Raw genomic sequence first — 115,343 nt, 5'->3', positions numbered from 1 at the left:
GCTCGGCTCGAGCGGCTTCTCCGCCCAGCTGGCCGGGCAGCTCGGCCTGCCGTTCGCCTTCGCCCACCACTTCGGCGGCCCGCACGTGGGAGCCGCCGTCGCGCTCTACCGCGACACCTTCCGGCCCTCCCCGGTGCTCGACCGGCCCTACACCGTCGTGACGGCGAACGTGCTGGCCGCCGAGACCGACGAGGAGGCCCGCCGGCTCGCGCTGCCGGGCCGGCTGATGCGCCTGGCCATCCGCACCAACCGGCTGCGCCCGGTGCCCTCGCTGGAGGAGGCGCTCGTCGACCCCGAGCGGGCGGCCGCCGAGGCGATGCCGAGCAACGCCGTCGTCGGCTCGCCCGCCACCGTCGTCGAGGACCTGCGCCGCCTGGCCGCGGACACCGGGGCCGACGAGCTGATGCTGTCGGCGTCCACCCACGGCGTCGCCGAGCGGGTCCGCAGCCTGGAACTGGTGGCCGGCGCCTGGGGGCTGCCCGGCGCGCAGCGGCCGGCGGCCTGACCCGGCCGGACGCCGTCCTCCTCGGCGGCGTCCTCCCTCACCGCACACCGTGAGGGAGGACGCGGCCGGGTCAGGGGACCTGGTCGCGGCCGGGCTCAGCGCCCCAGGTGGCGGTAGCGGTGCAGGCGGCTGCGGAAGCGCTCGTTGTCGTCGCGGCCCAGCAGCCCGGCCAGCTCCTCGCCCAGCACCCGGCCCAGGCGCAGGCAGAACTCCTGCGGCTCGTCGGCGGCGTCGGGGCGCTCGGGCACGACGCGGTCGATGATGCCGGCCCGCCACAGGTCGGTCGCCCGCACGCCCTGGTGCGCGGCCATCTCGTCGGCCCGGTCGACCGTCCGGTGCACGATCACGCTGGCCCCCTCGGGCGGCAGCGGGCCGAGCCAGCCGTTGGCCGCCGACAGCACCCGGTCGGCCGGCACCAGGGCCAGCGCGCCGCCGCCGGTGCCCTGGCCCAGCAGCACCGCGATCGTCGGTGCCTTGAGCATCACCAGGTCCTGCAGGCAGCGGGCGATCTCGGCGGCCAGGCCACCCTCCTCGGCCTCCCGCGACAGCGCGGCGCCGGGGGTGTCGATCAGCGTGACCAGCGGCAGGCGCAGCTCCGCGGCCAGCCGCATGCCGCGCCGGGCCTCGCGCAGCGCCGCCGGGCCCAGCGGCGCCGACAGCGACTGGCCGCGCCGGTCCTGCCCGAGCACCACGCACGGCGCCCCGCCGAACCGGGCTAGGGCCAGCAGCAGGCCGGGGTCCTTCTCGCCGGCGCCGGTGCCCGACAGGCCGACGACGTCGGTGGCCGCGGTGCGCAGCAGCCGCCGCACGCCGGGCCGGTCGGTGCGGCGGGAGGCGGTGACGACGTCCCACGCCGACCGGCCGTCCTCCGGGTCGTCGGCGTCGCTGCCGTCCTCGGCGGTGGGCCGCTCGGCGCCGGCGACGTCCTGGTGCCAGGTGCGGCGGGCGGCCAGCACGCGCAGCGCCCGGTCGGCGACGTCGGCGATGTCCTCGTGCGCGACCACCGCGTCGATCAGCCCGCGCTCGGCCAGGTGCTCGGCGGTCTGCACGCCCTCGGGGAACGGCTCGCCGTAGAGCGCCTGGTAGACCCGGGGGCCGAGGAAGCCGATCGAGGCGCCGGGCTCGGCGATCGTCACGTGCCCCAGCGACCCCCACGAGGCGAGCACCCCGCCGAAGGTCGGGTGCCGCAGGTAGACCAGGTAGGGCAGCCCGGCCTCCTTGTGCCGGGCGATGGCCGCGGTGATGCCGATCATCTGCAGGAAGGCGACGGTGCCCTCCTGCATCCGTGTGCCCCCGGAGACAGGTGCGGCCAGCAGCGGCAGCCCCTCCTCCGTGGCCCGCTCCACCGCGGCGATCAGCCGCTCGGCGGCGGCCACCCCGATGGAGCCGGCGAGGAAGCCGAACTCGCCGGCGACGACGGCCACGCGGCGGCCGCGCAGCCGCCCCTCGCCGGTGATGATCGCCTCGTCCTGGCGGGTCTTCTCCCCGGCCCTGACCAGCTCGGCCGCGTACGCCGGGTCGACGTCGCGCACCGGGATGGGCGCGTCCCACGACGTCCACGACCCCGGGTCCAGGACCCGGTCGCGCAGCGTGCGGGCGTCGGTGCCACTCATGTGTTCCCCTCGGTCGGCTCCGCCTTCAACCAGGCGCGGAGCTCGGAGTCTGACGCGCCGAGCACGGGGGGAGCGGTGTGGTCGCGGCGGGTGGTCTCCGTCTCGCCGTCCGGGCCGGCCGCGAAGAAGCGCAGCGGCGGGCCGGGCAGCTGCAGCCGGCCCAGGGTCGCGTGGTCGACGTCGACCAGCAGCCCCTGCGACAGCGTCTGGTCCCAGCCGTAGGTCTCGTCGAGGGTGCGCACCTTGCCCGCCGGGATCCCGGCCGCGGCGAGCCGGGCGAGCAGGTCCTCGGGCCCGATGCCGGCGAAGGCCTCCTCGAGCAGCGCGATGACGCGGTCGCGGTTGCCCACCCGCTCGCCGTTGGTGGCCAGCCCCTCGGCCTCGGCGTCGAGGCCGAACTCGGCGCACAGCCGCCGCCACAGCGACTCCGACCCGCAGGAGAGCTGCACGCTGCCGCCGGCGCAGCGGAACAGCCCGTACGGGGCGATCGAGGGGTGGTGGTTGCCCTGCGCCCGGTTGACCTGCCCGCCGACGGTCCACGCCGTCCCCTGGAAGGCGTGCACGCCGACGATCGCGGCGAGCAGGGACGTGCGCACCACCTGGCCGCGGCCGGTGCGCTCGCGCTCCAGCAGCGCGGCGAGCACCCCGTAGGCGCCGTAGATGCCGGCCAGCAGGTCGCCGATGGGGACGCCGACCCGCTGCGGGTCGTCGGGGCCCGAGCCGGTCAGCGACATCAGCCCGGCCTCGCCCTGGGCGATCTGGTCGTAGCCGGCGCGGCCGCCCTCGGGTCCGTCATGCCCGAAGCCGCTGATCGCCAGCGTCACCAGCCGCGGGTTGAGCTCGGCCAGCACGTCGGTGCCGAAGCCCAGGCGGGCCAGCGTGCCGGGGCGGAAGTTCTCGAGCAGCACGTCGGCGCGGCGGACCAGCTCCCGCAGCAGCCCCTTGTCGCCCTCGTCCTTGAGGTCGAGGGTCAGCGACTCCTTGTTGCGGTTGGCCGACAGGAAGTAGGTCGACTCCCGGTCGCCCTGGTCGGGCTGCACGAACGGCGGGCCCCAGCCGCGGGTGTCGTCCCCGGTGCCGGGGTTCTCCACCTTGATCACGCGGGCGCCGAGGTCGCCGAGCATCATCCCGGCGTGCGGGCCGGCCAGCGCCCGGGTCAGGTCGACGACGAGGACGCCGTCCAGGGGTCCGGCCACGGTCGTACTCCGATCGGTCTAGAGCCAGCCGGGCACGACGAACACGAGCCAGGCCAGGAACGGTCCGACGACCACGACGATCGACGAGTAGCCCAGGATCTGCCTGTAGAAGCGGTCCCTGTCGACGTCCTGCGCGTTGGCGAGCACCAGTGCGCCGTTGGTCGAGAACGGGCTGACGTCGACGATCGTCGAGGCCACGGAGAGGGCGACCACCACCCCGACGGTGCCGATGTCCCCGGCCTGCAGGAACGGCACCGCCAGCGCGATGGCCACGCCGATGATCGCCGTCGACGACGCGAAGGCCGACACCACCCCCCCGATGTAGGCCAGCAGGAGGGCGATCAGCAGCGGTGCGCCCAGGCCGATGACCGCCTCGCCGACGTAGTCGATCGTGCCCGCCTCCTGCAGCACGAACACGAAGCTGAGCACCCCGGCGATGAGCAGCACCGTCGACCAACTGATCTGGCTGACCGCCCCCTTGTGCCGGGCGGCGGCGAAGGTGGCCAGCACCGTCGCCACGGTGATCGAGACGAAGCCGATGTCCAGGTCGAACACGAGCGCCAGGACGGCGACGGTGGCCAGCCCGAGCAGGGTGAGCACCTGGTCGAAGGTGACCCGCTGCGCGGTGAGCACCGTGCCGCCGTCCCCGTCGTCGTGCCGGTCCTCCCGGTCCGGGCCGCCCACGGCGGGACCGGCTGCGGCGCCGTGCCCCTGCACCTCGGTGGTGTGGTCCCCGCCGTGCCCGGCCTCGGCCGGCGCCTCGACGGTGATCTTCCGGCCGAGCAGCTGCCGGCCGCCGAGCAGGACGAACAGCACCAGGGCGATGGCGATGTTGAAGAACAGGCTGCCCAGGAAGACGGTGACCGGGCTGGACTCCAGCCCCTCGTCCTCGACGATCGTGTTGACCGTGACGCCGTAGACGCTGATCGGCGAGAACCCGCCGCCCTGTGCGCCGTGGATCACCATCATGCCCATCAGCAGCGGGTTGATCCCGTGCCGGGCGGCGAAGGTCAGCGCGATCGGGGCGATGATCGCCACCGCGGCGGGGGAGAGGGCGCCGATCGCGGTCAGCAGCGCGGTGACGGCGAACATGATCCACGGGATCGCGGCGACGTGTCCGCCCACGAGCCGGACGGCGCCGCGGACCAGCAGGTCGACGGTGCCGTTGTTCTGCGCGATGGCGAACAGGTAGGTGACCCCGATCAGGGTCACCACGAGCTCGGCCGGGAAGCCGGCGAGGATCTCGTCGGTGGTCAGCCCGACCGACAGCGTCCCGACCAGGAACGCCGCGACGAACGCGAGCGCCCCCATGTTGATCGGCAGGACCGTCGCGACGGCGAAGATCGCCACGAGGGCCAGGATCGAGACGATCTCGGGGGACACGGGGGCTCCAGTCGCCGGGGGCGGGCTGGCGCCACGGTGTCAGGTACTCGCGGGTAGCGCCTGCCAGCCGCCGGAGGGCGTGACGACCACGCCGACCCGGCGGTCGTGCGCCTCGGCGGGGAGCTCGTCGAGCAGCTCCTCGTCGTGGACGACGGCCACCAGCAGCGCGTCGGGCCGGGCGTGCAGCAGCGCCCGGTCGTAGAAGCCGCCGCCCCGGCCCAGCCGGACACCGGAGCGGTCGACGGCCACCGCCGGGACGACGACCGCCTCCGCCGTCCCGATCGCCGTGGGGCCCAGCCGCGGGCCGACCGGCTCCATCAGGCCGAAGCGCCCCGGGGCCAGCCGGCCGGTGTCGACGGCCCAGCGCAGCTGGGTGTCGCCGTCGGAGACGACCGGCAGCAGGACCCGGGCGCCGAGCTGGGTGAAGGCGGCCGGCAGCCGCCCGAAGCCCGGCTCGGACTCGTCGGGGCAGTAGGCGGCCACCGTGCGGACGCCGGACAGGCCGCGCAGCAGTGCCGTCGTGACCGCGGCGGCCGCGGCCGCGCGTTCGCCCTCGGGACGGGCCCGCCGGCGTTGCGCCAGCCGCGCGCGCAGCGCGGACTTGGCCGCACCCACCTCGTCCGGGGGAGTCACCGGCGCAGGCTAGCTGGATACGCTCCGCGACATGCCCAGCTCACGTGCCGCGCGCAAGGCCGTCATCCCCGTCGCCGGCATGGGGACCCGCTTCCTCCCCGCCACCAAGGCCGTGCCCAAGGAGCTGCTGCCGGTCGTCGACCGGCCGGCGCTGCAGTACATCGTCGAGGAGGCCGCCCGGGCCGGCCTCGGCGAGGTGCTCATGGTGACCGGCCGCAACAAGGCCGCGATCGAGGACTTCTTCGACCGGACGCCGGAGCTCGAGGCCGCGCTCGAGAAGAAGGGCGACGCCGGCCGGCTGGCCGCGGTGCAGGAGTCCACCGACGTCGCGCAGGTGCACTTCGTCCGGCAGGGCGAGGCCCGCGGGCTCGGGCACGCCGTCCTGCAGGCCGCGGCCTTCGTCGGGGACGAGCCGTTCGCGGTCCTGCTCGGCGACGACCTCATCGACGCCCGCGACCACCTGCTCGAGCAGATGCTGGAGGTGCAGGCCGAGCACGGCGGCTGCGTGGTGGCCCTGCTCGACGTCGGCGCGGAGAACATCGACAAGTACGGCGCGGTGGCGATCGAGGAGGACACCCAGGAGGGCGTCGTCACGATCACCGGCCTGGTCGAGAAGCCGCCGGTCGACGAGGCCCCGAGCAGCCTGGCGATCATCGGCCGCTACGTGCTCGCGCCCGAGGTGTTCGACGTGCTGCGGGAGACCGCTCCCGGTCGCGGCGGCGAGATCCAGCTGACCGACGCGCTCGCGACCCTCGTCGAGCGCGGCGAGCCGGTGCACGGCGTGGTCTTCGACGGCCGCCGCTACGACACCGGCGACAAGCTCGACTACCTCAAGGCCGTCGTCCGGCTGGCGGTGGAGCGCGACGACCTCGGCCCGCCGCTGCGGACCTGGCTGACCGAGTTCGTGGCCGAGCTGCCCGCCGAGGGCGCGTCGCAGGCCTGACCCGCGCCCCGCAGGGGGGAGCATCGACGGTCGTGATGGGTGTGGACGACGACAGGGCCCCGTCGACGGTGGGGAGGGCGACGGTGACCGGGCACCGGGAGACCACGGCGCTCGACCTCCGCTCGGGGGCCGTGCGACCCGGCTCGGGCCCCGGCGCGGTGCAGCACACGGCGCAGATCGACCCCTCGGCGGTGCCGCCGCCCCCGGGGACGACGGAGCCGCCGCTGCCGCGCACCGTCGAGCAGCACCTCGACGAGATCCTCGCCGCGGTGCCCCAGCCCGACCCCATCGAGCTGGCCGTCCTCGACGCGCAGGGGCTGCTGTGCGCCGAGGAGGTCGTGAGCAAGCGCGCCCTGCCGGCGTACGACCAGGCCGCCCTCGACGGCTACGCCGCGCGCGCCGCCGACGTGGCCGCGGCGACGCTGGAGACCCCGGTGCAGCTGTCGGTGGTGGGGGAGACCGCCGCGGGCGCGTCCGGTCCGTCGTCCATCGGGCCGGGCCTGGCGCACAAGGTGTCGGCCGGCGCGCTGCTGCCCGGCGGCGCCGACGCCGTCGTGCCCGCGGTGTGGACCGACCGCGGCGTGGTCACCGTGACCGTGCACGCCGGGGTGGCCGCGGGCAACTACGTCCGCCGCGCCGGCGACGACGTCGCGCCCGGCACGCCCGCGGTCGCCGTCGGGACGCCGATCGGCCCGGCGCAGATCAGCCTCCTGGCCGCCGTCGGCCGCGAGCGGGTGCTCGTGCGCCCGCGCCCGCGGGTCGGCATCCTCTCCGCCGGCGGAGAGCTGGTCGACATCGCCACCGACCCCTCGCCGGGCCAGGCCGTCGACGTCAACAGCTACGCCCTGGCGGCGGCGGCCCGCGACGCCGGTGCCGACGCCTACCGCTCGGGCATCGTGCCCGCCGACCCGCGCCGGCTGTCGGAGGTGCTGGAGAGCCAGACCCTGCGCAGCGACCTGGTGCTGATCTCGGGCACCTTCGCCGACGACGGCGACCCGGTCCGCGAGGCGCTGGCCGCGCTCGGCGACGTCCGGTTCCGTCCCGTGACGATGCACCCCGGACCCGTCCAGGCCTTCGGCCGGATCGGCCGGGAGCAGGTCCCGGTCATCGTGGTGCCCGGCGAGCCGGTCGCGGCGCTGGTGGCCTTCGAGGTGTTCGTGCGGCCGGCGATCCGGCTGATGCTGGGCAAGCGCCAGTTGTTCCGCCGCACGGTGCAGGCGATCGCGGCCCAGCCGGTGTTCTCGCCGCTGGGCTACCGGCAGTACCTGCACGGGCAGGTCATGCGGCACCCCGACGGCGGTTACGTGGTCGAGCCGCTGGGCGACGGCGACGAGGCGATGCTCGCGCGCATGGCCCGCGCCAACTGCCTGATCGTCGTGGACGAGGACGTGACCGAGGTGGCGGCCGGCGGCCTGGTCACGGTCATGCCGCTGCTGCTCGGCGGCTGAGGCCCGGATGCTCAGCGATCCGGCGCTGCGGCCGGGGTGGCCGGCCACCCTGCGGTGGGGGCCGGTCGAGCTGCACCCGCTGCGCCGGTCCGACGCCGCCGAGTGGAGCCGCGTGCGGCTGGCCAACGAGGACTGGCTCACCCCGTGGGAGCCCACCGCCACCCAGCCGTGGGCGGTGCGGCACACGCCCGCGGCCTTCCGGGCGGTGCGCCGCCGGGTGCTGCAGCGGGCGCGGATGGGGCTGACCCTGCCCTTCACCATCCGGGTCGAGGGGCGGCTCGCCGGCCAGGTCACCATCGACAACGTCGTCCGCGGGGCGCTGCGCTCGGGCAACGTCGGCTACTGGCTCGACCGCGCGGTCGCCGGACGCGGCATGGCCTCGCTCGCCGTCGCGCTGGTGTGCGACCACGCCTTCGGCCCCGCCGGGCTGCACCGGCTGCAGGCCGACATCCGCCCGGAGAACGGGCCCAGCCAGCGGCTGGTCGAGCGTCTCGGGTTCCGCCGGGAGGGCCTGCTGCGCCGCTACCTGGACATCGACGGCGACTGGCGCGACCACCACACCTACGCGCTGCTGGCCGAGGACCACCCGCGCGGCGTCGTCGCGCACTGGCAGGCCCGCGCCGGCGGTTGAACCGGTGACGGAGCGGGTATGAACCGTCACCCGCCTAGCACGGAACCGGGCGGTCCCCGCCTGTCGCCGTGTCGACACGCCGCCGTCGCGGCACTCCAGTCACACAACACTCCGGCGACACACCGCGCGCCTCCCTCGGATGGGGTGCCCACCTGCATAACCTGCCGCGGCAAGTGACTCGTGTGACGGGTGGTGTTCTCATGGGATCGGGTGTCCTCCTGGCCGCTCTGGTCGTCCTCTGGTTCGTCGTGCTGGTGCCGATGGTGGTCACCCGCGGCGACGAGCGGACGCGACCGGTGGCGGGCGACTCCGGCCGCACGCTGCAGCGCCGGCGGGTCGTCGACCCGGTGGTCCACGCCGACACCGAGCGGGTCGCCATCGACCGCGGTGTCCTGCGCGAGACCGGCGAGCTGCGGGTCGACGTGCACGCCGTGCGGCGGCGCACGCTGGCCGGCCTCGTCGCGCTGGCGCTGCTCGCCCTCGTGGGCGCGCTCGTCGTCGCCCCCTGGGTGTGGGCGGTGCAGGTGCTGCTCGACGTCGCGGTGGTCGCCTATCTCGCCGTCCTGCGCGCCGCCGCCCGCCGCGAGCAGGCCGCGGCCCGCCGCGCCGCCCGGCTGGCCGCCCGCCGCGCCGCCCGCGTGGCGCCGGCGCCGCGCCCGGCGGTGGTCGAGGAGGAGCTCGGCGAGGTCGACGCCGGGGTCCCGGCCGAGCCGGTGCACCACACCGTCGGCCTGCGGCACCCGAGCCTGCCGCTGGCCCCGGTGCACCCGCTGCGCCCGGGCCGGGTCGTCGCCGCGCGCGCCGCGGCCCCGGCCGGCTGGCAGAACAGCGCCGTCGTGGGCCTCGACGACGACGACATCGGCTTCGCCGACATCGACGAGTACGAGCCGCGGCGCGTCGCCAACCTCTGAGCGCCGATCGCGACACCCCGGCGCCGCCACCCCGTGGCGGCGCCGGGCTCGGCGGGCGGTACTCTTGGCTCCCGTCAGGGGCTGTAGCGCAGTCCGGTAGCGCACCTCGTTCGCATCGAGGGGGTCAGGGGTTCGAATCCCCTCAGCTCCACCCCGACACCCAGGGCGTCCTCCACCCGGAGGGCGCCCTGAGTCGTTCCGGGGGCGGGTGCGGTCGGAGGAGGACGGCGGATGGTGCACGAGGACGGCGGCGCGGCGGTCGCGGTGGAGGCGGTGCCGGGCGACCGGCTGCTGCCGGAGGCGGCGCGCATCGCCGAGCACCTGCTCGCCGTGCAGCAGCGGGTCAACGACCAGGTCGACCTCCTGCAGGCCGGCCTGATGCCCGACGTCCGGCGCCGGCTGGGCCTCGCCGAGGCCGACCCCGTCGACGTCTCCGACCTGGTCAACGCCCGCATCGCCGGCCTGAGCGTCGTCGTCACGCCCGAGGCGGTGGCCACCGTCGTGCCGTTGACGGCGGCGTCGGCCGCCACGACCCGGGCCGGTCGCCGCGCCGCGACGGCGATCGTCGGCGGCGGGGACCAGCGGCTGGCCGTCATCGCCGGCCCCTGCTCGATCCACGACCCGGCGTCCGCGCTGGAGTACGCGGCCTTCCTCGCCCGGATGCGCGAGCGGCACGCCGAGGACCTCGAGATCCTCATGCGCACCTACACCGAGAAGCCGCGCACCGAGGTGGACTGGAAGGGCTTCGCCTACGACCCCTACCTCGACGGGTCCAACCGGATCAGCGTCGGCCTGGTCGCCACCCGCATGCTCATGATCGGCATCACCGGCCTGGGGGTGCCCGTGGCCGCCGAGCCGCTCAACGCCCTGACCCCGCAGTACGTCAACGGGCTGGTCACCTACAACGGGGTGGGCGCCCGCAACGTCACCGACCAGACCGCCCGGGAGCGGGTGTCGGGCTTCTCCTCGGTCGTCGGGTTCAAGAACTCGCCGGAGGGGAGCATCGAGGTCGCCGTCCAGGCGGTCGTGTCCGCGCGGGCGCCGCACGAGTTCCTCGGGGTCGACCGGCACGGGGTGACCGCGCAGCTGTCGACCACGGGCAACGAGACCGGCCACGTCATCCTGCGCGGGGACAAGTCCGGCCCCAACCACTCCGCCGAGCACATCGCCGCCACGCGGGCGGCGCTGCGGGCCCGCGGCCTGCCGGAGGTCGTCGTCGTCGACGCCTCGCACGGCAACAGCCGCAAGGACCACCGGCGCCAGCCCGCCGTCGTCGCCGACCTCGCGGCGCAGATCGCCGGCGGGGAGTCCGCCATCCGCGGCGTGATGATCGAGAGCCACCTGCGGGCCGGCCGCCAGGACCTCGACCAGCGCGACCCCGGCGCGCTCGAGTACGGGAAGAGCGTCACCGACGCGTGCGTCGACCTGCCCACGACCGAGGCGCTGCTGGAGGAGCTCGCGCAGGCCGTCCGGGCCCGGCGGACGGCCGCCTGACGGTCGTGGCCGACCCCGTCCGGTCGCGGCTCCTGCTGCACCGCGCGGTCGAGCTGCGCGACGGGCAGGTCCACCGCCGGGCCTGCTGGGCGTCGGTCAGCGGGCGCCGCGGAAGTCCGGGGCCCGCCGCTCGACGAACGCGCGGACGCCCTCCCGGCCCTCGGGGTCGCGGGCCGACTCGGCGATCAGGCGGGCCTCCTCGTCGAGCTGCTGCTCCAGGGTGCGGATCGCGGCCTGCCGGACCAGCGAGCGGGTGCGGACCATGGCGCGCACCGGGCCGGCGGCGACCGATCGCGCCAGGTCGATGGCCGCGTCGTGCACCTCCTCGTCCTCCACCAGGCGGGCGACCAGGCCGGCGGCGTGCGCCTCGGCGGCGGTCAGCGAGCCGTTGGTGAGGCACAGGTCGAGGGTGCGGGGTGCGCCCAGCGCGCGCGTGAGCGCCCATGACGTGCCGCCGTCGGGGGAGAGGCCGATCGCCCCGTAGGCCGGCCGGATCTTCGTGGAGCGGGCGCAGACCACGATGTCGCAGGCGCCCACCAGGCCGACCGCGGCGCCGGCGACCGCCCCCTGGATGCCGGCGACGACCGGGACGGGGGAGTAGAGGACCAGGCGGACGACGCGGTGCCAGGCCTCGGCCAGCTGGCCGACGAAGCGGCCGGGGTCGTCCGATCCGGCGAACAGTCGCACGTCGCCGCCCACGCTGAACCGGGGGCCGTTGGCCAGCAGCAGGACCGCCCGGGCGTCCTCCGGCCGCGCCTCGAGCGCGGCGGCCAGGCCCGCGGCCAGCACGGGGTCGATGGCGTTGCCCGTCTCCGGGCGGTCGACGGTGACCCGCCAGACGTCGCCGTCGGACTCGGTCAGCACGGCGGGCCGGTCGGCAGCGCTGGTCATCGTCGTCCCCTCGTCGTCCGGTGCACCGTCACGCTAACCGGGGACGCCGGGTCGGGCGCGGGTCCGCGCGTGCTGCGCCCGGAGCTCCTCGTCGACCGCGCCGGGGGCCCCGCCGGACTCGTCGGCGACCTCGCCGGCCACCTCGGGCTCGGCGGGGCGGGCGAGGCCGGCGTCGGCTGCGGCGAGCACGCGGTGCCCGGTGGCCAGCACGGCGGTCCCCAGGGCGACCGCGACCGCGCCGACGACGAAGGGCACGTGGATGTCCCAGGCGTCGACCATCTCCCCCGCGAAGTACGGGGCCAGGCCCCCGCCGATGAACCGGACGAAGCCGTAGGCCGCCGAGGCGACCGGGCGCTCCACCGGGGCGACGAGCATGACGGCCTGGGTCGTCAGCGTGTTGTTGACGCCGACGACGGCGCCCGAGGCGACGACGCAGGAGAACAGCGCCCACCGGGTGCCGGTGAACAGCCCGATGAGCAGGAGCAGCACCGCGAACAGGCCGAGCGCGCCGTACAGCGCCGGCGCGGTGCCGAACCGTTCCTGCAGCCGCGGGGCGCCGACGGCGGAGAAGAACGCGACGAGCAGGCCCCAGCCGAAGAAGACGAAGCCGAGCTGGATCGCGCTCAGCTCCATCGGGTACGGCGCGTAGCCGAGCATCGTGAAGAAGCCCCAGTTGTAGAAGACCGCGGTCAGCGCCATGGTCAGCAGACTGCGGTGCCGCAGCGCCTGGATCGGGGCGAGCAGCGGGGTCTTCCGCGCCGGCGCCGGGGTCTCGTCGAGCAGCACCACCGTGGCCAGCAGCGCGATCGCCATGAGGACGGTGACCCCGAAGAACGGCCCGCGCCAGCTGACGTCGCCCAGCAGGCCGCCGACCAGCGGGCCCGCGGCGATGCCCAGCCCGAGCGCGGCCTCGTAGAGCACGACGGCGCCCGCGAACCCCCCGCTGGCCGAGGCGACGATCACCGCCAGGGAAGTGGCGATGAACAGCGCGTTGCCCAGCCCCCAGCCCGCCCGGAAGCCGACGATGCCGTCGATCGAGTCGCTCAGCCCGGCCAGGGCGGAGAAGACGACGATGACGGCCAGGCCGGTGATCAGCGTCCGCTTGGCGCCGATCCGGCTGGACACCCAGCCGGTGCCGAGCATCGCCACGGCCGTGACCACCAGGTAGCTGGTGAACAGCAGGCTGACCTGGCTGGGCGTGGCGTCCAGCTGCTCGGAGAGGGCCGGGAGGATCGGGTCCACCAGGCCGATGCCCATGAAGCTGACGACGCAGGCGAAGGCGACCGCGTAGACCGCCCTCGGCTGCCGGAACGTGCTCGACCCCGAACTGGCTGCGTGCGACACGGCTTTCAGTTGTAGTACCCAACTATCGTCTCCCGCCACCCTGAGGAGGCGTGCCGCATCACACTCGACCCGGTGACGAAGAGTGACGGAGGACGGCGGGTCGCGCAGCGCCGCGCGGCGTGTCGTGCCCGGTCGGGTTCCGGATCAGGACTTTCGCCCCGGTTCGTCTGTGCAGAGCGACGAACACAGCTGACACTCCGTCACCATGCTCAGGGGACGTCGCGCCATCGCGACACTTCTCACTCTCACCCTCCGGGTGGGCCTCGTCCTGGCCCTCGCGGCCGGCGTGCTCGCCGTCCTGCCCAGGACGACGGCCTCGGCCGCCCCGACCCTCCCCGCCGGCTTCGTCGTCCGCGACATGCCCAGCGGTCAGGCCGACACCCTCACCGACTTCGACTTCGCCCCTGACGGCAGCTACTTCACGACCGGCAAGAACGGCCGGGTCGCGTGGGTCTCGGCCGCCGGCGTCCCGCGGACGCTGGCCACGCTGCCGGTCGTCACCCAGCAGGACCTCGGCCTGTCCGGCATCGCCGTGGCGCACGACTACGCGACCAGCCGGGTGATCTACACCGCCCGGGTGCTCACCGTGAACGGCGTGTGGACCACGCGGCTCAGCGCCTGGACGGTCACCGGCTCGCCCGAGCCGACCGGCCTGGGCGCCGAGCGCGTCATCTTCGAGCTGCGGCAGAACTCCGACGTGCACGCGCTGACCGGCATCGTCGCCGCGCCGGACGGGACGCTGTGGGTCAGCGTCGGCGACGCGGCCGACTTCCGGGTCGTCGACCCGCTGGCCCTGCGCGCGCTGGACGTCAACCAGGGCTACGGCAAGGTCCTGCACGTCCTGCCCGACGGGCGCGGCGTCCCCGGCAACCCGTACTACGAGGCGGCCAACCCGCAGTCGTGGAAGAGCCGCGTCTACGCCAGCGGCTTCCGCAGCCCCTTCCGGCTGAGCCTGGACCCGACCTCCGGCGCGCCGATCCTCGGTGACGTCGGCTGGGGCACCTGGGAGGAGGTCGACCTGATCCGCCCGGGCGCCAACTACGGGTGGCCGTGCTGGGAGGGCAACACCCAGACCCCCGGGTACCGGGACCTGCCCGGCTGCGCCGGCGTGGCCAACACCGCCCCGCTGTGGACCTACGTCCACGGCCCGCTGGGCACCAGCGTGACCGGCGGCGTCGTCTACCAGGGGTCGGCGTACCCGGAGGCCTACCGCGGCGCCTACTTCTTCGGCGACTACGCCTCGCAGCGGGTCTACACGCTGCGCTACGACGCCCAGGGCCGGCTCACCCGCCAGCCCGAGGCCACCGGCTTCGGCACGGAGAACGGCCTGCCGGTCAAGTTCGGCACGGCGGCCAACGGCGACATCGTCTACGCCGACATCGGGGGCAGCCGGCTCAAGCGCCTGGTGTACCTGCCGGGCAACCGCCCGCCGACGGCGGAGGCCACCTTCACGACCAACGCCGCCACCCGCACGGTCACCTTCGACGGGAGCCGGTCCAGCGACCTCGACGGCGACGCGCTGACCTACCGCTGGGACTTCGGCGACGGCACGACCTCGACCGGCGTGCGCCCGGTGAAGACCTATGCGGCCACCGCGCCGGCGACGGTCACCGTGCGGCTCACCGTCACCGATCCCGCGGGGGCCACGGGGACCAAGGAGTTCACCGTCGCGCCGGCGGCCGCGGCGCCGAACCTGGTGCTGACGGCGCCCCCGCCGACGGCGACGTTCGCGGTGGGCAACCCGGTGCAGGCCAGCGCCACCGCCACCGACTCGGCCGGGGCGCCCCTGCCGGTCACCTGGCGGGTCGTGCTGGTCCACTGCAGCGCGGACTACTGCCACGACCACCCGGGCGAGACCTTCACCGGTCCCACCTTCAACCGGCCGTTCGACGACCACGGGGACCAGACGAGCCTGACGATCATCGCGTCGGCGACCGACTCCCGCGGCGTCCGCACGGAGAAGAGCTTCATCGCCCAGCCGCGGATGCGGACCCTGACGCTCACCGCCTCCACCCCGGCCGCCATCACGGTGAACGGCGTGGCGCAGTCCACGGCACAGGTCACCGCCGGCGCCCGGGTCTCCATCTCGGCGCCGCCGGTCGCCAGCGACGGCGTCGCGACGTTCGAGCGGTGGAACGACGGCGCGCCGCGCCAGCGCGAGCTCGTCATGCCCGACGGCGACCTCACGCTGACCTCGACCTACCTGACGCCGATCGACCGGCGGTACGCGGCCGAGGCGCCGCTGCGGTCGCTGCTCGGCCCGGCCACCCAGCCGGAGGCCGGTGACGCCGCGGTCCGCTACCGCGTCTACCAGAACGGGCGGCTCTACTGGTCGCCGGCGGCCGGCGTCCGCGAGGTGCACGGCTCGATCCTGGCCACCTACCTCGCGAACGGGGGCCACGTCGCACTCGGGGAGCCGACCACGGACGAGCGGGTCACGCCCGACGGACGCGGCCGGTACAACCACTTCCGAACCGGCTTCGCCTCCGTCTACTGGACCCAGGCGACCGGTGCGCACGCCGTGGTGGGCGAGATCCGGGCGCGCTGGCAGGCATCGGGCTGGGAACGTGGCCCGCACGGGTACCCGCGCAGCAGCGAGCTCGTCACCCCCAACGGGCGCGGCCGGTACAACGACTTCCAGAACGGGGGCATCTACTGGTTGCCCGGCGTCGGAGCACGCAGTGTCCTGGGCGCCATCTACGCCAACTGGGGGACCCTGGGCTGGGAGGGCGGCCGGTTGGGCTTCCCGGTGACGAACGAGACCGTGACGCCGGACGGCATCGGCCGCTACAACCACTTCGAGGGCGGCTCCGTCTACTGGACGCCGCGGACCGGTGCCCACTCGGTCTACGGGGCGATCCTCGTCCGATGGCAGGCGCTGGGCTGGGAGCGTTCGTACCTGGGCTACCCCACCCGGGACGAGTACGCGATCAGCACCGGCCGCCGGGTGGACTTCGAGCGCGGCTACATCACCTGGAACTCCCGCACGGGGCAGGTCGTCGACCGCAGGTACTGACGCCGCGCGCCGGCGCCCCCGCGGGGGCGCCGGCCCCCCCCCCCCCCCCCCCCCCCCCCCCCCCCCCCCCCCGGCCCCCCCCCCCCCCCCCCCCCCCCCCCCCCCCCCCCCCCCCCCCCCCCCCCCCCCCCCGGCTCAGAACCAGGAGGGGAACCACATCCGGTCCAGCCACTCCGCGTGGGACAGCGGCTGGCCGGTGAGCACCGGGTAGAAGAAGACGAAGGTCGCCGCCACCACCCCGACGTACAGGCACACCACGCCGAGGCCCACCTGGCGGCGGGTGCGGGAGGCCGACGCCGGGCCGAGCGCGTCCTGCAGCACGAGCACCACGGCGAGGACGAAGAACGGCACCACCGGCGCCATGTAGAAGAAGAACATCGTGCGCTCGGCGTTGAGGAACCAGGTGCCCCAGCCGGCCGCGATCATGACGGCGAGCAGGATCGCCGCCGGGTCCCGCCGCGCCACGACCCGCCAGGCCAGCCAGGCCAGCGCGGGGGCGAAGGCGAACCACAGGGTCGGCGTCCCGACCATGAGGATGTAGCGGACCACCTGGTCGCCGGCGGAGTCGGTCAGCCCCTGCGGGTTCCACAGCAGGATCGGCCGGCCGTTGACCAGCCAGCTCCACGGGCCGGACTCCCACGGGTGCGGCGACGAGAGACCGTTGTGGAACTCGAGCCACTCCGCGTGCTGGTGCCACAGCGAGCGCAGCGAGTCCGGGACCCAGGGGAACGCGGTGTCCGGGTTCTGCTGCGCCCAGGCCTTACCCTGCGAGGTCTCGCCGAGGAACCAGCCGGTGAAGCTGGCGAGGTAGGTCAGCACCGGGACGGCGGCCAGCGCCCACGTCGCGCCCGGCAGACCGCGGCGCAGGGCCACGAGGGACGGCCGGGGGACGCCCGCCTCGCGCCAGGCGGCCCGGTCCCAGAACAGGGACAGGACGGCGGCGGAGGCCAGGAAGTAGACGCCGCTCCACTTGGTGGCGCACGCGCAGCCGAACAGGAACCCGGCGGCGATCCGCCAGCCGCGCGGACCCAGCCGGAACCCGTTCGCCGGGACGTCGACGGCGGCGCGGACCCGTCGGCGCACCCGGTCGCGGTCGACCACCAGGCAGGCGACGGCGGAGACGACGAAGACCTGCAGGAAGACGTCGAGCAGGCCGATCCGCGACAGGCTGAAGGAGAAGCCGTCCAGCGCGAGCAGCAGGCCGGCGACGACGCCGAGCAGGGTCGAGCCGGTCAGCCGCCGCGCCAACCGGACGAGGACGACGACGGCGATCGTGCCGGCCACGGCCGAGGGAAACCGCCAGCCGAACGAGTCGTAGCCGAAGGCCTTGATGCCCAGCGCGATCAGCCACTTGCCCAGCGGCGGGTGGACGATGAACGTGTAGCCGCGGTTGTACTCGTGGCCCCAGGTGAGCAGCTCCTGCGCCTCGGGCGGGTAGTACGCCTCGTCGAAGAGCAGGTCACGCGGGTAGCTGATGTCCCACAGCCGGGTCACGAACGTGGCGACGCCGAGCACCGCGGTGAGCACCCAGGCCAGGCGGTCGTCGCGGGGCAGCGGCGGGGTGCGGTCGAGCCGCCGGACCGGGAGCCGGCGCGGCCGGACGGGCCGGACCCGGGGGTCCTGCTCCTCGCGTTCGGGAGCCAGGACCGCCATGGCCCCAGGGTAGTGAAAGGACCCTCCTGCCCCCCGGCACCCGCGAGCTCGCGCCGGGCCCCTGCAAGCGGCCCAGCTCGGCCCGGCGTGACAGGCTCGGGCGCGTGACGGGACGCCTGGTGCTCGGTGGCGCGCCGCTGGGGCAGCCCGGCGACGTGGGTCCGCGGCTGCGCGAGGTGATGGCCGGCGCCGACGTCCTCGCCGTCGAGGACACCCGCCGGCTGCACCGGCTGGCCGCCGACCTGGGGGTCGCGCTGACCGGGCGGGTGGTCACCTTCCACGAGTCGGTGGAGCGCGCCCGGCTGCCCGGGCTGCTCGAGGCCCTGGCCGGGGGGGCCACGGTGCTGCTGCTGACCGACGCGGGCATGCCCTCGGTGTCCGACCCCGGCTACACGCTGGTCCGGGCGGCGATCGACGCCGGGGTGGCGGTCACCTCGGTGCCCGGGCCGTCGGCCGTGACCACCGCGCTGGCGGTCAGCGGACTGCCGGTCGACCGGTTCTGCTTCGAGGGCTTCCTGCCGCGCAAGGGCGGCGAGCGGCGGTCCCGGCTGGCCTCGCTGGCCGGCGAGCGCCGCACGATGGTCTTCTTCGAGTCCCCGCACCGGCTGGCCGACGCGCTGGCCGACGCGGCGGGAGCGTTCGGCGACGACCGGCCGGCCGCCGTCTGCCGCGAGCTGACCAAGACGCACGAGGAGGTCCGCCGGGGGCCGCTGGCCGCGCTGGCGGCGTGGGCGGCCGAGGGCGTGCGCGGGGAGATCACGCTCGTGGTCGGTGGCGCGCCCGAGGCCGCGGTCGAGCTCTCCGCCGCGGAGCTCGCCGCCGAGGTCGCGGCGGAGGAGGCCGCGGGCGCCAGCCGCAAGGACGCCATCCGCGCGGTCGTCGTCCGCACCGGGCTGCCCCGCCGCACGGTCTACGACGCCGTCGTCGCCGCGAAGGGCGGCTGACCCCGGAGAAGGGCGGGCCGCTACAGCCAGCCGTTGCGCTTGAAGCCGCGGTAGAGCAGCAGGCACGACCCGATGATCACCAGCAGGACCAGCGGGTAGCCGAAGCGCCAGTGCAGCTCCGGCATGTGCTCGAAGTTCATCCCGTAGATCCCGGCGATCGCGGTGGGGACGGCGATGATGCCGGCCCACGCCGAGATCTTGCGCATGTCCTCGTTGTCGGCCATCTGCGTGCGGGCCAGCGACGCCTGCAGGATCGACGACAGCAGCTCGTCGAGCCCGCTGACGGTGTCGCGCACCCGGATCGCGTGGTCGAGGACGTCGCGGAAGTAGGAGCGCATCGCGTCGGGGACGACGTCGACCGCCCGCTCCGACAGCTTCTGCAGGGGGATCTCCAGCGGCGCGACCGCCCGGCGCAGCGACATCAGCTCGCGCTTGAGCTGGTAGAGCCGGCCGATGTCGTCGGTGCGGTCGGGGCTGAAGACCGACGCCTCGAGCTCGTCGACGTCGTCCTGCACCGCCTCGGCGACCTCGACGAAGGTGTCCACGACCAGGTCGGCGACCGCGTACAGCACCGCCGCGGGACCCAGGCACAGCAGCTCGCGCTGCTCCTCCAGCCGGCGGCGCAGCTCGGCCAGGTCGCCGTGCCGGCCGTGCCGGACGGTGATCACGTGGTGCGCGCCCAGGAACACCATGACCTCGCCGGTGTCGACGACCTCGCTCGTCGCGGTCAGCCGGTCGTGCTCCACGTAGGTGGCCGTCTTGAGCACCATGAACAGGTCGTCGTCGTAGCGCTCCAGCTTGGGCCGCTGGTGGGCGTAGACGGCGTCCTCCACCGCGAGCGGGTGCAGCCCGTACCGCTCGGCGATCGACTGCAGCTCGTCCTCGGTCGGCTCGAACAGGCCCAGCCACACGAACCCGCCCTGCCCGACCGCGGCCGCCAGCGCCTCCCCGGGCTCGACCGGCGCCTGCCGGCGTCCGTCGACGTACACGGCGCAGTCGACGACGACGTCCTGGCCCGGCGGCCGGGTGCGGGGCGGGCGCGGGGCGCCGGCCGGGCGCGGCCGGGTGGTGGGGACGTCGAGGTGCGGCGCCGGGGCGGACGGCGGTCCGTCGGGCCGGGCGTCCGAGAACGGGTCGGTCGCGGTCACGGCGCACCTCCTCGGTCGCGGTCGGGGGTGGTCAGCGTAGGCATGCGAGCGGCCGGGACCCGTGCCACGCTGCCGGTCAGCGGCCGGGAGGTCGCGGCCGGCAGCCGGGAGGGGCGTCTCGTGGCCAGTGACACGGACCGCAGGAACACGGCCCGGGTGAAGTCCGTCGAGGACTCCATCCGCGACACGGAGGAACCGGAGCACCGGCTCCGGAAGAACCTCTCCGGGCTCGACCTCGCCGTCTTCGGCGTCGGGGTGATCATCGGCACCGGCATCTTCGTGCTCACCGGCGAGGTCGCGAAGACGACCACGGGCCCCGCGGTCGCCATCTCCTTCGTCATCGCCGGTGTCGTCTGCGGGCTGGCCGCGGTCTGCTACGCGGAGTTCGCCTCCACGGTCCCGGTCGCCGGGTCGGCCTACACGTTCAGCTACGCCACCCTCGGCGAGCTCCTGGCCTGGATCATCGGCTGGGACCTCGTGCTGGAGCTGGCCCTGGGCGCGGCCACGGTCGCGGTGGGCTGGTCGGGCTACCTCAACCAGTTGCTCGGCGACGCGGACATCGCGCTGCCGACCTCGATCGCGGGGGAGGAGGCCACCGTCAACATCCCGGCGATGTTCATCGCCCTGGTGATGACGGCGGTGCTCGTCCTCGGCATCAAGCTCTCGTCCCGGGTGACCGCGGTGATCGTGGTCATCAAGGTCGCGATCGTGCTGCTGGTGATCGTCCTCGGCTTCTTCTACACCCGGGCGGAGAACTACAGCCCCTTCGTGCCCGCGGCCGAGCCGGCCGCCGAGGGCGAGGGCGGCTGGCACGCGCCGCTCATCCAGCTGCTGGGCTTCACCCAGGGCAGCTTCGGCTGGGGCGGGGTCATCGCCGGGGCCTCGATCGTCTTCTTCGCCTTCATCGGCTTCGACATCGTGGCCACCGCCGCCGAGGAGACGAAGAACCCGAAGCGCGACCTCCCGCGCGGGATCATCGGCTCCCTGCTCATCTGCACGCTGCTCTACGTCGCCGTCTCGCTGGTCGTGGTCGGCATGCAGCCCTACTCCGAGCTCTCCTCCGAGGCGCCGCTGGCCGAGGCCTTCTCCAGCGTCGGGCTCGACTTCGTCTCGAGCCTGATCTCGGTGGGGGCGCTGGCCGGCCTCACGTCGGTCGTGATGATCCTGATGCTGGGCCAGTCGCGGGTGCTGTTCGCGATGAGCCGCGACCACCTGCTGCCGCCGGCCATCGGCGCCGTCCACCATCGGTACGGCACCCCGTACCGCATCACGATCGGGACCGGCGTCGCCGTCGCCCTGCTCGCCGGCTTCATCCCGCTCGGCACGCTCGCAGAGCTGGTCAACATCGGCACGCTCTTCGCCTTCGTGCTCGTCTCGATCGCGGTCATCGTGCTGCGCCGGACGCGGCCGGACCTGCCCCGGGCGTTCAAGGTCCCGTTCGTCCCCGTCCTGCCGATCGTCTCCGCCCTGGCCTGCCTATACCTGATGCTCAACCTCCCGGCCGACACCTGGCTGCGCTTCGCGGTCTGGATGGCGCTGGGCTTCGTCGTCTACTTCGTCTACGGGCGCGGGCACAGCCGGCTGGCCGGGGAGCAGGGCATGGCCGCCGCGCAGCGGGCCACGGCCGACCGCGCCGCCCGGGAGCGTCCCGACCGCCTCTGACCCCATGGGGTGAACCCCGCCCCGCGCCCGTACAGCGGGGGAGCGCGCGGGACGACCTGACCGGAGACCGACCGTCCCCGGCCAGGGAGCAGCCCCGTGGCGAGCACCACCCTCGACGACCGTGCCGGCGTCCGCGCCGCCGTCCGTGCGGGGGCTCCGCCGCGCCGTCGTCCGCCGGCCGCCGTGCTGGCCGCGGCCGGGATCGCGCTGCTGGAGGCGGTGGCGGTCGTCGCCGCGGCGATCACCGGGCTCGACGGCCTGCTCACCTCGCCCGGCCGGCCGCCGACGGCGGTCTCGGCGCTGCTGCTCGTGGCCCTCGCCGCGTGGGCGGTGTTCGGCGCGGGCGGCGGTCTGGTCCTCGCCGACGGGTCCAACGCCCGGCTGCTCACCGTCGTCGCCTGCGCGGAGCTGGCGCTCCTGGCGGTCGTGCTGGTGCTCGGCCTGACGACGACGTCGCTGGACGGGCTGGCCCTCGGCCTGCCGGTGCCCGCGCTGGCGCTCAGCGCGATCGCGCTGCCCACCGGGAAGCTGCTGCTGGCGAGCGCGCCGTCCACCATGGCCTGGCTGGCCGCCGGCCCGCGGCCCCGCGCCGAGCTGCCGGAGCTCACCGAGGACCAGCGCGCCCTGCGGCTGGCCACCCTCGCCGTGATCGGGCTGGCGCTGGTCGCGGTCACCCTGCTGACCCCGGTCGACGCCGCCCCCGACGTCCCGGCCCCGGCCTCGACCGGCCGGCCCTGAACGGGAGGCGCATAGTCTCGTGCCGTGAGTGATCGGCACATCCTGACCGCCGTGGCCTGGCCCTACGCCAACGGCCCGCGGCACATCGGCCACGTCTCCGGCTTCGGCGTCCCCTCCGACGTCTTCAGCCGCTACCACCGGATGGTGGGGGACCGGGTGCTGATGGTCAGCGGCACCGACGAGCACGGCACGCCGATCACCGTGGCCGCCGACGCCGGAGGCGTCACCCCGCGGGAGATCGCCGACCGCAACAACCGCATCATCACCGGCGACCTGCAGTCGCTCGGGCTGAGCTACGACCTCTTCACCCGGACGACGACCGCCAACCACGCCCAGGTCAGCCAGGAGATCTTCCTGGGGCTGCTGAAGAACGGCTACGTCTTCCCGCAGACGACGCTCGGCGCGATCAGCCCCTCCACCGGCCGCACGCTCCCCGACCGCTACATCGAGGGCACCTGCCCGATCTGCGGCTACGACGGCGCCCGCGGCGACCAGTGCGACAACTGCGGCAACCAGCTCGACCCGACCGACCTGATCAACCCGGTGAGCCGGATCAACGGCGAGACGCCGCAGTTCGTGGAGAGCGAGCACTACTTCCTCGACCTGCCGGCCTTCACCCGGGCGCTGGGCGACTGGCTGGCCAGCCGGAACAGCTGGCGGCCCAACGTCCTCAACTTCAGCCGGAACCTGCTCGACGACCTCAAGCCGCGCAGCTACACCCGCGACATCGACTGGGGCGTGCCCGTGCCCCTCGACGGCTGGCGCGACCGCAACGACAAGCGGATCTACGTGTGGTTCGACGCCGTGGTCGGCTACCTGTCGGCGTCGATCGAGTGGGCCCGCCGGTCGGGCGACCCGGACGCCTGGCGCCAGTGGTGGCAGACGCCGGACTCCGACGCCTACTACTTCATGGGCAAGGACAACATCGTCTTCCACGCCGAGATCTGGCCGGCGCAGCTGCTCGGCTACAACGGCGAGGGCGACAAGGGCGGCAGCCCCGGCTCGCTCGGCCGGCTCAACCTGCCGACCGAGGTGGTCTCCAGCGAGTTCCTGACCATGGAGGGACGCAAGTTCTCCTCCTCGCGCCAGGTGGTCATCTACGTGCGGGACTTCCTCGCCCGCTACGACGCCGACGCCCTGCGCTACTTCATCGCCGCCGCCGGCCCGGAGACCCAGGACACCGACTTCACGTGGTCGGAGTTCCGCCGCCGCAACAACGACGAGCTCGTCGCCGGCTGGGGCAACCTGGTCAACCGGTCGGTGTCGATGGCGGCCAAGAACGTCGGCGCGGTGCCCACCCCCGGCGACCTCACCGACGCCGACCGCGCGCTGCTGGCCACGACCAGCGGTGCCTTCGGGCCCATCGGCGACCTGCTGGCCCGCAACCGGCAGAAGGCCGCGGCCGCCGAGGCGATGCGGGTCGTCGGCGAGGCGAACAAGTACCTGTCCGACCAGGCGCCCTGGAAGCTCAAGGAGGACCCGGCCCGCCGGGACACCGTGCTGCACACCGCGCTGCAGGCGGTCAGCGACTGCAACGCGCTGCTCACCCCCTTCCTCCCGCACTCGGCGCAGCGGATCCACGAGCTGCTCGGCGGCACCGGTGTGTGGTCGCCCGCGCCGCGGATCGACGAGGTCACCGACCTGGACGACGGCTCGCCCTACCCGGTCATCACCGGCGACTACGACTCGGCGCAGGCGGTCTGGGCCTCCCGGCCGCTGCAGCCGGGCACGCCGCTGGCCCCGCCGACGCCGGTGTTCAAGAAGCTGGACGAGTCGATCGTCGAGGAGGAGCTGGCGCGCCTGGAGCAGGGCGGCCGCTCGTGAGGGGCCTTTCGCGCGCGAAGTGCTTCTCGTGGGGACGGCGCTCGTGAGCCGGTCGGCCTCCTCGCGGGCCAACCGGCGCGGTGAGCTGCCGCCGGACCCCGAGCCGCTGCCGGTCCCGGCCGTCGACAGCCACACCCACCTCGACATCACGCTCGGCGACTTCCAGCGGACGCCGGACGACGCCGAGGTCGACGCCCAGGTCGCCGCCGCGGTGGCGGTCGGGGTGCCGCGGCTGGTGCAGGTCGGCGTCGACGTCCCGTCCTCCCGGTGGTCGGCCGAGCTCGCCGCCCGCAACCCGCACGTCCTCGCCGCCGTCGCCGTCCACCCGAACGAGGCGGCGGGATGGGCGGACGACGGCAGGGCCATGGACACCGCCCTCGCCGAGATCGACCGGCTGGCCGCGCTGCCGCGGGTGCGGGCGGTGGGGGAGACCGGGCTCGACCGCTTCCGGACCGGCCCCGAGGGCTGGGCGGCGCAGGAGGCGTCGTTCCGCGCCCACGTCCGGATCGCCAAGGAGCACGGCAAGGCGCTGGTCATCCACGACCGCGACGCCCACGACGAGATCCTGCGCGTGCTCGACGACGAGGGGGCGCCGGAGCGCACGGTCTTCCACTGCTTCTCCGGCGACGCCGCCTTCGCCCGGGCCTGCGTCGAGCGCGGCCACGTGCTGTCGTTCGCCGGCACGGTCACCTTCTCCAGCTCGGCGCACCTGCGCGAGGCGGCCGCGCTCACGCCGCTGGACCAGCTGCTCGTCGAGACCGACGCCCCGTTCCTGACACCCGTCCCGTACCGCGGGCGGCCCAACGCCTCCCGGCTGGTGCCGCACACCGTGCGGGCGTTGAGCGAGGTCACCGGCGTCGAGGTCGAGCGGCTGTGCGCCGCGCTCACCGCCACCGCCGAGCGCGTCTTCGGCTCCTGGGAGGACTGAGCCGCCGCAGCCGCTGCCCCCTCGCGGCGAAGCGGGGCACACTGGCACCGTGGGTCGCCTCATCGCCGTCGTGCTCTTCATCGCCGTGCTGGTGCCGGGTGTCCTGCTGGCCCGGGGCTGGTCCCTGGCCGCCGGGCGGCGGGCCGTCGCCTCGGCCTCCGTCGAGTTCACCACCCCCACCGCCGAGGGGCGGCGCACGCTCGAGCGACAGGCCGTGCACGGGCGCCGGGTGCGCCGGCTGGGGCTGCTGCTGGGCCTGGTCGCGGTGGTCGGCAGCATCGTCGTCTTCGCCGAGGCGTCGGTCTTCCTCTGGGCGCCGGCGGTGGCCGTCGGGCTGCTGCTGGGCGTCGTCCTGGCCGAGGCCACCCGGCCGCGACCCCGCTGGCAGGTCGGCACCCCCGCCCGCCGGCCCCGGCGCGGCGAGCAGGTCTCGCTGTGGCTGCTGTGGACCACGCGCGCCGTCGTCGCCGCCGAGGTGGTCACCGCAGCGCTCATGTGGCACCGCGACGAGCTGTCCGACCGGGTCGCCTGGATCGCCCTCGGCGTCCCGCTGGCTGCCTGGCTGCTCGCCGAGGTGGCGCTGCTGCGCGCCCTGCTCCGGCCGCTGCCCGCCGACGGCGCCGACGTCCCGCTCGACGAGGCGCTGCGCACGTGGACGGCGCACCTGGTGAGCGCCGCGGTGAGCGTCCTGGCGCTGCTGCCGCTGGGCTCCCTGCTGCTGGTCGCGGGGGTGCGCCTGGGCGACCGCGTCACCGAGGGCTTCGACCTGCTGCCGGTGGCGCTGGTCGCCGGCGGCTTCTCGGCGCTGGTCGCCGGCCTGGCCGTCGCCGTCTTCCTCGTCACCTGGCTGCGGCCGCTGCGTCTGTCCGAGCGGGCACTGGCGGGCTGACCCGCTCGGTTGCCGATCGGCAGTCGTGCCCGCCGGCGGGCGGTCCCACACGGTGACGTCGATCACCTCACCAGTACCACGGTGAACAACCGTCACAGGCGTCTCACCAGGCACTTCGCTCACGGGGCGGGTCGGCGCGTCACCGAGTCGACGTGTCGCCCCCCTGGAACACTCCTGACCGCACCGTTGCCACCCGTACCACGCCCGTTATCGTGTCGTGACCAGCCGGGGTGGGGACCGCCCCCGGGCGGCGTCGTCCGGAGCCAGGAATGGCACCGGGGGAGCCGGCCCGGAGCGGGGCCGCCCGGCGGGCCGCCTGCCGGCGGCACGCCGGTGGGGCCGCCTCCTGCCCGGTCCCGTGACCCCGTGGAAGTGTCGTGCCTCGACCCCTGAAGTTCTCCCTCTTCGCCCTCGTCCTGCTCGGGCTCGTCGGCGGCTCCGTGGCGTTCTACGTCGCGCAGAAGTCGGTGACGCTGACCGTCGACGGCCAGGCCCAGGAGGTGCGCACCTACGCCGACACCGTCGCCGAGGTGCTCGAGGAGGAGGGGCTGGAGCCGCGGTCGCACGACGTCGTCCTGCCCGAGCCCGGGGCGTCGGTCGCCGACGGTGACACCGTCGTCCTCAACCGGGCCCGCCCGCTGCAGCTGACCGTCGACGGGCGCACCAGCGAGGTCTACGTGACCGCGCTGTCGGTGGACGAGGCCCTGGACCAGCTCGGCTACCGGGCCGACGGCCTGGTCCTGTCGGCCAGCCGCAGCGAGCGCCTGCCGCTCGACGGCATGGCCCTGGAGATCACCACGCCCAAGGACGTCACCCTGGTGGCCGACGGCCAGCAGCGCGTGGTGACGACGACGGCCGCGACCGTGGGCGACCTGCTCGACGAGCAGGGCATCACCCTCGGGCCGACCGACGGCCTCAACATGTACGTGACCCAGCCGCTGCTCCCGCTGATGCGGCTGCAGGTGTTCCGCGTGCAGGTCACCGAGGTCGTCGAGACCACGCCGATCCCCTACGAGACGATCGAGACCGAGGACCCCGAGGCCCTCGAGGGCGACGACACGGTCACCCAGGAGGGCGTCGAGGGCCAGCAGGCGACCACCTGGCGGGTCACGGTCGTCGACGGCGTCGAGACCCGGCGCGAGCAGGTGTCGTCGACCGTCGCCGTCGCCCCCGTCGACGAGCTGGTCACCGTCGGCACCAAGGAGCCCCCGGCGCCGCCGGTCTCCAGCGGCAACCGGCCCTCGGCCGACGGCCTCAACTGGGCCGCCCTCGCGGCGTGCGAGTCCGGCGGCCGGCCGAACGCGGTGAGCTCGACGGGGCGCTACCGCGGCATGTACCAGTTCTCGCAGTCCACCTGGAACGCCGTCGGCGGGACCGGCGACCCGGCGGCCGCCTCCGCGGACGAGCAGACCTACCGCGCGCAGCTGCTCTACCAGCGCTCCGGTGCCGGCCAGTGGCCGCACTGCGGCCCGCGGCTGTTCAGCTGAACCCGGACCCTCGCTGAGCACTCCTCCGGAGCAGTCCGACGGGCTGCTGGGCCCGGCCGCCATCCGCGACCTGGCCCAGCAGCTCGAACTGCGTCCGACCAAGACCCTCGGGCAGAACTTCCTGCACGACGCCAACACCATCCGGCGCATCGTGCGCACGGCCGAGCTGCGCCCGGACGACGTCGTGCTCGAGGTGGGGCCGGGCCTCGGGTCGCTGACCCTGGGTCTGCTGCCCGCCGCGTCGGCGGTCACGGCGGTCGAGATCGACCCGCGGCTGGCCGCGCTGCTCCCGCGGACGGTGGCCGAGCGGGTCCCGGCGCTCGCCGGCCGGCTGACGGTCGTGGAGGCCGACGCGCTCCGCGTGCGGGAGATCCCGGGGCCGCCTCCGACGGCGCTCGTGGCCAATCTGCCGTACAACGTGGCGGTGCCCGTCCTGCTGCACCTGCTCGAGCTGCTGCCGTCGCTGCGGCGCGCGCTGGTCCTGGTGCAGGCGGAGGTGGCCGAGCGGCTCGCCGCCCCGCCGGGCTCGCCGGCCTACGGCGTGCCGTCGGTGAAGGCCGCCTGGTACGGCGAGGTGCGCCGGGCCGGTGCGGTCGGCCGGCGGGTGTTCTGGCCCGAGCCCAACGTCGACTCGGGCCTGGTCGCGCTGGACCGCCGGCCGCCCCCGCCCGGAGACCGCGCCGCCACCTTCGCCGTCGTCGACGCCGCCTTCGCCACCCGCCGCAAGGGCCTGCGGGCCGCGCTCGCCGGCTGGGCCGGCAGCCCCGCCGCCGCGGAGGCCCGCCTGCGGGCGGCCGGCATCGACCCCGCCACCCGCGGCGAGCGGCTGTCGGTCACCGACTTCGCCCGGCTGGCGGCCACGCCGGCCGGGGCGGTCGAGCCGGCGGACCCGGCATGAGCCGGACGGCGCACGCCGGCCCGGGACGCATCACCGGCGACGGCGCCGTCGTCGCCCGGGCCCCGGCCAAGGTGAACGTGCACCTGGCGGTCGCTCCCCTGGGGGACGACGGCTACCACGAGCTGCGGACCGTGTTCCTCGCCGTCTCGCTGGCCGACACGGTCACCGTCCGCCCGGCCGAGGCCCTGACGATCGGCCTGTCCGGGGAGTTCGCCGGGGGCCGGACCGGGCCCGACCGGGTGCCGACCGACCGGCGCAACGTCGTCTGGCGGGCCGCCGAGCTGCTCGCCGAGCGCGCCGGGGTGCGCGCCGAGGCCGCGATCACCATCGACAAGGCGATCCCGGCGGCGGCGGGCCTGGCCGGCGGCAGTGCCGACGCGGCGGCCGCCCTGGTCGCCCTCGACGCCCTGTGGGGCACGCACGCCACCCGCGGCGACCTCGCCGAGCTCGCCGCCCAGCTGGGCAGCGACGTGCCCTTCAGCCTGCTCGGCGGCGTCGCCCTGGGCTCCGGGCGCGGCGAGCGGCTCAGCCCGGTGCTCGCCCGCCGCCGGTGGGACTGGGTGCTCGGCATCGCCGGGGAGGGGCTGTCGACGCCGGCGGTCTACGGCGAGCTCGACCGGCTGCGCGCCCAGGGGCAGTTGCCGCCGGGGACCGAGCTGGCGTCGCCGGAGCCGGTGGTCGCTGCCTTGCGCAGCGGGCCGGTGGAGGCCCTGGCCCAGACCCTGTTCAACGACCTGCAAGAGCCGGCCGTCGCGTTGCGCCCCGACCTCCGCACCGCCCTCGACGCCGCCATCGCCGCCGGGGCCGCCGCGGCGCTGGTCAGCGGCTCCGGGCCGACCGTGGCCGCGCTGGCGCGGGACGAGGACGACGCCACCGCCGTGGCCGCCGGGATGGCCGCCTCGGGCCGGTTCCGGACGGTGCGGGTGGTGCACGGCCCGGTCCCCGGCGCCCGCCTGGTCGGCTGAAGGAGCACCCGCTCCTCACCCCTCGCGAGCTCGGGGCGAGCCTCTGGACGGGGCCGGGGCAGCGAGGTCCTCCCTCAGGCGTCGTCGCGCAGGCGGGGCTGGGGGTCGAGGTGGCCCATGCCGTTCCAGGCGAGGTTGACCAGGTGCGCGGCGACCTCGCGCTTGCCGCGGGACCGGTCCTCCAGCCACCACGCGCCGACCAGCGCGACCATGCCGACCAGCGCCTGGCTGTAGAGCCCGGCCAGCCGCGGGTCGTAGCCGTTCTGCCGGAACTGCGAGGCCAGCAGGTGCTCCACCTCGTGCGCGGCCTCGCCCAGCAGCGAGGAGTAGTGCCCGGCGGCGTCGCTGATCGGTGAGTCCCGGGACAGCACCCGGAAGCCGTCGGTGTCCTCCTCGATGTAGTCGAGGAAGACCAGCGCCGCCCGCTCGAGCACCTCGCGGGGGTGGCCACCCGCCGACAGCGCGGCGGTGAACCGGTCGAGCAGGCGGCGCATCTCCTGCTCGACGACGACGGCGTAGAGGCCCTCCTTGCCCCCGAAGTGCCCGTAGACGACGGGCTTGCTGACCGACGCGCGGGCGGCCAGCTCCTCGATGGAGGTCGCCTCGTAGCCTCGGCGGCCGAACAGCTCGCGGCCGATGTCGATCAGCTGCTGCCGGCGCTGGGCGCCGGTCATCCGCACGCGGGGCCGGGTGCCGACCGGCGCCCCCTCCGGACGTCGCCGCCCGGGCGACCGCGCCGAGGCGGGTCGCCCGGGCGGCGGGACGTTCGTGGACGTGGTCAGCCGGCTGCCTGGACGGGCACCTGGCGCTTGGCCGCCAGGCGCACGGGGTCGGGCCACTTCACGCTGTGCGCCCACCCCAGCTTCTCGAACACCCAGATGATCCGGGCGCTCATGTCGACCTGCCCGCGGAGCACCCCGTGCCGGGCGCTCGTGGGGTCGACGTGGTGCAGGTTGTGCCAGGACTCGCCGCCGCTGAGGATCGCCAGCGGCCAGACGTTGGTGGCCCGGTCCCGCGAGGCGAAGGGCCGGGTGCCGATCACGTGGCAGATCGAGTTGACCGACCAGGTGACGTGGTGCAGCAGCGCCGTCCGCACCAGGCCGGCCCAGAAGAACGCCGACAGCGCGCCGGCCCACGTGCCGGTGACCAGGCCGCCGATGACGGCCGGCAGGGCCAGGCTGAGGAACGCCCACACGACGAACAGGCGGCTGACGATCCGCAGGCCGCGGTCCTTGAGCAGGTCGGGGGCGTAGCGCTCCGGGTTGGTCTGCCGGCGGTCGAACAGCCAGCCCAGGTGCGCGTGCCACATGCCCTTGACCAGGGACCGCGTGTCGGTGCCGTAGCGCCACGGCGAGTGCGGGTCGCCCTCGCGGTCGGAGAAGGCGTGGTGCCGGCGGTGGTCGGCGACCCACTGGACGACCGGGCCCTCGATGGCCATGCAGCCGATGATCGCCATCGCGTAGCGCAGCGGCTTGCCGGTCTTGAACGACCCGTGCGTGAAGTACCGGTGGTAGCCGACGGTCACCCCGAGCAGTGGCACGAAGTAGAAGGCGACGAGCAGGCCCAGGTCCAGCCAGGACAGGCCCCAGCCCCACACGACCGGGACGATCGCGGCGAGCGCCAGGAACGGGACGACGACGAACAGGTAGAGCGTGATCTGCTCGACCGCGCCCTTCTCCTTGCCGTAGGCGTTGGCCGGCAGGCCGGCATCCGGGTCGGCCGGTCGTCGCGGAGCCGTGGGCCGGGTGAGGGCGGGAGCGGACAGAGGGGCCTCCAGGGCGGTGTCGGACCGGTCGATCGCAGCGTCCCCGACCGTGGTTACGACTCCGTAAGCTACGTGCCCGTAGCCGGGGCCGCCTGCCGGGGTGGCGGTTGCGCACGACCGCGCAGGTGGGGGCGGGGGCGACGCCGATCGCTGCCACCGCGGGTCCCGCTCACTAGGCTGCCGGTGGCGCCGATCCGGCGTCCCGCGGCGCCGGCGGACCGGTGCCCGCGGATGGGGGATGGGGTAATCGGCAGCCCGCCGGCCTTTGGAGCCGGGAAGTCTCGGTTCGAGTCCGAGTCCCCCAGCAGCCGTCACCGGGTGCACCGCCGCGGGCGCCCGCGGTGCACCCGACCGCCCCGCCGTCCGAGGAGACCCGTGAGCCAGCACCAGCCGGGAAGCGACCGCACCGAGGACCGGACCGGGGGCGCCGTGGCGGCCGTCGTCGTCCTCGCCGCCGGGCAGGGGACGCGCATGCGCTCGGCGACCCCCAAGGTCCTGCACCCGCTGGGCGGCCGCAGCATGCTGGGCCACGTACTGGCCGCCGCCGCGCCGCTCGGGGCCGGCAGCACGCTGGTCGTCGTGGGGGCCGGCCGGGAGGCGGTCGTCGAGCACCTGGCCGCCGTCGCGCCCGAGGCGCGGCCGGTGGTGCAGGAGGAGCAGCGCGGCTCCGGGCACGCCGCGCAGGTGGCCCTCGACGCCGTCCCGGACCTCGAGGGGGCGGTGCTCGTCTGCAACGGCGACTCACCGCTGCTGACCGCGCGCACCCTCGGCGCGCTGGTGGCCGCGCACGCCGCGGCGGGGAGCGTCTTCACCGTGCTGACCGCCGAGGTCGACGACCCGACCGGGCTCGGCCGGATCGTCCGTGACGACGACGGCCGGCCCCGGGCGATCGTCGAGGAGCGCGACGCCACCGACGAGCAGCGCGCCATCCGCGAGGTGAACGCGGGCGTGTACGTGGCGAACGCGGGGACCCTGCGGCGGGTGCTGGCCGGCCTGTCGACCGACAACGCCCAGGGCGAGCAGTACCTGACCGACGCGCTGGCCCCGCTGGTGGAGGGCGGCGCGCCGGTCGCCGCCGTCCGCGCCGACGACCCGGTCGACGTCCTCGGCTGCAACGACCGCCGGGAGCTGGCCGCCCGGCGCCGGGTGCTCAACGACCGGGTGCTCGACGAGCTGATGGTCGCCGGCGTCACCGTGGTCGACCCGGCGACGACGTGGGTCGACGTGACCGTGACGGTCGGGGCGGACGCCGTCCTGCAGCCGGGTACGCAGCTGCACGGGACGACGCGGGTGGCCGGCGGGGCGGTGGTCGGCCCCGACACCACGCTGACCGACTGCGAGGTGGGGGAGGGCGCCTCCGTCGTCCGCTCGCACGCCACCGGGGCGGTGATCGGACCGGACGCCGTCGTCGGCCCGTTCAGCTACCTGCGCCCCGGCAGCCGGCTGGCCCGCGGCGCCAAGGTCGGCGCCTTCGTCGAGACCAAGAACGTCGACCTGGGCGAGGGGTCGAAGGTGCCCCATCTCTCCTATGTGGGCGACGCCACGATCGGGACCGGGTCGAACGTCGGGGCCGCGACGGTCTTCGTCAACTACGACGGCGTGGCCAAGCACCACACCACGGTCGGTGACCACGTGCGCATCGGCAGTGACACGATGCTGGTCGCGCCGGTGACCGTGGGTGACGGTGCGTACACGGCCGCGGGCTCGGTGATCACCTCCGACGTCCCGCCGGGGGCCATGGGCGTGGCACGGGCCAAGCAGCGGAATGTGGCAGGCTGGGTGGGCCGCCGTCGCCCGGGCACCGCCGCCGCGCGCGCTGCAGCGGCGGCCGGGGATGCAGGCGCCGCCGGCGCGGCAGACACTCGACCCCGGGCCGACGAGAGCCGATCCGCGGCTCCCGAGACGCAATCCGACGAGTAGGGGCAGTCGATCCGATGAGCGCCATCCGGCAGACCACCAGCAAGAGCCTCATGCTGTTCTCCGGCCGGGCCTTCCCGCAGCTGACCGACGAGATCGCCGGTCACCTGGGCGTGACGCCGACCCCGACGGCCTCCTACGAGTTCGCCAACGGCGAGCTGTTCGTCCGGTTCGAGGAGTCGGTCCGCGGCTGCGACGCCTTCGTCGTGCAGAGCCACACCGCGCCGCTGAACACCTGGCTGATGGAACAGCTGATCATGGTCGACGCGCTCAAGCGGGCCTCGGCCAAGCGCATCACCGTCGTCGCGCCGTTCTTCCCCTACGCGCGCCAGGACAAGAAGCACCGCGGCCGCGAGCCCATCTCCGCCCGCCTGGTCGCCGACCTGTTCAAGACCGCGGGCGCCGACCGGCTGATGACCGTCGACCTGCACACCGCCCAGATCCAGGGCTTCTTCGACGGCCCGGTCGACCACCTCTTCGCCCTCGACCTGCTCGTCGACCACGTGCGCGACCGCTGCGCCGACCGCGACGTCACCATCGTCTCCCCGGACGCCGGCCGGGTCCGCGTCTCGGAACGCTGGAGCGACAAGCTCGGCGGCGTGCCGCTGGCCTTCATCCACAAGACCCGCGACCCGATGCGCCCGAACGAGGTCGTCGCCAACCGCGTGGTCGGTGAGGTCGAGGGCCGGGTCTGCATCCTCGTCGACGACATGATCGACACCGGCGGCACGATCGTGAAGGCCGCCGAGACCCTGTTCGAGGCCGGCGCCGCCGACGTCATCGTGACCGCCACCCACGGCGTGCTCTCCGGCCCCGCGGTCGACCGCCTGAAGAACAGCCGGGTCAGCGAGGTGGTCATCACCAACACGCTGCCGATCGAGCCCGAGCGCCAGTTCGACAAGCTCACCGTCCTCTCCATCGCCCCGCTGCTGGCGCGCGCGATCAAGGAGGTCTTCGAGGACGGCAGCGTCACCTCGCTGTTCGACGGGGCCAGCTGAGCCGTCCGTCCAGCGGGGGCCCGCAGGCGCCCGACGGATCCGCGGGAGGGCTCGGTCCCGCGGGGGAACGGCACCTGGCCGCCGTCCCCCGGCGGATGCCGGGTAAGGTTGCAGAGCCCGGCGAGGGAGTCCGTCTCCGTTATCGACGTGCGTGTGCCCGTCCGGGGTGCGCCGCGCCGTCCGCCGGCCCGCAGACCCCAGAGCTAGGAGCACACCACCGTGGCTGACCACCGCCTCGTCGCCGAGGCCCGCACCGAGTTCGGCAAGGGCAGCGCCCGCCGTACCCGCCGGGCCGGTCGCATCCCCGCCGTCCTCTACGGGCACGGCCAGGACGTCGTCCACCTGTCGCTGCCGGCCCGCGAGTTCGCCGCGGTGCTGCGCAACGGCGGCAGCAACGCGCTCATCACCATCGAGCTCGACGGTGCCGAGCACCTGGCCCTCACCAAGGCCGTCCAGCGCGACCCGCTGACCCGCGTGCACGAGCACGTCGACCTGCTCGCCGTCCGCCGCGGCGAGAAGACGACGGTCGACGTCCCGATCGTGGTCGTCGGCGAGCCCGGCCCGGACGCGATCCCGAACCACCAGCTGAACACCGTGTCCATCGAGGCCGACGCGACCCGGCTGCCCGACTCGATCGAGGTCGACGTGGCGGGCCGCACCGCGGGCCAGAACATCACGGCCGGCGACCTCGTGCTGCCCGCGGGCTCGACGCTGGTCACCGACCCGGAGGCGCTGGTCATCGGCTTCCTGGGCGCCATCTCCGAGGAGGCCCTCGAGGCCGAGCTCGCCGAGGCCGAGGCCGAGGCCGGCATCGAGCGCGAGGAGTCCGACGCGGCCGCCGAGGACGCCGGCGAGGGCGACGTCGTCCCCGAGCCGCAGGACCAGGGCAGCGGCGAGTCGATGGACGCCACCGAGAACAGCTGAGGCACGCGCTGACCGAGAGCACGACCCGCAGGGGCGCCGGCACCGCCGGCGCCCCTGCGGCGTCCCCGCCCGCTCCGCCCTCCGAGGGGCCGTTCGTGGTCGTCGGCCTCGGCAACCCCGGGCCGGCCTACGCCGGCAACCGGCACAACGTCGGCGCGATGGTGCTCGACGAGCTCGCCGCGCGCAGCGGCGTGAAGCTGTCCCCGGGCAAGGGCGGCCGGTCGCGGTCGCTGGTCGGGGAGGGCCGGCTGGCCGGTCGCCGCGTCGTCCTGGCCCGCCCCACCTGCTACATGAACGAGTCCGGCGGCCCGGTCCGCGGGCTGCTCGACTGGGCGAAGGTGCCCGCCGCCGACCTCGTCGTGGTCCACGACGAGCTCGACATCCCGTTCGCCACGGTGCGGCTCAAGCGCGGCGGCGGCGAGGGCGGCCACAACGGCCTGCGCTCGATCAGCCGGTCCACCGGCACCAAGGACTACCTGCGCGTGCGGGTCGGCATCGGCCGGCCGCCCGGCCGGCAGGACCCGGCCGACTTCGTCCTCAAGGACTTCTCGGCGACCGAGCGCAAGGAGCTCGACCTGCTGATCGCCGAGGCGGCCGACGCCACCGAGGAGCTGCTCGCGCGCGGGCTCGAGGCGGCGCAGAACGTGGTCCACCCGCGCACCTGACGCGGACCACCGTCACGGAGCGTGTCGCTCACGTGACCGATCAGCTCGCTCCTCAGGGTGAACGACCACGTTCCGTGTTGACCCTCTGGTGACCGACTGTGAGTGTCCTCTGTGCCGCCGAGGGCACCGATCCGGAAAACCGCACGTCATGCGCGGGTCCGCCTCGTGTCCCCGGCCACACAGTGTCACGTCGGTGTCCGGGGGGAACCGTGCTTCTCGATCATGAGCGCGTCAGGCTGGGATCCGCATCCGTGCGGTCGACCGTGGCACCGGGGATGCCGTTCGCCCCGCGGCCGGTCGTCCGCCGCACCCCGCCGGGCTGGGTCCGCCGGTACACCCTGACCCTGGTCGTGATCGAGTCGCTGGCCGCCGCGATCGCCGCCGGCGTCGTCCTCGCGGTGCACTCCTCGCCGCTCACCGCCGGGAACCCGCTGCTGTGGGCCGCTGCCGTGCTCGTCGTGGCCTGGCCGCTGCTGCTCGCCGGCGCCGGCGCCTACTCGGCGCGGACCTACGGCACGGGCAGCGGCGAGTACCGCCTCGTCCTGCGGGCCGGGTTCCTCCTGCTGGCGACGCTGGGGCTGGTCTCCTACGCCGTCCACCTCGACATCGCGCGCGGCCTGGTCCTCCTGGCGGTGCCGGCCCTGATGCTCACGACGCTGGTGGAGCGCTACGCCGCACGGCTGTGGCTGCAGCGGCTGCGCGCCCAGGGGTCGTGCACGACGCGGGTCATCGTCGTCGGCCGCGGCGGTGCGGTCCTCGAGCTCGTCGACCGGGTCCGCCGGGAGCGGTTCGCCGGCATGGACGTCGTCGCCGCCTGCGTCACCCCGGCCGACCGGGCCCGGGTGGGCGCCGCGCTGGACCTCCCGGTGGGCGGCCTGGACGACGTCGTCGCGATGGCCGGCCGGCTCAGCGCCGACACGATCGCCGTGACCTCGGCCAGCGAGACGGCCGCCCAGTACCTGCGGCAGCTCTCCTGGCAGCTGGAGGGCACGGGCATCGAGCTGCTGGTCGCCCCCGGCCTCATCGAGGTCGCCGGCCCGCGGCTGCACATCCGGCCGTTCGAGGGCCTGCCGCTGCTGGCCGTCGAGCAGCCCCGGTTCGAGGGCTGGCGCCGGGTGGTCAAGGGCGGTCTCGACCGGACCGTCGCCGCGCTGGCCCTGCTGCTGCTCGCCCCGGTCATGCTCGGGATCGCGCTCGCGGTGAAGCTCGGCAGCCCCGGCCCGGTGCTGTACCGCCAGGAGCGGGTCGGCGTGAACGGCCGCACCTTCACGATGCTGAAGTTCCGCAGCATGGTCGTCGACGCCGACCGGCAGGTCGAGACGCTGAGCGCGGAGAACATCTCCGACGGGCTGCTGTTCAAGATGCGCGTCGACCCGCGGGTCACCCCGGTCGGCCGCCTGCTGCGCCGGCTGTCCCTCGACGAGCTGCCCCAGCTGCTCAACGTCCTCGGCGGCTCGATGTCGCTGGTCGGCCCGCGGCCGCCGCTGCCCGGCGAGGTCGCCCGGTACGACACCCAGGTCAGCCGCCGGCTGCTGGTCAAGCCGGGCCTGACCGGGCTGTGGCAGATCTCCGGCCGCAGCGACCTCCCCTGGGAGGAGGCGGTCCGCCTCGACCTGCGCTACGTGGAGAACTGGTCGATGGCGATGGACCTGCTGATCCTCGTCAAGACCTTCCGGGCGGTGCTGAGCCGGTCCGGGGCCTACTGAGCCCGCTCGCCGGCCCGCTCGCCGTCACCGCCCAGCGCTCCCGTCGCGCCGGGCGGTGACGGCCGGGTCCCGGCCCGACGGCGGGTGGGCGGCGGCCCGCCGGGGGCTCCGCCGAGCCGGTCCGGGGCCCACGGAGCGTCACGGCCGGAGTGGATCATCCTCACCCTCCGGGGGGACGACCGCTCCGACCTGCGTCTCCAGGATGGGAGAGGTCCTGCCGATCAGGGGAGGACTGGTACCCGACGAAACGGACTCCCGATGGACCGCATGAGCATCGCCATGGTGGGGACGCGCGGCGTCCCCGCGCGATACGGCGGCTTCGAGACCGCCGTGGAGGAGATCGGCCGCCGACTGGTCGACCGCGGTCACCGGGTGGTCGTCTACTGCCGCAGGGTGCCCGGCGCGGACGAGCGGCCGCCCACCGAGTACCTCGGCATGGAACTGGTCCACCTGCCGGCCGCCCGCCGGCGGTCGCTGGAGACCCTGAGCCACACCGCCCTGTCGGTCCGCCACCTGGTCACCCACCGCACCGACGCCGCGTTCGTCTTCAACGCGGCGAACTCGCCGCTGCTGCCGGTGCTGCGGGCCGCCCGCATCCCGGTCGCCACGCACGTCGACGGCCTGGAGTGGAAGCGCGCCAAGTGGGGCGGCACCGGACGTCGCTACTACCGGGTCGCCGAGAGCCTGGCCGTGCGCTGGTCGGACGCCCTGATCGCCGACGCGCAGGGGATCGCCGACTACTACACCGACGCCTTCGCCGTGCCGACCGTCCTGCTCACCTACGGCGCCCCGATCATCGAGCCGGGCGCGGACAAGCTGGGTGAGCTCGGCCTGCAGCCGGGCGGCTACCACCTGGTCGTGGCCCGGTTCGAGCCGGAGAACCACGTCGACCTGATCGTGCAGGGCTACGCGCTCAGCGAGGCCACGAAGCCGCTGGTGGTCGTCGGCTCGGCGCCCTACGCCGACGAGTACACCAAGCGGGTGCACGCGCTGGCCGACAACCGGGTCCGCTTCCTCGGCGGCGTCTGGGACCAGGAGCTGCTCGACCAGCTCTACGCCCACAGCGCCACGTACCTGCACGGCCACTCGGTGGGCGGGACCAACCCCTCGCTGCTGCGCGCCATCGGCGCCGGCGCGGCGGTGACCGCCTTCGACTGCTCGTTCAACCGCGAGGTGGTCGCCGACGCCGGCCGCTTCTTCCGCACCCCGGAGGACGTCGCCCGCGAGATCGCCGGCGTCGAGGCCGACCCCGAGCGGGCCGCCCGCGACGGCCGCCGGTCCCGTGAGCTGGCCCGCGGCTACGACTGGGACCAGGTCGCCGGCGGCTACGAGCAGCTCGCGCAGGACCTCGCGGCCCGCCGCTTCCCGGCGCGCCGGCCCAGCGGCCGCCGCCGTCCGACCGACGCCGACCTCCCGCTCCCGCGGGCGGCCGCGCCGGCGGTGCCCGACAACGTCGTGCAGCTGCCGGTGCCGGCCGAACCGGCCCGGTGGGAGCACCTGCCCGCGGCCCAGCAGTGACCCGCACGGATCGGACGCCCCCGCGGGGGCGCGGAGGGGGAGACGCAGTGGAGGTCCAGGAACGGCCGACGCCGGCCGAGGAGCAGGAGCCGGCCCCCGCGTCGCGCCGCAGGCGGCTGCTGGCCGCCGGCGCCGCGCTGCTGGTGGCGGTGGCGGCCATGGTCGTCGTCCTGCTCACGACCGGCGGGGACGACGGCGACGGCGACACCGCGACGCCCGGCGCCGGCGCCGCGGCGACCTCGGGCGCGCCGGTCGACGAGACGATCGCCCCGCTGCCGCCGACCCCGACGCCGACCGGTCCCACCGAGGACGTCGACCAGCCGCCGCCGGCCCAGCCGGAGGTGCCACTGGACGCGCCCGCGGCCGTCGGGAACGGCATCGTCGCGACCGTCACCTCGGTCGAGGCCATCGACGGCACCGCGGTCGGTCCCGGCAACATCGCCGGTCCGGCCCTGCGGATCACCGTGCGGATCGAGAACGGCACGGCCGAGGCCGTCTCCCTCGACGGCGTGGCCGTGAACCTCTACTCCGGTCCCGAGCGGACCCCGGCCTCGCCGCTGGACGACCCGTCGCGGGTGCCCTTCACCGGCATGGTGGAGCCGGGCGCCGCAGGGGAGGGCGTGTACGTGTTCAGCGTGCCGGCCGACGCCCGCGACCTCGTCACCGTGGAGGTCGGCTACCAGGCCGGCGCGCCGCTGCTGCTCTTCACCGGACCGGCCGCCTGACCCGACCTCCGGCCACGTCCGCCCGGCGACCCGCCACCGCACCCGCGGTGGCGGGTCGTCGCGCGTCCGGCCCCCTGCCGACGGTCCCGCGGACGGGGCGGGACGTCCCTCCATCCGGACTCCCCGATCACGCTGCGTGAGACCGACTCATCAGGACGGGTGAGAAACCCCAGGTCGTCACCTCATCGGGTGCTCGATTCACCCTGCCCCGGCCGCTCTCGTCACGCTTAGTATCCGTCGACCGCCCTTCTGGGACGGCTGCGTACTGGAACTCGAGCGGGGGCTCACATGGGGGTCGTGGGGAGAGGCGCGCGCACGCGCGCCGTGGCGGCGATGGCGGCTCTGGCCGTCGCGATCGGCAGTTGGGCACTGGCGGTCCCGGGGACGGCGAGGGCGGACAGCGCGCCGACGCCGGTGACGCCCACCGACCCGGTGACGGTCTCCGCGGACGCCTTGCCCACCGTGCAGATCAACGGCGTCGCCTGGGCGCAGGTGATCGTCGGCGACACCGTCTACGTCGCCGGGAAGTTCACCCGGGCCCGCCCGGCGGGTGCCCCCGCCGGCACGAACGAGACCGTGCGCAACAACCTCCTCGCCTACGACATCCGCACCGGCGAGCTGATCACGTCCTTCGCGCCGAGCCTCAACGCCCAGGCGCGGTCGATCGCGGCGTCCCCGGACGGCACCCGCATCTACGTCGGCGGTGACTTCACCGTGGCCGACGGGCAGACCCGCAACCGCGTCGCCGCCTACGACACCCGCACGGGGGCCCTGGTGGCCACCTTCAAGCCCAGCGTCAACGGGCAGGTCACCGCGATCGCCGCCACCGACAGCACCGTATACATGGGCGGCAGCCTGACCGGCGTCGGCGGCGTCAGCCGGACACGGCTCGCCGCCGTCCGGGCCTCGGACGGCGGCCTGCTGCCCTGGGCGCCGGTCCCGGGCGCCGGCCCGACGACCGGCAACCGCCTGCCGCTGTTCGACGCGAACGGCGTCGCCATCCCGGGCAGCAGCGATCCCCGGAACAAGACCACGTCGGTGGACGTACAGGCGCTGATCGTGACCGGCGGGGGCACCCAGGTCGTGGCCGGCGGGCGGTTCTACTCGATGAACGGCGCGCTCGCCACCGGCGTGGCGGCCCTCGACCCCACGACCGGAGCCACTCGGCCGTTCGCCATCAACCAACTGATCACGAACCAGGGCGTCAACTCCGCCATCTGGAGCCTCTCCACCGACGGCACCAACGTCTACGGGACGGGCTACGACTACTACGGCCCCGGCAACGTGGAGGGGACCTTCGCCGCCGCGGTGAACGGCGGCGCGGTGCGGTGGCTCGCCAACTGCCGCGGCGACACCTACGGCAACTGGCCGATGAACGGCGCCGTCTACACGGCCTCGCACGCCCACCAGTGCGTCAACCAGGGCGGTTTCCTCGAGCAGACGCCGACGGTGTGGAAGTTCGCGACTGCGGTGAGCATCGCGGCCAACGGCGTCGCCGGCCGCAACACCATGGCCAACGCCAACTTCGTCGGCAGGCCGACCCCGGCCCTGCTGAGCTGGTACCCGACCTTCAGCCAGGGATCCGTCACGGGTCAGTACCAGGCCGGCTGGAGCGTGTCCGGGAACGGCCGGTACGTGACCTACGCCGGGGAGTTCCCCCGGGTGAACGGGCAGGCGCAGCAGGGGCTGGTGCGCTTCGCGGTGCCCTCGGCGGCGCCCAACCGGGTGGGTCCCACGGTGACCCCTGGGGTCTCGGTCGCCGCAACCGCCGCCGGTCCGCGCCTGAGCTGGAAGGCCGCTTGGGACCAGGACAACGCGGTCGTCACCTACCGCGTGTACCGCGACAACGGAGCACAGCCGGTGGTCGCGTTCAGCCGGGCGGAGTCGTGGTGGCAGCTCCAGCCGACCGCGTGGGTGGACCGTTCGGCCTCCGCCGGCCCGCACAGCTACCGCGTGACCGCGAGCGACCCCTTCGGCAACGAGGTGGTGATCGGCTCCGCCACTGCGTCCTCGACCGGCCCGACGGCCGCCCGCCCGTATGCCCAGGCCGTGCTCGCCGACGGCGCCACGGACCACTGGTCGATGGGAGAGCCGTCCGGGTCGACCGCGACGGACTCGGCCGGGGTCGACAACATGGTCGGCAGCGGCGGCTACACCCGGAACGCGGCCGGCGCCATCAACGGCGACGCCGACCGCGCCACCACGTTCACCGGCGCCAGCGGGTTCTTCGCCACGCAGACGCCCAGGCGGGCCTTGAACACGTTCACGATGGAGACCTGGTTCTCCACGCGCAGCACCGCTGGCGGCAAGCTGCTCGGCTTCGGTGACGCACGTACCGGCCTGAGCACCAACTACGACCGCATGCTGTGGATCGACACCGCCGGCAAGGTGCACTTCGCGGTCTGGCCGGGCGTCAAGGTGGAGCTGGTCAGCCCGACTGCCTACAACAACGGCCAGTGGCACCACGCCGTCGCCTCCGTGGGACCGACGGGTACCCGGCTCTACCTCGACGGTCGCCTGGTGGCGACCAGGACCGACGTCGTCTCCGCCCAGGACTACTCCGGGTACTGGCGCGTCGGCGGCGACAAGACCTGGTCGGCCGGGGTGACCTACCTCAACGGCCTCATCGACGAGGTCGCGATCTACCCGACCGTGCTGACCGCCGACCAGGTGGCCCGGCACTACGCGCTCGGGAGCACCGGCACCGCGGTGAACCAGGCCCCCGAGGCGTCGTTCACCTCGAGCACGCAGGGCCTGACCGCGTCCTTCGACGGGCGGCTGTCCTCCGACCCGGAGAACGGCACCGTCAGCTCCTACCGCTGGGACTTCGGCGACGGCACCACGGGCACCGGGGCCACGGCCACCCGCACCTACGCCCAGGGCGGCACCTACACGGTGCGGCTGACCGTCACCGACGCCGCCGGCGCCACGGGCACCACGGAGCGGCAGGTCGTCGTCGTCCCGCCGCCGAACCAGCTGCCGACGGCCGCCTTCACCTCGGCGTCGTCCGGTCTGTCGGTGGAGGTGGACGGCCGCGGCTCGGCCGACGCGGACGGCACCGTGGCCTCCCACTCCTGGGCGTGGGGCGACTCGACCCCGAACGGCACCGGGGCCACCGCGTCGCACAGCTACGCGGCACCCGGCACCTACCAGGTGACGCTCACCGTGACCGACGACGACGGCGGCACCGCGTCGGTGACCCGTTCCGTGGCGGTCGTCGGCCAGGGCGGCAGCGTCCGGGTCGCGGGCGACGCGTTCGGCCGCACGGTCCCCGCCGGCGGCCTCGGCACCGCCGACCTGGGCGGTGCGTGGACCGCGGCGATCGGCGCGAGCCGGCTGTCGGTGAGCGGCGGCGCGGCGGTGTTCGGGCTGCCGGGCGCGGGCAACGACACGGCCGCGTACCTCGGCGGCGTCAGCGTCGACAGCGCCGACGTCCGGGCGACCTTCAGCCTGTCGTCGACGCCGACCGGCTCGGGCACGTTCGTCTACGTGACCGGCCGGCGGGTCGGCGCCGGCGAGGAGTACACCGTGCGCTTCCGGGTCGCCCCGGACGGCGCGGTCTACATGGCGCTGGCCCGGACCACCGGCAACGTCGAGACCTTCCCCGGCGGGGAGGTGCGCGTGGCCGGGCTGACCTGGACCCCGGGCACCACCCTCGCCACCCGGGTGCAGGTCTCCGGCGTCGGCACCACGACGGTCGCCGGATCCGTGTGGGTCGCCGGCCAGGCCGAGCCCGCCGCGCCGCAGATGACGCGGACGGACACGACCGTGGCGCTGCAGAAGGCCGGCGGCGTGGGCCTGGGCGCCTACCGCCCGAGTGCGTCCACCGCGGCCACCACGGTCCGGTTCGACGACCTGTCGGTCACCGCGGTCGGCGCGACGCCGCCGCCCCCGCCGGTCAACGCGGCCCCCGTGGCGGCCTTCACCGCCCAGCCCGCGGGCCTGGCGGTGGCCGTCGACGGGTCCGCGTCGACCGACTCCGACGGCACGGTCGCCGCGTACGCCTGGACCTGGGGCGACGGCACGGCCACGGGCACCGGCCGGACGGTGCAGCACACCTACGCGACGGCCGGCACGTACACGCTCACCCTGACGGTGACCGACGACGACGGCGCCACGGCCACCACCACCCGGGCGGTCACGGTGACCGCTCCGGGCGGCCCGGCGCAGCCGCAGGTGCTGGCCGCCGACGCCTTCGAGCGGACCGCCACCGGCGGCCTGGGCACCGCCGACATCGGCGGCGCCTGGACCTCGCTGGTCGGGGCGACGCGCCAGGCGGTGAGTGGGGGCGGCGCGGTGCTGACCGTGGGCCCCGGCAACAACGCCGGGTCACACCTGGCAGCGGTCACGGCCACCGCCGTGGAGGTGCGGACGGCGGTGTCCTTCTCGCGGACGCCCGCCAACGGCACCGGGGCCTACGCCTTCGTGACCGGCCGGCGGGTCGGGACGGCGCAGTACAACGCGCGGGTGCGGGTGCTGCCCGGTGGCGAGGTCGGCGTCTCCCTCGTCCGCGAGGTCGGTGGTGTGGAGACCACCCTCGGGTTCGTGACGCTCCCCGGGGTCACCTACACCGACGGTGCGCCGCTCCAGCTGCTCCTGCGGGTGACCGGCACCGGCACCACGGACCTGGCGCTGACGGTGTGGCCGGCCGGCACGGCCCAGCCGACCACCCCGACGCTGGCCCGCACGGACACCACCGCGGTCCTGCAGGCGGCGGGTTCGATCGGGCTCGCGGCCTACCTGTCGGGCAGTTCCACCAGCCCGGTGGCCGTCCGCTTCGACGACCTGCAGGTCACCGTGGCGCAGTGACGGGCGCCGGGCCGGCCCTCCGCGGGGCCGGCCCGGCCGCCCGCGCGGTCAGCACGCCGCTACCAGGCGCTCACGGACCGTGATCGACCTCACCCCGGTGAGGGAGGAAACCGCAGGTCGTCACCTGGTCAGGTGATCGCCTCGGCCGTGACGGAGTGTCATCGTCACCCTCGGTACTCGACGACGGCATCCAGGGGGAGGCCGCCGGCCTCGGGTGCCGGGCACCTGGGGGAAAGTGCATGTCCACGTCTTCGACCGCGCCCTGGCGCGCGCCCGTCCGCGGGATCGCGGGGGGCATCAGCCTCCTGCTGGCGGCCGGCAGCCTGGCGCTCCTTCCCGGCACCGCGCAGGCGGACTCCGCTCCGCTGACCCCGTCGGCGGCCACGCCGACCACGGTCACCGCCGACGCGCTGCCCACCGTGCAGATCGACGGCGTCGCGTGGTCGCAGGCCGTCGTCGGCAACACGGTGTACGTCGGCGGCTCGTTCACCAGCGCCCGGCCGGCCGGTGCGCCGCTGGGCACGGACGAGACGCCGCGCGGCAACCTCCTCGCCTACGACATCCGCACCGGCGAGCTCGTCACCTCCTTCGCGCACGACCTCAACGGCCAGGTCCTGGCCGTCGCGGCCTCGCCCGACGGCTCCCGCGTGTACGTGGCCGGTGACTTCACCACCGTCGACGGGCAGACCCGCCGCCGCGTCGCCGCCTTCGACACCGCCACCGGTGCCCTGGTCGCCGGCTTCGCGCCCGCGGTGCAGAGCCAGGTCGCGGCCCTCGCGGTCACGAACGACACCGTCTACATGGGCGGCAGCATCACCGCGGTCGGCAGCGTCAGCCGCAGCCGGCTGGCCGCGGTCAGCGCCGTCGACGGCAGCCTGCTCCCGTGGGCGCCCGTCCCCGGGGTCGGCTCCACCGCGGGCAACAGCAACGGCGCCACCGGCACCAGCAACGCCGTCCTCGCGCTGACCGTGGCCGGGAACGGCTCGGTCGTCGCCGGCGGCCGCTTCGACACGATGAACGGCGTCAAGGCCACCGGCGTCGCCGCCCTCGACCCGGTCTCCGGCGCCACCCGGCCCTTCGCGGTCAACCAGCGGCTGACCAACCAGGGCGTCAACTCCGCCGTCTACAGCCTGACCAGCCACGGCGACCTGGTCGTCGGGACCGCCTACGACTTCTACGGCCCGGGCAACCTCGAGGGCTCGTTCGTGGCCAGGGCCGACGGCGGCGCGATCGTCGAGATCAACGACTGCCGCGGCGACTCGTACTCGAACCACGTGAGCGACGGCGTCGTCTACGTCGCCAGCCACAGCCACGACTGCGGCAACATCGGCGCGTTCCCCGAGCAGAACCCGCGGGTGCACAAGTTCGGCGTGGCCTTCACCCTCGCGCCCACGGGCACCGTCGGCAGCCGCACCATCACCAACGGCAACTTCCGCGGCCAGCCCGCGGGCTCGCTGCTGCCGTGGTTCCCGACCATGACCCCGGGCACCTACACCGGGCAGGGCCAGGCCGGCTGGTCGGTCACCGGCAACGGCCGCTACGTCGTCTACGGCGGCGAGTTCCCGCGGGTGAACGGCGTCGGCCAGCAGGGCCTGGTGCGCTACGCGCTGCCGGACACCGCCCCGAACCGCGTCGGCCCGTCGGCCGAGGGCTTCGCCGCCACCGCCACCTCGCCGGCGCCCGGCCGGGTGACCGTGAACTGGACGGCCACCGCCGACCAGGACAACGCGAACCTCGTCTACCGCGTCGAGCGCGAGGGCCAGGCGCTGCCCGTCGCCGAGACCGTGCAGGCCTCCACCTGGTGGAACCGCCCGGCCATGTCCGCCGGCGACGCCGGGGTCAGCGGCGACCTGCGCTACCGCGTCACCGCCACCGACCCCTTCGGCAACACCGTCGCCACCGAGTGGGTCGGCGTCTCGGTCGTCGCCGCCACCGGCGGTCAGACCCGGCCCTACGCCGACGCGGTCCGCGCCGACGGCGCCTCGAACCACTGGCGGCTGGGCGAGACCTCGGGCAACGCCGCCGACGTGATCGGCAGCCGTCCGCTGACCGTCGGCTCCGGCGTCACCCGCAACCAGGCCGGCGCGGTCGCGGGCGACACGGCCTACTCCTTCAACGGCAGCTCCGGCGCGTCGCTGGCCACCACGGGCACCACCGCCGCGCCGAACACCTTCACCCAGGAGGCGTGGATCCAGACCACGTCCACCTCGGGCGGCCGGGTCATGGGCTTCGCCAACAAGGCCACCGGCACCAGCTCCACGTTCGACCGGCAGGTGTACCTGCAGGACGACGGCCGCATCTCCTTCTCGGTGAAGGTCCGGGCCGGCTTCCTCGGCCTCTCCCTCGAGACCCGCACGGTGACCAGCACCGCCCGGTACAACGACGGCCGCTGGCACCACGTGGCCGCCACGATGAGCCCCGCGGGCATCCGGCTGTACGTCGACGGCGTCCTCGTCGGCTCGCGCACCGACACCACCACCGGCCAGTCGTACAACGGCTACTTCCGGGTCGGGGCCGACAAGGCGATCGCCGAGGCCAGCACCTTCACCGGCCGGATCGACGAGGTCGCGCTGTACCCGACCGCGCTGTCGGCGCAGCAGGTCGCCGCGCACGCCGCCGGCGGCGGCGCCGTCCCGGTGGCCAACACGCCGCCCACGGCGCGCGTCTCCGCCGCGGCGACCGGCCTGGCCGCCATGTTCGACGCCCGCGCCTCCGTCGACGCCGACGGCAGCATCGCCTCCTACGCCTGGGACTTCGGCAACGGGCAGCGGGGGACCGGCGCCACGGCGTCGCACACCTACGCCACCGCCGGCACCTACGTCGTCACCCTGACGGTCACCGACGACAAGGGCGCGACCACGACCGCGAAGACGCTGGTCACCGTGGCCCCGGTGCGGGTCAACCAGGCCCCGACGGCGGTGTTCACCGCCACCGGGCGCGACCTGGACGTCGCGGTGGACGGCGCGGCCAGCGACGACGCCGACGGCACCGTGACCGCCTGGTCGTGGAACTGGGGCGACGGCTCCGCCGCCGGCACCGGCCGGACCGCCGCGCACACCTACGCCGCGGCCGGCACCTACACCGTCACCCTGACGGTCACCGACAGCGACGGTGCGACGAAGGCGGCCTCGCAGGAGGTCACCGTCACCGCCCCGGTCCCCACCGCCCCGATCGCCAAGGACACCTTCGGCCGCTCGGTCACCGGCGGCCTGGGCACCGCGGACGTCGGTGGCGCCTGGACGGTGATCGCCGGCGCCGCGCGGCAGTCGGTCACCGACGGCGTCGCCGAGCTGGGCCTGCCCGGCGCCGGCAACAACACCGGCTCCCACCTGGCCGGCGTCAGCACGACCGACGCCGACATCCGCAGCGCGTTCACCCTCTCCTCGGTGCCCACCGGCAGCGGCACGTCGGTGTACGTCGTCGCCCGCCGCACGGCGGCCGGGGACGAGTACCGGGTCCGCGTGCGGGTCGACGCCGACGGCGCGGTCTGGCTGGCCCTGTACCGGTCGGTCGCCGGCGCCGAGGCCTTCCCCGGCGGGGAGGTCCGGGTGACCGGGCTGACCTGGACGCCGGGGACCACCCTGGCCACCCGGGTGCAGGTCTCGGGCACCGGCACCACCGCGGTGACCGCCTCGGTGTGGGCCGCGGGCTCGGCCGAGCCGACCGCGCCGCAGCTGTCGCGGACCGACACCACCGCGGCCCTGCAGGCGGCCGGCTCCGTGGGCCTGGCGGCCTACCGTCCCGGCAGCGCCACCGCCGCCAGCGCCGTCCGCTTCACCGCCTTCCGGGTGGGCCTGGTCGGCGCCGGTCCGCACACCAACGTCGCCCCGACCGCGGCCTTCACCGCGCAGGCCACCGACCTCGCGGTCGCCGTGGACGCGGCCGGCTCGGCCGATCCCGACGGCCGGGTGACCCGGGCGGACTGGGCCTTCGGCGACGGCGGCACGGCGACCGGCCCGACGGCCGGCCACACCTACGCGGCGGCGGGCACCTACACCGTCCGGCTCACCGTGACCGACGACGAGGGCGCCACGGCGACCACGACCCGCCAGGTCACCGTGACCGCGCCCCCGGCCCCGCCGGTGGAGGTCCCGGCCGTGCAGGTGGCGGCCGACACCTTCGACCGGGCGGTCACCGGCGGCCTGGGCACCGCCGACCTCGGCGGCGCCTGGACGTCGGTCGCCGGCGCCTCGCGGCAGGCGGTCGTCGACGGCGGCGCGGTGCTGACGGTCAACCCGGCCAACAACACCGGCTCGCAGCTGGCCGGCGTCGCGGCGGCGGGTGTCGACGTCCGCACCACGGTGTCCTTCTCCGCGGTGCCGGCCACCGGGACCGGCGCCTACGCCTTCGTCACCGGGCGCCGGGTCGGGAACGCGATGTACAACGCGCGGGTCCGGGTCCTGCCCGACGGCAGCGTCGGCGTGGCGGTCGTCCGCGAGATCGCGGGGACCGAGACGGTCCTCGGCCCGGTGACCACGCTGCCCGGCGTCACCTACACCCCGGGCACCCCGCTGGAGATCCGGTTCCGGGTGACCGGCACGGGGACGACGGACCTCGCGCTGACCGTGTGGCAGGCCGGCGCGGCCGAGCCCGCCACCCCGACGCTGGTCCGCAGCGACAGCGCCGCCGAGCTCCAGGCGCCCGGCGCCGTCGGGATCTCGGCCTACCTGTCGGGCAGCGCGACCGGCCCGGTCGCCGTCCGGTTCGAGGGGCTCACCGCCACCCTCGTGCCCTGACCCGCCGTACGACGAGCCCGGTGCCGGGCCGGCCAGCAGGCCGGCCCGGCACCGGGCCGTCGGCGTCCCGTCCGCCGGTGACGCAGGGTGATGCCCGGCGGGTGCCGTCACCCTCCCGAGCTCGGGTGTACCGCTTCGGGGGATGCCCGGGCGTCACGGAACGTGACACGGTCCCGGGCGACTGCGCTCACCACCCGTGAGTCGCGACGGGGAACGCACGACTCGGGGGAGACGACGCCATGCGCGCACGCACCACCACCGCGACCGGCCGGCGGGCGGTCGCCGGCGCCGTCGGCCTGCTGCTGGCGGCGGGCACGCTCGCGCTGGTGCCGGCCACGGCCCGCGCCGATTCGGCGCCGGTCCTGCCGTCACCGGCGAACCCGGTCACCGTCACCGCCGACGCCCTGCCGACCACGCAGATCGACGGCGTGGGGTGGGCGCAGGCGATCGTCGGCGACACCGTCTACGTCGGTGGGTCCTTCACCTCCGCCCGCCCGGCCGGGGCGCCGGCGGGCACCCAGGAGACGCCGCGCAGCAACCTGCTCGCCTACGACGTCCGCACCGGCGCGCTCGTCACCTCCTTCGCGCCGGTCGTCAACGGCCAGGTCCTCGCCGTCGCCGCCTCGCCGGACGGCTCGCGCCTCTACATCGGCGGCGACTTCACCGCCGTGAACGGGCAGACCCGCAACCGCGTCGCGGCCTTCGACACCGCCACCGGCGGCCTCGTCGCCGGCTGGAGCCCCTCGGTCAGCAGCCAGGTCCGCGCGCTGGCGGCCACGAACAGCACCGTCTACCTGGGTGGCTCGATCACCGCGGTCGGCGGGGTGAGCCGCACCCGGCTGGCCGCCGTCCGCGCCTCCGACGGCGGCCTGCTGCCGTGGGCGCCGGTGCCGGGCACCGGCCCCACGACCGGCAACCGCAACCCCGACCCCACCCTGAACAGCCGCACGAGCAACGACGTCCTCGCCCTGGTCGTCACCGGCGGCGGGGACCAGGTCGTCGTCGGCGGCCGGTTCGACACGGTGAACGGCGTGAAGGCGACCGGCGTCGCCGCGGTCGACGGCGTCACCGGCGCGACCCGGCCCTTCGCCGTCAACCGGCTGGTCACCAACCAGGGCGCCTTCTCGGCGGTGCACAGCCTCTCCACCGACGGCACCGCCGTGTACGGCACGGCCTACGACTACTACGGCCCCGGCAACACGGAGGGCAGCTTCGCCGCCGCCGCCGACGGCGGCGCGGTCATCGCGATCAACGACTGCCACGGCGACACGTACTCCAGCCACGCGATGGGCGGCGCCCTGTACCTCGCCGGGCACTCGCACGACTGCGAGCAGATCGGCGGCTACCCCGAGCAGAACCCGCGGGTGCACCGCTACGCCGTCGCCGTCACCACCGGCGCGACCGGCGGGACCGTCGGCCCCGGCACCCTGCGCAGCGGCACCTACTACGGCCAGCCCGCGCCCTCGCTGCTCAACTGGTTCCCGACGATGACCCCCGGCGAGGTCACCGGCCAGTTCCAGGCCGGCTGGAGCGTCACCGGCAACGGCCGCTACCTGGTCTACGCCGGCGAGTTCCCGCGCGTGAACGGCGTCGGCCAGGCGGGTCTGGTCCGCTACGCGCTGCCCGACACGGCCCCGAACGCCGTCGGCCCGAACGCCGACGGGTTCGCCGTGGGCGCGGCGCTCCCCACGCCCGGGACGGCGCAGGTGACCTTCCGCGCCACGTCCGACCAGGACAACGAGTGGCTCACCTACCGCGTCTACCGCGACAGCGAGACGCCGGCGGGCCTCGTCGCCGAGCTGACCCGCGCCTCCACCTGGTGGAGCCGGCCGCTGGTGTCGGTGACCGACCCGGCGGCCACCGCCGCGTCGCGCTACCGCGTCGTGGCCACCGACCCGTTCGGCAACCGCGCCGTCACCCCGTGGGCCGCGGTCGACCCGGCCGGGGTGCCGCCCACGCCGTCCTACCGCGACGCCGTCGCCGCCGACGGCGCGCTCGAGCACTGGCGGCTCGGCGAGACCGCGGCGGCCCTCGCCGCCGCCGGGGGTCTCGCGCCGGGCGCGATGGGGCTGGCGCCGCTGCTCGGCATGCCCGGCGTGACCCCCGGCGTGCCGGGGGCGATCACCGGCGACCCCGACACCGCCTACGCCCTCGACGGCACGCCCGCCGGGTACCTGGCGATCCCGGCGCTCTTCCCGCCCCTGGACACCGTGACCGTCGAGGCGTGGTTCCGCACCGACTCCGCCGACGGCGGGCTCCTCGCCGGCTTCGGCGACGCCATGACCGGCACCAGCACCGTGGTCGACCGGCTCACCTGGATCGGCACCGACGGCCGGGTCCGCTTCGGTGTCAGCCCGGAGGCCGGGGTGCGGCGGACCGTCACCAGCGACGACTCCTACGCCGACGGCGAGTGGCACCTGGTCGCCTCGACCCTCAGCCCGGCCGGCATGTTCCTGTACGTCGACGGCGAGCTGGTCGGCTCCCGCACCGACACCACCGCCGGGTTGAACCGGAGCAGCTACTTCCGCGTCGGTGGCGACGCCACGTGGGACGACGGCGTCAGCTACCTCGACGGCGAGGTCGACGAGGTCGCGGTCTACCTGTCGCCGACCACCGACGCCCGCGCCGCCGAGCACTTCCTGCTCGGCCGCACCGGCACCGAGCCCGACCAGGCGCCGCGCGCGGCGTTCACCACCGCGGCCGCCGGCCTGGCGGTCACGGCCGACGGCACCTTCTCGCGCGACCCCGACGGCGACACGGTCACCCACTCCTGGAACTGGGGCGACGGCACCGCCGCCGGCTCCGGCGCGACGGCCTCGCACGTGTACGCGGCGCCGGGCACCTACACCGTCGTCCTCACCGCCACCGACGCCGGCGGCGCCACCTCCACGGCCCGGCAGCAGGTGACGGTCACCCGCGCCAACCAGGCGCCGACGGCGGCGTTCACCGCCACCCCGGACGGGCTCGCCGTCGCCGTCGACGCGGCCGGCTCGGCCGACGCCGACGGCACCGTCGCCGCCTACTCCTGGACCTGGGGCGACGGCACCGCCGCCGGCTCCGGCGCGACGGCGGCGCACGCCTACGCCACCGCCGGCAGCTACACGGTCACGCTCACCGTCACCGACGACGACGGGGCGACCGCCAGCACGACGCGGGTCGTCACGGTGACCGCGCCGGGCGTGCCGCAGGTGCTGGCGGCCGACGCCTTCGGCCGCACGGCCACCGGCGGGCTCGGCACCGCCGACGTCGGCGGCGCCTGGACGTCGCTGGTCGGCGCCACCCGGCAGTCGGTCGCCGGCGGGACAGCGCAGCTGGCCCTCGCCAAGGGCAACAACGCCGGCTCACACCTGGCCGGCGTCTCGGCCCGCGACGTGGACGTGCGCACCACGGTCTCGCTGTCGGCCGTGCCCAACGGCGGCTCCGGCGCGCTGGTCTTCGTCACCGGCCGCCGCGTGGGCACCGCGCAGTACAACGCGCGGCTGCAGTTCTCGCCCGCCGGCACGGTCACCGTCGCGCTGCTGCGCGAGGTGGCGGGGGTCGAGTCGCAGCTCGGCGCGGCGGTCGCGCTGCCCGGGCCGGCGTACACGGCCGGCACCCCGCTGCAGGTGCGCCTCGAGGTCACCGGCACCGGCCCGACCCGGGTCGCGCTGACGGTGTGGCGGGGCGGCGCGGCCGAGCCGGCCACCCCGACCCTCACCCGCACCGACGCGACCGCGGTGCTGCAGGCCGCTGGCTCGGTCGGCCTGGCCGGCTACCTGTCCGGCAGCGCCACCGCGCCGGTCACCGTCCGCTTCGACGACCTGCGGGTGACCGCGCCCGGCACGGCGCAGCCGCCCGCGAACGCCGCTCCGGTCGCGACCTTCACCGTCCAGACCACCGGCCTGTCGGTCGCGGTGGACGGCGCCGGGTCGAGCGACGGCGACGGCACGGTCGCCTCGTACGCGTGGAACTGGGGCGACGGCACCGCCGCGGGCAGCGGCGCGACGGCGACGCACGCCTACGCCGCCGCGGGCACCTACGCCGTGACGCTCACGGTGACCGACGACGACGGCGCGACCGCCACCACCACGCGGACGGTCACGGTGACCGCGCCCACCGGGCCGGCGGACCCGCAGGTGCTGGCCGCCGACGCGTTCGGCCGCACGGTCACCGGCGGTCTCGGCGCCGCCGACGCCGGGGGCGCCTGGACCGCGGCGATCGGCGCGAGCCGGCTGTCGGTCTCCGGCGGCACCGCCGTCCTCGGCCTGCCCAACGCGGGCAACGACACCGCCGCCTACCTCGGCTCCGTGAGCACCAGCAGCGCCGACGTCCGCGCGACCTTCGCGCTCGCCGCGACGCCGACCGGCAACGGCACGTACGTGTACGTGACCGGCCGCCGGGTGGGTGCCGGCGAGGAGTACACGGTGCGCTTCCGGGTCGCCCCGGACGGCGGCGTGTGGCTGGCGCTGGCCCGGACCACCGGGAACGTGGAGACGTTCCCCGGCGGCGAGGTGCGGGTGGCCGGGCTGACGTGGACGCCGGGCACGACGCTGGCCACGCGGGTGCAGGTGTCGGGCACCGGCACCACGACCGTCACCGGGTCGGTGTGGGTCGCGGGGCGGGCCGAGCCGGCCGCTCCGCAGCTGACCCGGACCGACACCACCGCCGCGCTGCAGAAGCCGGGCGGGGTGGGCATCGGCGCCTACCGGCCGGGCGGGGCGACGGCGGCCACCTCGGTGCGCGTCGACGACCTGTCGGTCACCGCGGTCGGCACCCCGCCGCCCCCGCCGCCGCCGGTCGACGTGGCCCCGACGGCCGCCTTCACCGCGCAGACGACGGGCCTGTCGGTCGCGGTCGACGCCGCCGGCTCGGCCGACCCCGACGGCACGGTCGCCGCGTACGCCTGGACCTGGGGCGACGGCACGCCGAACGGCACCGGCACGACGGCGACGCACGCCTACGCCGCCGCGGGCACCTACACGGTGACGCTCACGGTGACCGACGACGACGGCGCGACCGCCACCACCAGCCGCTCGGTCACGGTGGCCGCACCGGGCGGGCCGGCGCAGCCGCAGGTGCTGGCCGCCGACGCCTTCGGGCGCACCGTGACCGGCGGCCTGGGCGCCGCCGACGTCGGCGGCCCGTGGACGGCCTCGGCAGGGGCGAACCGGCTGTCGGTCGACGGCGGGGCGGCGGTGTTCGCCCTGCCGACCGGGGGCAACGTCGCCTCGGCGCACCTCGCCGGCGTGGGCGCGACCGCGGTCGACCTCCGCACCGCGGTCACGCTGTCGGCGGCGCCGGCCGGCGCGACCGGCACCGTCGTCACCCTGACCGGCCGGCGGGTCGGCACGGGCCAGGAGTACTCGGTGCGCGTCCGCGTCGCGGCCGACGGCGGGGTCTGGCTGGCCCTGTCACGGGTGACCGGCGGGGTGGAGTCCTTCCCCGGCGGCGAGGTCCGCGTCGCCGGCCTGACCTGGACGCCGGGCACCACCCTGGCCGTGCAGGTCCGGGTCACCGGCACCGGCACGACCACGGTCACCGGGAAGGTGTGGGCGCTCGGCTCGGCCGAGCCGGCGGCGCCGCAGCTGACCCGGACGGACACGACCGCGGCGCTGCAGGCCCCGGGCGGGGTCGGGCTGGCCGCCTGGCGGCCGGGCACCAACACCACCGCCACCACGGTCCGGTTCGACGACCTGCAGGTCACCGCCGTCCCGTGACCGCCGTCCCGTGACCGCCGGTCACGGGACGACGGGGGAACCCACCCCACCCGGGGGAGGGCTCCACGGACCGGGTGACCCGTGCGGGTGAGGCCGTCCGGCGGAGGCTCCCGGTGGCGGGTGCGCCTGACGATGCTCGACCAGGACGAGGACGCCGGTCGTGCGGTCGCGCACGCGCTGCGTCCTCCCATCGGGCAGGTCGGCACCACCAGGGAGGCCACAGTGGACGGCACGCGGAACGCCCCCGACCGGGCGGTCCGGCGATGACGACCGTCGCCGGACACCGATCCGGGGAGGCGGCACCCGAGGGCCTGCGCGCGACGCTGGGGCGGCTGTCGGCCGCGCAGAAGGGGTCGGCCGGCGCGCCGCTGTACTCCCGCTTCGTCAACCGGCCGCTGGGCCGGTTCTTCGCCGCGCTCGCGTACGGCGCCGGCCTCACCCCGAACACCGTCACCGCGGTCAGCGCCACCTCGACCGCCACCGGTGTCGCGCTCCTCGCGCTCGTCCCCCCGTCGGTGCCGATGGGACTGGCGGTCGCCGCCTGCCTGGTCCTCGGCTACGGCCTCGACGCGGCCGACGGCCAGCTCGCGCGGCTGCGCGGCGGCGGGTCGCCGGCGGGGGAGTGGCTCGACCACATGGTCGACGCCGCCAAGGTCGCGAGCCTGCACCTGGCCGTGGCGATCGGCCTGTTCCGGTTCACCGACGTCGCCCCGGCGGTGCTGCTGATCCCGCTCGGGTTCTGCTTCGTCGACGTCGTCATCTTCTTCGCGATGATGCTGAACGAGGCGCTGCGCGCCCAGCACGGCGTCGCCACCCGGGCCCAGGGCCCGACGCAGCAGGTCGGGATCGCCCGGTCGCTGCTCGCGCTGCCCACCGACTACGGCGTCCTCGCGCTGGTGTTCGTCCTCTTCGGCGCCACCTCGGTCTTCGTGCCGGTCTACGCCGCGCTCGGCGCGGCCGAGGGCCTGTTCCTCGCGCTGGCGCTGGTCAAGTGGTTCCGCGAGATGGACCGGCTGCCCCGATGACCCGGCCCCGCCTGCTGGTCGTGCACCCCGGCTCGGAGCTGTACGGCGCCGACCGGATGCTCCTGGAGTCGGCGACCGCGCTGGCCGGCCGCTTCGAGCTGACCGTCGCCCTGCCCGGCCCCGGGCCGCTGGTGCGCGAGCTCGAGGCGCACGGCGTCCGGGTCGAGCTGTGCCCCATGCCCGTGCTGCGCAACTCCGCGCTGCGCCCGGCCGGCTTCCTGCGGCTGGTCGCCGACGCGGTCCGGGGCACCGTGCCGGCCCTGCGGCTGCTGCGCCGCCACCCCGCCGGCGTCTACGTCAGCACCCTCACCCTGCCGTCGTGGCCGCTGCTGGCCCGGGTGGCCGGCCGCCGGTCGATCTGCCACGTGCACGAGGCGGAGCAGTCGGCACCGCGGCTGCTGCGCCGCGGGATGGCGCTGTGCCCGGCGCTGGCCGACCGCGTGGTGGCCAACAGCCGGTTCACCCTCGACGTGCTCACCGAGGTCGCCCCGCGGCTGCGCCGGCGCGCGGCCGTGGTGCACAACGCCGTCCGCGGCCCGGCCGTCGCCGGTCCGGCCCGCGCGCGCGTGGACGGCCCGCTGCGGCTGCTGTTCGTCGGCCGGCTCAACCCGCGCAAGGGCCCGCAGGTCGCGATCGCCACGCTGCGCGAGCTGCTCGCCCGCGGCGTCGACGCCCGGCTCACCGTGGTCGGCTCCGTCTTCGCGGGCTACGAGTGGTTCGAGGCCGAGCTGCGCGCGACCGTGGCCGGCGCCGGCCTGGGCGACCGGGTCGAGTTCCTCGGCTTCCGCGCCGACGTCTGGCCGCTGCTGGCCGGCGCGGACGTCGTCCTCGTTCCCGCGCAGGGCGACGAGTCCTACGGCAACACCGCCGTCGAGGCGGTGCTCGCCGCGCGGCCGCTGGTGGTCAGCGACCACAGCGGCCTGCGCGAGGCCGCGGCCGGCTACCCGAGCGCCCAGGCCGTGCCGGCCGGGGACCCGGTGGCGTGGGCCGACGCCGTCGCCCGGGTCGCCGCCGACTGGCCGCGGTACCGCGCGGCCGCGCTGGCCGACGCGGCGGAGGCCCGGCGCCGGTCGGCGCCGGAGCGGTACGCCGCCGAGCTGGTGGCGGCGGTGGGTGCGCTGGGCGGACCGGCGCCGGTCCCGGCCCCCGGCCCCGTGACGGCGGAGGCCGCGGCGTGAGCGGCCGTTTCCCGGCGGTGCTGATGTACCACTCGATCAGCGCCTCGACCGAACCCGACCCGCACGCCGTCCGCGTGCACCCCGACCGGCTGGACGCCCACCTGCGGCTGCTGCGGCGCCTGGGCCTGCGCGGCGTCTCGCAGACCGAGCTGGTGCGCGCCGCCGACCGCGGCGAGGCCGCCGGCCTGGTCGGGCTGACCTTCGACGACGGCTACGCCGACTTCCTCACCACCGCCGTCCCGGTGCTCGAGCGGCACGGGATGACCGGCACGGTCTACGTCGTCGCCGGGCACATGGGGGCGACCAACTCCTGGGACACCGGCCCGCAGTTCCCGATCATGACCGCCGACCAGGTGCGCGCGGTCGCCGCGGCCGGGCACGAGGTCGGCAGCCACACGACCACCCACGCCCGCCTGGCCGGCGCCGACCCGGACGCGGTCGCCGCGGAGGTGACCGGCAGCCGCGCGCTGCTCGAGGACGTCCTGCAGGCCGAGGTGCCCGGCTTCTGCTACCCCTACGGCTCCTACGACGCGGCCGCGGCCGACGCCGTCCGTGCCGCCGGGTACGACAACGCCTGCGTCACCGGCGACTACGACCCGGGCGACCGGCACACGCTGCCGCGCTGCTACGTCAGCCCGCGCGACACCGGCGCCCACATCGTGGCGCGCCTGGCCCGGCACGCGGTGCGCGTGCGGCGTGCCGCCGTCGCGGCACCGGCGGCGAGCCGCTGACGTGGTGTCCGCCCTCCGCTCCCTGCTGCGCCGCCGCGCCGTGGTCGCCGTCGCCGGTCAGGCGACGATGGCCCTGGCCGGCCTGGCGCTGCAGGTCACCGCGGCCCGGCTGCTCGGCGCCGGCGGGCTGGCGGTGTTCTCGCTCGTCTACGGCGCGCTGGTGCTGGTGACCGCGGTGTGCAGCGGGATGGTCGGCGACTCCCTCACGGTGCTCGACCGGCACGACCGGTCGGTGCGGGCCGGGTTGCACGTCTGGACCGTCGTGCTGTCCGGCGCTGCCGGGCTCGCCGGCGCGCTCGCGGCGCTGTGGAGCGGCCTGGTGCCGGTGTGGGCCGGGCTGCTGCTGGCGCCGGCGTGCGCGACGTTCGTCGTCGAGGACACGCTGCGCCGGCTGCTCATGGCGTGCGGCCGCTACGCCGCCCTGCCGGTGGTCGACGGCACCAGCCTGGTCGGCGCCCTGGCCGCGCTGGGGGTCGCCGGGGCGACCGGCGAGGTGACGCTCGCGTCGTTCGTCGTCGCGCTGCTGGTGGGTCAGGCGTCGGCGGCCGTGGTGGCCTGGTGGCTGGTGCCCGTCGGAGAGCGGCCGGCCGGCCCGTGGCGCCGTCCCGGCCTGCGCACCGTCGCCGGCTTCGGGGTGTGGCGGGCCGCCGCGCAGACCGTGCGGCCGGGCTCGCTGACGCTGTTGCGGCTGCTGGTCGTCGGCCTGGTCTCCGCCGCGGCGTACGGGCCGCTGGAGGCCGCCCGCGTCTACACCGCGCCGATGCTGACGCTCGTCGCCGGCATCGCCTCGTTCCTGCTGCCGCACTTCGTCGGCCTGCGCACGCGGCCGCTCGTGACCAGCCTGCGGGTCGCCGACCGGGCGTCGCTCGGGCTCGTCGCGGGGATCGGCGCGCTGGGCCTGGCCGCGCTCGCGCTGCTGCCGGTGCTCGGCCCGGCGCTGACCGGCGGGGACTACGAGGTCCCGGTGGTCGCCGTCGCCGGGTGGACGGTCTACGCCGCCTGCGCGGCGCTGCTGCTGCCGTACGCGTCGCTGTCGTCGGTGCACGGCGAGCAGCGCCGGGTGCTGCTGCTGCGCGGCGTGGAGTTCGTGTCGCTGGCCGGCGTCGCCGCCCTGGTGCTGGTCGCCCCGGGCCAGGTGGCCTGGGCGCCGTTCGTGCTGGCCGCCGGTCCCGCGCTCACCGCGCTGGCGGTGCGGCAGTCGGTCGTCGTCCCGCTGGTGCGGCGGGGCGAGCGGCGGCTGGTCCGCGAGGCGGTGCCGGCGTGACCGCGGCGGTCCGGGCGCGGGCGGCGGTGACGGCGGTCCCGCCGCGGCTGGTGGTCTGCATGCTGCTGCTGGTCCTGACCACGGTGGGGTGGCGGCGCGGCACCTACTTCAGCGGCTCGCTGGACCCGGTGGTCGCGGCGAAGGCCGTGCTGAGCGTCCTGGCCCTGACGGTGGCCTTCCTCGGCACCCGGCGGGCGCACCTGCGGGTGGGCACCGGCACGCTGTGGGCGCTGGGCGTGCTGCTCGGCGCCTCGGTGCTCGGCGCGCTGACCCACGGGCCGCTGGTCGCCGGCGGGGTGATCGCCGTCCGGGTGACGATCATCGCGCTCACCGTCGTCCTGCTGCTGCGCTGCTACACGACCACCCAGTTCTTCTCCGGCCTCGCGCGGGCGTGCGCGGTCGTCGGCGGGGTCGCCGCGGTCACCGGCCTGCCGACCCTGTCCAGCGGCCGGCTGGCCGGCGGCTTCCCGGAGCTGGCACCCAACGAGCTCGCGCTGCTCGCCTGCCTGGTCGTGCTGTACGCCGGGTGGCGGATCGCGGTGTGCGGTGCGGGGCTCGCGACGGTGGCCGTCGCCGTCGTGGCGCTCGGCGTCCTCTGGTCCACCGGGTCCCGCACCGCGCTGCTCATGCTGCTGCCCGCCCTGCTGGTGATGGCCCTGCACATGCGCCGGCCACGGGTCGGCCTGGTCGTGGGCGCGCTGCTCGTCGGGGTGGCCGCCGTCGTCGCCGTGGGGAGCTCCGACGCGTTCGGGGCGTTCCTGGAGCGGGACGGCGAGGGCACCAGCACGGTCGAGTCGCGGTTCGTCGCCTGGGACGCGGCCACCCGGTGGGCCGACGACGGCTGGCAGGCGGTGTTCGGCGGCGGCCTGTCGGTGAAGATCATCCGGGTCACCGGCCAGTTCTGGGACGAGCAGCCGCTGGACAGCAGCTGGTTCTCCCTGCTCGTGCAGACCGGGGTCCTGGGGCTGCTGCTGGCCGGGCTCTGGGCGCTGTGGGCCGTGCGCGGGGCGCTGTGCGCACCGCGGGTGCACCGTGCGCTGTTCCTCGGGCTGCTGGTGTTCCTGCTCGGCCGCAGCGTGCTGGAGAGCGGGCTGTTCGACGCGACGCCGGACTTCCTCGCCTTCCTGGCGGTCTCGCTGCTCGCCGAGGGCGGTTCCCGCCGGCGGCTGTCCGCGGGGGACGACGACGGCGCGGCGGTGCCGCCTCCCGGGCGGGCGGTCCGGCCGGCTCCGGCGCTCGCCGGCTGAGCGCTCGGGGCCGCGGACAGCCCCCGTGCCCCCGGGCCGGTCCGGGCGGGGGGCTCAGCGCCTGGTCTCGTACCTGGCGAGAAGCACGCCGCCGGGGAAGGTCCGGGTCTCCACCAGGTCCAGGTCCACCCAGCTGTCCAGGGCCGGGAAGAACGGCGTGCCGCCGCCCACCAGGACCGGGTGGGTGACGACCACGTACTCGTCGACCAGCCCGGCCCGCACGGCCGCGCCGGCGAGGGTGGCGCCGGCGACGTCCATGGGACCGCCGTCCTCGCCCTTGAGCCGGGTGATCTCCTCGACCGCGTCGCCGGCGACCAGGCGGGCGTTGCCGTCGACCGCGGTGGTCGTGGAGGAGAACACCACCTTGGGCATGTCCCGCCAGCGGCGGGCGTACTCGACGTGCGCGGGGGTGACGCCGGGCTGCTGGTCGGCGGTCGGCCAGTGGGAGCTCATCGTCTCCCACAGCCTGCGCCCGTACAGCGCCAGGCCCGTCGCCGCCACCCGGTCGGACCACCACTGGAACAGCTCGTCGCCCGGCACGCTCCAGCCGAGGTCGTCGCCGGGGGCGGCGGTGTAGCCGTCCAGGCTCACGTTCATGGCGAAGGTCAGTCTGCGCACGGCGGCGCCTCCCGGGAGTCGGTCGTCGGCGCAGAGACCGGCGCGGCGCGCAGAAGTCATCGGTCGGGCCGCACCGGGGCTCCGCTGCCCGGCGCTACGGGCGGCTCGCGCCCGGCGTCAGCTCCCAGCGCCAGACGGCGCCGACCTCGGGATCCGTGAGCTCGGCGGTGCGCCGGAAGCCCAGTCGCCGCAGGACCGCGGTCGAGGGGTTCTCCTCCGCGAGGGTGTGGGCGTACACCAGCGTCACGCCGCGGGCCGTGGCGGAGTCGACCCAGCTCCGGGCGGCCGCGGTGGCGTGGCCCCGTCCGCGGTGCGCCGGAGCCACGCTGTAGCCGATCTCGACGGCTCCGTCGACCGGTGGGCCCGTGAAGCCGCCGAGGCCGACGACGGTGCTCGTCGCGGTGTCGACCACCAGGTGGCTGAACCAGGTGGGGTCCATGCCGTCCCGGAGCGCCTGCACGGTCGCGGGCAGGGCCTCGGGGAACTCGAGGTAGCCGTCGGCCACCGCGTAGCCGGACCTGGCCGTGAAGGCCTCGGCGCCCTCGAGCAGCGCCTCGGCGTGGTCGAGCGTGAGCGGTTCGACGGCTGTGGAGTGCGGACTCATGACCTCACCAGGTCCCCGTGCCGGCGGTTGCGGGTGCGTGCGGTGGCGCGCCGCCATCCTCGCCCGGGCGGAGCCCCGACGGGAGGGGCGCCGGCGCGCCCCGGCGGCGGTCAGCCGCGGGCGGCCCCGCTGACGGCCGGCTGCTTGCCTCTCCCCGCCTTCGGCGCCTCTCGGGGCGCCGGCACCGACGGGGTCTCGGCGCGCGTCTCGGCGGAGGCCTTCCGGGACCGGTTCCGCCGCCGCAGCAGGGCGACCGCGAAGGGCCGGATGCCGGCCGAGCGCAGGATCCGCTGGGTCTCCTGCAGCTCCCCGCCGTCGACCCGGCCGCTGAACAGCACCAGGACGACGCCGTCGTAGCTGTCGGCCACCTGCTTCCAGACCTTCAGCGGTGCCAGCGGGTCGGCGACCTCCAGCCGGACGCGGGGCCCGTCGGCCGAGGCGGCGCTGGCCACGAACTCCGAGCCGGTCACGCTGGCGTCCACGCCGCGGCCGTGCAGCGCCGCGACGACGTCCTCGGCGAAGGTGCGGGTGGCCGGCACCTGGGCGGGCGAGGGCGACAGCAGCACGACGCGGGCGGGGCGCTCCTCGGAGCGCAGCTCGAGCCGGCGGGCCAGGACCGCGGCGGTCTCCCCGGTCAGCACGCTGCGGCGGGCGGCCCGGCCCGAGGCCTGGGTGAGGACCTCGGGGACGTCGTCGCCGTCCCAGGCGCGGCGCAGGTCGTCCTCGGTGTGCACGCGGGTGTCCACGCGGCTGCGGACGACCGCCCCGGCCAGGCCGAGCAGCAGGCCGGCGGCCACGCCCAGCGCGAGCAGGAAGAGGAGCACCGGCGAGGCCGGCGACCCGGGGGTGACGGCGGGGTCGGCGACGGTCAGGTGCACCGGCTCGTCCCCGGACGACGGGGTCTCCAGCGTCTCGACGACGTCGGCGAAGCTGTCGGCGACCTCGTTGGCGATCGCGGCGAGCTGGTCGGGGTCCGTTCCCCTGACGGTGACGTGCAGCTGCGTGGTGTCCGCGGGGTTCGTCGCCGTGACGCGCGACCGCAGGTCGGCCAGCGAGTCGTCGAGCTCGAGCCGGGTCAGCACCGGGGCGAGCACCGCCTCGCTGGTGACGATCTCGGGATAGCTCTTCACGCGCTGCTGCACGAAGGAGGCGCTGTTCGGGATGGACGGCGACACCGAGACGAACACCGTCGCGGTGGCCTCGTAGGTCTTCGGCGTCTGCACGAACACGCCCAGGGCGACCAGGGCGCCGACCAGCGTCGCGCCGACCCAGACGGCCCAGTGCCTGCGCAGCGCCGTGAGGTAGTCCCGCAGTTCCATGTCGTGTGCTCCCTGCCGCGCGATCCCCTCGGGCGGGCAGCCGGTGCGGCCTCGCCCCCGCGGGACACGTCCCCCTGTGGAGCGGCGAACATAACCCGCAGGTCAGCGCCCCGGACCCGTCCCGGAGGACGCCCTCACCCGTCCGGGGGGAGCTCCGGGCGACCCCGCCGGGGAGGCCGCCGGCGCGGCGCCGCCCGAAGGGGTGAAGATCCGCGCGATCCTCACCAAGCGTGACCGGACTCGGTTAGTTTCCTCGACGTTCACGTAGTCGAGCGCCACGGACGTCGCTCCTGCGTCACGGAGAGTGATCTGACGCGAGTTGCCGTCCGGGCAGCGGCGTCACGGGAGGATCGGGGGATCCCATGACGGTGATCGGCTACGCGCCGGGTGCCTACGACCTGTTCCACATCGGGCACCTGAACATCCTCAAGCACGCCGCGGAGCACTGCGACCACCTGGTCGCCGGCGTCGTCTCCGACGAGATGCTGCTGCAGACCAAGGGCCGGCTGCCGATCGTCCCGCTCGCCGAGCGCATGGAGATCGTCCGGTCGCTGCGCTTCGTCGACGCCGTCCACGCCGAGGTCGTCCCGGACAAGATCGACACCTGGCGCGACGTGCGCTTCGACGTCATCTTCAAGGGCGACGACTGGCGGGGGACCCCCAAGGGCGAGAAGTTGGAGCGCGACTTCGCCGCCGTCGGCGTCGAGGTCCGCTACTTCCCCTACACGATGCACACCTCCAGCACGGCGCTGCGCAAGGCGCTGGCCACCCTGGAGACGGCGGTCCCGGCCCCGCGCGCGGCGCACGCCCTCAGCTCCTGAGGCGGACGTCGGCCGACCCGGCCGCGGTGCAGGGGCCCGCGCCTGCGCGAGCGAGGCGGAGGGGCAGCCCGGTCCTTACACTGGGTGGTCGGCCCCGCCGCACTCGGCGGCACCGTCGTGGGCCGGCGATCCTGTGGGAGTCCGATCCTCGTGTCCCTGCGCGGCGTGCTCGACGTCGTCCTCACCGACCCCGGCATGGCCCGCGTGGTGGCCTCCGCCGGCCGCGCCGAGCTGGCGGTCACCGCGCCGCCGCCGGTGCAGCCGCTGGTCGCCGCGGCCCTGGCCGCGGAGCGGCCGGGGGCCGGCGTCCCGGTCCTCGTGGTCACCGCGGGGGAGCGGGACGCCGACGCGACCGCCGACCTGCTCCGCTGCTTCGCGCCCGGCCGCCGCGTCGAGGTGTTCCCCGCGTGGGAGACGCTCCCGCACGAGCGGCTGAGCCCCCGCGCCGACACCGTCGGCCGCCGCCTCGCCGTCCTCCGCGACCTGGCACATCCCGGCGACCACCCGCCGGTCGACGTGCTGGTCGCGCCGGTGCGCAGCGTGCTCCAGCCGCTGGCTCCGGGGCTCGGCGACCTGACCCCGGTCGAGCTGCGGCCCGGCCAGGAGGCCGAGCTCGACGACGTCGCCCGCGCGCTGGTCGACGCCGCCTACACCCGCGTCGAGCTGGTCGAGAAGCGCGGCGAGTTCGCCGTCCGCGGTGGCCTGCTCGACGTGTTCCCGCCGACCGAGCCGCACCCGGTGCGCGTCGAGTTCTGGGGCGACGAGGTCGACGAGCTGCGCTACTTCTCCGCCGCCGACCAGCGGTCCCTCGACGACCGCCCCGACCGGCTGTGGGCTCCGCCGTGCCGCGAGCTGCTGCTCACCGAGGCCGTCCGTGCCCGCGCCGCGGAGCTGGCCGCCGAGCACCCGGGCCTGGGCGACCTGCTGGGCAAGCTGGCCGAGGGCATCGCCGTCGAGGGCATGGAGTCGCTGACCCCGGCGCTGCTGGGCGAGCAGCCGATGCAGCTGCTCACCGACCTCGTGCCGCGCGGCACGCACGTGCTGGTCTGCGACCCCGAGCGGGTGCGCAGCCGCGCGGCGGACCTGGTGCGCACGGCCGAGGAGTTCCTCGCCGCGTCGTGGGCCACCGCCGCCGAGGCGGGCGAGGCCCCGCTCGACCTGGGCGCGTCGTCCTTCCGCGACCTGGCCGACGTCGAGGCCGCCGCCCGCGGCCGGGGCCTGCCCTGGTGGACGACGGGCGCCTTCACCCTCCAGGCCGAGGACGACGACACCCAGGTCACCCTCGACGCGACCACCGTCGACCGCTTCGCCGGCGACGTGCCGAAGGCCGTCGAGACGATGCGGGGCTGGCACCGCGAGGGGTGGCGGGTCGTCGTCACCTTCGCCGGCCCGGGCCCCGCCCAGCGGGCCGCCGACCAGTTCGCCGAGGCCGAGCTCGGCGCCACGCTCGTCCCGGGCATCGAGTCCGCACCCGACGAGCGGCTGACCACGGTCACCCAGGGCAACCTCGAGTCCGGCTTCGCCTTCCCCGGCGTCGGCCTGGCGCTGCTCACCGAGCACGACCTCACCGGCTCGCGCGGCACCACGATGCGCGACGCGGTGAAGATGCCGGCCCGCCGCCGCAACGCCGTCGACCTGGTCCAGCTGCAGCCCGGCGACCTCGTCGTCCACGAGCACCACGGCATCGGCCGCTACATCGAGATGATCAGCCGCACCGTCAACGGCGGGCAGCGCGACTACCTGATCGTCGAGTACGCGCCGGGCAAGCGGAACCAGCCACCGGACCGGCTGTTCGTCCCCACCGACTCCCTCGACCAGCTGACCCGCTACGTGGGCGGCGAGGCGCCGGCGCTGTCCAAGCTCGGCGGCGCCGACTGGCAGAAGACCAAGGGCCAGGCCCGCCGCGCGGTCAAGCAGATCGCCGCCGAGCTCATCCGGCTGTACTCCGCGCGGATGGCCACCCAGGGCCACGCGTACGGGCCCGACACCGTCTGGCAGCGGGAGCTGGAGGACGCCTTCCCGTTCCAGGAGACCCCCGACCAGCTGGCCGCGATCGACGAGGTCAAGGCCGACATGCAGAACCCGGTGCCGATGGACCGGATCATCTGCGGCGACGTCGGCTACGGGAAGACCGAGATCGCGGTCCGGGCGGCGTTCAAGGCGGTGCAGGACGGCAAGCAGGTCGCCGTCCTCGTGCCGACGACGCTGCTGGCCAACCAGCACTTCAAGACCTTCTCCGAGCGGTTCGCCCAGTTCCCGGTGACCGTGAAGGTGCTGTCGCGGTTCCAGTCCGACGCCGAGAGCGCCGAGACACTGCGCCAGCTCGCCGCCGGGGAGGTCGACGTCCTGGTCGGCACGCACCGGCTGCTGCAGCCGACCACCCGGTTCAAGGACCTCGGGCTGGTGATCGTCGACGAGGAGCAGCGCTTCGGCGTCGAGCACAAGGAGTACCTGAAGACGATGCGGACGGCGGTCGACGTCCTGTCGATGTCGGCCACCCCGATCCCGCGCACCCTGGAGATGAGCCTGACCGGCATCCGCGAGATGTCGACGATCCTCACCCCGCCCGAGGAGCGGCACCCGGTGCTGACCTACGTCGGCGCGTGGGAGGACAAGCAGATGGCCGCCGCGATCCGCCGGGAGCTGCTGCGCGACGGCCAGGTCTTCGTGATCCACAACCGGGTGCAGTCCATCGACAAGGCCGCGGCGAAGATCCGCCACCTGGTGCCCGAGGCTCGCGTCGCCGTCGGCCACGGGCAGATGAAGGAGCACGAGCTCGAGCGGATCATGGTCGGCTTCTGGGAGAAGGAGTACGACGTCCTGGTCGCGACGACGATCGTCGAGTCCGGCCTGGACATCCCGAACGCCAACACCCTGATCGTCGACCGGGCCGACACCTTCGGCCTCTCCCAGCTGCACCAGATCCGCGGTCGCGTGGGCCGTGGCCGCGAGCGGGCCTACGCCTACTTCACCTACGACCCGACCCGGCCGCTCACCGAGACCTCGGTCGACCGGCTGACCACCATCGCCAACAACACCGACCTGGGCGCCGGCATGGCCGTGGCCATGAAGGACCTGGAGATCCGCGGCTCGGGCAACCTGCTCGGCGGCGAGCAGTCCGGGCACATCGCCGGCGTCGGGTTCGACCTCTACGTGCGCCTGGTCGGCGAGGCCGTGGCCGACTACCGCGCGCAGGTCACCGGCGAGGAGGCGCCCGCCGAGCCGGTCGAGGTCCGGGTCGACCTGCCGGTCGACGCGCACCTGCCGCACGACTACGTGCCCGGCGAGCGGCTGCGGATGGAGGCCTACCGCAAGGTCGCCTCGGTGCAGGACGACGACCAGGCGCAGGCCGTGCTCGACGAGCTCACCGACCGGTACGGCGCCCCGCCGGCGCCGGTGCTCAACCTGCTCGCGGTCGCGCGGTTCCGGGTCGCGATGCGCACGCTGGGCATCACCGAGGTGTCGCTGCAGGGCCGGGTCATCCGGATCGGCCCGGTCGACCTGCCGGAGTCCAAGCAGATGCGGCTGGCGCGGCTGGCCGAGGGGGCGACCTACAAGGCCGCGGCGTCGACCATCTCGCTCAAGGTGCCGGTCGGCCCCGACCGCCGCACGCCGCTGCGGGACGTCGCGCTGCTGGAGAACCTGCACGCGACCCTGCGCGCGGTCCTCGAGCAGCCGGCCGCCGTCGCCTGACGATCGGAGTCGCTCGGGTGCGGGAACCGCACCCGAGCGACTCCGCCTGCCGGGCCCGCTCCACGAGGTGTGGGAGTCTCGCGGCGTGCGCACGCGTCGACCGGCCGCCGTCCTCGCCCTGGGCCTGATCGCCGGGCTCGCCCTCACCGGGTGCCGGACCTCGCCCAACGTCGCGGCCTACGTCGGCGACGACCGGATCACCGTCGACGCGCTGCAGGGCGCGGTCGACGACCGGCTCGCCGACCCGGCCCAGGCCGAGGCGGTCGGGGACGACGTCGGCGGCTACACCCGCGAGGTGCTCACCGACCTGGTCAACGAGCGGGTGTTCGCGGCCGCGGCGCAGCGCTACGGCGTCGAGGTCGGGGACGCCGAGGTGCGCGAGCGGATCTCGGCGCTGCTGGGCGGCGGGGACCCCGAGGACGCCTACGCGCAGCTGGCGACCCAGGGCTTCTCCCGCGAGGACGTCGACGCCAGCATCACCCAGCAGCTGGTGGTCGAGGGTGTCGCCTACGCCGCGGGCGAGGCCGAGGAGCCCGACCAGGCGGCCCTGCGGTCGCAGTACACGGCGCTGCTGACCTCCCAGGAGCCGCGGCCGCTCGGGATCATCACCGTGGCCGACCAGGCCACCGCCGACGCGGTCGTGGCCCAGCTGCAGGCCGACCCGTCGACCTACCAGTCGCTGGCCGGCCAGTACCAGGGGCAGGCGACGCTGCCGCAGGTCGACCAGATCGGCCCGGACCAGCTGCCCCCGGACCTGGCGGCGCCCCTGCTGGCGGCGGCCGAGGGCACGGTGTTCTCCCAGGCCGTCCCCGGGCTCGGCGGCGTGACCGTCGTCTACGTCCCGGCGTTCGAGGACGTCGCCTTCGCGCTCGGCGAGCAGTCCCGGGCCGAGGCGCAGGACGCCGGGTCGCAGCTCGTGCTCGCGGTGGCCGAGGACCTCGACATCTCGGTCAACCCGCGGTTCGGCAGCTACCGGGAGGGCTCGGTCGTGCCGGCCGAGGGCGGCGTGGTGCAGCTGCTCGACGAGACCGCCGAGGACGCCGACGAGGCCGCCCTGCCCCCGGTGGACGGCGAGGGCTGAGGTGCCGCTCGTGCTCGTCGTCACCACCAGCCCGCGGCTGCCCGGGCTGCTCGGCCCCGCCGGCTGGCGCGCGGTCTCCGGCGGCCGCCCGCTGGCCGCCGTCCCCGGTGCCGCCGCGACGGCCGAGGCGCTGCGGGCCGAGGGCCTGGCGGTCGCCGACGTCCCCGACCTGGCCGCTGCCCGCGCGCTGCCCGGCGACGTCGTCTGCCTGGTCCCGGCCGGTGAGCCGACCGACGACGCGCCCGTGGTGACCGGCGCACCCGAACCCGCCGGCGCGCGGCTGCTCGACGTCGTCACCGTCATGGACCGGCTGCGCTCGCCCGGCGGCTGCCCCTGGGACGCCGAGCAGACCCACTCCTCGCTGCGCGGGTACCTGCTCGAGGAGGCGCACGAGGCCTACGACGCGATCGTCGACGACGACCCCGTGGCCATGCGCGAGGAGCTCGGCGACGTGCTGCTGCAGGTGGTCTTCCACGCCCGGGTCGCCGCCGAGGCCGGGCCCGGGCGCCGGTTCGACGTGGACGACGTCGCCGGTGAGCTGGTCGACAAGCTGGTCCGCCGGCACCCGCACGTGTTCGGTGACGCCGGGCCGCGGGACGTCGCGCAGGTCGAGGCGGGCTGGGAGGAGATCAAGAAGGCGGAGAAGCAGCGCCGCTCGCCGACCGAGGGGGTCTCCCGCTCGCAGCCGGCCGCCTCGTGGGGCGCCGCGCTGGTGCGCCGGGCCGGCCGGGTGGACCTGCCGACGCCGGAGCCGGCGGAGCTGGCCGCGCAGAGCCCGGAGGAGCTGGGGGAGCGGCTGCTCGCCGTTGTGGCCGCCGCCGAGGCCCGCGGGTGGGACGTCGAGGACGCGCTGCGCGAGGCCGTGCGCCGCTACGCCGGGGAGCTCGACGCCGCCGCCGAGGAGCGCGCCCGCAGCTGACCCGCCCGCCCCCCCGGCGAGGGGCGCGAGCGCGGCGGCCGGGGCTCGTTAGGCTGCCCCCGTGGCCAGCATCGACGCCGTCGGCGCGCGGGAGATCCTCGACTCGCGCGGAAACCCCACCGTGGAGGTCGAGGTCGCCCTCGACGACGGGACGATCGCCCGCGCGGCGGTCCCCAGCGGCGCCTCCACGGGCGCCTTCGAGGCGGTGGAGCTGCGCGACGGCGGTGAGCGCTACGGCGGCAAGGGCGTGACCCAGGCCGTCGACGGCGTCCTCGACGTCATCGGCCCCGAGCTCGTCGGCTACGAGGCCAGCGAGCAGCGCCTGGTCGACCAGCGGCTGCTCGACCTCGACGGCACGCCCGACAAGTCCCGGCTGGGCGCCAACGCGATCCTCGGCGTCAGCCTCGCGGTGGCGCGGGCGGCGGCGGACTCGGCGAGCCTGCCGCTGTTCCGCTACGTCGGCGGCCCCTCGGCGCACCTGCTGCCGGTGCCGATGATGAACATCCTCAACGGCGGCGCCCACGCCGACAGCAACGTCGACGTGCAGGAGTTCATGATCGCCCCGATCGGCGCGGCGACCTTCGCCGAGGCGCTGGCCGTGGGCACCGAGACCTACCACGCGCTGAAGTCGGTGCTGAAGGGCCGCGGGCTGTCCACCGGTCTCGGCGACGAGGGCGGCTTCGCCCCCGACCTGCCGAACAACCGCGCGGCCCTGGACCTCATCGCCGAGGCGGTGGAGAAGGCCGGGTACTCGGTGGGCACCGACATCGCGTTCGCGCTCGACGTCGCCGCCACCGAGTTCCACGCCGACGGCGGGTACGACTTCGAGGGCCAGACCCGCTCGGCGGAGTACCTCACCGACTACTACCGCGAGCTCGTCGACGCCTACCCGATCGTCTCGATCGAGGACCCGCTGTCCGAGGAGGACTGGGACGGCTGGATCGCCCTGACCGCCGCCCTCGGCCAGCGCGTGCAGCTGGTCGGCGACGACCTGTTCGTCACCAACCCCGCCCGCCTCGCCGACGGCATCGAGCGCGAGGCGGCCAACGCGCTGCTGGTGAAGGTCAACCAGATCGGCACGCTCACCGAGACGCTCGACGCGGTGAACCTGGCGCACCGCAACGGCTACCGCTGCATGATGAGCCACCGCTCCGGCGAGACCGAGGACACCACGATCGCCGACCTCGCCGTCGCCACCGACTGCGGCCAGATCAAGACCGGCGCCCCCGCCCGCAGCGAGCGCGTCGCCAAGTACAACCAGCTGCTGCGCATCGAGGAGGAGCTGGACGACGCCGCCCGCTACGCCGGCGCCTCGGCCTTCCCGCGGCTGGCGGCGCGCGCCTGACGTGGCCGGGCAGCGGGACCGCCGCGGTGACCGGCGCGGTCCCCGGCGGGGGAGCACCGGGCGGCCGCTGGCGCACGCGGCGTCCCGTCCGGTGCCGACCGGGCGGGTCCCCGGCGCCGGCAGCCGCCCCGAGCCGCGGCGTGCCGGCCGCCGGACGCCGCGGACGACGGCGGCCGCCGGCCGGGCGCGCCGCCCGCTGTTCACCGGCCGGGCCGTGCTGCTCGTCGGGCTCGTGCTGCTGCTCGCGCTGACCCTGGCCGGGCCGTTCCAGCAGTACCTGGCCGGCCGGGCCGAGCTGGCCGAGCTGGCCGCCGAGGGGGCGGGGCTGGACGAGCGGATCGCCGAGCAGGAGGCCCGCCTGGCCGAGCTCGGCGACCCCGTGGTGCTCGCCCGCGAGGCCCGGGAGCGGTTCTTCTACGTGGCGGAGGGGGACCGGCTGATCCGCGTCGTCGACGAGGAGGACGCCGAGGGTGACGCCGGCACGGTCCCCGAGGCGCCCGAGACCGGGCCGCGGACGTGGTACGACGCGCTGATGGGCTCGGTGGCCACGGCCGACGACGTGGCCACGCCGTGAGCGGCGGCCCCGGCGGCCCCGGCGGCCCCGGCGGGCCGGTGCGCGAGCCGGTGACCCCGGCCGACCGGGAAGTCGTCGCCCGGCAGCTCGGCCGGCCGCCGCGCGCGCTGGTCGCGGTGGCGCACCGCTGCCCGTGCGGGCAGCCCGACGTCGTCGAGACCTCCCCGCGGCTGGAGGACGGCACCCCGTTCCCCACGCTGTACTACCTGACCTGCCCCCGGGCCAACGCCGCCGCGAGCCGGCTGGAGTCCGGCGGCCGGATGCGGCAGTGGCAGGACGACCTCGGCACCGACCCGGAGCTCGCGGCCGGCTACCGCGCCGCCCACGAGGCCTACCTGGCCGCCCGGGACGCCGCCGCCCGTCCCGGCGAGCCGGTGCTGGAGACCCGCAACACCGCCGGGGGCATGCCCGACCGGGTCAAGTGCCTGCACGCGCTGGCCGGGCACAGCCTGGCCGCCGGCCCCGGCGTCAACCCCGTCGGCGACCGCGCCGTCGCCGAGATGGGGGAGTGGTGGGCGAAGGGGCCCTGCGCCCTCCCCGAGGAGGACGCATGACACGGGTCGCGGCCATCGACTGCGGCACCAACTCCATCCGCCTGCTGGTCGCCGACGTGCCCGAGCGCGGCGCGCACACCGACCTGCTGCGGCGGATGGAGGTCGTCCGGCTCGGCGAGGGCGTGGACGCCACCGGCCGGCTGTCGGAGGCGGCGATCGAGCGCACCCGCCGGGTGCTCGCCGAGTACACCGCCCAGGCCCGCGAGCTCGGGGCGACGGCGGTGCGGATGGTCGCCACGAGCGCCAGCCGGGACGCCGCCAACCGCGCCGACTTCGAGCAGATGGTGCAGGCGACGCTGGGCCAGCTGCCCGACGTCGTCCCCGGTTCCGAGGAGGCGCACCTGTCCTTCCTCGGCGCCACGGCCTCGCTCGACGCCGCCGTGGCCGCCCACGGGGGTGCGGCACCCGAGCCGCCCTACCTGGTCGTCGACATCGGCGGCGGCTCGACGGAGTTCGTGCTCGGCGACAGCAGCGGCGTGCGGGCCGCGCGGTCGGTGGACGTCGGCTGCGTGCGGCTGACCGAGCGGCACCTGCACGGCGACCCGCCGACCGCGGACGAGATCCAGCGCACCGAGGCCGACGTGCGGGCCGCCCTGGCCGAGGTCGTCGCCGACGTCCCCGTGGCCGAGGCCGCCACCCTCGTCGGGCTGGCCGGCTCGGTGACCACCGTGGCCGCGCTCGCGCTCGGCCTGCCCGAGTACGACGCCGACGCCATCCACGGCTCGCGCATCCCGGTGTCCGCCGTCCGCTCGGTCACGGCCGGGCTGCTCACCGCCAGCCGGCAGCGGCGGGCGGCGCAGGCGGTCATGCACCCGGGCCGGGTCGACGTGATCGGCGGCGGCGCGCTCGTGCTGCGCGTGATCATGGACGCCTTCGCGATCGACTCCGTCGTCGTCAGCGAGCACGACATCCTCGACGGCATCGCGATCCAGCTCGCCCGCGGCTGACCGGTCAGCGGGAGGCGCGCGCCTCCCGGACGCGGTGCATCGCCGACCGGGCGACCTCGCGGGCCCGCCCGCTCAGCGCGCGGCGGGCGAGGGCGAGGACGGCGGTGGTGGCGGCGGTCGCGGGCAGGTAGCCGCCGGAGCCGAGCAGGCCCGGCCGTGCCAGGACGAACCGCTCGGCGGTCACGTGCTCGGGACGCCAGCGCAGCTTGTAGTCCTCGTCGCCGCGCAGGAACGAGTACTCGGGCAGCCCCAGCCGCCCGGCCGCCTCGAGCGCCCCGCCGACGAGCAGCACCGACGTGTCGACGTGCTCGCGCAGCGCGGGGTCGATCCCGGCGAGGTAGTAGGCCAGCTGCCGGTGCCCGACCAGGTCGACCTCGCCGGCCAGGGTCCGGCCCTCGAGCCGGTACTCGACGAACACCGCCTGACCGCGGTCGACCATCGCGCCGACGGCCTCGGCGAGGAACGCCCGGAAGCGCTCGGTGAGGTGCTCGGGGTTGCCGCGCCGGCCGGCCCACTGGGCCTCGTGCAGGCGGATGAGCCGGTTGACGGCGGCGGGGACGTCGGCGGCGGTCAGCTCGACGCGCTCGACGCCGAGCTTGTCGATCTTCTTGAGCTTCCGGCGCAGCGTCCCCGCCGTCCGGGAGGGGAGGCGGCCGAGGACCTCGGCCTGCGGGAGCACCGGGAGCTGCAGGTTCAGCGACGACGGCGCCCGGCGGGCGCGGCCCGGCCAGGCCTGCGCCCACGCCTGCGCCGCCGAGCCCGGCAGCACCTCGGGCAGGTCGAGGACCCGCCACCCGGGGACCCCGAGCAACGCGCGAACCAGCCGGGGGCCGGCGTCGGGCACCTGCGGGTCGAGCAGGACGTCGGTGGAGTCGGCGAGCGGCCCGCCCAGCGGCGCGAGCGTGGGCACGGGGCCGCGGCGCAGCCGGTACAGCGGCGCGGCGGCGACCATCGTGCCGCCGTCCCAGACGGTGACCACGGCCAGCCGGCCGTCCGGCACGTAGGCGCGCGCCCAGGCGCTGCTCCACGCGTGCGCCTGGAACGCGGTGGCCGCCGGGGTCCGGCGCCACAGGTCGTCCCAGGCGGCGGCGAGGCGGTCGAGCCCGGCGTGGTCGGCGACGACCACCACCCGTGGGGCGGACGACGGCGCGGGGTCGGCCGCCACGGGCTCCTCGACCGACGCGCTCACCGCTGCGCTCACTGTCCACCTCTCGCCGGCTCCTGCGACGCCGTCCGTCCGGACGGGGCGCTGACCGGTCCGAGCGTAGGGAGCCCGGCGGCCGCGGCCGACCCCACAAGGAGGGAATTCGGCCCGGCGGTCACACTGGGCCGTGCTCTCCGACGACGTGGCCGGGTTCCCGGTGACCCGCACCCCCGCCGGGGTCGTCCGCTCGGCCCGCGGGGCACGCGAGCTCGCCGTCCTCGACGCCCGGGTCTCCGGCTGCCGGGCCTGCCCGCGGCTGGTCGCCTGGCGCGAGGAGGTGGCCCGGGTGAAGCGGGCGTCCTTCCGCGACGAGGACTACTGGGGGCGGCCGGTGCCCGGGCTGGGCCCGGCCGACGCCCGCATCGCCGTCGTCGGGCTCGCCCCGGCGGCGCACGGCGGCAACCGCACCGGCCGCGTGTTCACCGGCGACCGCAGCGGCGACTGGATCTTCGCCGCGCTGTGGCGCGCCGGGCTGGCCAACCAGCCCACCTCCACCCACGTCGGGGACGGCCTGGAGCTGACCGACGTGCGGGTCGCCGCCGCCGTGCGCTGCGCGCCGCCGGCCAACGCCCCCACCCCCGAGGAGCGCGACACCTGCTCCCCGTGGCTGGCCCGCGAGCTGGCGCTGCTGCCGCGCCTGCGGGTGGTCGTCGTGCTCGGCGGCTTCGGGTGGACGGCGCTGTGGCCGGTGCTCGCTGCCGCCGGCTACGTGCTGCCCCGGCCGCGACCGGCGTTCGGGCACGGCGTCGAGGTCGCCCTCGAGGGGCCGCGCGGACCGCTGACCCTGCTGGGCAGCTACCACGTGAGCCAGCAGAACACCTTCACCGGCAAGCTCACCGAGCCGATGCTCGACGCCGTCCTCGCACGGGCGACCGAGGTGGCGGCCGGCGGCTAGCGTTCCCGGCACGCCCCCGTAGCCCAACCGGCAGAGGCAGGCCCCTTAAAAGGGTCCGAGTGTGGGTTCGAACCCCACCGGGGGCACCGTCGTCAGCCGCGCAGCGTCTGCTGCGGTGACCGGCCGTACGACTGCTGGTAGAGGCCGGCGAAGCGGCCCGGGTGGGCGAAGCCCCAGCGCGCGGCGACCGACGCGACCGTGACGCCCGACCCGGGATCGGCGGCCAGGAGCTCCCGGTGCGCCCGCTCCAGCCGCACGCGGCGCAGGTAGCCGGTGGGGGTCTCGTCGAGGTGGCGGCGGAACGCCTCCTGCAGGGCCCGGGACCCGATGCCGGAGGCCTCGGCGATGTCGGCCAGGGTGAGCGGCTCGCCGGCGTGCGCGTCGATGAAGTCCGTGCTCCGGCGGACCGCCGCCGGATGCGCCCCGCCGCCGTCCCCGGTGTGGCCGGCCGTCGTCCCGGTGCTGGGGAAGGCGGCGAGGACGGCCGCCGCCGCGGTGTCGACGGCGCCGGCGAGGACGAGCGGCTCGGAGATCGCCGGGGTGTCCCCGCGGAACAGCGAGTGCACGTAGCGGAGCGTGTCGCCGCAGTACCGGCCCAGCCCGGGCGACAGCGGCCGCATGCTCTCGAAGCGGAAGTCGGCCGGGTCGGTGCCGGACCGGGCCGCGGCCCGGCGGGCGATCTCGCGGGTCGGGACCCGCAGTACCTGCAGGCGCATCACCTGCCACTCGCAGGTGAAGCGCCGCCCCTGCGGGAAGAGCACCACGTCACCCGGCGTGGCGTGGGCGTCCTCGCGGGCGTGCGCCACCCGCAACCGGCCCCCGGCGAGCAGGGCGACCCACGTCTCGCCGACGGGGTCGACGTCCTCCTGGACCCCCATGGTGTGGTGCAGCGTGTCGACGGCGAGGTCGCCGGCCCTGGCCGTCGTCTGCCGGTAGGTGAAGCGCTCGGTGCTGCCGCGGATGACCAGGCGGTGGCCGGCGAAGGTGTCGCGGATGGACTCGTGGGCCCGCACGACGTCGCGCGTGGCCACCTCGAACCGCTCGACGCCGTCGGTGCGCATCGTCGCCCCTCCCTGGGCATCCCGGTCCGTACGGACCGGGCCGGCCGTGTCACCCCGCTCCCTCCGCTATACCAGACGGCGGCCGCCGCCGGCTGCCGCGCCCGGCGCCCGACCGGTGTCCGGATCGCGCGGCGGCCGTCCGCTCCGCGAGGACGCGGCGTACCGGGTGTTGTCGTCCCGCGACCGGCGGTGCGGGAATGGGGCCGAGGCCGTGCCGCGGCCGAGCGCGTACCGGGAGGCCGAGGTGACGACGAGCCGGGGAGAGGCCCACGCAGGCCTGTGGACCGTGGGCGCCGACGGGGTCGGGTGGCGGGACTGGTCGGGGGAGTCCGTGCGGATGCCGACGGGCCGGCTGCACGCGGTCACCTCCGACGGCCTCGTCGAGGGGCGGGCACTGTGCATGGCGCCGGTGGCGCTGCTGGACCCCCGGGACTGGGCGTGGCCCGACGACGGCGCCGACGAGTGGCCGCTGTGCTGGATCTGCCTCGCGCTGACCCGCTGACCCGATGACCCGGGCCACCCGCCCGAGGGGACTTCGCCAGGTCAGGAACGCGCCACGCCCGTCCGGCGTTGGACAGATCGAGTGGGGTGCAGGACCGTTGACCCCACGACCGCCAGTCACCTCGAGGAGATGACGATGCCCAGCTCCAACCCGGCCTTCGGTCGGGGCTTCGCCAACGCCACCAACGGCGCGGCGGGCCAGCAGTACGGGAACTGGGGCGCGCCCCAGCCGTACGGCGCACCGACCCAGAGCCCGTACTCCGCGCCGTCCCCGTACGCGCGCACCACCACCCGTTACATGACGATGGACGACGTCGTCCAGAAGACGGGTCTGTCGTTCCTCGTCACCGTCCTCTCGGCCGCCGTCACCTGGGCGCTGCTGCCCCAGGACGTCGCCTTCGGCCTGGCCCTGCCGGCGGTGCTCGTCGCCCTCGTGCTCGGCCTGGTGATCTCGTTCAAGCAGATCGCCAACGCCGGCGCCACGCTGGCCTACGGCGCGCTCTACGGTGTCGCCCTCGGCGCCATCAGCGAGGCGTTCAACCAGGTCTACCCCGGCATCGTGATGCAGGCGGTGATCGGCACCTTCGGTGTCTTCGCCGGCATGCTCGTCGTCTACAAGACCGGCGCCATCCGGGTCACCCCGAAGCTGACCCGCTGGATCGTCGGCGCGATGTTCGGTGTCCTGGCGCTGATCCTGGTCAACCTGGTCGTCAGCCTCTTCGTCGGCGGCGACGCCCTGGGTCTGCGCGACGGCGGCCCGATCGCCATCCTGTTCAGCATCGTCGTCATCGGCGTCGCGGCGTTCTCGCTGCTGCTGGACTTCGACATGGCCGACGAGGCGATCCGCCGCGGCGCCCCCGCGAAGTTCGCCTGGTACATCGCCTTCGGCCTGCTCGTCACGGTCGTCTGGCTGTACCTGGAGATCCTGCGGCTGCTGTCCTACCTGCAGGACAACTGACGCCGGCCGGCTGACGCCGGCTCCCGTCCGGCAGTGGCCCGGTCCCCGCGAGGGGGCCGGGCCACTGTGCTGTGCGGGGACGGCGGGACGAGCAGGCCGGCCTGCCGATGAGTTCGGCCTCCCGCGCGGGTCACAGCCCCCGGACACCACCACGCGCTCGGACCGGGAGGAGACACATGGGCAAGCTCATCTACGGGATGGTCACCTCGCTCGACGGCTACACCGAGGCGGCCGAGGGCGACCTGGGCACCGGGCCGGCCGAGGACGCGGAGGTGCACACCTTCATCGACGAGACCTACCGCTCCGTCCGCACGTACCTCTACGGCCGGCGGATGTACGAGACGATGGTCTTCTGGGAGACCGCGCACCTGGAGCCCGGCGCGCCGCCGCACGTCGTGGAGTACGCCCGGAGCTGGCAGGCCGCCGACAAGGTCGTCTACTCGACGACGCTGGAGTCGGTGTCCAGCGAGCGCACCCGCCTCGAGCGCACCTTCGACCCCGACGCCGTCCGGCGGCTCAAGGCGGAGTCCGAGCACGACCTGACCGTCGACGGACCGGCCCTCGCCGCCCAGGCGATCGCGGCCGGCCTGGTCGACGAGTACCACCTGTTCACGACCTCGACCGTGGTCGGCGGCGGCACGCGGTTCTTCCCCGACGGGGTGCGCCTCGAACTCGACCTGGTCGAGCAGCGGGCCTTCGACAGCGGGGTTCGCTACGCCCGCTACCGGACCCGCTGAGCGGCACCGGTCCCGGACGCGCGACGGCCCGGCTCCCGCGCGGGGAGCCGGGCCGTCGTCGTACGGCCTCGCTGCAGGGGCCCTCCGCCTGCGCGTGCGAGGCGTGGGGGGCAGCGGGGTCCTCCTTCAGGAGAGGCGCTCGAGCACCATCGCCATGCCCATGCCGCCGCCGACGCACATGGTCTCCAGGCCGAAGGTCTTGTCCTTGGTCTGCAGGCCGTTGATCAGCGTGCCGGTGATGCGGGCGCCGGTCATGCCGAACGGGTGGCCGACGGCGATCGCCCCGCCGTGCACGTTCAGCTTGTCGATGTCGATGTCGAGGTCCCGGTAGCTCGGGATGACCTGGGCGGCGAACGCCTCGTTGATCTCGACGAGGTCGATGTCGTCGATGGTCATGCCGGCCCGCTGGAGCGCCAGCTTCGAGGCGTCGACGGGGCCGTAGCCCATGATCTCCGGCGACAGCCCGGTGACCGCGGTGGAGACCACGCGCGCCAGCGGGGTGAGGCCGAGGTCGCGGGCCTTGGTGTCGCTCATGACCACCACGGCGGCGGCGCCGTCGTTGAGCGGGCAGGAGTTGCCCGCGGTGGCGCGGCCGTCGGGCCGGAACACCGGCTTGAGGCCCTGCAGCCCCTCGAGGGTGGTGCCGGCGCGGGGGCTGTCGTCCGTGCTGACGACGGTGCCGTCCGGCGTCGTCACCGGGGTGATCTCCCGCTCCCAGAAGCCCTCGGCGGCGGCCTGGGCGTACAGGGTCTGGCTGCGCAGGGCGAACTCGTCCATGTCCGCGCGCGAGACGTCCTTGTACAGCGCCAGGTTCTCCGCGGTCTGGCCCATGGCGATGTAGACCTCGGGGACCTGACCGTTCTCCCGCGGGTCGGTCCACGAGTCGGCGCCGCTCTCGGCGACCTTCGCCACGCGGGCCTTGGCCTCGTCGAACAGCGGGTTCTCGGTGTCGGGCAGCGAGTCGCTGTTGCCCTTGACGAACCGCGACACGGTCTCCACGCCGGCGGAGATGAAGACGTCGCCCTCGCCGGCCCGGATGGCGTGCATCGCCATCCGGGTGGTCTGCAGCGACGAGGAGCAGTAGCGGGTGATCGTCGTCCCCGGCAGGTGGTCCATGCCGAGCAGGACGCTGACCACGCGGCCCATGTTGTGGCCCTGCTCGCCACCGGGCAGGCCGCAGCCGAGGATCAGGTCGTCGATGTCGGCCGGGTCCAGCGCCGGGACCTTGTCCAGCGCCGCACGGACGATCGTGGCGGTCAGGTCGTCGGGCCGCAGGTCCTTGAGGGACCCCTTGAACGCCCGTCCGATGGGCGAGCGCGCGGTGGCGACGATGACGGCTTCGGGCATGGGTCCTCCACGGCGAGGGGGCGGTGCGGTCACCGCGAAACTACCCCCGGGTAGCGGACCGGGCTCCCACGGCCCGTCAGGCCGTCGGGACCTGCTCGGCGTCCTCGGCCTCCTGGGGCGTCGGCAGCTCCGGCGGACGGCGGCGGCGCAGCCGCGCCCACGGGCCGCGCGGACCGGTGTCGGAGCCGCGGACCTGGGTCGGCTGCACCTCGGTGCCGGGGCGGTCGGCGGCCCGGGCGGCGGCGCGCTCGACCGGGCGGACGGTGTCGCGGCGCAGCTTGCGCAGGCCCCGGTCGGCCGCGGCGGGCCAGACCCCCAGCGCGTCGGCCAGGGCCGGCAGGATCACCGCGGCCGCGGCGGCGTAGCCGTCGGCGCTGGGGTGGAACTCGTCCGCGCCGAACATCGTGCGGTCGCGGGCGAAGGTCGGCCCGAGGATCGAGCCGAGGGAGACGGTGCGGCCCCCGGCCTCGACGACGCCGACCGTCTGCGCCGCGGCCATCTGCCGGCTCCAGTGGCGGGCGAAGGTGCGCAGCGGCTGCGCGATCGGCCGGATGGTGCCCAGGTCGGGGCAGGTGGCCACGACGACCTCGGCGCCGATGGCCCGGAACCGGCGCACCGCGTCGGCCTGGTACGCGACCGAGACCGCCGGCCGGGTGCGGGTGGTGACGTCGTTGGCGCCGATCATGATGAGCACGGCGTCGGGCTGCTCGGCCAGGGCCTTCTCCACCTGCTCGGGCAGCTCCCGGGACTCGGCGCCGGAGACGGCGAAGTTGACCAGCCGCACCGGCCGCTCGGCCAGCTCGGCCAGGGCGGCGGCCAGCAGGACGCCGGGTGTCTCGGCGGCCCGGTGCACGCCGAGCCCGACGCCCGTGGAGTCGCCGAGGACGGCGAGCACGAGCGGCTTGCCCCGGCCACGTCCGTAGACGCCGTTGCCCGAGGGCGGCAGCTGCTTGGTGGTGCGGGCGGCGATCGCGCGCCGGGCGAGCTTCGCCTCGCCGCGGAGCAGGACGAACAGCCCGCCGAGGGTGACGCCCAGGCCGCCGCCCACGCCGGCGACGCCCGTGGCCACGCGGCGCACCGTGCCCGCTCCCGTCACCGCCCACCCCCGCGGAGTTCCGTACTGCAACGACTGTCCCGCAGGTTAACCGCCGCCTACGGTGCCCCCGTGCCAGATTCCTCCTTCGGGGTCACGTCCGGCGGAACCGCCGGTGAACGCTCCCAGCTCATCGTCGACACCCTGGTCGAGGCCTTCTCCGACCTCATGACCGCCGACGCGGACGCCTTCCGGACGAAGTTCCGCAAGATGGCGGCCGACCCGTTCGCGTTCTACCGGGGCAGCGCCTGCCTCTTCTACGCCGACATGGCGCAGCTGGAGGACCGGTGGTGCGACGAGCGGACGTCGCGGGTGTGGATCCAGGGCGACCTGCACGCCGAGAACTTCGGCACCTACATGGACGCCCAGGGGCGGATCGTCTTCGACGTCAACGACTTCGACGAGGCCTACGTCGGCCACGTCAGCTGGGACCTGCGCCGCTTCGCCGCCAGCTTCGCGCTGCTGGCCTGGAGCAAGGCGCTGGGCGACGACGTCATCGGCGACCTGCTGCGCACCTACCTGAGCGCCTACCTCGACCAGGTCGAGGCCTTCACCCGCTCCGACGACGACCGCTCCTTCGCCCTCACCCGCGACAACACCGAGGGCGCGGTGCGCGACGCGATCCTGGCCACCACCGCGCGCAGCCGGCTCGGTCTGCTCGACCGGATGACCGTCGTGGAGGGGTACGAGCGGCGCTTCGCCGACACCGGCCGCAACCGCCGGCTGGACGACGACGAGCGTGGCCGGGTGCTGCAGGCGCTGGAGGAGTACCGGCACACGCTGGTGCCCCCGCCGCGCCGGCGCGACGTCACCTTCGACGTGAAGGACGTCGTCGGCACCGGCGGGTTCGGCATCGGCAGCGCCGGGCTGCCGGCCTACAACGTGCTGCTCGAGGGCTACGACCAGGCACTGGAGAACGACGTCGTCCTGTCCATCAAGCAGGGCAACGTCGCCGCGCCCAGCCGGGTCGTGCGCGACCCCGAGCTGCACCGCGCCTTCGCGCACGAGGGCCACCGGACGGCGGTGAGCCGGCGCGCGCTGCAGGCCAACGCCTCGCAGTTCCTCGGCTGGGCCGAGATCGGCGGCGTCGGCTTCGTCGTCGCGGAGCTGTCGCCCTACGAGGTCGACCTCGAGTGGGACGACCTCACCGAGCCCGAGGAGATGGCCCCGGTCCTGCGCCAGCTCGGCCGGGCCACGGCGAAGATGCACTGCGTCGGCGACGCCGACAGCGAGCACACGCTGGTGCCGTTCCAGACCGAGGAGGCCATCACCGCGATGGTCGGCGGCCGCCGCGAGGAGCTGCTCGACGACCTGGTCGACTTCGCCCACTCCTATGCGCGGCGCACCCAGGAGGACCACCGGCTGTTCGTCGACGCATTCCGCGCCGGCCGGATCCCGGGCATCACCTCCAGCGGCGCCCACACCCGCTGAGCGGAGTCGCTCGAGCGCGGGAACCGCGCTCGAGCGACTCCGACGGGGGTCAGCCGCCGCGCTTGACCTCGGCCTCGACGATCCCGCGCAGCGCGGTGGTCAGCGCCTCGTTGCCGGTGTCGCCGGACTCGAGCGCCTGACGGGCCGGCTCGGGCAGCAGCCCGGTGTCCACGTCGTCGAGCCAGGTCACGTCGCCGTCGGCGCGCCGGCCCACCTGCAGGGCGGCGTCCCCCCGGCGCAGCACGTACTCCTCGCCGTCCAGCTGGATCGTCATCTCGTCGCTCATGGCAGGCCCCTACCCCGGACCGGCCCGCGGGCATACCCGTCACGATGGACCCGTGGACGACGAGTGCTGCGAGGTCGTGGTCACCGCCGCGGACGCCGGCTGGCTGGCCGGCCTCACCCGCGACCTGGTCGAGCGCCGCCTGGCCGCCTGCGGGCACCAGCTGGCCGCGATCCGGTCGGTCTACCGGTGGGAGGGCGAGGTGCACGACGAGCCCGAGGCGCGGGTGGCCCTGCACACCCGGCGGGCGCTGGTGCCGGCGATCGTCGAGCACGTCACCGCCGTCCACCCCTACGACGTCCCGTGCGTCATCGCGCTGCCGCTGGTGGGCGGCGCCCCCGGCTACCTCGCCTGGGTGCGGGCCGCGACCCGGTCCACCCCTGCGGGGGAGGACGACTGAAGGGCGGACGGAACCGTGCCGAAAACCGGGGGGTGCCGGGGTCCAGCGGAGGACCCCGCCCGGTGTGCGAGGGGGTGCCCGTGTCCCCGTCCGACCTGCTCGGACTCCCTGCCGACGTCTGCACTCCCGACCGGTTGCCCGCCGTGGCGGCCGTCCTCGGGGCCGTCCCGGTCCCGACCGTGCTGCTGGATCGCGACGGCACCGTCCTGTTCGCCAACGACGCGTGGGCGGCCGCGCTGGAGCTGCTCGACGACCCGCGCCTGCCGGCGGGGGTGGGGGCCGACTACTTCACGCTGGCGGCACAGCTCACCGACGTACCGGGCGCCCTCGAGGTGGTCGGCGGCCTCCGCGCGCTGGCCCGGGGGGAGCGGGCGACGGTCCGGCACGAGTACGAGATGCGGTGCCCTCAGGGCAGCCGCTGGTACCAGCTGGAGGCCACCCGGGTCGACGTCGGCGGACACCTCGTGGTCACCCACTCCGACGTGACCGGCACGGTGCTCGCCCGGCAGGAGACGGACTGGGTGAGCAGCCACGACCTGCTCACCGCGCTGCCGAACCGGTCGGGGATGCACGAGCTGGTCGACGCGGCGCTGCAGGCACCCGGCCGCGGCCCGGTCTCGGTGCTGCTGCTGGACGTCGACGGCTTCACCGACGTCAACGACTCCCTGGGCCACCAGTTCGGCGACGAGCTGCTGCGCCAGGTGGCCGCCCGCCTGTCGCGGTGCGGCCGGGCCACCGACCGCGTCGGCCGGCTCGGCGGCGACGAGTTCCTGCTCCTGTCCCCGGACTGCCCGCCGGAGGGCGCCGCCGTGCTGGCCGACCGCTGCCGGTCGGCGCTGGCCGAGCCGTTCACGATCGCCGGCGACACGGTCCGGCTCGGCGCCAGCGCCGGCATCGCCACCGCCCCGGCCGGCCCGTCCCCGGTCTGCGCGGCCGGCCTGGTGCGCGACGCCGACCTGGCGCTCGCCGCCGCCAAGGGCGACGGGCCCAACAGCCTGCGGGTCTTCGCCCCGGCGCTGCAGCTGGCCGCGCAGCGGAAGGTGGCCCTGCGGACGGAGCTCGAGCGCGGCATCGAGGCGGGGGAGCTGGTCCTGCACTACCAGCCGGTCCTCCACCTGCCCACCGGCGAGTACAACGGCGCCGAGGCGCTGGTGCGGTGGCAGCACCCCGAGCGCGGCCTGCTGCCGCCCGGCGAGTTCCTGCCCGTCGCCGAGCAGTACGACCTGCTGGTGCCGCTGACGCGGTGGGTGCTGCGCGAGGCGGCCCGGCAGAACGTCGCGTGGCGCCGGCAGGGGCTCGACCTGGTCACCGGCGTCAACCTGAGCGCCCGGCACCTGTCCACGGGCACCCTCGTCGACGACGTCACCTCCGCGCTCGAGGAGGCCGGGATGTCGCCGGGCAACCTCGTGTGCGAGCTGACCGAGACCTCGGTGGCCGAGGACCCGGAGTGCGCGGCCACCCAGCTCGCGGAGCTGCGCCGGCGCGGTGTCGAGGTCAGCATCGACGACTTCGGCAGCGGCTTCTCCTCGCTCGGGCAGCTGGTCAACCTCCCCACCGGCGTGCTGAAGATCGACCGCAGCCTGGTCGCCTTCCCGGAGGGCCGGCGCGCGCACTCGGCGGCCGCGATCGCCGCGGTCGTGGCGCTGGGGCGCGCCTGCGGCATCCAGAGCCTGGCCGAGGGCGTGGAGACCGCCGAGCAGCTGGCGCTGGCCACCGAGCTCGGCTGCACCTACGCGCAGGGCTACCACCTGGCCCGCCCCATGCCGGCGGGCGAGCTCGTCGGCTGGATGGCCGCCCGTGGCGGCGGCCGGCGGCCGCGTCCGGGCTCGGTCCTCGCCGTCGCCGGCGGGGCGCCCAGCGGCTGCTGAGGGGGCGCTGAGCGGTCAGCCGGGCTCGCCGCGCGCCTTGCGCCGGACGACCACCACGAGGTCGACCGCGGCGACGGCGGCGAGGACCAGCAGCACGACGCCGGGCCACGCCGGGACGTCGGCCGCGAGCCACAGCACGCCGGCGACGAGGCAGAAGACCAGCCCGAAGGCGGCCAGCACGAGGCGCAGGGTGAGCGCCGACTGCGCCGGCGCGGCCCCGCCGATGCCGGCCGTCGGGTCGTGGTGGTCGGGGAGGCCGCGCGCGTAGTCCTCGCGCGAGCGCCCCCGGCGCGGGGTGCTCATGCCGCGCCGGTACCCCTGCGCCGGGGCGCACTACCCTCGACAGACGTGGCTGCTGACTTCTCCGTCGTCCTGGACGAGCTCGACACGACCCTCAAGTCGATCGAGGCCGTGCTCGACGTCGACAAGCTGCGCCGCGAGGTGGCCGAGCTGGAGCAGCAGGCGGCGGCGCCCGACCTCTGGAACGACGTCGAGGCCGCCCAGGCGCTCACCTCGCGGCTGTCCTACCTGCAGGGCGACCTGCGCCGGGTCGAGGAGCTGCGCAGCCGGCTCGACGACGTCGGCCTGCTGCACGAGATGGCCCTCGAGGAGGGCGACGAGGCGACGGCGGCCGAGGCGCAGCGCGAGCTGGAGAGCCTGCGCGCGACCATCGACGAGCTCGAGGTGCGCACGCTGCTGTCGGGCGAGTACGACGCCCGCGAGGCGCTGGTGACCGTCCGCTCGGAGGCCGGCGGCGTGGACGCCGCGGACTTCGCCGAGATGCTCATGCGGATGTACCTGCGCTGGGCCGAGCGGCACAAGTACCCGACCGAGGTGCTCGACATCAGCTACGCCGAGGAGGCGGGCATCAAGTCGGCCACCTTCTCGGTCAAGGTGCCCTACGCCTACGGCACGCTCTCGGTGGAGCAGGGCACCCACCGGCTGGTGCGGATCTCCCCGTTCGACAACCAGGGGCGCCGGCAGACCTCCTTCGCCGGCGTCGAGGTGCTCCCGGTCGTCGAGCAGACCGACCACGTCGACATCCCCGAGAACGAGATGCGCATCGACGTCTTCCGGTCCTCGGGGCCCGGCGGGCAGAGCGTGAACACCACCGACTCCGCCGTCCGCATCACCCACCTGCCGACCGGCATCGTCGTCTCCTGCCAGAACGAGAAGAGCCAGATCCAGAACCGCGCGGCGGCGCTGCGGGTGCTGCAGGCGCGGCTGCTCGCCGTCCGCCAGGCCGAGCAGCGGGCCGAGATGGACGCGCTCAAGGGCGAGGGCAGCAGCTGGGGCAACCAGATGCGCTCCTACGTGCTGCACCCGTACCAGATGGTCAAGGACCTGCGCACCGAGCAGGAGACCGGCAACACCGCCGCCGTCCTCGACGGCGACATCGACGCCTTCATCGAGGCCGGCATCCGGTGGCGCAAGCAGCAGGAGACCGAGACCGCCGCCTGAGCGGGCGTGACGTTGCGGTGATCACAGGGGAGGCCCGACGACGACGGTGCGTGACCGGCGTCCTGGGCACTCCGATCCCGTCCGTCACCGTCTGCGAGATCGCTCCGGTGCGTCCTCGCGCGAACGGGGGGTGACGGGGTCCGGGGCAGGTACCGTGGCGCCTCGTGATCGAATTGCAACACGTCACCAAGATCTACCCGGCCAGCTCGCGGCCGGCCCTCGATGACGTGTCCACGGAGATCGACAAGGGGGAGTTCGTCTTCCTCATCGGGTCGTCCGGTTCGGGCAAGTCGACCTTCCTGCGGCTGCTGCTCAAGGAGGACGACCCGACCAAGGGCACGGTCATCGTGAACGGCAAGACGCTCAACACGATGAGCAAGTGGAACGTCCCGAAGCTGCGCCGCACGATGGGCTGCGTCTTCCAGGACTTCCGGCTGCTGCGCAACCGCACCGTGGAGCAGAACGTCGCCTTCGCCCTCGAGGTGATCAACAAGCCGCAGCGCACGATCAAGCGCGTCGTCCCCGAGGTCCTGGAGATGGTCGGTCTCGAGGGCAAGGCCAACCGGCTGCCCGGCGAGCTCTCCGGTGGTGAGCAGCAGCGCGTCGCCATCGCGCGCGCGTTCGTCAACCGGCCGCTGGTGCTGCTCGCCGACGAGCCCACCGGCAACCTCGACCCGGAGACCAGCGAGGGGATCATGCTGCTGCTGGAGCGGATCAACCGCACCGGCACCACGGTGATCATGGCGACGCACGACTACCACATCGTCGACTCGATGCGCCGGCGCGTGATCGAGCTCAACGGGGGCCAGATCACCCGCGACCAGTCGCGCGGCGTCTACGGCGTCGGCCGCTGACGGTCGCTCCCGCTACGACCTGCACCTCACGACAGGGAATCCATGCGCGTCAACTTCGTCCTCTCCGAGGTGGCCACCGGGCTGCGTCGCAACCTGACCATGACGGTCGCGATGATCCTGACGACGGCCATCTCGCTCGGCCTCATGGGCACCGGCCTGCTCATCGCCGGGATGATCTCCGACATGAAGGAGATCTACTACGACAAGGTGCAGGTCTCCATCTTCCTGGCCGACGACGTCACCCCCGAGCAGCGCACCGCCGTCGAGACGCAGCTGCAGTCGCTGCAGGACGACGGCGAGGTGAAGAGCTACCTGTACGAGTCCAAGGAGGACGCGTACGAGCGCTTCCAGCAGCAGTTCAGCCAGCAGCCCGAGCTCGTGCAGAACACCCCGGCCGACGCGCTGCCGGAGAGCTTCCGCGTCGAGCTGGTCAACCCGGAGCGCTACGACGTCATCGCCGCGGCGTTCCCCGACGGGACCAACGGCGTCGACCAGGTCCGCGACGAGGGTGACTTCCTCGACCGGCTGTTCAGCCTGCTCAACGGGGCGCGCAACGCCACGATCGCCGTCGCGGTGGTGCAGGCGCTGGCGGCGTTGCTGCTGATCTCCAACACGATCCAGCTGGCGGCGTTCAACCGGCGCAACGAGACCAACATCATGCGGCTGGTGGGCGCCTCCCGCTGGTACACCCAGCTGCCGTTCATCCTCGAGGCCGCGCTGGCCGGGCTGATCGGTGCCCTGCTGGCCATCGGCGGCCTGGTGCTCACCAAGCTGCTGTTCGTCGACAAGACCCTCGCCGGGCCGATCAAGGCCGGGATCATCCCGCCGGTCGACTGGGGTCAGATCGCGCTCATCAGCCCGGTCATCGCCGCGGCCGGCGTCGGCCTCGCCGCGGTCGCCGCGTACGTGACCCTGCGCCTGTACGTCCGCCTCTAGCCCCGCACGCCCCTCCGGTCGCGTGTGGGGGCGGGTAGGCAGGGCGCATGACGACGCCCGCGCACCTGGCCCTCGTCCGCGACCTCGCCGAGGACCTCGACGCCGGTCGGGCCGACGTCCGGCCGGTGCTGCGCGCGTTCGGCGGCGCGGGCCTGCTCGACGACGACGGGCTGTCCGCCGGGGTGGCGGCCGTCCGTGCCGTGGCCGGGGAGTCGCTGTCCGCGGCGTTCGCCCTGTGGTCGCAGCGGATGGTGCTGGAGTACCTCGGCTGCTGCCCGGCTCCCGGCGTCCTCCGCCTCGTCGGGGCCCTCCGGGCCGGTGAGCTGCCCGGCGCCACGGCCCTGGCCCCGGCGGTCGCCGACGTGGCCGGCGGCCCGCCGGTGCCGCTGGTCGCCCGCCCCGACGGGGACGGTTGGCGCGTGAGCGGCAGCGTCGGCTGGGCGTCCAACCTGTTCGACGACGCGCTCGTGGTCGCCCCCGCGCGCACGGAGGACGACGGCCGGCTCGTGGTCGCCTTCCGCCGCACCGACCCGGGGGTGGCGCCGACCCCGCCCTACGAGCTGCTCGGCCTCAACGGCACCGGCACCGGCGGGCTGGTCCTCGACGGCGTCGCCGTGCCGGCCGGGCAGGTGCTCGACGACGACCTCGCCCACTTCGTCGCGCTGTGCCGGCCGACGATGCTCCGGCTGCAGACCGCGCTGGCCCTCGGGGTGGCCGACGCCGCGCTCCGCGCCGCCGCGTCCCGCCTCCCGGGCACGCCCCTGGCCGCCGAGCACGCGCAGCTAACCGGCCGGCGGGACGACGTCGCGCGGGCCGCCGGAGCGGGGACGGCCCCGGTCGACGCCACCGCCGTGACCGCCGGGCGGCTGGCCGCGACGGCCGTCGCCGCCGACGCGGTCCGGCTCGAGGCGGTGCTCGCCGGGGGCAGCGGGTACCGCGCGGGGAGCCCGACGGCCCGGCGCGTGCGGGAGGCGGCCTTCCTCCCGGTGCAGGCCCCGACCGAGCTGCAGCTGCGTCGGTAACCTGGGGGGATGCCGCGGGAACAGGGGCGCAAGTTCATCGCCCAGAACAAGAAGGCGCGGCACGACTACTCGATCCTCGACACCTACGAGGTGGGCCTGGTGCTCACCGGCACCGAGGTGAAGAGCCTCCGCGCCGGTCGTGCCTCGCTGGTCGACGGCTTCGCCAGCATCGACGACGGCGAGGTCTGGCTGCAGCACGTGCACATCCCCGAGTACACGCAGGGCACGTGGACCAACCACGCCCCGCGCCGCAAGCGCAAGGTGCTCATGCACCGCGCCGAGATCGACAAGCTGATCGGCAAGACCAAGGAGGGCGGGCTCACGCTCGTCCCGCTGGACATGTACTTCAAGGACGGCAAGGTCAAGGCCACCCTCGCGCTCGCGCGGGGCAAGAAGAGCTACGACAAGCGGCACGACCTCGCCGAGCGCGACTCGCGCCGAGAGATCCAGAAGGCCTTCGGGCGCTACGTGAAGGGACGGCGTTGAGGGGCATCGCGTACGACGAGTTCGGGGGCCCCGAGGTCCTGACGCTGCGCGACGACCTGCCCGACCCGCCGGTCGGCCCCGACACCGTCCTGGTGCGGGTGCACGCCGCTGGGGTCAACCCGGTCGACATGGGCATCCGGGCCGGCGGCCTGCGGTCGTTCTTCCCGCACCACTTCCCGATCGTGCCGGGGTGGGACGTCGCCGGCGTCGTCGAGGCGGCCGGGCCCGCGGTGGTCGACCTCGCGCCCGGCGACGAGGTGTTCGGCTACGTCCGCCGGGACGACGTCCAGTGGGGGACCAACGCGGAGTTCGTGCCGGCGCCGCAGCGCTGCCTGGCGCACAAGCCGGCGTCGCTGTCGTTCGCCGAGGCAGGGGCGCTGCCGCTGGCCGGGCTCACCGCCTACCAGGCGCTGACGGAGGCCCTCGAGGTCGGCGAGGGCGACCGCGTGCTGGTGCACCGGGCCGCGGGCGGGGTCGGCTTCAACGCCGTCCAGATCGCCGTCGCCCTGGGCGCGCACGTGATCGGGACCGCCAGCCCGCGCAACCACGGCTTCCTGCGCGAGGCCGGGGTCGCCGAGTGCGTCGACTACTCGGCCGGACCGGTCAGCGAGCAGCTGTCGGAGCCGGTCGACGCCGTCCTCGACCTGGTCGGCGGCGACGCGCTCGCCGACGCGCCGCGGCAGCTGCGCGAGGGCGGGCGGCTGGCCAGCGTGGTCGACCCGGGCGTGCGGGACCTGGGCGGGCGGTACGTCTTCGTCCGGCCCGAGCGGCACGACCTGGAGGAGCTGGGCCGGATGGCCGACGCCGGTCAGCTGCGCGTGCCGATCGCCAAGGCCTTCCCGCTCGAGCAGGTGGCCGACGCCCAGCGGCTGGTCGCCGAGGGGCACGTGCGGGGCAAGGTCGTCGTCACCGTCCGGTGAGCCCGCACGTCCTGGACCTGCCCGCGTGGTCGGCGCTGACCGGCCCGCACGCCCGGTTCGCCGAGCGCCGCGGCGCCGTCCTGCGCTACCCGCCCGACGTCTCGTTCTTCGTCGGGATGCCGGCGGCGCCGACCCCGCGCGACTGGGCCGACGCCGCCGCGCTGCTCGGCCCGGGCGGGTACGTGCAGCTGGCCGGCCTGACCACGCCGCCGCCCGCGGGGTGGGAGCGGGCGTTCGAGGGCACCGGCGTGCAGATGGTCGACGACGGGGTCGACGCCGTCCCCGACGCCGGCGCCGTCCCGCTGACCGCCGCCGACGTCCCCGAGATGCTCGCCCTGGTCGAGCGCACGCAGCCCGGGCCCTTCCGGCACCGCACCGTCGAGCTGGGCACCTACCTCGGCATCCGGGACGACGAGGGCGCCCTGGTCGCGATGGCCGGCGAGCGGCTGCACCCGCCGGGCTGGACCGAGGTCAGCGCCGTCTGCACCGACCCGGCCGCCCGCGGCCGCGGCCTGGCGAGCCGGCTGGTCCGCGCGCTGGTGCACGGCATCCGCGCGCGCGGGGAGACCGCCTTCCTGCAGTGCGCGGCGGACAACGAGACGGCGGTCGGGCTGTACGGGTCGCTCGGGTTCCGCGTGCGCCGCGAGGTCACCTTCACCGCAGTCCGCGTCCCCGGGGCGAACTAGGGTCGGCTCCCGTGGTGGCACCCCCGGCCGGCGACGCCGACGTCCCCCGGTACTGGCGCGAGCTCGGGCTGCCCGGGCTGGTCGACGTGCACGTGCACTTCCTGCCCGAGCGGGTGCAGGCCAAGGTGTGGGCGTACTTCGCCGCCGCCGAGGAGCACTACGGCGCCGCCTGGCCGGTCACCTACGCCGGCCCGGTGGCCGACCGGCTGGCCACGCTCGACCGGCTCGGCGTCCGCGCGTTCTCCACGCTGCCGTACCCGCACAAGCCCGGCATGGCCGCCTGGCTCAACGACTGGTCGCACGAGTTCGCCGACGCGCACCCGCAGGTGCTGCGGTCGGCCACCTTCTACCCCGAGCCCGAGGCGCCGGCCTACGTCGCCGAGGCCCTCGACCGCGGGGTGGCGGTGTTCAAGGTGCACGTGCAGGTCGGCGCCTTCGACCCGCGCGACCCGCTGCTCGACCCGGTCTGGGGGCGGCTGGCCGAGACCGGGACGCCGGTGGTCATCCACTGCGGCTCGGGGCCGCTGGCCGGCGAGCACACCGGGCCCGAGCCGATGACCGGCCTGCTGGACCGCCACCCCCGACTGCAGCTGGTCATCGCCCACCTCGGCATGCCCGAGTACCGGGAGTTCCTCGACCTGGCCGAGCGGTTCGAGCGGGTGCACCTGGACACCACGATGTTCGCCACCGACTTCTCCGAGCGGCTGATGCCCTTCGACCGGTCGCAGCTGCCGCGGCTGGCGGCGCTGCGCGACAAGGTGCTGCTCGGCAGCGACTTCCCGGCGATCCCGTACCCGTACGCCCACCAGCTGCAGGCGCTGCACCGGCTCGGGCTGGGGGAGGAGTGGCTGCGCGCGGTGCTGTGGCACAACGGCGCGCGGCTGTTCAGTATCGCGGCGTGACCCCGACCGTCCGCTTCACCGCCGCCGTCCTCGGCACCCCCGACCCCCGCGGGCTGGCCCGCTTCTACCGGGACCTGCTCGGCTGGCCGATCGGGTCCGACGACGCGGACTGGGCCACCGTCCGCCCGGCCGGCGGTGGCGCCGGGCTGTCGTTCCAGTTGGAGCGCGACCACGTGCCGCCGGTCTGGCCGCCGGAGCCGGGCACCCAGCAGATGCAGCAGCACCTCGACTTCGAGGTCGCGGACCTGGCGGAGGCCTGCGCCCACGCCGAGTCCCTCGGCGCCCGGCGGCTCGGTGGCTACGACGACCCGCAGGAGGTCGTCCGCGTCTACGCCGACCCCGCCGGCCACCCGTTCTGCCTGTTCGTCCCGCTCCGGTGACCGCCGGCACGGCCACCCGGCCGCTGACCCTCGACGACGCCCCGGCCGCCGCCCAGCTGCTCGCGGCCGCCGAGCCGCTCGACCGGACCGGCGACCACGAGGACGCCGCCGACCTGGCCGAGTGGTGGAGCGGGGAGCTGGTCGACCTGGCCGCCGACGGGGTCGCCGTGGTCGCCGGGGACGGCGCGCTCGTCGGCTGGGCCACGGCCATCGCCTCGCCCGGCGTCCGGGACGCGTTCCGGGTGTCGCTGGAGGGCCGGGTGCACCCCGACTGGCGTGGCCGGGGCATCGGCGGCCGGCTGCTCGACTGGCAGGTCCGCCACGGCCGCGAGCACCACGCCCGCCACGAGCCGGCGGCGCCGGCCCGCCTCGTCGCGCACGTGCACCCGACGATGGCGCCGCTGGAGCGGCTGGTCCGCGCCCGCGGGTTCGAGGCGGAGCGGTACTACGCCGTGATGCGCCGCCCGCTCACCGACCTGCCCGACGTCCGCCCCGGACCGGGCGTGCGTCTCGTGCCCTTCACCGCGGACCGCGACGACGAGGTGCGCCGGGCGCACAACGCGGCGTTCACCGCGCACCACGGCTCCGTCGAGCGCGACGCGGTCGTGTGGCGCACCTGGTTCACCGGGCAGCGCGCGTTCCGCCCGGACCTGTCGGTGCTCGCGCTCTCCGACGGCGCCGTCGTCGGCTACGTGCTGGCCTACGTGTACGACGCCGACACCCGCGCCACCGGCGTGCCCGAGACCCGGCTGGGGCAGATCGGTGTCCTCCCCGCCGCCCGCGGCCGCGGCGTCGCGACCGCGGCGATCGCCGCGGCCCTGCGGGCGGCCGCCGACGCCGGCTGCACCCGCGCCGCCCTCGACGTCGACACCGAGAACGTCACCGGCGCGTTCGGGCTCTACGAGCGGGTCGGCTTCCGCACCGACCGGACCTGGACCTCCTGGGCGCTGCCGCTGCCACCGCTCAGGTGAGCACTTCGCGCGCGAAAGGCTGCTCCGAGTGCCGGCGGCGCGCTCAGTAGGGTGCCGCGCATGGTCAGCGTCGATCAGCCCGCCGCCTCGTCCGCCGCCGTGTCCGCCGCCGTGTCCGCCGCCTCCGTGTCCACGGCCTCCGTGTCCGCGGTCGAGCCGGCCCTGGCCAACCGGGCGCACCGGGCCGTCGAGCCGCTGCACAACCACCTCTACTTCGTCCCCGAGCAGGACGAGCACCTCACCGCGGTCGGCGTGCGGCCGGGGCGGATGTGCTACTTCGCCGGTCGCGCCGCGCCGATGGGCGCCGTCGGCCCGGGCGTGGTGACGGCGACCTTCCACAACTTCTCGCCGAGCCTGGTCGCGCGGCTCATCCCGCGCGCCTGGACGCTCGCCTCGCCCGAGCAGGTCGTCGCCGCCCGGTTCGACGCCGCCCGAGCCTCCCTGACCCGGCTGCTCGGCGAGGCGGCCACGGGCCCGGAGGTCGAGGAGCTGGCCGGGCTGCTCCGCGAGGCCTGCACCGCGCTGACCCCCGAGGGCCGTCCGCTGTACGCCGGTCACGCCGACCTGGCCTGGCCCGAGGAGCCGCTGCTGCAGGTCTGGCACGGCGCGACGCTGCTGCGCGAGCACCGCGGGGACGGGCACGTCGCCGTCCTCGTCCGGCACGGGCTGTCGGGCATCGAGGCGCTGCAGACCCACTGCGCCACCGGGCGCGGCTTCACCCCCGCCGCCGCCCAGGCCCTGCGCGGCTACACCGACGAGGAGTGGGCGGCCGCCGCCGCGCGGCTCGCCGACCGCGGGCTCGTGGTCGACGGCGACCTGACCGAGGCCGGCGAGCGGCTCCGGGCGGAGATCGAGGCCGAGACCGACGCGCTGGCCCTCGCCCCGTGGGACCACCTGGGCGCGGAGCGGACGGCGCGGGTCGTCGAGCTGGGCAAGCCGCTGTCGGCCCGGATCGCCGGGGCCGGCGCCTACCCGGCCGGCGTCTTCGGCAAGTGAGCCGGCGCCTCCCGGGCGCGGGAGACGACGGGCCGACGGCGGAGCTGATCCGGGCCCGCCGCGGCGGCGCGCTCAGCGACCTGGACCGGCTGCTGCTGCACAGCCCGCCGGTGGCCGAGGGCTGGAACGCGCTGCTGGGGGCACTGCGCTCGGGCACCACACTGGCCGCCGACCTGCGCGAGCTGGTCGTGCTGCGGGTCGCCGTCCTCAACGACGCGGCGTTCGAGTGGGCCGCGCACGAGCCGATCGCCCGGCGGGCCGGGCTCACCGACCTGCACCTGCGGGTGCTGCGCCGGCCGGACGCGGGGGAGCAGGCGGTGTGGTCCCCGGCGCAGGCCGCCGTCCTCGCCTTCACCGACGCCTCCACGCGCGACGTCGCGGTGCCCGACGCGGTCTTCGCCGCGGTGCGGGCGCAGTTCGACGACCGGCAGGTCGTCGAGCTGGCCGCGCTGGTGGCCGGTTATGCGATGGTGTCGCGCTTCCTGGTGGCGCTGGAGGTGCCGCCGCCGGAGGGTGAGGTGCCCGGCTGACCAGGCCGGATCGCGTGTCCTGAGCCACACTCGACTCGGAGGTGGGGCACCGTGACGGCGACCGAGAACAGGCCCGGCAGCGTGCAGCGGACCGACGTGGACGCGGCCTTCCGGGGGAGCGCGACGTACCGCAGCCTGGGTGAGCAGCAGCTGAGTCCGGCCGAGGAGCGATTCGAGAAGGGACGCCGCACCGTCGGCCTCTTCCTCGCCCCCGTCGTGAGCGTGGTCTTCGCCCTCCTCCCGCTGGACCTGCCCAACGACCAGCAGCTGCTGGCCGCGGTGCTGCTCGGGGTCATCGTCCTGTGGGTCACCGAGCCGGTGCCGATCCCCGTCGGCGGCCTGATCGGCGTCGCCGCGATCGTCGTCCTCGGCGTCGTGCCGGCCGACGACGCGCTGTCGCCGTTCGGCTCCACCACGGTGTTCACCTTCATCGGCGCCTTCATCCTGGCCGCGGCGATGCTCAAGCACGGCGTCGCCCGCCGGTTCGCGATGTTCATCCTGTCGCTGAAGTGGGTCGGCACCTCGACGGCGCGGGTGGTCATCGCCTTCGGCCTGATCACCGCGCTGCTGTCGGCGTTCGTCTCCAACACCGCGACCGTGGCCATGCTGCTGCCGACGGCGCTGGGCATCCTCACCGTCATCGCCAAGCTCCTGCAGGACAAGGAGCTGGTGAAGCCGGACTTCGACCCGCTGCGGCTGCGGGTCGGCACCGCACTGATGCTGATGCTCGCCTACGGCGCGAGCGTCGGCGGCCTCATCACGCCCGTGGGGACGCCGCCGAACCTGATCGGCCGCGGGCTGATCGAGGAGGCGACCGGTGAGCGGATCGGCTTCCTCGACTGGATGCTCATGGCGCTGCCGATCTGCGCGCTCATGTTCGTGGCGCTGACCCTGGTGCTGCTGCTGCTCAACCGGCCCGAGATCAAGCGCATCGAGGGCGTCGCGGAGTACATCGCCGCCGAGCGGGCCCAGATCGGCCCGTTCTCCAGGGCCGAGCGCAACACGGTGATCGCCTTCGTCATCACCGTGGCGCTGTGGATCTTCCCCGGTGTCATCGCGCTGGTGGCCGGCACCGAGTCCGACCTCTACACGACGATCAGCGACCGGCTCGACGAGGGCGTGGTGGCCGTCCTCGGCGCCTCGCTGCTGTTCCTGCTGCCCACCGACTGGGGCAAGCGGGAGTTCACGCTCAACTGGTCCGACGCCGCCAAGATCGACTGGGGCACGATCCTGCTGTTCGGCACCGGCATCATCTTCGGCTCGCTGCTGGCCGACACCGGTCTCGCCGAGACGATCGGCAACAGCTCGGCCGACTGGCTGGGCCTGACCAGCACGTTCGCGATCACGATCTTCGCGGTGATCCTCGCGATCATCATCTCCGAGACGACGAGCAACACCGCCTCGGCGGCGGTCGTGGTGCCGATCATCATCCCGGTGGCGGCCGCTGCGGGGATCGACCCGTTCGTGCCGGCGCTCGCGGCCACGTTCGCGGCGTCGTTCGGTTTCATGCTGCCCGTGTCGACGCCGCAGAACGCGATCGTCTACGGGTCCGGAGTCGTGCCGATCACGAAGATGATCCGGTCGGGGATCAGCTTCGACGTCCTGGGCGCGCTGCTCATCGTGGTCCTGCTACCGGGGCTGATCTCGCTCGTGCTCCGCTGACGTCCGCCGGTCGCCCGCCGGGTGTCCGGCGGGTGACGGGTGGGTGATCTCCGTCCTGCCGCGTCTCCCGAGCCGCTCCGGCGTGTCACGATGGACGACGGCCCGCTCGACGCCGGCCGGAGCCCGACCCGGGAGGAGGACGGCGATGCGCAGCGAGCCGCCCAGTCCCAGTCCCGAGGTCCTCCCCGCGTAACGCCGTCCGGCGCCCGCGCGCGTGGAGGACCTCCGCTGTGTCCTCCGCCCAGCGTCCCGGGAGTCCGTCATGGCCGATCGTCGTCTCGCGCCCCTCACCGCCCTCACCACGCTGCGCCGCCCGCGCAGCGAGGTGGTGCGCCGTCCCGTCGCCGTCCCCGCCGAGCCGCAGCCGGCTCCCGACAAGCCGTCGCGGATCGTCGACAACGCCGTCTACGCCGGTGGACGCCGGGTGGCCACGCCCGACACCGCCGCCGACAGCCACGAGTGGCTGACCGAGGGCTTCGACGACCGGATGGTCTGGCTCGGCCTCTACCGGCCCGAGCCCGCCGAGCTCGGGGAGCTGGCCGAGCAGTACGACCTGCCCGAGCTCGCGGTCGAGGACGCGATCCAGGCCCACCAGCGGCCGAAGTTCGAGCGCTACGGCGACACCCTGTTCGTCGTCCTCAAGGCCGCCCGGTACCTGGACGCCGCCGAGGAGGTGGAGTTCGGCGAGCTGCACCTGTTCCTCGGCCGGGACTTCGCCATCACGGTCCGGCACAGCGAGTCGCCGGACCTGTCGCGGGTGCGCCGCCGGCTGGAGAGCGAGCCGGCGCTGCTCGCCAAGGGGCCCGAGGCGGTGCTGTACGCGATCCTCGACGCCGTCGTCGACGGGTACGCGCCGGTGGTCGCCGGGCTGTCCAACGACATCGACGAGATCGAGACCGAGGTCTTCCGCGGCGACCCGGGCGTCTCCCGGCGCATCTACGAGCTGTCGCAGGAGGTGCTGGAGTTCCAGCGCGCCGCCGCGCCGCTGACCGGCATCCTCGCCGCGATCACCGCCGGGTTCGACAAGTACGGCGTCGACGAGGAGCTGCGCAGCTACCTGCGCGACGTCGCCGACCACGTGACGCAGGTGATCGAGCGGGTGGAGGGCTTCCGGCTGCAGCTGCGCGACATCCTCACCGTCAACGCGACCCTGGTGGCGCAGCGGCAGAACGAGGAGATCCGCGAGCTCACCGAGGCCTCGATCGCGCAGGGCGAGGAGGTCAAGAAGATCTCCGCGTGGGCGGCCATCCTGTTCGCCCCGACGCTGGTCGGCACCGTGTACGGGATGAACTTCGACGACATCCCCGAGCTGCACTGGCACCTGGGCTATCCGTTCGCCCTGGTGCTGATGCTCGGGGTCAGCCTCACGCTGTACGCCGTCTTCAAGCGCCGCGACTGGATCTGACCGCCGCGGGAGGTCCGCCGGGCGGGGCGTCGCGGGTGCTCCTCGCGCGGGGCGGGTCCTGCAGGGCCCGCGACGCACCCTCGAGCCCAGGCGCACCCGGCCGGGTGACGTCGGCCGTGCGTGGCGGGGAACAACCCGTCGGAGGGTGCCGTTACCCTGATCGCACAACTACACAGGGGGTGATTGGTCTCGACTGCGGTCGGATGACCAGGGGAAGCGAGCCGAGGAAGGCAACGATGAGCTCGTTAACCACGCGTTGCAAACAACACAAGCGCCGACTCCAGTCAGCGCGAGTTCGCCCTCGCTGCCTGATCAGCTAGGTCGACTCTGTCAGCCCGGGTTCGTCACCGGCCCGGATCCTGGCATCAGCTAGGTGACTGACCCACCGTTCCGGTCGCGGGAGCGGTGGGGACACCAAACAGCGACTGGGCCCGTCACACCGACCTGTTCGTGGGATCGGTGGGGTCGAGCAGAGACGCAGCGGACTGCGCTCGGAGAAGCCCTGGTGATGCGTCGTAGGACGCGGGTTCGATTCCCGCCACCTCCACCCCTGAGCGAGAGCCCCGCGAGGACGCCGTCCTCGCGGGGCTCTCGTGCGTCCGGGGCCGGACGCGAGCAGCATCACAAGACCCTGGAAGCCGCCCCGGCAGCCGCCTGACCAGCGCGGACACGCCGGTCGCGAGGACGGCGGAGGAGCGGTGCCGCCCGGGCGGCCGGAGGGATTTGCGGACCGTCCCATTCCGCTGGACTGTGGGGGTGAGGGCCCCGCGCCGGCGCGTGGGCGGCCCGGCGTCCCCTGACGCCTGTCCATGCTCCCGCTGGAACCGGAGGGCGCCCCACCGGGCGCGGCACCACCCGTGACGAGTACGACCCCATCCACCCCGCTCGACCCAGGACTGACCGACCCCGAGCCGACCGGCCCCGACACCGACCAGCACCCGGCGATCGCCGAGCCCCCGCCACCCGTCGCCGACGAGCGGGGCTCGCTCGACCGCGTCGTCTTCCCGGTCTCGGCGGTCCTGGCGCTCGCGTTCGTGGCCTGGGGGTTCATGAGCCCGACCGGGCTGGGCTCGGCCAGCGGCTCCGCGCTGACGTGGATCGAGCGGAACCTCGGCTGGCTGTTCGTCAGCCTCGCGTCGGCGTTCGTCGTCTACGTCCTGTGGCTGGCGGCGAGCCGCTACGGCCGCATCCCGCTGGGCCGCGACGACGAGGCGCCGGAGTTCCGGACCGTCTCGTGGATCGCGATGATGTTCAGCGCCGGGATGGGCATCGGCCTGATGTTCTACGGCGTGGCCGAGCCGCTGGCGCACTACGTCTCCCCGCCGCCGCGCACGGTGCCGGCCGAGACGCCTGAGGCGGTGCACACCGCCATGGCGACCACCCTGTTCCACTGGACGCTGCACCCGTGGGCGATCTACGCGGTCGTCGGGCTGGCCATCGCCTACGGCACCTTCCGGCGCGGCCGCCGGCAGCTGATCAGCGCCGCCTTCGAGCCGCTGTTCGGTCGCCGCCGCACCGAGGGCTGGGCCGGCCGGCTCATCGACGTGCTGGCCGTCTTCGCCACGCTCTTCGGCTCGGCGGCCTCGCTCGGCCTAGGGGCGCTGCAGATCGGCAGCGGGCTGGAGATCCTGGGCTGGGCCGGGGAGGTGGGCAACGGCGCCCTCGTGCTGGTCATCGCGGTGCTGACCGCGGCGTTCGTGGCCTCCGCCGTCTCCGGCATCTCGCGGGGCATCCAGTGGCTGTCGAACGTCAACATGGTGCTGGCCGTCGTCCTCGCGGTCTTCGTGTTCGTCGTCGGCCCGACGGTGTTCGTCCTCAACCTGCTGCCCGGGGCGGTCGGCAGCTACTTCTCCGACCTGGCCCAGATGGCCGCGCGCACCGAGGCCAGCGGCGGCGACCCGATGGCGGCCTGGCTGCGCGGCTGGACCGTCTTCTACTGGGCGTGGTGGATCTCGTGGACGCCGTTCGTCGGGCTGTTCGTCGCGCGGATCAGCCGCGGCCGCACCATCCGGCAGTTCGTCACCGGCGTGCTGCTGGTGCCCAGCGTGGTCAGCCTGCTGTGGTTCGCCGTCTTCGGCGGTGCCGGCATCGCCGCCCAGCGCGACGGCGCCGACGTGGTCGGGCAGGCCACCTCCGAGGGGCAGCTGTTCGGGGTGCTGCGCGAGTACCCCCTGGCCACCGCGACGACGGTGCTCGTGATGGTCCTGGTCGCGTTCTTCTTCGTGTCCGGGGCCGACGCCGCCTCGGTCGTCATGGGATCGCTGTCCGAGGGGGGCACCCTCTCTCCCAGCCGCCGCACCGTCGTCTTCTGGGGCGTGGTGACCGGCGCGGTGGCGGCCGTGATGCTGCTCGTCGGCGGGGACGAGGCGCTCAGCGGGCTGCAGGACCTCACGATCATCGCGGCGCTGCCCTTCGCGCTGGTCATGGTCGGGCTGGCCGTCGCGCTGGCGAAGGACGTGCGCTCCGACCCGATGGTCCTGCGCCGCACCTACGCCACCGAGGCCGTCGAGCAGGCGGTGGTCGAGGGCATCACCCGGCACGGCGACGACTTCGTGCTCGTCGTGGAGGCGGCTGGAGCGTCCGGCGAGGAGCCGGCGACCGCGCCCCCGGTGCAGGTCGTGGACCGGGCGGCGGGCCTGGCACCGGTCGGCGAGGCGACCCGCGCCGGCGCCGTCGGGGGTGCCTCGGTGCCCGGCACGCCCCGGACGTGACCGGCGCACGGGAGCGCCTGCGCGAACCATGGGTGCAGCGCGGCGTCCGGGCGGCGCTGGCCGCGGCGCTGGCCTGGCAGGTCGCGACCCTCCTGCCGCCGCCGATGTCGGAGTACGCCTACTACGCCCCGCTGGGCGCGGTCATCGCGGTGCACCCGACGGTGGCCGACTCCGCCTCGGCGGCCTGGCGCACGGTCCTCGCGATCCTGCTGGGCTTCGGCTTGGCGGTCACCGTGCACGAGCTGACCCGGTCCATCCCGAACGCGGTGACCATCGCGCTGATCGTGGCCCTGGCGGTCGCCGTCGAGCAGTGGCGGGCGCTGCGCGAGCACGCCAGCTGGGTCAGCTTCGCCGCCGTCCTCATGCTCACCGTGGGGACGGCGGCCGACCCCGCGCGGTACGCGCTGGCCTACGCCGGGCTCACCCTGCTGGGAGCGGCGACCGGGGTGCTGGTGACCACCGTCCTCTTCCCGCCGCTGCAGCTCACCACCGCCGCCCGCAGCATCGCGGCCACCCGCGGGCTCCTCGCGAGGCACCTGCGCGACCTCGCCGACGGGCTCCGCCGCGGCGCGGTGCCCAGCACCGGCGAGTGGGTCCGGCGCGGGGAGGAGCTGGACGCCGCGCTGGAGCGCATGCGCGCCGCGGAGGGGCTGGTCGAGCGGGCCCGGCGGGCCAACCCGAGGGCCCGGCGCTGGGGCGCCAGCGCGGCGAGCACCCGGGAGCAGTCCCGCGCGCTGGACCGGGTCGCCGTCCTCGTCGACGACCTCACGATGCTCGTCGTCGAGCTCGAGCCGCACCGCCACGGGGCCGACCGGATCGAGGGCGGGACGGCGCGAGTGCTCGCCGACGGCCTGGACAGCCTCGCCCACGTCGTCTGCGTCCCCTACCCGACCAGGCGGGACCAGCGGACGCCGGACGAGCGAACCGGCGCCATCGGCGACGCCGAGGACGCCCTGCGGCGGCTCACCGCGCTGCTGCGCACCGCCGAGGTCGTCGACGACGACGCGTTCTTCGCCCTCGGCGCGGTCACGGTGGGGATGCGCCGCTCGCTCGACACCCTGCGCGAGCGGCCGCTGCCCAGCGCCCCCTGACCGGACGACGGACCGGCTCCAGGCGGCCGACGGGCGGGAGTCCTGCCATCCTCGTTCCATCGGCCGATGCCGGCCGGTGCGCCGTGCGCACGCGGTCGGTGGGCTCCTGGACGCGGGAGGTCGCATGGGCACCACGGCGGAGCGGACGGCGGGGGAGACCGGTGAGGAGCGCCGGCGCGGCGCGTTCAGCTCCCGGCGCGTCTTCATCCTGGCGGCGATCGGGTCCGCCGTCGGCCTGGGCAACATCTGGCGGTTCCCCTACGTCGCGTACGACAACGGTGGCGGCGCCTTCGTGGTGCCCTACCTGGTGGCGTTGCTGACCGCGGGCCTGCCGTTCCTGCTGCTCGACTACGCGATCGGCCACCGCCACCGCGGCTCGGCGCCGCTCTCCTTCGCCCGGCTCCGGCGCCGTACCGAGGGTCTGGGCTGGTGGCAGGTGGCCATCTGCTTCGTCATCGCCGTCTACTACGCGGCGGTCCTGGCCTGGGCCGTGCGGTACACCTTCTTCTCGCTCGACCAGGCGTGGGGGGCCGACCCGGAGGCCTTCTTCTTCGGGGAGTTCTTGCAGGCCGGCGACGTCGAGGTCAGCACCGACCTGGTTCCCGGGGTGCTGTGGCCGCTCGGGCTGGTCTGGCTCGTGGTCCTGCTGGTCCTGACCCTCGGCGTCCAGCGCGGCATCGGCGTGACCTCGCTGGTCTTCATCCCGGTGCTGGTGCTGGCCTTCGCGGCCCTCGTCGTGCAGGCGCTGACCCTGTCCGGCGCCGGCGACGGTCTCGACGCGCTGTTCACGCCGGACTGGTCGGCGCTCACCGACCCGTCGGTCTGGGCCGCCGCGTACGGCCAGATCTTCTTCTCGCTGTCGGTCGGCTTCGGGATCATGATCACGTATGCGTCGTACGTCCGCCGCCGCGAGGACATGGTGGGCTCCGGTCTGGTCGTCGGCTTCGCGAACTCCAGCTTCGAGCTCCTCGCCGGCATCGGCGTCTTCGCCGCGCTCGGCTTCATGGCCCAGGCCAGCGGGGTGGCGGTCGGGGAGGTCGCCAGTGACGGGATCGGCCTGGCGTTCATCGCCTTCCCGACGATCATCAGCGAGGCCCCGGGCGGGGCCCTGATCGGCGTCCTCTTCTTCGGGTCGCTGGTGATCGCCGGCATCACCTCGCTGATCAGCGTGATCGAGGTGGTGGTCTCTGCGGTCCGCGACAAGTTCGACACCAGCCGCCGCACCGCGACCCTGGTCGTCGTCGTCCCGCTCGCGGTGCTGAGCCTGGTCCTGTTCAGCACGACGAGCGGCATCTACGTCCTCGACGTCGTCGACCACTTCGTCAACCAGTACGGCATCCTCGTCGTGGCCCTGGTCAGCATGCTCGTGGTGTCGTGGGTGCTGCGTGCGCTGCTGCCGCTCGGCGACCACCTGAACGTGCACGGCCGGCCGCGAGTGGGCCTCGGCTGGCGGGTGCTGACGAGCCTCGTGGCCCCGGCGGGGCTGGCCGTCGTCCTCGTTCTCGCGCTGCAGGACGACCTCGAGGCGCCCTACGAGGGCTACCCCACCTGGTTGCTGGTGACCTTCGGCTGGGTGATGGTCGTGCTGCTCCCGGTGGTGGGCTTCCTCCTCGGCCGGCTCCGGTGGCGGCCCGGCACCCACCTGGACGGTCCGCCACCGCATTCCGACCCGGCGGCGCCCCTCGAGGCGACGACGGCCGGGGCCCGAGGTGACGAGGGAGGACGACGGTGAGCGCGAGCGCGGTCGTGATGATGCTGGTCGCGATGGCCGTGATCTGGGGCGGCCTGGCGCTGGCCGTGGTCAACCTGTTACGCCACGGGGCCGTCGAGGAGCGCGCCGAGAACCGGCGTCGCGACCGCTGACGGCAGGCGGTCATCGCCGCGCACGAGTCCGGGCCGGTCCCGCTCGGCCGGACCGCCGGGCCCGCACCCGCGCGGGGTCAGACGCCGGTGGCGCCGTCGATCCGCTCGCGGACGAGGTCGGCGTGGCCGCAGTGCCGGGCGTAATCGCCGACGCCGTGGACGCCGCCTCGCTCTCCTAGCCACGCGGCGCCGCGGCGGAGGTCCAGCCGGCGCGGTGCAGCCGCTCGGCGCCGTCGAGCAGCAGGTCGAGGGCGAACTCGAACTCGAACTGCTCGTCGCAGCCGCCGTCGACCCGGCCGAGGTCACCGGCGGTCGCGGCCACCGCGATCTCCAGGACGTGCGGGAACCGCTGCGCGAACTCCCGCGCCATCGCCTCCTGCTCCGCCGGCGACGGGGGCCGCGGCGGCGCCGGCTCCTCGAACAGCTCCGGGCTGAAGCCCCAGATCCGGTTGCCCAGCGCGTGCATCACGTGGTGGGTCAGGTCGGGGGAGAGGCCACCGGCGCGGAAGCCACCGGCAACGGCGTCCATGTGCCCGAGCACCGCCGGCGTCCGGCGGGTGCTGCCCTCGATCGCCCGGCGCGCCCAGGGGTGCCGCAGCACGGCCCGCCGCGCGGACAGCACGCGGGCGCGCACGGCCGCCTTCCAGGGTAGCCCCGGGTCCGGCGGCTCGATCTCGCCGAGGACGACGTCGACCATGCCGCCCACCAGCTCGTCCTTGTCCGCGACGTGCTTGTACAGCGCCATCGGGACGACGCCCAGGTGCTGCGCGAGCCCGCGCATGCTCACCGCGTCCAGCCCCGCCTCGTCGGCCAGTGCGACGGCGGCGCGCAGCACGCGGTCGCGGTCCAGCCGCTCGCGTCGCGGACGGTCGGCGTCCGGGGGCATCGGCGTCCTCCTCGTTGACAGGCGTACACCGTACACCTACGGTCCTCGGCATTGGTGTACGCCGTACACCTCGAATGGAGGAGGACGCGATGGAGCCCTGGAGACGCACCGCGGTGGTGGCGGGTGTGCTGTTCCTGCTCACGCACGTGACGTCGGTGCCGGCGGCGCTGGTCTACGAGTCGGTGCTGGCCCCGGGCGGTGTGCTCGACCCGGGCGACCGCACGGCGGTGCTCGTGGCCGCGCTGCTCGAGGTGGTGCTGGCCCTCGGCGTCGTCGGCACCGCGGTCGTGCTCTTCCCGGTGGTCCGGCGGGAGCACGAGGGGATCGCGCTGGGCTACGTGGCGCTGCGGACGCTCGAGGCGGGCGTCATCCTCGTCGGCGTCGTGACGGTGCTCGCCGTCGTGACGGTGCAGGGCGGCGACCCGGCGCTCGCCGGGGTGCGCGACGGGCTGGTCGCGGTGCACGACTGGACGTTCCTCGTCGGCCCCGGCCTGGTGTGCGGCGCCAACACGGTGCTCCTCGCGTACCTGCTGCACCGCTCGGGCCGGGTGCCGCGGTGGATCCCGGTGCTGGGCCTGGTCGGCGGTCCGCTGATCGCGGCGGCCAACGCCGGGAAGCTGCTGGGCCTCGACGACTCGATCTCCGGTGCGGCCGGGGTGGTCGTCGTCCCGATCTTCGCGTGGGAGGTCTGCCTCGCGGTGTACCTGATCGCCCGCGGCGGGCGCCCGGACGCCGACCGCCCCGCGGTGCCGGTCCCGGTCGCGGTGACCGCCGGCGCCCGGTAGGCATCCCGGTGTGCCGATGACGACGTTCGACGCCCCCGCCGGCCCGCTGCCCGGGTACCTCGCCGTGCCGGCCGGCGAGGGGCCCTGGCCCGGGGTCGTCGTCGTGCACGACGCCTTCGGGCTCAGCGCCGACGTCCGGCGGATCACCGACCGCTTCGCGGCGAACGGGTACCTGGCGCTGGCGCCCGGCCTGTTCCGCCGGGGGAACCGGCTGGGCTGCGTCGTCACCACGCTGCGGTCGCTGCACCGGGGCCGGGGACCGGCGGTCGACGACGTCCTCGCCGCCGCGGCCCACCTGCGCGCCGACGACCGCTGCACCGGGAAGGTCGGCTCGGTCGGGTTCTGCATGGGTGGCGGGTTCGCGCTGCTGACCGCGCCGAGCGGCGCCTTCGACGCCGCCGCCCCCAACTACGGCATCTGGCCCGGCAACCGCGAGGAGCTCTCCCGCGCCTGCCCGACGGTGGCCAGCTACGGCGCGCAGGACCCGATGCTCAAGGGCGCGGCGGCCGAGCTCGAGCGCCGGCTCACCGAGGGCGGCGTGCCGCACGACGTGCACGAGTACCCGGGTGTCGGGCACTCCTTCATGAACGACTGGGGGACGCCGGGGCCGCTGCGGTTCGTCGAGCGCACCGCCGGCCTGGCCTACTCCCGGCCGGAGGCGGAGGACGCCTGGCGGCGGATCCTCGCGTTCTTCGGGGAGCACCTGCGCTGACTGTGTGCGCCCACGCCGCGGGATCGGGCCGGTCCCGCGGCCCGGGCGCACACGCCGGCCCGCCGGTGCCCCGGCCCGTGTGAACGGTGCGGGTCGTCGTGCCCCACGGGTCACCCCGAGGGGTCAGATCCTGTTTCCCGGCTCGACCCCCGGCCGGCGCCTGCCGATCCCTCTCGTATCCGACGAGGGGAGCCGGTCATGGACACGGCATGCAGGGCAGTGGCGCAGGCGGGCACCGTGGCGGCGACGGCGTCGCTGGACTCGGAGCAGCCGTGGCCGATGCTGCTGGTCGCCGGCTGGCTGACCACCGCGGCCGACTGCGCGCTGGCCGCCGGGCTCCTCGCCGACCTCGAGGCCGAACTCGCCGTCTGACCCGGACGAGGCACCCGGGGCGCGCCCCGGCGCCTCCCGGCGCGATCATGACCGGGTGACCCCGACGCCGAGCCCACGCGCCGGCGTCGATCCGGCCGGGCGACCGACGTGGGCGGCCGACGCCGTCCAGCGCGCCGACGCCGTCCTGTCGTGGGCGCCCAGCGGCCGCACCGCGGTCCCGGTGATCGTCGTCCTGGTCAACCTGGCCAACCTGGTCGGCGTCGGGACCGTCGCCCTCCTGCTCCTGGGCGTCGGCGAGGACGACGCCGACGGTCGCGCCGCCGTGCTGCTGGCCGCGCTGGCCTACCTCGTCCTCGCCTTCCCGGCCGGCACCTGGGCCGGGCTGCGCCACCAGCGGGTCACCACCTCCTGGCTGCTCGCCGGCCGCGAGCCCTCCCGTGCGGAGGCCTCCCGCGCGCTGCGGCTCCCGGTCGACGCCGCGCTCGTGGCGGCCACCGTGTGGCTGATCGGCGCCGTCCTGCTCGGCACCGTCGCCGCGGCGGCCTACCCCGACTCGCGGGTCGGCATCCGGATCGGCGTCGCGGTGCTGCTCGGCGGCGTGGTCACCGCCGGCGTCACCTACCTGCTCGTCGCCCGCGCCGCCCGTGCCGTCTCCGCCCGGGCGCTGGCGGCGCACCCGCCCACCGGCCGGCTGGCCCTCGGCGTGCGGCCCCGCCTCCTGCTGACCTGGGGCATCACCAGCGGGGTGCCGCTGGTCGGCGTCGTCCTGCTGTTCCTCGACCCGACCAACCCCGACGGTCCCGGCCCCGCGGCGGTGGTCTTCCTCGTGGTCGTCGCGCTGCTCGTGGGGCTGCTGGCCACCCTGCTGACCGCCCGTGCCGTCGGTGCCCCGCTGCGCGACCTGCGCCAGGCGGTGCAGCGCGTCGGCGGCGGCGACCACTCGGTGCGCGTCGTCGTCGACGACGCCGGCGAGATCGGCCTGCTGCAGGAGGGGGTCAACTCCATGGCCGCCGGGCTGGCCGAGCGGGAGCGGCTGCGCGACCTCTTCGGCCGGCACGTGGGGACGACGGTCGCCCAGCGCGCCCTGGCCGACGGCGTCTCCCTCGGCGGCGAGGTGCGCACGGTGGCGGCGCTGTTCGTCGACATCGCCGGCTCGACCTCGCTGGTCCGCCGCACCGGGCCCGAGGAGATGGTCGGGCTGCTCAACCGCTTCTTCGCCGTCGTCGTGGAGACGATCGAGGACGAGGGCGGCCTGGTGAACAAGTTCGAGGGCGACGCGGCGCTGTGCGTCTTCGGCGCGCCCACCGAGCACGCCGACCCGGCGGCGGCAGCGCTGCGCGCGGCGCGGCGGATCTGCGACGCCGTCCGCGCGGCCGGCGAGGTCGACGTCGGGGTCGGCGTGGCGTGCGGGCCGGTGTGGGCCGGGCAGGTGGGCGCGGCCAGCCGGCTGGAGTACACGGTCATCGGCGACCCGGTGAACGAGGCGGCCCGGCTCACCGAGCTGGCCAAGGACCACCCCGGGCGGGCCGTGGCCAGCGAGGCCACGGTGCACGCCGCCGGCGGCGGGGAGCAGGAGCACTGGCGCCCCGACCGCGCGGTGGAGCTGCGTGGCCGCGGGGAGCCGACCCGCACCTGGGTGCGCCGCACGGTCTGAGAACCCTGGTCCTGCCCGGGCCGGACGGGGACACTCCGGCAGCAGCGAACACCTCGGGCCCCCCGGAGCTACAGGTGCAGCATGAGGCAGGAGCCGCGTTCGGACGGTGAACTGCTGCAGGCCGTCGCCGACCGGGACCGGCAGGCGCTGCGGGAGCTCTACGACCGGCACGCACCCTGGCTGCGCGCGCGGCTGGCACGCCGCTGCGGCGACGAGGGCGTGGTCGAGGAGGTCCTGCAGGACACGTTCCTCGCCGTCTGGCGCAAGCCGGCCGGCTACCGCGGGACCGGCGACGTGCCGGCGTGGCTGTGGGGCATCGGGATCCGCCGGCTGCTGGCCGCCGTCCGGCCGCGCCGTCCCCTGCCGCTGCGCCTGCTGCTCCCGCCGCCGGCTCCCTCGGCCGAGGACGAGGTCCTGCTCGGCGTCGAGCACGGCGACCTCGCCGCGGCCGTCGACGGGCTCTCGCCGGAACTGCGCGCCGTCGTGCGTGCGGTCGTGCTCGACGGGCTGACCAGCCGCGAGGCGGCCCGGCTGCTCGGCGTGCCGCCGGGCACCGTGCGCACCCGGATGGCCCGGGCCCGCAACCAGTTGCAGGAGGCGCTCGCATGAGCTGGCACGTCGACCCGGGGACGTCGGCCGGGTACCGCGCGGGGACCCTGACCGAGGCCGCGGCGGCCTCCGTCGAGGCGCACCTGCTGCGCTGCGGCGGCTGCCGGGACGCGCTGGCCGCGACGGCGCCGCCGGCCCACCGCGCCGCCCACGACCGCACCTGGGCCGCCCTCGACGCGGCCCTCGACGCCGAGCCGGCGTCCGCGACCGAGCGCCTCCTGGGCCGCGCGCTGCCGCCGCACCTGCTGCGGCTGCTCGTGGCGGCGCCGGCCGTGCAGGCCGCGTGGTGGGTGGCCGGGACGGCGCTGCTGGTGCTGGCGCTCGCGGCGTCCTACCTGGGCAGCGGCGCCTTCGGGACGGCGGTGTTCGTGGTGACCGCGCCGCTGCTGCCGCTGGCCGGCGTCGCGCTGGCCTACGGCGCCGTCGACGACCTGGCCGGCGAGGTGGCCGGGACGACGCCGTTCCCCCGGTTCCGGCTGCTGGTGCTGCGGACGGCGGTGGTGTCGGCGGGCACGCTGCCGGTCACCGCGCTGCTCGCCTGGGCACTGCCCGGCGGGGTGCGGCCGGCCACGCTGTGGCTGGCCCCGGCGCTCGCCCTGTGCGCGCTCACCCTCGCGCTGTCGGCCCGCGCCGACCCCCGCCGCGTGGCCGCCGTCCTCACCCTGCTGTGGCTGGCCGCCACCGGGGTCGTCCTGCGCCCGTCCCGGCTGCCGCTGGCGGTCGACGAGGTGCTGGACCGCTCGTTCGCCTTCCGCCCGCCGGGGCAGGCCGCACTGCTGTGCGTCGCCGCCCTCGCGCTCGCCGTCGCCGTCACCCGCCGCACCACCTTCGAGGACAGGAGCACCCGATGACCCTCCCCGTCACGCTCGCCGGCGTCGGCAAGCGCTACCGCGGCACGACCGCCCTGCAGGACGTCACCCTCGACCTCTCCCCGGGGGTGACCGGGCTCCTGGGGCCCAACGGGGCGGGGAAGACCACGCTGCTGCGGATCGTCGCGACGGCGCTGTCGCCCAGCGCCGGCACGGTCCGGGTCCTCGGCCACGACCCCGCCGACCCGGCCGGCCGCCTGGCGATCCGGCGGCGGCTCGGCTACCTGCCGCAGGACTCCGGTGCGTACACCGGCTTCACCGCCTTCGCCTTCGTCGACTACGTCGCCGTGCTCAAGGAGATGACCGACAAGGCCGCCCGGCACGCCGAGGTCCGGCGGGTGCTGGACGCCGTGGGGCTCGGCGACCGGGCGCACCAGCGGATCCGGGCGCTCTCCGGGGGGATGCGCCGCCGGGTCGGGCTGGCGCAGGCGCTGCTGGGCCGGCCCGACCTGCTCGTGCTCGACGAGCCCACCGTGGGCCTGGACCCGGAGCAGCGGCTGCGGTTCCGCGAGGTCCTCGCCGGGCTGCCCTCCGACGCCACCGTGCTGCTGTCGACCCACCTGACCGAGGACGTCGCGGCGCTGTGCCCGCGGGTCGTCGTCCTCGACGCCGGGCGGGTGCTGTTCGAGGGGACGACGGCCGAGCTCGCCGGCCTCGCCGAGGGCCGGGTGTGGGACGCCGACGCCGCCGACCCGCTGGCCGCCGTCTCCTGGCGCACCGCGGAGGGCCGCTACCGCAACGTGGGCGCGCCACCACCGCGGGCCGACCTGGTCCCGGCGGGGCCCGAGCACGGCTACCTGCTGCTCACCAGCGTCCCGACGGCCGAGGAGATGGCGTCGTGACCGCCGCGACGGCCCCGGCCGCGGTCCGGGAGACCGTGGTCGGCCGCGGCACGATTGCGGCGCTCGCCCGCGCCGAGGTCCGCCGCACCCTCCGCAGCCCGCTGCTGTGGGCCGGCACCGCCCTGGCGGCCTGGTCGACCTGGTACGTGTCCACCGACGGCTCGTTCACCGGGGGCCGGCCGGTCACCGACGGCTACGCGGTCTGGGAGTGGGGCGCCTTCCCGCTGACCCTGACCGCGTTCCTCCTCGGCAACTGGGGGGCACTGCGCGAGCGGCCCTCGACCACCGCCGAGCTGTTCAGCAACACCCCCGCCCGCCGGTGGGACCGGACGCTCGGCCTGCTGGCGGCCGCGGCGGTGCCGGCGCTGTTGTCCCTCGTGCTGATCGCCGGGCAGTACGTCGCCGTGCTCGCCCAGGGCGGCGCCCGGCTGGGGGAGGGGCGGTGGTCGAGCGAGTTCACGCCGAGCCCGCTGGAGCTGCTGGGTGCGCCGCTGGCGGTCGCCTGCTCCTTCGTGGCCGGGGTCGCCCTGGCCCGGCTCGTGCGGTCCCGCGCGGTGGGTGCGGTGCTCGGCTTCGTCGGCTGGGTCCTGTTCTTCGTCGCCTTCTGGGTCTGGTTCACCGCCCCCTTCGGCGTCCTGGCCGTCAGCCGGTCCCCCCTGGCCGCCGCCGACCTGGGCACGGACCCGTCCGCGGCGGAGCTTGCCTCCTACGACGCGGTCGACCCGCCGGGGTCGACCAGCGAGACGTACCTCGCCGCCGACCGGGACCTGGGGTTCTACGGCCTGCACCTGGTGTACGTCGCGGGCCTGGTGGTCCTCCTCGCCGGCGTCGCCCTGGCGCGCAGCGGCCGCGACCGGCGCACCCGGCCGGTGCTGCTGACCGGAGCGGTCCTGGTGGTCCTCGGCGTCGCGGGGCAGCTGCTGGTGCACGAGTCGGCCCGGACCTGGCTGGGGTTCATGTGACCGCTCCCGCCGTCCCCTGGCCGGTGCTGCTCGCCGCCACCGGGCCGGTCCTCGCCTGGGGGCCGGTCCTGGCTGCGGGCGGCGCTGCCCTGGCGCTGGCCGGGCTGCCCGCCCTCGTCCCCGGGGACGGCGGCGGGCTGCTGCTCGCCCTCGGTGTGGTGGTGCTGGCCTCCGGCTGCGCGGCGGCCGGCGAGGAGCCCTCCCCGGGGGTGCCCCCGGTCGGGCCCGGGCGCCGGCTGCTCGCCCGGGCGCTGCTCGTCCTGCCGGTCTCGGCCGCGGTGCTCGGTGGCGTGCTCGGCCTGGCCGCGGCCGCCGGGGTGGCGACCGGCCGGGGGCCGGTCCTGCTGTGGGCGTTGCTCAGCGCGGTCGCGGCCGGCGTGGGGGCGGCGGTGCGGCGCAGCGGCGCCGACGTCCCCGGACCGGCGGTCGCGGTCGTCGTCCTGGGCGCGGGGCTGGTGCTGCTGCGCGCGCTGCCGGACCCGGTGGTGGAGCTGGCGCCGTGGGACACGACGGCGGAGCGGGTGGGCTGGGCGCTCGGGATCGCCGCGCTGCTGCTGGTGGCGGCGACCCACGACCCGGCGGCCCGCCGCGTCAGAGGTGGGCGCGGACGACGACCAGCTCGTCCTCGGGCTCCAGCGTGCCGATGAGCGGGTCGTCGAAGCGCAGCGTGCGGCCACCGCGGGTCACCGACAGCACGATGTCGGTCAGCTGACGGGGGCCCAGCCCCACCTCGCCGGCCTTGACCGTCCGCTGGTGCAGGTCCAGGCCCTGCCCGCCGGTGACGAGGTCCTCGACCACGTTGACCACGCGGGGGTGGTCGGTCGACAGGCCCAGCAGCCGGCCGGAGGTCGCCGAGGTGGTGATGACCGTGGTCGCGCCGGACTGGCGCAGCAGCGCGGCGTTCTCCTCCTCGCGGACGCTGGTCGTGATCGGCACGCTCGGGTTGAGCTGGCGCACGGTGAGCGTGATGAGGACGGCGGCGTCGTCGCGGTTGGCCGCCACGATCACCGCCCGCGCCCGCTCGACGGCGGCCCGCTTGAGCACCTCGCGCCGGCCGGCGTCGCCGACGATGCCGGTCAGCCCGGTCGTCGTCGCCTCCTCGACCAGGCGCTCGTCGGTGTCGACGACGACGATCTGCTCGGCCGGCGTGCCGTCGGCCCGCAGCGCGCGGATGGCGCTGCGGCCCTTGGTGCCGTAGCCGCAGACGATGACGTGCTGGCGCACGCGGGACCTCCACCGGCGGATGCGGAACTCCTCCCGGGAGCGCGCGGTCAGCGCCTCGAGGGTCGTTCCGATGAGGACGATCAGGAACATGATCCGCAGCGGCGTGATCACGATGATGTTGATGAGCCGGGCACCCTCGGTCACCGGCGTGATGTCGCCGTAGCCGGTCGTGGAGAGCGTGACGGTCGCGTAGTAGAACGCGTCGAGCAGCGTGATGCCCCGCTCGTCGCCGTCGCGGTAGGCGTCGCGGTCCAGCCAGACGATGAGGACGACGGCGAACAGGACGACGGCCGCGATGAGGACCCGGCGCCACACCTGGCGGACGGGGGACTCCTCGACGTGCGCGAGGACGACCCCGGTGTGCGGGTCGTCGGCGTCGCCGCGATGGATCATCACGCCGAGCGACGATAGTGAGCCCCGGCCCCGGGGTGGTGCCGCCGCACCCGTCCGGGGGAGCACGGGTCGCCCCGGCTCCCCCCGACGGGGTGCGCCGGTCAGCCGCCGACGGCCGCCCGCTCGCGCGCGGCGAGCTCCCGCTTGAGCACCTTGCCGGCCGCCGAGACGGGGATGGCGTCGATGAACACGACGTCGCGCAGCCGCTTGTACGGCGTCACCCGGTCGTTGACCGCGGCCATCACCGACTCGGGGGTCAGCGCGGCGCCCGCGTCGTCGTCCCGGCGGACGACGTAGGCGACCGGCAGCTCCCCGGCCTCCTCGTCGGGCCGGCCGACCACGGCGGCGCCGGCGACCCCGGGGACGGCGAACAGGTGCTCCTCGAGCTCGCGCGGGAACACGTTGTAGCCCTTGTAGAGCAGCATGTCCTTGGTGCGGTCGACGATCGCCAGGTAGCCGTCCTCGTCGACCACCCCGACGTCGCCGGTGTGGAACCAGCCGTCGGCGTCGATCGACTCCGCGGTGGCCTGCGGCCGCTTCCAGTAGCCGCGCATGACCTGCGGCCCGCGGATGCACACCTCGCCGCGCTCGCCGGGCGGCAGCGCCTCGCCGCCGCCGAGCGGCCGGATCGAGATCTCGGTGTCGAACACGGGGACGCCGACCGTGCCGGCCTTGCGGGTGCCCGAGCGGAACGCCGGGTTGCCGGTGGCCTGCATCGTCACCTCGGTCAGCCCGTAGCCCTCGCCGATGACCGCGTCGGGCAGCAGCCCCGTCAGCCGCTCGATGAGCGACACCGGCAGCGGCGCGGCCCCGCTGGAGACGCCGCGCACGTGCGACAGGTCGGCGTCGTCGATGCCGGGCACCTGCAGCAGCGCGACGAACACCGGCGGCGCGCCGCCGATGGCGGTCACCCGGTGGCGGACGGCGTCCTCGAGGTAGCGCACCGGGTCGAAGCGCATGTGCACGACCGCCGTCGTCCCGGCCATGACCAGGCCGTTGAGGTAGCCGATCACGCCCATGGCGTGGAACCACGGGGTCAGGTTGATCATCCGGGCCTCGCCCAGCCGGGTCGGGTGCTCCTCGGGGCCGAGCACCTGGCGCAGCGTGACGTCGCCGGCCTCGTCGAGCTCCGGCACCGAGCCGCTCACCCAGCAGCCGGACTGCAGCACGTTGGTCACCACGTTGCGGTGGGTCAGCTCGACGCCCTTGCTCACCCCGGTCGTGCCGCCGGTGTAGGCCAGGTGGGCCAGGTCGGCGGCCGGGTCGACGGCGGCGTCGAGGTGCCGGTCGGTGGGGTCGGCGGCGAGCAGGTCGGCGAGGTCGACGTCGCCGGGCTCGAGGCCCGCCAGCCGCGCGGAGAAGTCGGGCGTGTGCGCCGGGCCGGTGACGACCACCGTCTCGACCGGGGTCTCGGCCAGGGCGCCGCGCACGAAGGGCAGCACCTGGTCCCAGGTGACCAGCACGCGGGCGCCGGCGTCGGTCAGCTGCGCGGCGAGGTCGGGTGCGGGCAGCAGCGGGTTGGTGGGGGAGAAGGTCGCGCCGGCCAGCAGGACGCCGTAGTAGACCGCCGGGTACTGGCGGCAGTTGGGCGCGTGCACGGCCACGACGTCGCCCCGGCCGATGCCGTGGTCGGCCAGCCAGTTCGCCACCGCGTGCGCCCGCCGGCCGAGCTCGGTGAACGTCAGCTCCACGTCGTCCTCGACGAACGCCGGCCGGTCCCCCCAGCGGCGCACGGCGGCGCGCAGCACCGAGCCCACCGGGACCAGCGGGTAGTCCAGCGACCGGGGCAGGCCGGGGGGCCACGACACGGCGGGCGAGACGGTGCTGGGGGCGGTGCTGGCGCTCAATGCGGGTCCTCTCCTCGGGGGTCCCCAGCGTGGCGCACGTCACAGCGGGTGTCGAGGTGGGTGGCGACGGTCAGGATGGGCCGGTGAGCGGAACGGGACGCGCCCTCGTGCTGGGCGGCGGGGGCATCACGGGGATCGCCTGGGAGACCGGCGTGCTGGCGGGGCTGGCCGAGGCGGGGGTCGACCTGACCGTGGCCGACCTCGTCGTCGGCACCTCGGCCGGCTCGGTGGTCGGCGCGCAGGTCACCAGCGGGGCCGGGATCGAGGAGCTCTACGCGCGGCAGCTGGAACCGCCGTCGTCGGAGCGGGTCGCGCGGATGACCCGTGCGGCGCTGGCCCGGTACGCCTGGGCGATGCTGCGCAGCCGCGGCCGGGACGAGGAGTTCCGTCGCCGGGTCGGTGCCCTGGCGCGGGCCGCTGCCGACGCCGGCCTGACGCCGACCGAGGAGGAGCGGCTGGCGGTGATCGGCTCCCGGCTGGTCAGCACCGAGTGGCCCGACCGCCGGCTGGTCGTCACCGCCGTCGACGCGGAGACCGGTGGGTTCCGTGCCCTCGACCGCGACTCCGGTGTGCCGCTGCTGCAGGCCGTGGCGGCGTCGTGCGCGGTGCCCGGCGTCTACCCGCCGGTGACGATCGACGGCCGCCGCTACGTCGACGGCGGCATGCGCTCGGCGGCCAACGCCGACCTGGCCGAGGGGCACGAGCGGGTGGTCGTGCTGGCCCCGATCGCCCGCGGCGTCGGCCCGCTGGCCAGCGTCGACGCCCAGGTGACCGGGATGGTGGCGCGGGTCGCCGTCGTCAGCCCCGACGAGGCTAGCCGGCGGGCGATCGGGCGCAACGTGCTCGACCCGGCCGCCCGCCGTCCCTCGGCCGAGGCCGGTCGCGCCCAGGCCGCCGCCGTCGCCGAGCAGGTCCGCGAGGCCTGGCTGGGCTGACCGGAGTGGGGGGGGGGGGGGGGGGGGGGGGGGGGGGGGGGGGGGGCGCGGCCGTCGGCGCCGGCGGCCGCTCGGGGGGGGTGGGGGGGGGGGGGGGGGGGGTGCGCGCGGGCGC

General features: G+C 75.3%; 97 protein-coding genes, 3 tRNA genes and 1 other RNA gene (1 of these 101 running past the window's edge). 78 read left to right on the top strand and 23 right to left on the bottom strand.

Annotated features, from left to right (window positions below; translation table 11 throughout):
- Positions 1-505: the 3' portion of an LLM class flavin-dependent oxidoreductase gene (locus tag ACI8AX_RS11070; RefSeq protein WP_456549858.1), read on the top strand. 518 nt of this gene lie to the left of the window's left edge; the window shows 505 of its 1,023 coding nt (coding positions 519-1,023); its start codon lies off the left edge, out of view; its stop codon occupies positions 503-505.
- Between the two features lie 95 nt (positions 506-600).
- Here ACI8AX_RS11070 and ACI8AX_RS11065 read toward each other — a convergent pair whose 3' ends face one another.
- From ACI8AX_RS11065 to ACI8AX_RS11050, 4 genes are read right to left on the bottom strand one after another with little or no spacing between them, the layout of a single operon-like run.
- A complete protein-coding gene (locus ACI8AX_RS11065) occupies positions 601-2,118 on the bottom strand; it encodes a carboxyl transferase domain-containing protein (protein ID WP_456549857.1) in 1,518 nt (505 codons plus the stop codon).
- Positions 2,115-3,314 carry a CaiB/BaiF CoA transferase family protein gene (locus ACI8AX_RS11060; protein WP_456549856.1) on the bottom strand — a complete coding sequence of 400 codons (1,200 nt, stop codon included), beginning with the start codon at positions 3,312-3,314 and terminating at the stop codon, positions 2,115-2,117. The genes ACI8AX_RS11065 and ACI8AX_RS11060 overlap by 4 nt, the downstream gene beginning before the upstream one ends.
- An 18-nt stretch (positions 3,315-3,332) precedes the next feature.
- On the bottom strand, positions 3,333-4,697 hold the full coding sequence (locus ACI8AX_RS11055; RefSeq protein WP_456549855.1) for an SLC13 family permease: 1,365 nt from the start codon (positions 4,695-4,697) through the stop codon (positions 3,333-3,335).
- Between the two features lie 39 nt (positions 4,698-4,736).
- Complete coding sequence (locus ACI8AX_RS11050) at positions 4,737-5,330, bottom strand: 5-formyltetrahydrofolate cyclo-ligase (RefSeq protein WP_456549854.1); 594 nt, start codon at positions 5,328-5,330, stop codon at positions 4,737-4,739.
- A gap of 31 nt (positions 5,331-5,361) precedes the next feature.
- Between ACI8AX_RS11050 and galU the strand changes: the two genes are divergently transcribed.
- The 6 genes from galU to ACI8AX_RS11020 all read left to right on the top strand — a co-directional run bounded on the left by galU (position 5,362) and on the right by ACI8AX_RS11020 (position 10,757).
- Positions 5,362-6,273, top strand: coding sequence for a UTP--glucose-1-phosphate uridylyltransferase GalU (galU, locus tag ACI8AX_RS11045; protein WP_456549853.1), 912 nt, complete (start codon positions 5,362-5,364; stop codon positions 6,271-6,273).
- Positions 6,274-6,356: 83 nt separating this feature from the next.
- Positions 6,357-7,721 (top strand): molybdotransferase-like divisome protein Glp, encoded by a 1,365-nt coding sequence (gene glp, locus ACI8AX_RS11040; RefSeq protein WP_456549852.1) that lies wholly within the window; start codon positions 6,357-6,359, stop codon positions 7,719-7,721.
- 7 nt (positions 7,722-7,728) lie between these two features.
- Positions 7,729-8,352: a GNAT family N-acetyltransferase gene (locus tag ACI8AX_RS11035; RefSeq protein ID WP_456549851.1), complete on the top strand. Its 624-nt coding sequence runs from the start codon at positions 7,729-7,731 to the stop codon at positions 8,350-8,352.
- A 200-nt stretch (positions 8,353-8,552) separates the two neighbouring features.
- Positions 8,553-9,263: a divisome protein SepX/GlpR gene (gene sepX / locus ACI8AX_RS11030; RefSeq protein WP_456549850.1), complete on the top strand. Its 711-nt coding sequence runs from the start codon at positions 8,553-8,555 to the stop codon at positions 9,261-9,263.
- 77 nt (positions 9,264-9,340) lie between these two features.
- Positions 9,341-9,414: transfer RNA gene (locus ACI8AX_RS11025), tRNA-Ala, on the top strand.
- Between the two features lie 80 nt (positions 9,415-9,494).
- The gene (locus ACI8AX_RS11020; protein ID WP_456549849.1) at positions 9,495-10,757 is read left to right on the top strand and encodes a 3-deoxy-7-phosphoheptulonate synthase; all 1,263 of its coding nucleotides are present in this window, start codon (positions 9,495-9,497) and stop codon (positions 10,755-10,757) included.
- A gap of 96 nt (positions 10,758-10,853) precedes the next feature.
- Here ACI8AX_RS11020 and ACI8AX_RS11015 read toward each other — a convergent pair whose 3' ends face one another.
- Both ACI8AX_RS11015 and ACI8AX_RS11010 read right to left on the bottom strand, forming a co-directional pair.
- On the bottom strand, positions 10,854-11,648 hold the full coding sequence (locus ACI8AX_RS11015) for an enoyl-CoA hydratase/isomerase family protein (RefSeq protein ID WP_456549848.1): 795 nt from the start codon (positions 11,646-11,648) through the stop codon (positions 10,854-10,856).
- 33 nt (positions 11,649-11,681) lie between these two features.
- On the bottom strand, positions 11,682-12,992 hold the full coding sequence (locus tag ACI8AX_RS11010) for an MFS transporter (RefSeq protein ID WP_456549847.1): 1,311 nt from the start codon (positions 12,990-12,992) through the stop codon (positions 11,682-11,684).
- Positions 12,993-13,248: 256 nt separating this feature from the next.
- Here ACI8AX_RS11010 and ACI8AX_RS11005 point away from each other — a divergent pair, with 256 nt between their 5' ends.
- Entirely contained in the window at positions 13,249-16,008 is a 2,760-nt protein-coding gene (locus ACI8AX_RS11005) for a PQQ-dependent sugar dehydrogenase (protein ID WP_456549846.1), read from the top strand.
- A gap of 135 nt (positions 16,009-16,143) precedes the next feature.
- Here ACI8AX_RS11005 and ACI8AX_RS11000 read toward each other — a convergent pair whose 3' ends face one another.
- Positions 16,144-17,661, bottom strand: coding sequence for a dolichyl-phosphate-mannose--protein mannosyltransferase (locus ACI8AX_RS11000; RefSeq protein WP_456549845.1), 1,518 nt, complete (start codon positions 17,659-17,661; stop codon positions 16,144-16,146).
- A 104-nt stretch (positions 17,662-17,765) separates the two neighbouring features.
- Here ACI8AX_RS11000 and rsmI point away from each other — a divergent pair, with 104 nt between their 5' ends.
- Entirely contained in the window at positions 17,766-18,605 is an 840-nt protein-coding gene (rsmI, locus tag ACI8AX_RS10995; protein WP_456549844.1) for a 16S rRNA (cytidine(1402)-2'-O)-methyltransferase, read from the top strand.
- Positions 18,606-18,625: 20 nt separating this feature from the next.
- Here the strand turns inward: rsmI and corA are convergent, their stop codons facing one another.
- Complete coding sequence (gene corA / locus ACI8AX_RS10990) at positions 18,626-19,753, bottom strand: magnesium/cobalt transporter CorA (RefSeq protein WP_456549843.1); 1,128 nt, start codon at positions 19,751-19,753, stop codon at positions 18,626-18,628.
- Positions 19,754-19,909: 156 nt separating this feature from the next.
- Between corA and ACI8AX_RS10985 the strand changes: the two genes are divergently transcribed.
- The 8 genes from ACI8AX_RS10985 to ACI8AX_RS10950 all read left to right on the top strand — a co-directional run bounded on the left by ACI8AX_RS10985 (position 19,910) and on the right by ACI8AX_RS10950 (position 29,144).
- Positions 19,910-21,415, top strand: a complete 1,506-nt coding sequence (locus tag ACI8AX_RS10985) for an amino acid permease (protein WP_456549842.1) — start codon at positions 19,910-19,912, stop codon at positions 21,413-21,415.
- Positions 21,416-21,511: 96 nt separating this feature from the next.
- Entirely contained in the window at positions 21,512-22,153 is a 642-nt protein-coding gene (locus ACI8AX_RS10980) for a hypothetical protein (protein WP_456549841.1), read from the top strand.
- A gap of 24 nt (positions 22,154-22,177) precedes the next feature.
- Positions 22,178-23,977, top strand: a complete 1,800-nt coding sequence (gene metG, locus ACI8AX_RS10975; RefSeq protein WP_456549840.1) for a methionine--tRNA ligase — start codon at positions 22,178-22,180, stop codon at positions 23,975-23,977.
- Between the two features lie 43 nt (positions 23,978-24,020).
- Complete coding sequence (locus ACI8AX_RS10970; protein WP_456549839.1) at positions 24,021-24,905, top strand: TatD family hydrolase; 885 nt, start codon at positions 24,021-24,023, stop codon at positions 24,903-24,905.
- A 49-nt stretch (positions 24,906-24,954) separates the two neighbouring features.
- Positions 24,955-25,794 (top strand): hypothetical protein, encoded by an 840-nt coding sequence (locus ACI8AX_RS10965; protein ID WP_456549838.1) that lies wholly within the window; start codon positions 24,955-24,957, stop codon positions 25,792-25,794.
- Positions 25,795-26,171: 377 nt separating this feature from the next.
- Positions 26,172-27,281 carry a ubiquitin-like domain-containing protein gene (locus tag ACI8AX_RS10960; protein ID WP_456549837.1) on the top strand — a complete coding sequence of 370 codons (1,110 nt, stop codon included), beginning with the start codon at positions 26,172-26,174 and terminating at the stop codon, positions 27,279-27,281.
- Positions 27,238-28,179 carry a 16S rRNA (adenine(1518)-N(6)/adenine(1519)-N(6))-dimethyltransferase RsmA gene (gene rsmA / locus ACI8AX_RS10955; RefSeq protein ID WP_456549836.1) on the top strand — a complete coding sequence of 314 codons (942 nt, stop codon included), beginning with the start codon at positions 27,238-27,240 and terminating at the stop codon, positions 28,177-28,179. The genes ACI8AX_RS10960 and rsmA overlap by 44 nt, the downstream gene beginning before the upstream one ends.
- The gene (locus ACI8AX_RS10950; RefSeq protein WP_456549835.1) at positions 28,176-29,144 is read left to right on the top strand and encodes a 4-(cytidine 5'-diphospho)-2-C-methyl-D-erythritol kinase; all 969 of its coding nucleotides are present in this window, start codon (positions 28,176-28,178) and stop codon (positions 29,142-29,144) included. Before rsmA ends, ACI8AX_RS10950 begins: the two co-directional genes overlap by 4 nt.
- Before the next feature lie 74 nt (positions 29,145-29,218).
- Here ACI8AX_RS10950 and ACI8AX_RS10945 read toward each other — a convergent pair whose 3' ends face one another.
- Both ACI8AX_RS10945 and ACI8AX_RS10940 read right to left on the bottom strand, forming a co-directional pair.
- Positions 29,219-29,818, bottom strand: a complete 600-nt coding sequence (locus ACI8AX_RS10945) for a TetR/AcrR family transcriptional regulator (protein ID WP_456549892.1) — start codon at positions 29,816-29,818, stop codon at positions 29,219-29,221.
- A gap of 104 nt (positions 29,819-29,922) precedes the next feature.
- Positions 29,923-30,741: an acyl-CoA desaturase gene (locus ACI8AX_RS10940; protein WP_456549834.1), complete on the bottom strand. Its 819-nt coding sequence runs from the start codon at positions 30,739-30,741 to the stop codon at positions 29,923-29,925.
- Between the two features lie 400 nt (positions 30,742-31,141).
- On the opposite strand from ACI8AX_RS10940, the gene ACI8AX_RS10935 reads away from it, so the two are divergent.
- From ACI8AX_RS10935 to ACI8AX_RS10860, 16 genes are all read left to right on the top strand, one after another.
- A tRNA-Gln gene (locus ACI8AX_RS10935) sits at positions 31,142-31,214 on the top strand.
- Between the two features lie 70 nt (positions 31,215-31,284).
- The gene (glmU, locus tag ACI8AX_RS10930; protein WP_456549833.1) at positions 31,285-32,829 is read left to right on the top strand and encodes a bifunctional UDP-N-acetylglucosamine diphosphorylase/glucosamine-1-phosphate N-acetyltransferase GlmU; all 1,545 of its coding nucleotides are present in this window, start codon (positions 31,285-31,287) and stop codon (positions 32,827-32,829) included.
- A 14-nt stretch (positions 32,830-32,843) separates the two neighbouring features.
- Entirely contained in the window at positions 32,844-33,824 is a 981-nt protein-coding gene (locus ACI8AX_RS10925; RefSeq protein WP_409329151.1) for a ribose-phosphate diphosphokinase, read from the top strand.
- Between the two features lie 219 nt (positions 33,825-34,043).
- On the top strand, positions 34,044-34,748 hold the full coding sequence (locus ACI8AX_RS10920; protein ID WP_456549832.1) for a 50S ribosomal protein L25/general stress protein Ctc: 705 nt from the start codon (positions 34,044-34,046) through the stop codon (positions 34,746-34,748).
- A gap of 95 nt (positions 34,749-34,843) precedes the next feature.
- Positions 34,844-35,413: an aminoacyl-tRNA hydrolase gene (gene pth / locus ACI8AX_RS10915; protein WP_456549831.1), complete on the top strand. Its 570-nt coding sequence runs from the start codon at positions 34,844-34,846 to the stop codon at positions 35,411-35,413.
- Positions 35,414-35,688: 275 nt separating this feature from the next.
- Positions 35,689-37,119, top strand: coding sequence for a sugar transferase (locus tag ACI8AX_RS10910; RefSeq protein ID WP_456549830.1), 1,431 nt, complete (start codon positions 35,689-35,691; stop codon positions 37,117-37,119).
- A gap of 258 nt (positions 37,120-37,377) precedes the next feature.
- Complete coding sequence (locus ACI8AX_RS10905) at positions 37,378-38,637, top strand: DUF1972 domain-containing protein (RefSeq protein WP_456549829.1); 1,260 nt, start codon at positions 37,378-37,380, stop codon at positions 38,635-38,637.
- Between the two features lie 47 nt (positions 38,638-38,684).
- Positions 38,685-39,362 carry a hypothetical protein gene (locus ACI8AX_RS10900; RefSeq protein ID WP_456549828.1) on the top strand — a complete coding sequence of 226 codons (678 nt, stop codon included), beginning with the start codon at positions 38,685-38,687 and terminating at the stop codon, positions 39,360-39,362.
- A 333-nt stretch (positions 39,363-39,695) separates the two neighbouring features.
- Positions 39,696-44,171, top strand: a complete 4,476-nt coding sequence (locus ACI8AX_RS10895) for a PKD domain-containing protein (RefSeq protein ID WP_456549827.1) — start codon at positions 39,696-39,698, stop codon at positions 44,169-44,171.
- Between the two features lie 239 nt (positions 44,172-44,410).
- Positions 44,411-48,907 (top strand): PKD domain-containing protein, encoded by a 4,497-nt coding sequence (locus ACI8AX_RS10890; protein WP_456549826.1) that lies wholly within the window; start codon positions 44,411-44,413, stop codon positions 48,905-48,907.
- A gap of 239 nt (positions 48,908-49,146) precedes the next feature.
- Positions 49,147-54,603 (top strand): PKD domain-containing protein, encoded by a 5,457-nt coding sequence (locus ACI8AX_RS10885; protein ID WP_456549825.1) that lies wholly within the window; start codon positions 49,147-49,149, stop codon positions 54,601-54,603.
- A 263-nt stretch (positions 54,604-54,866) separates the two neighbouring features.
- Positions 54,867-55,628 carry a CDP-alcohol phosphatidyltransferase family protein gene (locus ACI8AX_RS10880; protein ID WP_456549824.1) on the top strand — a complete coding sequence of 254 codons (762 nt, stop codon included), beginning with the start codon at positions 54,867-54,869 and terminating at the stop codon, positions 55,626-55,628.
- Positions 55,625-56,806, top strand: a complete 1,182-nt coding sequence (locus ACI8AX_RS10875; RefSeq protein ID WP_456549823.1) for a glycosyltransferase — start codon at positions 55,625-55,627, stop codon at positions 56,804-56,806. The genes ACI8AX_RS10880 and ACI8AX_RS10875 overlap by 4 nt, the downstream gene beginning before the upstream one ends.
- Positions 56,803-57,537: a polysaccharide deacetylase family protein gene (locus ACI8AX_RS10870; RefSeq protein ID WP_456549822.1), complete on the top strand. Its 735-nt coding sequence runs from the start codon at positions 56,803-56,805 to the stop codon at positions 57,535-57,537. The genes ACI8AX_RS10875 and ACI8AX_RS10870 overlap by 4 nt, the downstream gene beginning before the upstream one ends.
- A gap of 1 nt (position 57,538) precedes the next feature.
- On the top strand, positions 57,539-58,801 hold the full coding sequence (locus ACI8AX_RS10865; protein WP_456549821.1) for a hypothetical protein: 1,263 nt from the start codon (positions 57,539-57,541) through the stop codon (positions 58,799-58,801).
- Positions 58,798-60,048, top strand: a complete 1,251-nt coding sequence (locus tag ACI8AX_RS10860) for an O-antigen ligase family protein (protein ID WP_456549820.1) — start codon at positions 58,798-58,800, stop codon at positions 60,046-60,048. Before ACI8AX_RS10865 ends, ACI8AX_RS10860 begins: the two co-directional genes overlap by 4 nt.
- Positions 60,049-60,102: 54 nt before the next feature.
- Here the strand turns inward: ACI8AX_RS10860 and ACI8AX_RS10855 are convergent, their stop codons facing one another.
- The 3 genes from ACI8AX_RS10855 to ACI8AX_RS10845 all read right to left on the bottom strand — a co-directional run bounded on the left by ACI8AX_RS10855 (position 60,103) and on the right by ACI8AX_RS10845 (position 62,589).
- Entirely contained in the window at positions 60,103-60,666 is a 564-nt protein-coding gene (locus ACI8AX_RS10855) for a dihydrofolate reductase family protein (protein WP_456549819.1), read from the bottom strand.
- 94 nt (positions 60,667-60,760) lie between these two features.
- A complete protein-coding gene (locus ACI8AX_RS10850; protein WP_456549818.1) occupies positions 60,761-61,270 on the bottom strand; it encodes a GNAT family N-acetyltransferase in 510 nt (169 codons plus the stop codon).
- 110 nt (positions 61,271-61,380) lie between these two features.
- Positions 61,381-62,589, bottom strand: coding sequence for a YveK family protein (locus tag ACI8AX_RS10845; protein ID WP_456549817.1), 1,209 nt, complete (start codon positions 62,587-62,589; stop codon positions 61,381-61,383).
- Between the two features lie 362 nt (positions 62,590-62,951).
- Here ACI8AX_RS10845 and ACI8AX_RS10840 point away from each other — a divergent pair, with 362 nt between their 5' ends.
- From ACI8AX_RS10840 to ACI8AX_RS10805, 8 genes are all read left to right on the top strand, one after another.
- A complete protein-coding gene (locus ACI8AX_RS10840) occupies positions 62,952-63,410 on the top strand; it encodes an adenylyltransferase/cytidyltransferase family protein (RefSeq protein ID WP_456549816.1) in 459 nt (152 codons plus the stop codon).
- Positions 63,411-63,560: 150 nt separating this feature from the next.
- The gene (gene mfd, locus ACI8AX_RS10835) at positions 63,561-67,103 is read left to right on the top strand and encodes a transcription-repair coupling factor (protein WP_456549815.1); all 3,543 of its coding nucleotides are present in this window, start codon (positions 63,561-63,563) and stop codon (positions 67,101-67,103) included.
- 85 nt (positions 67,104-67,188) lie between these two features.
- Positions 67,189-68,184, top strand: a complete 996-nt coding sequence (locus ACI8AX_RS10830; RefSeq protein ID WP_456549814.1) for a SurA N-terminal domain-containing protein — start codon at positions 67,189-67,191, stop codon at positions 68,182-68,184.
- Positions 68,185-68,194: 10 nt separating this feature from the next.
- A complete protein-coding gene (locus ACI8AX_RS10825) occupies positions 68,195-69,103 on the top strand; it encodes a MazG family protein (protein WP_456549813.1) in 909 nt (302 codons plus the stop codon).
- Between the two features lie 61 nt (positions 69,104-69,164).
- On the top strand, positions 69,165-70,448 hold the full coding sequence (gene eno / locus ACI8AX_RS10820) for a phosphopyruvate hydratase (protein ID WP_456549812.1): 1,284 nt from the start codon (positions 69,165-69,167) through the stop codon (positions 70,446-70,448).
- Positions 70,449-70,539: 91 nt separating this feature from the next.
- Positions 70,540-71,022, top strand: a complete 483-nt coding sequence (locus tag ACI8AX_RS10815; RefSeq protein WP_456549811.1) for a septum formation initiator family protein — start codon at positions 70,540-70,542, stop codon at positions 71,020-71,022.
- Positions 71,019-71,576: a DUF501 domain-containing protein gene (locus ACI8AX_RS10810; protein WP_456549810.1), complete on the top strand. Its 558-nt coding sequence runs from the start codon at positions 71,019-71,021 to the stop codon at positions 71,574-71,576. The genes ACI8AX_RS10815 and ACI8AX_RS10810 overlap by 4 nt, the downstream gene beginning before the upstream one ends.
- On the top strand, positions 71,573-72,523 hold the full coding sequence (locus ACI8AX_RS10805; RefSeq protein WP_456549809.1) for a Ppx/GppA phosphatase family protein: 951 nt from the start codon (positions 71,573-71,575) through the stop codon (positions 72,521-72,523). Before ACI8AX_RS10810 ends, ACI8AX_RS10805 begins: the two co-directional genes overlap by 4 nt.
- A 4-nt stretch (positions 72,524-72,527) precedes the next feature.
- On the opposite strand, the gene ACI8AX_RS10800 is transcribed toward ACI8AX_RS10805, so the two are convergent.
- Positions 72,528-73,724 (bottom strand): GNAT family N-acetyltransferase, encoded by a 1,197-nt coding sequence (locus ACI8AX_RS10800; RefSeq protein WP_456549808.1) that lies wholly within the window; start codon positions 73,722-73,724, stop codon positions 72,528-72,530.
- A 130-nt stretch (positions 73,725-73,854) separates the two neighbouring features.
- Between ACI8AX_RS10800 and ACI8AX_RS10795 the strand changes: the two genes are divergently transcribed.
- Both ACI8AX_RS10795 and ACI8AX_RS10790 read left to right on the top strand, forming a co-directional pair.
- Positions 73,855-74,622, top strand: a complete 768-nt coding sequence (locus tag ACI8AX_RS10795) for a uracil-DNA glycosylase (protein ID WP_456549807.1) — start codon at positions 73,855-73,857, stop codon at positions 74,620-74,622.
- 12 nt (positions 74,623-74,634) lie between these two features.
- A tRNA-Leu gene (locus ACI8AX_RS10790) sits at positions 74,635-74,708 on the top strand.
- 6 nt (positions 74,709-74,714) lie between these two features.
- Here the strand turns inward: ACI8AX_RS10790 and ACI8AX_RS10785 are convergent.
- On the bottom strand, positions 74,715-75,683 hold the full coding sequence (locus ACI8AX_RS10785) for an AraC family transcriptional regulator (RefSeq protein WP_456549806.1): 969 nt from the start codon (positions 75,681-75,683) through the stop codon (positions 74,715-74,717).
- A 244-nt stretch (positions 75,684-75,927) separates the two neighbouring features.
- Between ACI8AX_RS10785 and ACI8AX_RS10780 the strand changes: the two genes are divergently transcribed.
- From ACI8AX_RS10780 to ACI8AX_RS10770, 3 genes are all read left to right on the top strand, one after another.
- Positions 75,928-76,185 carry a hypothetical protein gene (locus ACI8AX_RS10780; protein ID WP_456549805.1) on the top strand — a complete coding sequence of 86 codons (258 nt, stop codon included), beginning with the start codon at positions 75,928-75,930 and terminating at the stop codon, positions 76,183-76,185.
- A gap of 135 nt (positions 76,186-76,320) precedes the next feature.
- On the top strand, positions 76,321-77,142 hold the full coding sequence (locus ACI8AX_RS10775) for a Bax inhibitor-1/YccA family protein (protein WP_456549804.1): 822 nt from the start codon (positions 76,321-76,323) through the stop codon (positions 77,140-77,142).
- 176 nt (positions 77,143-77,318) lie between these two features.
- Entirely contained in the window at positions 77,319-77,879 is a 561-nt protein-coding gene (locus tag ACI8AX_RS10770) for a dihydrofolate reductase family protein (protein WP_456549803.1), read from the top strand.
- 126 nt (positions 77,880-78,005) lie between these two features.
- Here ACI8AX_RS10770 and ACI8AX_RS10765 read toward each other — a convergent pair whose 3' ends face one another.
- Together ACI8AX_RS10765 and ACI8AX_RS10760 are read right to left on the bottom strand one after the other, a co-directional pair.
- A complete protein-coding gene (locus tag ACI8AX_RS10765; protein WP_456549802.1) occupies positions 78,006-79,226 on the bottom strand; it encodes an acetyl-CoA C-acetyltransferase in 1,221 nt (406 codons plus the stop codon).
- Between the two features lie 76 nt (positions 79,227-79,302).
- A complete protein-coding gene (locus tag ACI8AX_RS10760; protein WP_456549801.1) occupies positions 79,303-80,295 on the bottom strand; it encodes an SGNH/GDSL hydrolase family protein in 993 nt (330 codons plus the stop codon).
- Positions 80,296-80,391: 96 nt separating this feature from the next.
- Between ACI8AX_RS10760 and ACI8AX_RS10755 the strand changes: the two genes are divergently transcribed.
- Complete coding sequence (locus tag ACI8AX_RS10755) at positions 80,392-81,750, top strand: DUF2252 domain-containing protein (RefSeq protein WP_456549800.1); 1,359 nt, start codon at positions 80,392-80,394, stop codon at positions 81,748-81,750.
- Positions 81,751-81,799: 49 nt separating this feature from the next.
- Here the strand turns inward: ACI8AX_RS10755 and ACI8AX_RS10750 are convergent, their stop codons facing one another.
- Positions 81,800-82,036, bottom strand: a complete 237-nt coding sequence (locus tag ACI8AX_RS10750) for a hypothetical protein (protein WP_456549799.1) — start codon at positions 82,034-82,036, stop codon at positions 81,800-81,802.
- A gap of 52 nt (positions 82,037-82,088) precedes the next feature.
- Here ACI8AX_RS10750 and cutA point away from each other — a divergent pair, with 52 nt between their 5' ends.
- Both cutA and ACI8AX_RS10740 read left to right on the top strand, forming a co-directional pair.
- Complete coding sequence (cutA, locus tag ACI8AX_RS10745; protein WP_456549798.1) at positions 82,089-82,433, top strand: divalent-cation tolerance protein CutA; 345 nt, start codon at positions 82,089-82,091, stop codon at positions 82,431-82,433.
- Positions 82,434-82,612: 179 nt separating this feature from the next.
- Positions 82,613-84,301, top strand: a complete 1,689-nt coding sequence (locus ACI8AX_RS10740; RefSeq protein WP_456549797.1) for a putative bifunctional diguanylate cyclase/phosphodiesterase — start codon at positions 82,613-82,615, stop codon at positions 84,299-84,301.
- A gap of 15 nt (positions 84,302-84,316) precedes the next feature.
- Here ACI8AX_RS10740 and ACI8AX_RS10735 read toward each other — a convergent pair whose 3' ends face one another.
- The gene (locus ACI8AX_RS10735; RefSeq protein ID WP_456549796.1) at positions 84,317-84,604 is read right to left on the bottom strand and encodes a DUF6343 family protein; all 288 of its coding nucleotides are present in this window, start codon (positions 84,602-84,604) and stop codon (positions 84,317-84,319) included.
- A gap of 45 nt (positions 84,605-84,649) precedes the next feature.
- On the opposite strand from ACI8AX_RS10735, the gene prfB reads away from it, so the two are divergent.
- The 19 genes from prfB (at position 84,650) to ACI8AX_RS10640 (ending at position 103,177) form a co-directional block, all read left to right on the top strand.
- Positions 84,650-85,762: a peptide chain release factor 2 gene (gene prfB, locus ACI8AX_RS10730; RefSeq protein ID WP_456549795.1), complete on the top strand. Its 1,113-nt coding sequence runs from the start codon at positions 84,650-84,652 to the stop codon at positions 85,760-85,762.
- Between the two features lie 164 nt (positions 85,763-85,926).
- Positions 85,927-86,616, top strand: a complete 690-nt coding sequence (ftsE, locus tag ACI8AX_RS10725) for a cell division ATP-binding protein FtsE (RefSeq protein ID WP_456549794.1) — start codon at positions 85,927-85,929, stop codon at positions 86,614-86,616.
- Between the two features lie 42 nt (positions 86,617-86,658).
- Positions 86,659-87,552: a permease-like cell division protein FtsX gene (ftsX, locus tag ACI8AX_RS10720; RefSeq protein ID WP_456549793.1), complete on the top strand. Its 894-nt coding sequence runs from the start codon at positions 86,659-86,661 to the stop codon at positions 87,550-87,552.
- Positions 87,553-87,599: 47 nt separating this feature from the next.
- On the top strand, positions 87,600-88,574 hold the full coding sequence (locus tag ACI8AX_RS10715; RefSeq protein ID WP_456549792.1) for a hypothetical protein: 975 nt from the start codon (positions 87,600-87,602) through the stop codon (positions 88,572-88,574).
- A 9-nt stretch (positions 88,575-88,583) separates the two neighbouring features.
- The gene (gene smpB / locus ACI8AX_RS10710) at positions 88,584-89,060 is read left to right on the top strand and encodes an SsrA-binding protein SmpB (protein WP_456549791.1); all 477 of its coding nucleotides are present in this window, start codon (positions 88,584-88,586) and stop codon (positions 89,058-89,060) included.
- Positions 89,057-89,980, top strand: coding sequence for an NADP-dependent oxidoreductase (locus ACI8AX_RS10705; RefSeq protein WP_456549790.1), 924 nt, complete (start codon positions 89,057-89,059; stop codon positions 89,978-89,980). The genes smpB and ACI8AX_RS10705 overlap by 4 nt, the downstream gene beginning before the upstream one ends.
- Positions 89,977-90,666, top strand: coding sequence for a GNAT family N-acetyltransferase (locus tag ACI8AX_RS10700; RefSeq protein ID WP_456549789.1), 690 nt, complete (start codon positions 89,977-89,979; stop codon positions 90,664-90,666). Before ACI8AX_RS10705 ends, ACI8AX_RS10700 begins: the two co-directional genes overlap by 4 nt.
- 11 nt (positions 90,667-90,677) lie before the next feature.
- Entirely contained in the window at positions 90,678-91,568 is an 891-nt protein-coding gene (locus ACI8AX_RS10695; RefSeq protein ID WP_456549788.1) for an amidohydrolase family protein, read from the top strand.
- On the top strand, positions 91,565-91,948 hold the full coding sequence (locus tag ACI8AX_RS10690) for a VOC family protein (protein WP_456549787.1): 384 nt from the start codon (positions 91,565-91,567) through the stop codon (positions 91,946-91,948). Before ACI8AX_RS10695 ends, ACI8AX_RS10690 begins: the two co-directional genes overlap by 4 nt.
- A complete protein-coding gene (locus ACI8AX_RS10685) occupies positions 91,945-92,919 on the top strand; it encodes an N-acetyltransferase family protein (RefSeq protein WP_456549786.1) in 975 nt (324 codons plus the stop codon). Before ACI8AX_RS10690 ends, ACI8AX_RS10685 begins: the two co-directional genes overlap by 4 nt.
- A 60-nt stretch (positions 92,920-92,979) precedes the next feature.
- Positions 92,980-93,915: an SCO6745 family protein gene (locus ACI8AX_RS10680; protein ID WP_456549785.1), complete on the top strand. Its 936-nt coding sequence runs from the start codon at positions 92,980-92,982 to the stop codon at positions 93,913-93,915.
- Positions 93,912-94,445 (top strand): carboxymuconolactone decarboxylase family protein, encoded by a 534-nt coding sequence (locus ACI8AX_RS10675; protein WP_456549784.1) that lies wholly within the window; start codon positions 93,912-93,914, stop codon positions 94,443-94,445. Before ACI8AX_RS10680 ends, ACI8AX_RS10675 begins: the two co-directional genes overlap by 4 nt.
- A gap of 51 nt (positions 94,446-94,496) precedes the next feature.
- Positions 94,497-96,107: an SLC13 family permease gene (locus ACI8AX_RS10670; RefSeq protein WP_456549783.1), complete on the top strand. Its 1,611-nt coding sequence runs from the start codon at positions 94,497-94,499 to the stop codon at positions 96,105-96,107.
- Positions 96,108-96,369: 262 nt separating this feature from the next.
- A complete protein-coding gene (locus ACI8AX_RS10665) occupies positions 96,370-97,512 on the top strand; it encodes a magnesium and cobalt transport protein CorA (protein WP_456549782.1) in 1,143 nt (380 codons plus the stop codon).
- A 175-nt stretch (positions 97,513-97,687) separates the two neighbouring features.
- Positions 97,688-98,062, top strand: a transfer-messenger RNA (tmRNA) gene (gene ssrA, locus ACI8AX_RS10660).
- A 307-nt stretch (positions 98,063-98,369) separates the two neighbouring features.
- Positions 98,370-100,223, top strand: coding sequence for a BCCT family transporter (locus ACI8AX_RS10655; RefSeq protein WP_456549781.1), 1,854 nt, complete (start codon positions 98,370-98,372; stop codon positions 100,221-100,223).
- Positions 100,220-101,314, top strand: a complete 1,095-nt coding sequence (locus tag ACI8AX_RS10650; protein ID WP_456549780.1) for an FUSC family protein — start codon at positions 100,220-100,222, stop codon at positions 101,312-101,314. Before ACI8AX_RS10655 ends, ACI8AX_RS10650 begins: the two co-directional genes overlap by 4 nt.
- Before the next feature lie 124 nt (positions 101,315-101,438).
- Positions 101,439-103,046, top strand: coding sequence for a sodium-dependent transporter (locus ACI8AX_RS10645; protein ID WP_456549779.1), 1,608 nt, complete (start codon positions 101,439-101,441; stop codon positions 103,044-103,046).
- Positions 103,043-103,177 (top strand): methionine/alanine import family NSS transporter small subunit, encoded by a 135-nt coding sequence (locus tag ACI8AX_RS10640; RefSeq protein ID WP_456549778.1) that lies wholly within the window; start codon positions 103,043-103,045, stop codon positions 103,175-103,177. The genes ACI8AX_RS10645 and ACI8AX_RS10640 overlap by 4 nt, the downstream gene beginning before the upstream one ends.
- Before the next feature lie 77 nt (positions 103,178-103,254).
- On the opposite strand, the gene ACI8AX_RS10635 is transcribed toward ACI8AX_RS10640, so the two are convergent.
- On the bottom strand, positions 103,255-103,383 hold the full coding sequence (locus tag ACI8AX_RS10635) for a mycothiol transferase (protein ID WP_456549891.1): 129 nt from the start codon (positions 103,381-103,383) through the stop codon (positions 103,255-103,257).
- Positions 103,353-104,063 (bottom strand): TetR/AcrR family transcriptional regulator, encoded by a 711-nt coding sequence (locus ACI8AX_RS10630; protein WP_456549777.1) that lies wholly within the window; start codon positions 104,061-104,063, stop codon positions 103,353-103,355. Before ACI8AX_RS10630 ends, ACI8AX_RS10635 begins: the two co-directional genes overlap by 31 nt.
- Positions 104,064-104,152: 89 nt before the next feature.
- Here ACI8AX_RS10630 and ACI8AX_RS10625 point away from each other — a divergent pair, with 89 nt between their 5' ends.
- The 9 genes from ACI8AX_RS10625 to ACI8AX_RS10585 all read left to right on the top strand — a co-directional run bounded on the left by ACI8AX_RS10625 (position 104,153) and on the right by ACI8AX_RS10585 (position 111,476).
- On the top strand, positions 104,153-104,848 hold the full coding sequence (locus tag ACI8AX_RS10625) for a DUF4386 domain-containing protein (RefSeq protein ID WP_456549776.1): 696 nt from the start codon (positions 104,153-104,155) through the stop codon (positions 104,846-104,848).
- A gap of 16 nt (positions 104,849-104,864) precedes the next feature.
- Entirely contained in the window at positions 104,865-105,560 is a 696-nt protein-coding gene (locus ACI8AX_RS10620; protein WP_456549775.1) for a dienelactone hydrolase family protein, read from the top strand.
- 198 nt (positions 105,561-105,758) lie between these two features.
- On the top strand, positions 105,759-105,932 hold the full coding sequence (locus tag ACI8AX_RS10615; protein ID WP_456549774.1) for a hypothetical protein: 174 nt from the start codon (positions 105,759-105,761) through the stop codon (positions 105,930-105,932).
- A gap of 55 nt (positions 105,933-105,987) precedes the next feature.
- Positions 105,988-107,547, top strand: a complete 1,560-nt coding sequence (locus ACI8AX_RS10610) for an adenylate/guanylate cyclase domain-containing protein (protein WP_456549773.1) — start codon at positions 105,988-105,990, stop codon at positions 107,545-107,547.
- 81 nt (positions 107,548-107,628) lie between these two features.
- A complete protein-coding gene (locus tag ACI8AX_RS10605) occupies positions 107,629-108,156 on the top strand; it encodes an RNA polymerase sigma factor (protein WP_456549772.1) in 528 nt (175 codons plus the stop codon).
- Complete coding sequence (locus tag ACI8AX_RS10600) at positions 108,153-109,007, top strand: zf-HC2 domain-containing protein (RefSeq protein WP_456549771.1); 855 nt, start codon at positions 108,153-108,155, stop codon at positions 109,005-109,007. Before ACI8AX_RS10605 ends, ACI8AX_RS10600 begins: the two co-directional genes overlap by 4 nt.
- A complete protein-coding gene (locus ACI8AX_RS10595) occupies positions 109,004-109,867 on the top strand; it encodes an ABC transporter ATP-binding protein (protein ID WP_456549770.1) in 864 nt (287 codons plus the stop codon). The genes ACI8AX_RS10600 and ACI8AX_RS10595 overlap by 4 nt, the downstream gene beginning before the upstream one ends.
- Entirely contained in the window at positions 109,864-110,829 is a 966-nt protein-coding gene (locus ACI8AX_RS10590; protein WP_456549769.1) for a hypothetical protein, read from the top strand. The genes ACI8AX_RS10595 and ACI8AX_RS10590 overlap by 4 nt, the downstream gene beginning before the upstream one ends.
- Positions 110,826-111,476 carry a hypothetical protein gene (locus tag ACI8AX_RS10585; protein ID WP_456549768.1) on the top strand — a complete coding sequence of 217 codons (651 nt, stop codon included), beginning with the start codon at positions 110,826-110,828 and terminating at the stop codon, positions 111,474-111,476. Before ACI8AX_RS10590 ends, ACI8AX_RS10585 begins: the two co-directional genes overlap by 4 nt.
- Here the strand turns inward: ACI8AX_RS10585 and ACI8AX_RS10580 are convergent.
- Together ACI8AX_RS10580 and ACI8AX_RS10575 are read right to left on the bottom strand one after the other, a co-directional pair.
- Entirely contained in the window at positions 111,421-112,446 is a 1,026-nt protein-coding gene (locus ACI8AX_RS10580) for a potassium channel family protein (RefSeq protein WP_456549890.1), read from the bottom strand. The genes ACI8AX_RS10585 and ACI8AX_RS10580 overlap by 56 nt on opposite strands.
- A gap of 101 nt (positions 112,447-112,547) precedes the next feature.
- Positions 112,548-114,293: a class I adenylate-forming enzyme family protein gene (locus tag ACI8AX_RS10575; RefSeq protein ID WP_456549767.1), complete on the bottom strand. Its 1,746-nt coding sequence runs from the start codon at positions 114,291-114,293 to the stop codon at positions 112,548-112,550.
- Between the two features lie 83 nt (positions 114,294-114,376).
- Here ACI8AX_RS10575 and ACI8AX_RS10570 point away from each other — a divergent pair, with 83 nt between their 5' ends.
- Positions 114,377-115,228 carry a patatin-like phospholipase family protein gene (locus ACI8AX_RS10570; RefSeq protein WP_456549766.1) on the top strand — a complete coding sequence of 284 codons (852 nt, stop codon included), beginning with the start codon at positions 114,377-114,379 and terminating at the stop codon, positions 115,226-115,228.
- Positions 115,229-115,343: the final 115 nt, after the last annotated feature.

The organism is Blastococcus sp. SYSU D00813 (genome assembly GCF_054050735.1).
The sequence above is the reverse complement of the archived record's forward strand: the minus strand, read 5'-3'. Positions and strand labels throughout refer to the sequence as shown.

Bases quoted from the DNA above. Each gene is read 5' to 3' on its own strand.
- ACI8AX_RS11065 (WP_456549857.1), bottom strand. From the start codon at position 2,118: ATGAGTGGCACCGACGCCCGCACGCTGCGCGACCGGGTCCTGGACCCG.
- galU (WP_456549853.1), top strand. From the start codon at position 5,362: ATGCCCAGCTCACGTGCCGCGCGCAAGGCCGTCATCCCCGTCGCCGGC.
- ACI8AX_RS11035 (WP_456549851.1), top strand. From the start codon at position 7,729: ATGCTCAGCGATCCGGCGCTGCGGCCGGGGTGGCCGGCCACCCTGCGG.
- sepX (WP_456549850.1), top strand. From the start codon at position 8,553: ATGGGATCGGGTGTCCTCCTGGCCGCTCTGGTCGTCCTCTGGTTCGTC.
- ACI8AX_RS11020 (WP_456549849.1), top strand. From the start codon at position 9,495: ATGGTGCACGAGGACGGCGGCGCGGCGGTCGCGGTGGAGGCGGTGCCG.
- ACI8AX_RS11015 (WP_456549848.1), bottom strand. From the start codon at position 11,648: ATGACCAGCGCTGCCGACCGGCCCGCCGTGCTGACCGAGTCCGACGGC.
- ACI8AX_RS11000 (WP_456549845.1), bottom strand. From the start codon at position 17,661: ATGGCGGTCCTGGCTCCCGAACGCGAGGAGCAGGACCCCCGGGTCCGG.
- ACI8AX_RS10950 (WP_456549835.1), top strand. From the start codon at position 28,176: ATGAGCCGGACGGCGCACGCCGGCCCGGGACGCATCACCGGCGACGGC.
- ACI8AX_RS10945 (WP_456549892.1), bottom strand. From the start codon at position 29,818: ATGACCGGCGCCCAGCGCCGGCAGCAGCTGATCGACATCGGCCGCGAG.
- ACI8AX_RS10925 (WP_409329151.1), top strand. From the start codon at position 32,844: ATGAGCGCCATCCGGCAGACCACCAGCAAGAGCCTCATGCTGTTCTCC.
- ACI8AX_RS10910 (WP_456549830.1), top strand. From the start codon at position 35,689: ATGCCGTTCGCCCCGCGGCCGGTCGTCCGCCGCACCCCGCCGGGCTGG.
- ACI8AX_RS10905 (WP_456549829.1), top strand. From the start codon at position 37,378: ATGGACCGCATGAGCATCGCCATGGTGGGGACGCGCGGCGTCCCCGCG.
- ACI8AX_RS10895 (WP_456549827.1), top strand. From the start codon at position 39,696: ATGGCGGCTCTGGCCGTCGCGATCGGCAGTTGGGCACTGGCGGTCCCG.
- ACI8AX_RS10890 (WP_456549826.1), top strand. From the start codon at position 44,411: ATGTCCACGTCTTCGACCGCGCCCTGGCGCGCGCCCGTCCGCGGGATC.
- ACI8AX_RS10885 (WP_456549825.1), top strand. From the start codon at position 49,147: ATGCGCGCACGCACCACCACCGCGACCGGCCGGCGGGCGGTCGCCGGC.
- ACI8AX_RS10880 (WP_456549824.1), top strand. From the start codon at position 54,867: ATGACGACCGTCGCCGGACACCGATCCGGGGAGGCGGCACCCGAGGGC.
- ACI8AX_RS10875 (WP_456549823.1), top strand. From the start codon at position 55,625: ATGACCCGGCCCCGCCTGCTGGTCGTGCACCCCGGCTCGGAGCTGTAC.
- ACI8AX_RS10850 (WP_456549818.1), bottom strand. From the start codon at position 61,270: ATGAGTCCGCACTCCACAGCCGTCGAACCGCTCACGCTCGACCACGCC.
- ACI8AX_RS10845 (WP_456549817.1), bottom strand. From the start codon at position 62,589: ATGGAACTGCGGGACTACCTCACGGCGCTGCGCAGGCACTGGGCCGTC.
- ACI8AX_RS10840 (WP_456549816.1), top strand. From the start codon at position 62,952: ATGACGGTGATCGGCTACGCGCCGGGTGCCTACGACCTGTTCCACATC.
- ACI8AX_RS10805 (WP_456549809.1), top strand. From the start codon at position 71,573: ATGACACGGGTCGCGGCCATCGACTGCGGCACCAACTCCATCCGCCTG.
- ACI8AX_RS10785 (WP_456549806.1), bottom strand. From the start codon at position 75,683: ATGCGCACCGACGGCGTCGAGCGGTTCGAGGTGGCCACGCGCGACGTC.
- ACI8AX_RS10775 (WP_456549804.1), top strand. From the start codon at position 76,321: ATGCCCAGCTCCAACCCGGCCTTCGGTCGGGGCTTCGCCAACGCCACC.
- ACI8AX_RS10770 (WP_456549803.1), top strand. From the start codon at position 77,319: ATGGGCAAGCTCATCTACGGGATGGTCACCTCGCTCGACGGCTACACC.
- ACI8AX_RS10765 (WP_456549802.1), bottom strand. From the start codon at position 79,226: ATGCCCGAAGCCGTCATCGTCGCCACCGCGCGCTCGCCCATCGGACGG.
- ACI8AX_RS10750 (WP_456549799.1), bottom strand. From the start codon at position 82,036: ATGAGCGACGAGATGACGATCCAGCTGGACGGCGAGGAGTACGTGCTG.
- ACI8AX_RS10735 (WP_456549796.1), bottom strand. From the start codon at position 84,604: ATGAGCACCCCGCGCCGGGGGCGCTCGCGCGAGGACTACGCGCGCGGC.
- ftsX (WP_456549793.1), top strand. From the start codon at position 86,659: ATGCGCGTCAACTTCGTCCTCTCCGAGGTGGCCACCGGGCTGCGTCGC.
- ACI8AX_RS10715 (WP_456549792.1), top strand. From the start codon at position 87,600: ATGACGACGCCCGCGCACCTGGCCCTCGTCCGCGACCTCGCCGAGGAC.
- smpB (WP_456549791.1), top strand. From the start codon at position 88,584: ATGCCGCGGGAACAGGGGCGCAAGTTCATCGCCCAGAACAAGAAGGCG.
- ACI8AX_RS10680 (WP_456549785.1), top strand. From the start codon at position 92,980: ATGGTCAGCGTCGATCAGCCCGCCGCCTCGTCCGCCGCCGTGTCCGCC.
- ACI8AX_RS10665 (WP_456549782.1), top strand. From the start codon at position 96,370: ATGGCCGATCGTCGTCTCGCGCCCCTCACCGCCCTCACCACGCTGCGC.
- ACI8AX_RS10645 (WP_456549779.1), top strand. From the start codon at position 101,439: ATGGGCACCACGGCGGAGCGGACGGCGGGGGAGACCGGTGAGGAGCGC.
- ACI8AX_RS10630 (WP_456549777.1), bottom strand. From the start codon at position 104,063: ATGCCCCCGGACGCCGACCGTCCGCGACGCGAGCGGCTGGACCGCGAC.
- ACI8AX_RS10625 (WP_456549776.1), top strand. From the start codon at position 104,153: ATGGAGCCCTGGAGACGCACCGCGGTGGTGGCGGGTGTGCTGTTCCTG.
- ACI8AX_RS10620 (WP_456549775.1), top strand. From the start codon at position 104,865: ATGACGACGTTCGACGCCCCCGCCGGCCCGCTGCCCGGGTACCTCGCC.
- ACI8AX_RS10615 (WP_456549774.1), top strand. From the start codon at position 105,759: ATGGACACGGCATGCAGGGCAGTGGCGCAGGCGGGCACCGTGGCGGCG.
- ACI8AX_RS10605 (WP_456549772.1), top strand. From the start codon at position 107,629: ATGAGGCAGGAGCCGCGTTCGGACGGTGAACTGCTGCAGGCCGTCGCC.
- ACI8AX_RS10600 (WP_456549771.1), top strand. From the start codon at position 108,153: ATGAGCTGGCACGTCGACCCGGGGACGTCGGCCGGGTACCGCGCGGGG.
- ACI8AX_RS10595 (WP_456549770.1), top strand. From the start codon at position 109,004: ATGACCCTCCCCGTCACGCTCGCCGGCGTCGGCAAGCGCTACCGCGGC.
- ACI8AX_RS10580 (WP_456549890.1), bottom strand. From the start codon at position 112,446: ATGATCCATCGCGGCGACGCCGACGACCCGCACACCGGGGTCGTCCTC.